55 protein-coding genes, 3 tRNA genes and 2 pseudogenes are annotated in these 97,381 nt (G+C 70.2%); 34 read left to right on the plus strand and 26 right to left on the minus strand.

What is annotated here, in order from left to right; translation table 11 throughout:
- Positions 1-56: 56 nt before the first annotated feature.
- A pseudogene (locus tag BQ8420_RS01700) lies at positions 57-311 on the minus strand (ATP-binding protein); the annotation flags it as partial.
- A gap of 236 nt (positions 312-547) precedes the next feature.
- On the opposite strand from BQ8420_RS01700, the gene BQ8420_RS01705 reads away from it, so the two are divergent.
- Together BQ8420_RS01705 and BQ8420_RS01710 are read left to right on the plus strand one after the other, a co-directional pair.
- Complete coding sequence (locus BQ8420_RS01705) at positions 548-1,402, plus strand: helix-turn-helix transcriptional regulator (protein WP_087096026.1); 855 nt, start codon at positions 548-550, stop codon at positions 1,400-1,402.
- A 5-nt stretch (positions 1,403-1,407) separates the two neighbouring features.
- Positions 1,408-1,710 (plus strand): DUF397 domain-containing protein, encoded by a 303-nt coding sequence (locus tag BQ8420_RS01710; protein WP_087096027.1) that lies wholly within the window; start codon positions 1,408-1,410, stop codon positions 1,708-1,710.
- A gap of 38 nt (positions 1,711-1,748) precedes the next feature.
- On the opposite strand, the gene dnaE is transcribed toward BQ8420_RS01710, so the two are convergent.
- On the minus strand, positions 1,749-4,934 hold the full coding sequence (dnaE, locus tag BQ8420_RS01715; protein ID WP_369825462.1) for a DNA polymerase III subunit alpha: 3,186 nt from the start codon (positions 4,932-4,934) through the stop codon (positions 1,749-1,751).
- Positions 4,935-5,142: 208 nt separating this feature from the next.
- On the opposite strand from dnaE, the gene BQ8420_RS01720 reads away from it, so the two are divergent.
- Positions 5,143-5,523, plus strand: coding sequence for a hypothetical protein (locus BQ8420_RS01720; RefSeq protein ID WP_235005866.1), 381 nt, complete (start codon positions 5,143-5,145; stop codon positions 5,521-5,523).
- 108 nt (positions 5,524-5,631) lie between these two features.
- Here BQ8420_RS01720 and BQ8420_RS01725 read toward each other — a convergent pair whose 3' ends face one another.
- Positions 5,632-6,579 carry an MBL fold metallo-hydrolase gene (locus BQ8420_RS01725; protein WP_087096029.1) on the minus strand — a complete coding sequence of 316 codons (948 nt, stop codon included), beginning with the start codon at positions 6,577-6,579 and terminating at the stop codon, positions 5,632-5,634.
- Between the two features lie 396 nt (positions 6,580-6,975).
- On the opposite strand from BQ8420_RS01725, the gene BQ8420_RS01730 reads away from it, so the two are divergent.
- The 3 genes from BQ8420_RS01730 (at position 6,976) to BQ8420_RS01740 (ending at position 8,869) form a co-directional block, all read left to right on the plus strand.
- Positions 6,976-7,287: a hypothetical protein gene (locus BQ8420_RS01730; protein ID WP_235005867.1), complete on the plus strand. Its 312-nt coding sequence runs from the start codon at positions 6,976-6,978 to the stop codon at positions 7,285-7,287.
- A gap of 108 nt (positions 7,288-7,395) precedes the next feature.
- Positions 7,396-8,019, plus strand: a complete 624-nt coding sequence (locus BQ8420_RS01735) for a DUF6879 family protein (protein WP_087096030.1) — start codon at positions 7,396-7,398, stop codon at positions 8,017-8,019.
- 4 nt (positions 8,020-8,023) lie between these two features.
- The gene (locus BQ8420_RS01740) at positions 8,024-8,869 is read left to right on the plus strand and encodes a phytanoyl-CoA dioxygenase family protein (protein ID WP_143847060.1); all 846 of its coding nucleotides are present in this window, start codon (positions 8,024-8,026) and stop codon (positions 8,867-8,869) included.
- 16 nt (positions 8,870-8,885) lie between these two features.
- On the opposite strand, the gene BQ8420_RS01745 is transcribed toward BQ8420_RS01740, so the two are convergent.
- A complete protein-coding gene (locus tag BQ8420_RS01745; protein ID WP_087096072.1) occupies positions 8,886-11,270 on the minus strand; it encodes a tetratricopeptide repeat protein in 2,385 nt (794 codons plus the stop codon).
- Between the two features lie 541 nt (positions 11,271-11,811).
- On the opposite strand from BQ8420_RS01745, the gene BQ8420_RS01750 reads away from it, so the two are divergent.
- Complete coding sequence (locus BQ8420_RS01750; protein WP_235005868.1) at positions 11,812-12,165, plus strand: type II toxin-antitoxin system RelE/ParE family toxin; 354 nt, start codon at positions 11,812-11,814, stop codon at positions 12,163-12,165.
- Entirely contained in the window at positions 12,165-12,470 is a 306-nt protein-coding gene (locus BQ8420_RS01755) for a helix-turn-helix transcriptional regulator (protein ID WP_235005869.1), read from the plus strand. The genes BQ8420_RS01750 and BQ8420_RS01755 overlap by 1 nt, the downstream gene beginning before the upstream one ends.
- A 75-nt stretch (positions 12,471-12,545) precedes the next feature.
- Here the strand turns inward: BQ8420_RS01755 and ligK are convergent, their stop codons facing one another.
- The 8 genes from ligK to BQ8420_RS01795 form a co-directional block, all read right to left on the minus strand.
- Positions 12,546-13,229 carry a 4-carboxy-4-hydroxy-2-oxoadipate aldolase/oxaloacetate decarboxylase gene (gene ligK / locus BQ8420_RS01760; RefSeq protein WP_087096033.1) on the minus strand — a complete coding sequence of 228 codons (684 nt, stop codon included), beginning with the start codon at positions 13,227-13,229 and terminating at the stop codon, positions 12,546-12,548.
- A gap of 42 nt (positions 13,230-13,271) precedes the next feature.
- On the minus strand, positions 13,272-14,288 hold the full coding sequence (locus BQ8420_RS01765; protein WP_087096034.1) for an amidohydrolase family protein: 1,017 nt from the start codon (positions 14,286-14,288) through the stop codon (positions 13,272-13,274).
- A gap of 16 nt (positions 14,289-14,304) precedes the next feature.
- Positions 14,305-15,453, minus strand: coding sequence for a 4-oxalomesaconate tautomerase (locus BQ8420_RS01770; protein ID WP_087096035.1), 1,149 nt, complete (start codon positions 15,451-15,453; stop codon positions 14,305-14,307).
- An 18-nt stretch (positions 15,454-15,471) separates the two neighbouring features.
- Positions 15,472-16,491: an ABC transporter substrate-binding protein gene (locus BQ8420_RS01775; RefSeq protein WP_087096036.1), complete on the minus strand. Its 1,020-nt coding sequence runs from the start codon at positions 16,489-16,491 to the stop codon at positions 15,472-15,474.
- Between the two features lie 83 nt (positions 16,492-16,574).
- A complete protein-coding gene (locus BQ8420_RS01780; protein ID WP_087096037.1) occupies positions 16,575-17,435 on the minus strand; it encodes an ABC transporter permease in 861 nt (286 codons plus the stop codon).
- On the minus strand, positions 17,435-18,199 hold the full coding sequence (locus tag BQ8420_RS01785) for an ABC transporter ATP-binding protein (RefSeq protein WP_087096038.1): 765 nt from the start codon (positions 18,197-18,199) through the stop codon (positions 17,435-17,437). Before BQ8420_RS01785 ends, BQ8420_RS01780 begins: the two co-directional genes overlap by 1 nt.
- Entirely contained in the window at positions 18,196-19,167 is a 972-nt protein-coding gene (locus tag BQ8420_RS01790) for a DUF6282 family protein (protein WP_087096039.1), read from the minus strand. Before BQ8420_RS01790 ends, BQ8420_RS01785 begins: the two co-directional genes overlap by 4 nt.
- Before the next feature lie 132 nt (positions 19,168-19,299).
- A complete protein-coding gene (locus BQ8420_RS01795) occupies positions 19,300-19,977 on the minus strand; it encodes a GntR family transcriptional regulator (RefSeq protein ID WP_087096040.1) in 678 nt (225 codons plus the stop codon).
- A 41-nt stretch (positions 19,978-20,018) separates the two neighbouring features.
- On the opposite strand from BQ8420_RS01795, the gene BQ8420_RS01800 reads away from it, so the two are divergent.
- Together BQ8420_RS01800 and BQ8420_RS01805 are read left to right on the plus strand one after the other, a co-directional pair.
- On the plus strand, positions 20,019-20,825 hold the full coding sequence (locus BQ8420_RS01800; RefSeq protein WP_087096041.1) for a DUF1932 domain-containing protein: 807 nt from the start codon (positions 20,019-20,021) through the stop codon (positions 20,823-20,825).
- Positions 20,826-20,911: 86 nt separating this feature from the next.
- Positions 20,912-21,850: a 1,4-dihydroxy-2-naphthoyl-CoA synthase gene (locus tag BQ8420_RS01805; protein WP_087096042.1), complete on the plus strand. Its 939-nt coding sequence runs from the start codon at positions 20,912-20,914 to the stop codon at positions 21,848-21,850.
- A gap of 557 nt (positions 21,851-22,407) precedes the next feature.
- On the opposite strand, the gene BQ8420_RS01815 is transcribed toward BQ8420_RS01805, so the two are convergent.
- Together BQ8420_RS01815 and BQ8420_RS01820 are read right to left on the minus strand one after the other, a co-directional pair.
- Complete coding sequence (locus BQ8420_RS01815; RefSeq protein WP_026138135.1) at positions 22,408-23,733, minus strand: ISL3-like element ISPfr2 family transposase; 1,326 nt, start codon at positions 23,731-23,733, stop codon at positions 22,408-22,410.
- Positions 23,734-24,027: 294 nt separating this feature from the next.
- Positions 24,028-24,339, minus strand: coding sequence for a putative quinol monooxygenase (locus BQ8420_RS01820; protein ID WP_033107114.1), 312 nt, complete (start codon positions 24,337-24,339; stop codon positions 24,028-24,030).
- A 107-nt stretch (positions 24,340-24,446) separates the two neighbouring features.
- Between BQ8420_RS01820 and BQ8420_RS01825 the strand changes: the two genes are divergently transcribed.
- The 14 genes and pseudogenes from BQ8420_RS01825 (at position 24,447) to BQ8420_RS01940 (ending at position 79,010) form a co-directional block, all read left to right on the plus strand.
- Positions 24,447-25,388 carry a GlxA family transcriptional regulator gene (locus BQ8420_RS01825; RefSeq protein WP_087096044.1) on the plus strand — a complete coding sequence of 314 codons (942 nt, stop codon included), beginning with the start codon at positions 24,447-24,449 and terminating at the stop codon, positions 25,386-25,388.
- 852 nt (positions 25,389-26,240) lie between these two features.
- Positions 26,241-27,998 (plus strand): NAD(P)/FAD-dependent oxidoreductase, encoded by a 1,758-nt coding sequence (locus BQ8420_RS01835; RefSeq protein ID WP_087096046.1) that lies wholly within the window; start codon positions 26,241-26,243, stop codon positions 27,996-27,998.
- A 208-nt stretch (positions 27,999-28,206) separates the two neighbouring features.
- Positions 28,207-31,530, plus strand: a complete 3,324-nt coding sequence (gene fabD / locus BQ8420_RS01840; protein ID WP_255404781.1) for an ACP S-malonyltransferase — start codon at positions 28,207-28,209, stop codon at positions 31,528-31,530.
- Positions 31,527-41,738 (plus strand): SDR family NAD(P)-dependent oxidoreductase, encoded by a 10,212-nt coding sequence (locus tag BQ8420_RS01845; protein ID WP_087096048.1) that lies wholly within the window; start codon positions 31,527-31,529, stop codon positions 41,736-41,738. The genes fabD and BQ8420_RS01845 overlap by 4 nt, the downstream gene beginning before the upstream one ends.
- Entirely contained in the window at positions 41,735-49,030 is a 7,296-nt protein-coding gene (locus BQ8420_RS01850; protein WP_087096049.1) for an SDR family NAD(P)-dependent oxidoreductase, read from the plus strand. Before BQ8420_RS01845 ends, BQ8420_RS01850 begins: the two co-directional genes overlap by 4 nt.
- 8 nt (positions 49,031-49,038) lie before the next feature.
- Positions 49,039-62,265 (plus strand): SDR family NAD(P)-dependent oxidoreductase, encoded by a 13,227-nt coding sequence (locus BQ8420_RS31240; protein WP_143847062.1) that lies wholly within the window; start codon positions 49,039-49,041, stop codon positions 62,263-62,265.
- A complete protein-coding gene (locus tag BQ8420_RS01910) occupies positions 62,258-72,274 on the plus strand; it encodes an SDR family NAD(P)-dependent oxidoreductase (protein WP_143847064.1) in 10,017 nt (3,338 codons plus the stop codon). Before BQ8420_RS31240 ends, BQ8420_RS01910 begins: the two co-directional genes overlap by 8 nt.
- Positions 72,271-72,708: an ester cyclase gene (locus BQ8420_RS01915; RefSeq protein WP_087096051.1), complete on the plus strand. Its 438-nt coding sequence runs from the start codon at positions 72,271-72,273 to the stop codon at positions 72,706-72,708. Before BQ8420_RS01910 ends, BQ8420_RS01915 begins: the two co-directional genes overlap by 4 nt.
- A gap of 13 nt (positions 72,709-72,721) precedes the next feature.
- On the plus strand, positions 72,722-74,476 hold the full coding sequence (locus BQ8420_RS01920) for a carbamoyltransferase C-terminal domain-containing protein (protein ID WP_087096052.1): 1,755 nt from the start codon (positions 72,722-72,724) through the stop codon (positions 74,474-74,476).
- 112 nt (positions 74,477-74,588) lie between these two features.
- Positions 74,589-75,191 carry a TetR/AcrR family transcriptional regulator gene (locus tag BQ8420_RS01925; protein WP_200815751.1) on the plus strand — a complete coding sequence of 201 codons (603 nt, stop codon included), beginning with the start codon at positions 74,589-74,591 and terminating at the stop codon, positions 75,189-75,191.
- On the plus strand, positions 75,188-76,048 hold the full coding sequence (locus BQ8420_RS01930) for an ABC transporter ATP-binding protein (RefSeq protein WP_087096053.1): 861 nt from the start codon (positions 75,188-75,190) through the stop codon (positions 76,046-76,048). Before BQ8420_RS01925 ends, BQ8420_RS01930 begins: the two co-directional genes overlap by 4 nt.
- A 47-nt stretch (positions 76,049-76,095) precedes the next feature.
- The gene (locus BQ8420_RS01935) at positions 76,096-77,637 is read left to right on the plus strand and encodes a hypothetical protein (protein WP_235005870.1); all 1,542 of its coding nucleotides are present in this window, start codon (positions 76,096-76,098) and stop codon (positions 77,635-77,637) included.
- Between the two features lie 39 nt (positions 77,638-77,676).
- Positions 77,677-77,819: pseudogene (locus tag BQ8420_RS32170) on the plus strand (IS5/IS1182 family transposase); the annotation flags it as partial.
- Positions 77,820-78,128: 309 nt separating this feature from the next.
- Complete coding sequence (locus tag BQ8420_RS01940) at positions 78,129-79,010, plus strand: SDR family oxidoreductase (protein ID WP_200815752.1); 882 nt, start codon at positions 78,129-78,131, stop codon at positions 79,008-79,010.
- Positions 79,011-79,354: 344 nt separating this feature from the next.
- On the opposite strand, the gene BQ8420_RS01945 is transcribed toward BQ8420_RS01940, so the two are convergent.
- Together BQ8420_RS01945 and BQ8420_RS01950 are read right to left on the minus strand one after the other, a co-directional pair.
- A complete protein-coding gene (locus BQ8420_RS01945; protein ID WP_369825463.1) occupies positions 79,355-79,552 on the minus strand; it encodes an IS3 family transposase in 198 nt (65 codons plus the stop codon).
- A gap of 12 nt (positions 79,553-79,564) precedes the next feature.
- Positions 79,565-79,837, minus strand: a complete 273-nt coding sequence (locus BQ8420_RS01950; protein ID WP_087096055.1) for a transposase — start codon at positions 79,835-79,837, stop codon at positions 79,565-79,567.
- Positions 79,838-79,970: 133 nt separating this feature from the next.
- Here BQ8420_RS01950 and BQ8420_RS01955 point away from each other — a divergent pair, with 133 nt between their 5' ends.
- Positions 79,971-80,690 (plus strand): spermidine synthase, encoded by a 720-nt coding sequence (locus BQ8420_RS01955; RefSeq protein ID WP_087096056.1) that lies wholly within the window; start codon positions 79,971-79,973, stop codon positions 80,688-80,690.
- A gap of 114 nt (positions 80,691-80,804) precedes the next feature.
- Here BQ8420_RS01955 and BQ8420_RS01960 read toward each other — a convergent pair.
- The 3 genes from BQ8420_RS01960 to BQ8420_RS01970 form a co-directional block, all read right to left on the minus strand.
- Positions 80,805-80,878: transfer RNA gene (locus tag BQ8420_RS01960), tRNA-Val, on the minus strand.
- 14 nt (positions 80,879-80,892) lie between these two features.
- A tRNA-Cys gene (locus BQ8420_RS01965) sits at positions 80,893-80,963 on the minus strand.
- Between the two features lie 42 nt (positions 80,964-81,005).
- Positions 81,006-81,078 (minus strand) — tRNA-Gly (locus BQ8420_RS01970).
- A 204-nt stretch (positions 81,079-81,282) separates the two neighbouring features.
- On the opposite strand from BQ8420_RS01970, the gene BQ8420_RS01975 reads away from it, so the two are divergent.
- Positions 81,283-82,467, plus strand: coding sequence for a molybdopterin molybdotransferase MoeA (locus BQ8420_RS01975; RefSeq protein WP_087096076.1), 1,185 nt, complete (start codon positions 81,283-81,285; stop codon positions 82,465-82,467).
- 129 nt (positions 82,468-82,596) lie between these two features.
- Here the strand turns inward: BQ8420_RS01975 and BQ8420_RS01980 are convergent, their stop codons facing one another.
- Complete coding sequence (locus tag BQ8420_RS01980) at positions 82,597-84,246, minus strand: MFS transporter (RefSeq protein WP_087096057.1); 1,650 nt, start codon at positions 84,244-84,246, stop codon at positions 82,597-82,599.
- Between the two features lie 165 nt (positions 84,247-84,411).
- On the opposite strand from BQ8420_RS01980, the gene BQ8420_RS01985 reads away from it, so the two are divergent.
- Positions 84,412-84,963, plus strand: coding sequence for a TetR/AcrR family transcriptional regulator (locus BQ8420_RS01985; protein WP_200815753.1), 552 nt, complete (start codon positions 84,412-84,414; stop codon positions 84,961-84,963).
- On the opposite strand, the gene BQ8420_RS01990 is transcribed toward BQ8420_RS01985, so the two are convergent.
- Complete coding sequence (locus tag BQ8420_RS01990) at positions 84,960-85,106, minus strand: hypothetical protein (protein WP_235005871.1); 147 nt, start codon at positions 85,104-85,106, stop codon at positions 84,960-84,962. The genes BQ8420_RS01985 and BQ8420_RS01990 overlap by 4 nt on opposite strands.
- Before the next feature lie 367 nt (positions 85,107-85,473).
- On the opposite strand from BQ8420_RS01990, the gene manA reads away from it, so the two are divergent.
- Both manA and BQ8420_RS02000 read left to right on the plus strand, forming a co-directional pair.
- Positions 85,474-86,658 carry a mannose-6-phosphate isomerase, class I gene (gene manA / locus BQ8420_RS01995; protein ID WP_087096059.1) on the plus strand — a complete coding sequence of 395 codons (1,185 nt, stop codon included), beginning with the start codon at positions 85,474-85,476 and terminating at the stop codon, positions 86,656-86,658.
- Positions 86,659-86,752: 94 nt separating this feature from the next.
- Entirely contained in the window at positions 86,753-87,127 is a 375-nt protein-coding gene (locus BQ8420_RS02000; protein ID WP_087096060.1) for an FKBP-type peptidyl-prolyl cis-trans isomerase, read from the plus strand.
- A gap of 60 nt (positions 87,128-87,187) precedes the next feature.
- Here the strand turns inward: BQ8420_RS02000 and BQ8420_RS02005 are convergent, their stop codons facing one another.
- Positions 87,188-88,363 carry an acyl-CoA dehydrogenase family protein gene (locus BQ8420_RS02005; protein WP_087096061.1) on the minus strand — a complete coding sequence of 392 codons (1,176 nt, stop codon included), beginning with the start codon at positions 88,361-88,363 and terminating at the stop codon, positions 87,188-87,190.
- A 197-nt stretch (positions 88,364-88,560) separates the two neighbouring features.
- On the opposite strand from BQ8420_RS02005, the gene BQ8420_RS02010 reads away from it, so the two are divergent.
- A complete protein-coding gene (locus BQ8420_RS02010) occupies positions 88,561-89,214 on the plus strand; it encodes a TetR/AcrR family transcriptional regulator (RefSeq protein WP_087096062.1) in 654 nt (217 codons plus the stop codon).
- A gap of 4 nt (positions 89,215-89,218) precedes the next feature.
- Here the strand turns inward: BQ8420_RS02010 and BQ8420_RS02015 are convergent, their stop codons facing one another.
- Positions 89,219-89,800 (minus strand): TetR/AcrR family transcriptional regulator, encoded by a 582-nt coding sequence (locus BQ8420_RS02015; RefSeq protein ID WP_087096063.1) that lies wholly within the window; start codon positions 89,798-89,800, stop codon positions 89,219-89,221.
- A gap of 65 nt (positions 89,801-89,865) precedes the next feature.
- Here BQ8420_RS02015 and BQ8420_RS02020 point away from each other — a divergent pair, with 65 nt between their 5' ends.
- Positions 89,866-91,041: an MFS transporter gene (locus BQ8420_RS02020; RefSeq protein WP_087096064.1), complete on the plus strand. Its 1,176-nt coding sequence runs from the start codon at positions 89,866-89,868 to the stop codon at positions 91,039-91,041.
- Here the strand turns inward: BQ8420_RS02020 and BQ8420_RS02025 are convergent.
- Together BQ8420_RS02025 and BQ8420_RS02030 are read right to left on the minus strand one after the other, a co-directional pair.
- The gene (locus tag BQ8420_RS02025; protein ID WP_087096065.1) at positions 91,022-92,680 is read right to left on the minus strand and encodes a hypothetical protein; all 1,659 of its coding nucleotides are present in this window, start codon (positions 92,678-92,680) and stop codon (positions 91,022-91,024) included. The genes BQ8420_RS02020 and BQ8420_RS02025 overlap by 20 nt on opposite strands.
- Positions 92,665-93,456 carry an ABC transporter ATP-binding protein gene (locus tag BQ8420_RS02030; RefSeq protein WP_087096066.1) on the minus strand — a complete coding sequence of 264 codons (792 nt, stop codon included), beginning with the start codon at positions 93,454-93,456 and terminating at the stop codon, positions 92,665-92,667. The genes BQ8420_RS02025 and BQ8420_RS02030 overlap by 16 nt, the downstream gene beginning before the upstream one ends.
- 182 nt (positions 93,457-93,638) lie before the next feature.
- Between BQ8420_RS02030 and BQ8420_RS02035 the strand changes: the two genes are divergently transcribed.
- Genes BQ8420_RS02035 through BQ8420_RS02045 form a run of 3 tightly spaced genes read left to right on the plus strand, consistent with a single transcriptional unit; the run spans position 93,639 to position 96,111 of the window.
- Positions 93,639-94,916, plus strand: a complete 1,278-nt coding sequence (locus tag BQ8420_RS02035; protein ID WP_087096067.1) for a sensor histidine kinase — start codon at positions 93,639-93,641, stop codon at positions 94,914-94,916.
- Complete coding sequence (locus BQ8420_RS02040) at positions 94,913-95,605, plus strand: response regulator transcription factor (RefSeq protein ID WP_087096077.1); 693 nt, start codon at positions 94,913-94,915, stop codon at positions 95,603-95,605. Before BQ8420_RS02035 ends, BQ8420_RS02040 begins: the two co-directional genes overlap by 4 nt.
- A 59-nt stretch (positions 95,606-95,664) precedes the next feature.
- Entirely contained in the window at positions 95,665-96,111 is a 447-nt protein-coding gene (locus BQ8420_RS02045; RefSeq protein ID WP_087096068.1) for a carboxymuconolactone decarboxylase family protein, read from the plus strand.
- 5 nt (positions 96,112-96,116) lie between these two features.
- Here the strand turns inward: BQ8420_RS02045 and BQ8420_RS02050 are convergent, their stop codons facing one another.
- The gene (locus tag BQ8420_RS02050) at positions 96,117-97,232 is read right to left on the minus strand and encodes a hypothetical protein (protein WP_087096069.1); all 1,116 of its coding nucleotides are present in this window, start codon (positions 97,230-97,232) and stop codon (positions 96,117-96,119) included.
- Positions 97,233-97,381 lie beyond the last annotated feature (149 nt).

Here is a 97,381-nt window from a genome sequence, read left to right on the forward strand (position 1 = left end):
CCTTCGAGTTCCTCCCGGATGTTCCGGGGATACAACAAAGCGCCTCATGGCGCACGGGCGTTGTTGGCGAGCTCGCTGCCGAGCAGGGTGAACAGGTAGCGGTAGTCGGTGCCGCGCTGGGCGGCGCAGGTGTTCAGGAAGGCGCGTACCAGCGGCATGTACTGGACCGAGCGGCCGAAGGTGTAGCAGCGGGACTTGAAGAAGCGGATGTCGTCGGGGCCGGTGAAGTAGTGCCGCTGGAACGGCGGGATGAGTTCACCGAGCGGAAGGGTGACGTCGGGCAGACCGGCCAAAGGTGCGTTTACGGGCATGACGAATAGAACTCCTGTCACAAGGGTGAGGGAAATGGACAATTCGGCGCACCCGCTAGGTCAACGACCTTCACGATTTCCCGGAGGAGGGAAAGGGGCACGGCATAGCCTGAGTGGCTGTGACCCCCTGTGAGAGCCCAGTCACTGGCCTCGCGTCCATGTTGATCTAGGAATCCTCATCTGTCAACGCTAAAGTTAGGATTCCTCAATCAGTTCATTTCCGTTAGGCTCACTGCATGCCCACGCCCTACAGTCCCAGCATTCGACGGCGCCGCCTGTCCTCCGAGCTCAGACGCCTACGCTCTGAGGCGGGGTTGACTCTGGTCGAGGCCGCAAAACAGGCAGAGTTGAGCAAATCGAACCTGGGGAAGATGGAGCAGGCTGAATCAAAGAGTGTCCCGACCAGTGCCCTGGATAAGCTCCTCGACCTCTATGAGGTGAATGATCCCTCAACCAGGGAGGCGATGCACTCGCTTGCGCGCGACGCGAAGCAGCGCGGTTGGTGGTCCCGCTACAAGGATGTACTCCCTCAAATGCTTCCCGACTTCGAAGCCGAAGCATGCGCGTTTCGGACTTATCACGCACAAGTTGTGCCAGGGATGCTGCAAACTCCTGCATACGCCGACGCAGTGTTTCGCGCCAACAAGGTCCGGAACGACGACGAGATCGCTCAGCGGGTCGCTGCTCGGGTTGCTCGGCAAGGCATCCTGAACGAAGTGAACCCACCGAGCTACCAGGCCATCATTGATGAAGCTGCCCTACGACGCGTGGTCGGGTCAGAGAAGGTGATGCGGGAACAGTTGCAGCACCTGATCAACATGGCGTCACGTCACAACGTGGACATCTTCGTTCTCCCTTTCACGGCAGGAGCCCATCCTGCTACCGAGGGAACCTTCATCGTTATGGACTTTCCAGACATTAGAGATTCGAGCATTGCATACCTGGAGAACCCGGCGACTAGCCTGTATCTCGAAGAGTGCGATCAGATCAGGATGTTCAATGACATGTTCGGAAACGCGCAAGGGTGTTCGCTCACACCGGTGCAGTCTCTGTCCTTCATCGAGCGCATCCTTGACGAGCTAGAAGAGTGAGAGTAGTGACTGAGCTAGCGTGGCGAAAGAGCAGCTACAGCGGTGTTAACGGTGAGTGTGTGGAGGTTGCCCACTTCCCCAGCTTCCACAAGAGCAGCTACAGCGGTGTCAACAACCACTGCGTGGAGGTCGCGCATCTCCCCACCGGCTTCCGGAAGAGCAGTTACAGCGGCCATGACCAGAACTGTGTAGAGGTTGCCGACCTGCCCTGTGGCGCGGCACTTCGGGACTCCAAGCACCCCACCGACGGACACATCCCCTTCCCCTCCTCCGAGTGGGACGCCTTCCTCGCCATCGCCCGCGCTTGACCCCTCCTCCCCGAACGAACTACGTCGACGCCGGCGCCTCACCCCTTTCCGGATGAGGCGCCGGCGTTCCCATCAAGCGACCGGACCCGGGTGGCGGTGAGGGTGGGCAGCGCGCCCGGGGCCGCCCGCCGCACCCGTCCGTGGACCACCACCAGGTCGGAGCCGAACACCGAGGCCGCCGAGTGCCGTTGGGCGTCCTCGAACAGGGCCACATCGACCAGCCCGGTCCGGTCCTCCACGGTGGTGAAGACGACCCTGCGCCCAGATCGTGTGGGCGGGGTCTGCGTGCAGACCCGCACCCCCGCGACCATGACCCGCGCCCCGTCCGGAACCCGGTGCAGGTCCTGGGCCTGTACGAGGTCGTGGGCGGCGGCCAGTGCGGCCAGGTGTTCGGCGTACCGGTCCAACAGGTGCCCGGACAGCTCATAACCCAGCACCCGCAGTTCCTCGGCCACGCGTTCGGCGTGTGTCATCGGCGCCCCCGTCCCCACCGGTACCTCCGTGGGGACGGTGCCCAACGAGAGTTGGTCGGCCGTACTCCCCACGACGCGGTGGTGGCCACCCCCACGGTCCACCCCGTGCGATCGAACCAGGGTGTGTGCGTGCACGAGCAGGTCGCGCCGGTCCGGGGCGCCGGGGACACCGGTGACCCCGGCCAGGGAGTCCAGGGCCCCGGCCAACACCAGGTTGTCCACCGACTCGCGGGACAGGCCTGCCCGGGCGAGCAGGTCGCGTGGGTCGGTGAACGGCCGCCGCGTCAGCAACCGGTCGAGTTCGGCCCCGGTGAGGGCGCCCACGTCCGACAGGGACGGCCGCAGACCCCACCGCCCCTCGGCGTCGGTGTCCACGTGCCAGTGCCGACCGGAGACGTTCACGTCCAACGCGAGCACCGGAACCCCCAGCCTGCGGGCGTCGTGCAACAGCACCCGCCGTGGGTACATGCCGGGATCATGGGACATCACCCCCGCGAAGAACGCCGCAGGGAAGTGCCGTTTGAGGTAGGCGGACTGGTGGGTGGGCAGGGCGAACGCGGCGGCGTGCGCCTTGCAGAACCCGAAGTTTCCGAAGGCCGCCACCAGCCGCCACGTGTCCTCGATCGTCCGCTCGTCGTGCCCGCGCTCGGTCATCAGGACGCGGACCCGGGTCTCCACCTCTCGACGCCCCTGGTCGGTGGCCAGCGCGCGCCGCATCGCCTCGGCCTCGTCGGCCCCGCAACCGGTCATGGTGTCCAGGGCGCGCAGGAGCTGTTCGTGGTAGAGCAGCGCGCCACCGGTCTCGGCCAGCACGGGGGCCAGGGACGGATGGGGCAGCCGGGGCGGCTCCGTGCCCTCCCGCGCCCCCAGGTAGGCGCCGACCATGTCGGTGCCCATGGGACCCGGCCGGAACAGGGAGATGTCGGCGATCAGGTCGGCGACCCCGCGCGGGCGCAGCCGGGACACCAGTTCGCGCTGGCCCGGGCTCTCGATCTGGAAGCAGCCCAGGGTGTGGGAGGCGCCGACCATGTGGGCGGTGGCCGGGTCGCTGTCCGGTAGGGCCTCCAGGTCCGGGCGCGTCCCCTCGGTTCGGCCGATCTCCTCGACGGTGTGCGCCAGTGACGACTGCATCCGCACCCCCAGCACGTCCAGCTTGAGCAGACCCAGGTGTTCCACGTCCTCCTTGTCGGCCTGGACCATCGGGTAACCGGCCCCCGAGGGCTGGGTGGGGACCCGGTCGTCCAGGGCGTGGTCGGACAGCACCAGGCCACAGGGGTGCATCGCCACATGGCGGGGCAGCCCGGACAGCCGCTCGGCCAGTGCGAACAGCTTCTTCACGTGTGCGGTGTCCAGACCGTCCAGGTTCCGTAGTTCGGGGAGTTCGCGCGCGGTCTCGGTGATCCGGGAGGCGCGCACCCGGGGAAAGACCGAGGCGATCCGGTCGACCTCCACCGCGGGCAGGGACAGGGCGGTCCCCGCGTCGCGCAGCGCGCTGCGGGCCCGGTAGGTCTCCATCATCGCCACGGCCGCGCTGGCCCCGGGGTGGGCGGCGATCACCGCGTCGTAGGCCTCCAACCTGCGCGCCGACTCCACGTCCAGGTCCACATCCGGCAGGCCGGGCCGGCTCGGGGTGCAGAACCGTTCGAACGAGAGCCGGTGTTCCAAGGGGTCGATCGCGGAGATTCCGAGCAGGTGGACGACGAGGCTTCCCACGGCCGATCCGCGCGCGGAGCAACGGATGTTCTTGTCCCGGATGGCTCGGGCGGCGTCAGCGACGGTGAGGAAGTAGCTCGCCAACCCCATCCGGTCGATGACCTCCAGTTCGTGCCGGGCGCGTTCCTCGGCGGCCCGGCCCATACGGGTGGCTCCGTCGGTGACCAGGGAACGCAGCTCGGCGGCGGCCTCGTGCCGCTCGGGCAGGTGGAGGCGGCCCCAGCCCAGGTCGGCGGCGGGGTCCAGGGCGCAGGAGGTGGCCAGGGCCAGGGTGTGGGCGACCAGGCGTCGTGCGCGCGCGGTGTCCCCGCCGCACACCCCGGCCGCGACGTGGTGCATCTCCGCACCGGTGGCCAGGTGCGCCCGGTCGGTGCGGGGCTCGGGCCGATAGCCACCGGGGGCGTGTCTGCGGATCCGGTCCAAGGCTCGTGCCACCCCGGCGTGTTCGCCGGTCGGGTAGCGGGCCGCGTTGGTGAGCACCGCCAGCACGTGTTCGTCGTCGGCGAGACGGACCAGGTCCCGGGCGGTGCGGCGCTGCCCGGCGGCACCGTGGTCGTGTGGAGCCAGGGCGATCTCCACACCCAGGTTCCGCCAGGCGTGCAGCAGGTCGCGGGCGCGCACGGGCAGGTCCTGGGCCATGGCGCGACCCACGTCGGAGTCGTTGCCGAGCAGCACCACCAGCCCCTCGTGGTGTCGGGCGATCTGCTCGGGGGTGGCGGCCACCGGTCCGGGGGAGTGGTGGACGGAGGTGACCAGCCGGCACAGATTGGCCCAACCCCGGGCGCCGCGGGCCAGCAGGACTACCCGACCGCCCCCGGGCGAGGCCAGGGCCAGATCGACCCCGAGCGCGGGGCGCACCCCGGTCTCCGCACAGGCCCGAAGGTGCTCGGCGACCCCGAAGAGCCCGCCCCTGTCGGTGAGGGCCAGCACCGGTTGTTCGTCGAGGGCGGCCCGTTCGACCAGGGCCGCGGGCGGGACGGTGCCGTGCCGAAAGGAGAACGACGACGCCGAGCGCAGATGCGCGAACAACGGTGACACCCCTCCCGTAAGCGGCAGAAGGGGAAGGCGCCGTGATCGAACCTATGTTCGAAACCTTAGCGCAGGATGATCGGATCCGCATCCTCACCAGTGCGAACGGACGCTTCGCCGTCCCGCGTGGCTACATCCGGGGCGGAGACCGTACCGTAGCCTCAGAGCTCCGCCCTCGGGCTGCTATGGCCGGTAAAACCGTTGGAGGAGAGACATCATGGCCACCACACCCCCCGTTCGAACCACCGACCCGCACGGCTGGACCACCACCACATCCCCCGCCCGTGCCACCGACCTGCGCGACGAGATCGCCACCGCGATCTCCGCCGCACGCGAACTCGGCCCGGACTTCGACACCGAGATCGCCGATTCGCTGGCCACGCGCATGGAATCGGAGACCGCGCCGAAGCGTGAAGGAGAGCACGAGCGGTCCGGCTCCGCCACGCGCTTCGAACGGACGCGCAAGGTCGCCGGGTGGGGCGCGCTCGGTATCGTAGCCGCCGCCTGGATGGCCGAGTCCACCCCCGAGGGAATGGCGTGGGGGATCCTCGCCGTGATCGCGGTCGTGCTGCACGTGGTGCGAACCTGGCGGTCCTGACCCGCTCTCACGGGACACGGCCCGCTGCCACACTTCTGTGGCGGCGGGCCGCCGGTGGTTCCCCGGCCGATGCCCGGGCGGCTTCGCGCGGGCCCGTAGGTGGGTGGGTCAGGTCCTGAAGGGGTCGGTACGACGCCCCAGGACCGGCAGGGCCAGGTCCACACCCTCGTCCTCGGCCCGCCCGGACAGGAAGTCCAGGGTGGAGCCGAGGTCGTCGACCAACCGGGGCAGCGGCCGGGGCGGGTGGTCCAGGGAGACGGTGAAGTCGTCCCAGTGGATCGGCACCACCCGCCGCGCGCCGGTACGTTCCACCAGGTGGTGCCAGTAGTCGGACCGGAACCCCCCGTCCTGCTTGCCGAGCGTGCCCACCCCCAGGTAGACCGTGTCCGCGTGGTGGCCGTCCAGGGCGCCCGGCACCCAGTTGGCGCTGGCGTGGATCAGCAACTCCCCGTCGGGGTGGGCCACGTGCAGCGAGTAACAGTCACCGGTCTTGAAGTCCCCGGCGCGCCCGCTCCGCAACGGACGGCCGATCACGCCGGGGGCGATGTCACCGGGGCTGTGCTCCGCCGACAGCGCGGTGAGCGTGAGCGAGCCGAACCGCATGGGTTCGCCCAGGACCACCTGGTCGCAACGGTCGCGGTCCAGCCCCTGACCGGCGGCGATGTTGTGGGTGGACTCCGAGCCGATGAGCCGCGCCCCGGTCAGTTCGGCCACCAGGGGAGCGTCGAGGGCGTGGTCGAAGTGGGAGTGCACCACGAACACCGCGTCCAGGCGGGAGATGCCGAAGCGCGCGAGCGTGGCCCGCACCCGGGCCGGGTTCGGGACGAGCCGCTTGAACGCCAGGTCGAGCTTGCTCGGACGACTGAAGAAACCGTCGGTCAGTACCGACGTCTCGCCGTCGGTGAGCAGGACCGTGGAGACCCCCAAGAACACCGCGCGCAACCGGCCAGGGGTGTCAGCCGCAGCGGGTTCGCGCAGGTCGACCCAGGGGGACAAAGAGGGACGGAGCAGGCCGCCACCCTGTGATCCGCGGGGTCGGCGGGTGTGAGTGGTCATCGCTGGCCTCGTTCTCCGTGGGGGGAGGGGGGGAGTGGGTGGCCGTCCAGTCTGCCGAACGTCCTTTCTCTGAGGGTATTCGGGGCTTTCGGTGTGGGGCGGTATGTCTGGAAAGCCGTGACCTTGGGTCCTTGAGGGGCGCGTCCGAGACTGGGCTTGGTGGGGGTGGGCTGCCGACACCCCCGACGGGAGCCACTGTGAACCGGGGATATGACTCCGGGTGGGGGATTCGGCGTGCGGGGTCTGCTCGTAGGGAAGCGCCGCGATCGCCATCGACTCCTGGTGCATCTTTTGTCACGGGATGCTCCGGCATATCGGGATTCCCTCACGTCAAGGTCTTTTCCTAGCGTATCGGGAAGCACCCGCCAAGAGGCCAAAAGGACCTCCTGTGGTCCTATGAGAATTAAGAATCAATTTTCCCGACTTGCCTTCTTGACGCTCTTCGGAGTGGGTGTGACACTCGAATATAATGTCCCTTCCCTCAGGGAGGAGTGCCTGCTGGTGCTCAAGGTGATCGGTGGATCCGGATGCGGCAACGGGCCCTGTCCGACGGTCTACGAAACCGCGAACGGAACCATCCTCGTGCAGGGGTTCACTGTGAGTGGCGATAGTGTTGAACTGGACGTTCCTCCAGGTGAGAGCCTGGTCGAAATCCCTAGATACGTCCTTGAACGGGCGATGTCAGCGGAGCGCCCCGACGATGGGTGACCTTTCTTCCTAGCCCCGTGGAATGCCTTGTGCAAGGTGGATTCCAGGGCTCGCTCGCACCTGCGTACGCATGATGATCAGCACGGGAAAATGCACATGATTCTCAATATGGATCAGTTCGGCCGTTACTTCACGGAGTTCGCCTCATCGGCCACGCGGATCGAGACCCTCCCCTTCTACGACGTACCGGAGGAGAAGGAGAACTACGAACTCTTCCTCAGCGGCGCACCACTGCCGCCGGACCGCAACCGCGAGTGGGCCGACAACATTCGTCGATGTGTGGCCGAAGGCCGCTACATGGGCCGCGTGCACATCATCGACAAGGAGCTCACGCCCTACCTGAACTTCGAGATCTCCTGGTACTACGCGATCAACGGCCCGGCGGGCGAGGACATCCGCTTCATCTTCCGCGAGGACGTCCCCGACGTCACCCACACCGACACCTGGCTCTTCGACGACACCACCGTTCTGGACCTGGCCTACGACCCCCAGGGCCGGCTCCTCTACGTCAACCACAACGACGACCCCCGCCGACTGACGGAGGCCCGTCTGGCCTGGCGGGAGTTCCACAGCCGGTCCTTCCCCCTCGGGGAACTGGTGGCCCGACTTCGGAACAGCCCGGTGGTGGTACCGGAACCCCGTTCCGCCTCGACGGCGGCCCCATCCACGACTCCGACACGGCGTGGCGTGCGGGAACGGGTCCGCACCACTTCCTCCAACGCCGGCAGGTGAGCGAGTGACTGCCGACCGGGAAGCGAAAAGAGGACCGGGAACACGCACCGACTTCGTCCTCAATGATCAGGTCGACCATTATCCGACCCGAACCGTGCGTACCTCGGCGGACCCCGGCGACCTGGACGCTCTGGTTCGGGAGGGCTACCTGGTGCGCCGGGGCATGATCGGCGCCGACCACGCCGAGGAACTCGCCGAGGCCGTCATCGCGCTGTCCGAGGCCGAGGCGGGCCTCCCCCAAGCGGAGTACCTGCCCGGCGAGAACATCTACCTCAGGTCCCTGCTCGACAAGGACGTCACCTTCCATCCCCTCCTACGCCTGGAACCGGCCCTGTCGATCGCCCGAACGGTGCTGGGGCCACAGGTACGGGTGGAGGTGGAAGCGCGGATGAACTACCCGGGCAAGGTCGGGGTGGCAGTGCCCTGGCACGCGCACCTCCCGGTCATCCCGCACCCGCTACCGCCCCTGTTCAGCCACCCGCACCAGATCCACTGTCTGCTCTATCTGCGACCGGTCACCGAGCAGGAGGGCGCCCTGTGCCTGTTGCCCGGCTCGCACGCCGACCCGCACACCCGCATCCCGCTCGGCGACGGCGACGAACGGCCGGGTGAGGTGCGGCTGTACTTCGAGCCTGGAGACGCCGTCCTCATCCACGCCGATCTCTGGCACCGCAGCGTTCCCTCTACCCAGGCCGCCGGCGCTCGCATCCTGCTGCTCTTGGGCTTGGTCCCCGCGTGGATCAGGGCCGAGACCAGCAGAGGGGTGGATCCACGGGTGCGGCTGTCGGACCGGCTCCGGGCGGACGGCCGCCAGGACACCAAGGAACTGCTCGGCGACTTCGAATGGTGACCGCCCCACCGCCGTTCTAGGCACCCTCTTCCGGTGCGGGCACGGCGCGGGCGCGTTCACGTAGCTCGTCTGACCTGGGGTCGTCATACCCGCTGAGGATCTCCAAGGCCTCCGACCGGTGACGCGCGGCTTCCTCGCGGCCCTCCTCTCGCACGTCCGAACCCTCCCGACCCTCCAACGCCTGCGCCAAGTACAGCAGGCCCTTCGCGACCTTCCAATGGTCCGACAGGCTCCGGTGCACCGCCACCGAACGACGATGGAAGTCGACCGCCTCCGTGTACCTGCCGAGTAGGAGGTACGCGCTCCCCGCACCGCCCACGGCGATGGCCTCCCGGCTTGCGTCACCCTCGCGGCGGAACACCAACACCGCGCGCTGGTAGGACTCCAGGGCCTCCTCCGCCCGCCCCGCCGCTCTCTGGGCCCGACCCAGGTAGAGGAGCGCGGTGCCCTCCCACAGCACGTTCTCCACCGAACGTGCGATCTCCACGGCTCGTTCCGCGTGGGTCAACGCACTCGAAACGTTCTGCCTGTTCAACTCCACCAGGCTGCGGGCGGTGAGGACCAGGGATTCGTAGAGCGGATCGGACAGCTCCCGAAAACCTGCCAAGGCCGCGTTCAAGTGCCGGTCCGCCTCCTGCGAACGAAGCGATTGGGCGCAGGTGTAACCGAGGCTGTATCGCACGGTCGCGGTCCAGTAGGTGTCACCGGTCCCTTCCACCGCGGCGAGTGCCTCGGTCAGCTCGGCGTGGGCTTCGTCCAGCCGGTGCGCGAACAGGTGGATCCATCCCGACCCGTTGCGGGACTTGGCGGCGCTCAGTGTGTCACCGAGTCCTAGATGGATCTCCGTGGCGGCGCGATGGTGTTCGGCCGCCTCGTCCAAGCGCATCGTCATCCGTTCCAGACGGCCCAGACTCTCACGCAGTTCGGCCTCGCTCACCCGGTCGCCCTGTTCACGGGCGGCCCGTAGCCCGGCTCTCGCCGAGACGCGCCAGTCACGGAAGTGGTTGAAGGTGGAGTACAGCCGTTCCAGCACCGTCGCGAACCGGCTCACCAACTCCGTGAGCCCGGTTCCCTCGGCCGCCGTCATCGCGCCCAGCAGGTTCTCCCGCTCCTCGGCGTACCAGGCCGCCGCCACCTTCCGGTCCGCGAAGGACGCCGGGACCACGTCCCCGGGGACGTCCAGGGGCGGCAACAACGAGGTGTCATGGGCCAACACGGCGGCGCAGGCGTGCGCGCTGTGCAGGTACCACGTGCACACGCGCTCCACGGCGGCGAGCTGTTCCTCCTGGGTGACCTCGTAGCGGGCCCGGTCCACGGCGTAGGCGCGCAGCAGGTCGTGGAAGCGGTAACGGCCGCCGCGGCCCTCCTCCAACAGGTAGGCGCCGGTCAGGGTGTCCAATGCGGTACGCAGTCGGCCCACCCCCGAAACCTCCAAGGCGTTACCGGCGATCGCCTCCGCGGCGGCGGCACCGAACTCCGCACCGGGGTGCAGCCCCAACAGGCAGAAGAGCAGCGCGGCCTGGCGCGGCAGGGCCCGGTAGGACCAGGCGAACACCGAACGGACCGCGCTGGCCTCGTCCTCGTCGTCGGCGGACAGGGCGTCCCAGAGGGAGGACTCATCGCGCAGATCGGTGATGAGGTCGGCCAGCGGCATGCTCGGTCGGCTCGCCGCACGCTCGGCGGCCACGCGCAGGGCCAGGGGCAGGTGCGCGCACAGTCGGGCCAGCTCTGCCAGGTCCTCCGCGCTGTCGACCGGCCGGTACCCGGCCATGGTGGCGGACAGCAACGCGACCGACTCAGCCTCCGGCAGGATCTCCAGGTTCTCCCGGTGGGCGCCGTCGCGCACCATCAGCCCGGACAACCGACTCCGGCTGGTGACCAGGACCAGGTTGGTGCCGCTGCCCGGCAGCAGCGGGCGCACCTGGCCGACGGTGGCCGCGTTGTCCACGACCACCAGCATGCGTCGTTCGGCGAGCAGGGACCGGTACAGCGTCGCCTTGCTCTCGGTGCCGGCGGGGACGGCCGAGGCCGGCACCCCGAGGGAGGGCAGGAAGAACTCCAGGGCCTGGTCGGCGGTGAGCGGAGCGCCCGGGTCGTAGCCGCGCATGTCCACGTACAACTGGCCGTCGGGGAAGTGGTCGCTGACCCGGTGCGCCCAGTGCAGGGCGAGCGAGGTCTTGCCGACCCCGGCGGTTCCGGCGATCACGTAGGCCACCGTGGGAGGATTTTCGCCTTCGAGGGTCTGATCGAGCGCGGCCAGATTACTCGCGCGGTTGACGAACACCCGCAGGCCCCGGGGCAACTGGCGTGGCCGGGCCGACCGCGACCCGGTGCCGTAGTGGAAGTGGATCCCTCCGCTGACGTCCCGGGCCTGGACGACCTCGGACGCCTTGCCACTCATCTGGGAACGGGTGTCACCTGGGGAGGGGTGGGGGGAACCTGGTGCCTGGGACATGCTTCCTCATCCATCGTCGAGGCTGCGTAATCTATTGCCGCGATGGCCCGAGGCCAATCCCCCGAATCGGTCTCCGGTGACGCCGACAAGTCCCCAGGCATACCAGGTTCGGGTCCGCCCCGGCGGTGATCCACCGAGAAAGCGTGCTCGAACGACGACGGCACCCACCAACGCGGTGGGTGCGGGCTTGCCGGGTATGCCGAAGGTCTCCAAGCTCTCCCGACGGGCGCCGTCGCGCACCATGAGCCCGGACAGTATGAAGCTCGCGTGAAACCGAGTCCGCTGATACATCGAGAAGACCACACACGAGCGTGGTCGCGCCGGTGCACGTTGAACGAGCTGTGGATAGCCGGTGGCGAGCCTGTGCCCGGACTGGTGCGAGCCCTGAGTCTCTCGCCTACCTCAGCAGGCGAGGATCTCTCCCCGACGGAGAGGTTTCTGGTAAAACGCACATGGTTTACAACACATGCATTGTAGCGTTATCATCGTGTGGAAGATCGAACTTGAACTGGTGCAGCCGTGGTTGAGGCGACTCGACGCGGACTCTTATGAGCAGGTGGTCGCGGCGCTCGAAATCCTTGCGGAGTTCGGGCCAACGTTGGGGCGTCCCGTGGTCGACACGATCCATGGCTCACGACACAAGAACATGAAGGAGCTCCGCCCCGGCTCCAGTGGCCGTTCGGAATTGAGAGTCCTGTTCGCGTTCGATCCCCGACGCCAGGCGATCATGCTCGTGGCGGGAGACAAGTCCGGGGACTGGAGTAAGTGGTACACCAGGAGCATTCGGATCGCAGACGCCCTGTTCGACGAGCATCTCGAAGGGGTCAGGGGAGGGCAGTGATGGGTACGAGCTTGCAGGACATGCTGAATGAGCGGCCCGTCGACCGCGAAGCGGTGAACGCGCACAAGCGTCGGATGCTGGAAGACGTGCTCGTCCACCGGCTGCGTGAACTCCGCGAAGAGGCCGCCCTGACCCAGGTCGAACTCGCCGAGCGGCTGAACGTCAGCCAGAACCGGGTGTCCAGCATCGAGCGGGGCGGTATTGAACGCACCCAGATCGATACCCTGCGACGTTACATCGAGGCTCTCGGCGGTTCGCTGCACGTGGAGGTCGAGCTCGGCGATCAGAAGTTCCAGATCGCCTAGGGTTTCGCTCGGTCACGGCAACGGCACCCACCGACGCGGTGGGTGCCGTCCTCTTGCCTCCGGGGGAGGCGCCGGTCAGTCGACGTAGCGCAGGCCCGCCGTGGCCAGCTTCTCGCGCATCTTGTACATGTCCAGCCCCAGTTCGCCGTCGCGGAACCGGGCGCGCTTGGACTCCTCGTTCTCCTCACGCAGGCGCGACGCCTCGGCCACCCGCGCGGCGGACTCGCGCGGCACCACGACGACACCGTCGGCGTCCGCGACGACGACGTCGCCCGGGTTGACCAGGGCGTTGGCCACGGTGACGGGGACGTTGACCGATCCCAGGGTCGCCTTCACGGTGCCCTTGGCGTTGATCGAGCGGCTGAACACCGGGAAGTCCATCTCGGAGAGCTCGGCGACGTCGCGGCAGCCGCCGTCGATGATCAGGCCGGCCGCGCCCCTGGCGCGGAAGGACGTGGCCAGCAGCTCACCGAAGAACCCGTCCTCGGACTCGGTGGTGCAACCGGCCACGACCACGTCACCGGGTCTGATCTGTTCGGCGGCGACGTGGAACATCCAGTTGTCGCCGGGCTGCAACAACACGGTGACCGCGGTCCCGCACAGCTTGGCCTCCGGGTAGATCGGCCGGACGTAGGGCCGCAGCAGGCCGGTGCGGCCTTGGGCCTCGTGCACGGTGGCGACCCCGTAGTGGGACAGCGCCTCGACCGCCTCCGGGGCGGCGCGCTCGATGGAACGGTGGACGACTCCGAGCTCGGTCATGACTCTCCTCGTGAGTTGGGTGGACGGTATGGGGAGCGGCGCTCAGCGCCCCTGGCGCTTCAACCTGGCGTCCAGACGCGGGTACACGCGGCGGGTGTTGCCCTCCAGGACCGCCTCGCGTTCGGCGTCGGGCAGCTTCGCGCCCTCGATGTAGCGACCGGTGTCGTCGAAGTAGTGGCCCGAGCACGGGTCGACGTCGCGGACGGCGCCGATCATCTCCGAAGCGAAGAGGATGTTCTCGTTCGGGACGACGTCGAACAGCAGGTCGATGCCGGGCTGGTGGTACACGCAGGTGTCGAAGTAGACGTTGCGCATCACGTGCTCCTCCAGCTCCGGCTTGCCCAGCGCCATCGCCAGTCCGCGGAAGCGGCCCCAGTGGTAGGGGGCCGCGCCGCCGCCGTGCGGGATGATGAGCTTCAGGTCCGGGAAGTCGGCGAACAGGTCGCCCTGGACCAGCTGCATGAAGGCGGTGGTGTCGGCGTTGAGGTAGTGCGCCCCGGTGGTGTGGAAGGCCGGGTTGACGCTGGTGGACACGTGCACCATCGCGGGGATGTCGTACTCGCACATCGCCTCGTAGATGGGGTACCAGGACCGGTCGGTGAGCGGGGGCGAGTCCCACAGTCCACCGGAGGGGTCCGGGTTGAGGTTGATCGCCACCGCGTCGAGCTCCTCCACGGCGCGACGCAGTTCGGGAAGGCACTCGGCCGGGTCCACGCCGGGGGACTGCGGCAGCATGGCGGCGGTGGCGAAGCGCTCGGGGAAGAGTTCCGACACCCGGGCGATGAGGTCGTTGCAGATCGCGGCCCACCGGGAGGAGGTGGCCGCGTCGCCGACGTGGTGGGCCATGAAGGAGGCCCGGGGCGAGAACACGGTCAGGTCGATGCCGCGTTCGTCCATGAGGCGGAGCTGGTTGCTCTCGATCGCCTCGCGCAGGTCCTCGTCGCCGATGTTGGGATCAGCGGGCTGGGGACCACCGTCGAGCGCGGCGATCTGAGCTTGACGCCAGTCGCCGAGCGCGGCGGGTGCGGTGGTGAAGTGCCCGTGGCAGTCGATGATCATCAGTGTGCTTCCTTCTTCAGGGATTCCAGATGCCCAGAGGGACGTAGAGCTCTCCGGCCATGAGCGCGCGTGCGGTGCGCACGAGCGCCGAGCGGGTGATGCGGGTGGGATCCCCGGGGTCCTGGCCGAGCCGCACCTCGAAGGCGCCGCTCGGGTGTTCGATGGCCAGGGTGGTATCGGTGTCGTTCGCGGTGGGGAGGGTCGCCAGTTCGTGCGCGACCGTCCCCGGCAGCACGCAGGCGGTGGCGGCGGTGACGGCGGCCAGCACGCCGATGGATTCGTGGACCACCCGAGGGATGAAGCTGCGGGTGGTCAGGGCGCCGCCGTCCTCGGGCGGCGAGACCAGCGTCATCTTCGGGTAGTTGCGGCCTGAGACGTCGCCCAGCCCCATGAGCTCACCGCAGGTCAGGCGCAACGCCTCCACCCGCTCGCGCAGCTCGGGGTTCGCGGTGAGTTCTGCGGGGCTCTCCCGCCCGGTCACGCCGAGCACGGAGGCGTCCACGATGACGAGGGGCTGTCCGTTGTCGACGCAGGTGACGTCGATGGCCCCCACCCCGGGAAGTTCGACCGTGTCGCGCCGGTTCCCCGTCGGCAACAGGGAACCGGCGATCGAACCGGCGGTGTCCAGGAATCCGATCGTCACCGGAGCGGAGGTGCCCGGCACACCGTCGATGCGGGTGTCCCCGGCGTACTCCACGCCCCGCACGCCGCCCTCCTCGGGCGTGCGCACCGAGATGTGGGCGATCGCCCCGGTGTTGAGGGTGCGCACCCGCACCGTGGTGGTGTCCTCCACGGGCACGACCATCCCGGCCTCGATGGCGAAGGGCACCACGGCGGCCAACAGGTTGCCGCAGTTGGCGTTCATGTCCACCGAGTCGTCGTCCGGCCTGAGCTGGGCGAACCGGAAGTCGAGGTCGACCCCGGGCTCGGTGCTCGGGCCGACGATGCCCGCCTTGGAGGTGAGCGGGTGCCCGCCCCCCACCCCGTCGACCTGCAACGGGTGGGGGGAACCGAGGGCGGACCGCAACACCCGGGCGAGGGTCTCGTCGTCATCGGGCAGATCGGCGCGGGCGAAGAACGGCCCGCGAGAGGTACCGCCGCGCATCAGCACGGAGGGGATCGCGAGTCGGCCCCCGCGAGCCGATGGTGTGCTCGAAACTGTCATTCTCATCCTCGCGCGGCGCTATTCCCGGACCTCGGACCAGACCAGCTCGTCGTAGGCGGGCGCCTCCTCGACCAGACCGGACTCCATGTGGAAGTCGGTCGCGACACCGAAGGCGTCCTGCTGCACCTGCGTGGAGGTGGCGAACTCCTGCGCAAGGATCTCGTTGAGCGCTTCGAGCGCCTCGGGGTCGGTGCCGTCCATGTAGGACGAGAGCAGCTCCGCACTTCCCTCGGGGTCGGTCTCGATGAACTCCAGCGCGCGGTTGATGGCGCGGTTGAAGCCCTCCATCTGCTCGCTCTTGTTCTCGATCACGTCGGAGGTGCTGAACAGCGTCCCGTGCAGGGCCCCGGACATGTCGGGGACGTCGCCACGCTGCGGCGAGAGGTAGATGTCGCCGACCCCCTCGGCCTCGGCCATCTGTCCGGTCGGCTGGAAGAAGGCCAGGGCGTCCACCTGCCCCGAGGACAGGGCGCCGATGGCCGACGAGGGCACGCCGCCCAGGTTCACCAGGGTGGCGTCGGTGTTGGCGTCCATGCCGGCCTGCTCGAACAGGTAGATCAGCAGCGCCTCGGTCCCCGACCCCGGGCCGGTGATACCGATGTTCTTGCCCTCCAGCGCCTGGATCTTCTCCTCCAGGGGCGCGTCCGGGTCCCCCTCGAAGTCCGGGGCCGTCACCACGTCCACGTAGTACTCGGTGACCAGGGAACCGGTGAGCCGCGTGTCGGGGTTGTTCTCCGCCAGGTTGAACGTGTCGGTGAGGACACCGGCGGCCACGTCGATGGAACCGGAGGTCAGGGCCGCCGCGAGCTTGGCGCCGGTGCCCAGGCGGGGACGCTCGCCGAGCTGGACCCCCTCCTCCTCGAAGTAGCCGTTCTCCTCGGCGACGTGGAGCGGGAAGAACGCGACGGAGTCGCTGATCTGGCCCACGTTGAGGACGTCCGGGTCGGAGTCGCCCCCGCCGGCACAACCCGATGTCACGATGAGGCTCGCGGTCGCCGCGATCGCGGCCGCCGTCCTGAGGTGCGTGCTGAGTTTCATGATGTCCGACTCTCGATCGAGTGTTGGGAGGTCGAGAAACGCTCCCGACCTGGGGGATGGATCGCATGAGGCCCGCGTGGGCGCTACTCGGCGCCGAGCGGCTTCCAGCGGTTGGCTCGGGAGGACAGAACGCTCACGAGGGCGTTGAGGACCATGGCCAGTGCGGTCAGGACCACGACCGCGGCGAACACGCCCGCGGTGTTGAACTGCGCGGCGGCGTCGTTGATGAGGTAACCCAGGCCGCGGTTGGAGGCGACGAGTTCACCGATCACCGCGCCGATGAGCGCGTACGGGATCGAGACCTTCAGACCGGTCAGCAGACCGGACATGGAGGCCGGCAGGACCACCTTGAAGGCGACGTCCTTGTTCGATCCGCCCATCAGCCGGACGGCGTCGATGAGACCGCGGTCCACGTCGCGGACGCCGGCGGCGGTGTTGAGGAAGACCAGGAAGAACACGCTGACGGCCGCCAGGATGACCTTCATGTCCAGGCCGATGCCGAACCACACGATGAACAGTGGTGCGAGCGCCACCTTGGGGATCGAGTACAGCGCCATCATGAACGGCTCGAACACGTCGTAGACGATGCGGATCGAGGCGAGCACGAAACCGGCGAGCGCGCCGGTGAGGGCACCGATGACGTAACCGAGCACCACTTCCTGGATGGTGATCCAGGTGTGCGTGCCCAGGGTGCCGTCCTGGACCCAGTCGATCAGTTGTTCCCCGACGGCGATCGGGTTGGAGACGAACATGGGGTTGGCGACCAGGTTGCCGGCCAACTGCCAGAGCAGGAGGAAGAGCGCGAGCGCCCCCGCTCGCAGCGACCACACCAGCGTGGTGCGGCCGTGGCGGTACCACCAACTGCGTCGGCGGGCCTCTTTGACGGGGCCGCTCGTGCTCAGACCGTCGTTGGTCTGGGACGGGGAAACCGATCCGGTGCTCATCAGCGCGCTCCTTTCTTCAGCGCGGCGGCCAGCGTGGAGTGCAGTTCCACGAACCGCGGTCGCACCTTGGTCTCGTCGGGGTCGCGCGGGCGCTCGATGTCCACTTCCTGGTCCAGCAGGATGGTGCCGAGCGGACCCAGGACGACGACGCGGTCGCCGAGTAGCAGGGCCTCCTCGATGTCGTGGGTGACGAAGACGATGGTGTGCCCGGTCCGCGACCACAGCCGCAGCAACTCCACCTGGAGCTCGGAACGGAGCTGGGCGTCCAGGGCGCCGAAGGGCTCGTCCATCAGGATGGTCTCGGCGCCGTTGGCGAGCATGCGGGCCAGACTCGCGCGGCGGCGCATGCCACCGGAGAGCTCACGCGGGTAGTTGTCGGCGAAGTCGGACAGCCCGACCGTGGCGACGAGGTCCAGGGCCTTGGCCTCGCGCTCGGACTTCTCGACGCCCGCGATCTCCATGGGCATCTCGACGTTGCGCCGCACGCTCCGCCAGGGCATGAGCGTGTCGGTCTGGGTCAGGTACCCGATGTCGGGGGTGGGGCCGGTGTGCGCTTCGCCCCGGTGCAGCACCCGTCCCGAGGTGGGCTTGGAGAGCCCGGAGAGCAGGTTCAGCATGGTGGACTTGCCACAACCGGAGCGGCCCAGGATGGTGACGAAGGTTCCCTGCTCGATGGTGAGGTTGAAGTCGCGCAGGGCCACCGTGGCCACGTCGTCGCGTTGGAATTCCTTGGTGAGGTGCTCGACCTCCAGAACGACGCTCATGTGGAGATCGCCCCTTCCTCGTGGTGGGCCGACGGGGCGTCGGGCAGTGGGTCGGCGCCCGCGAGCCGGCGCGAGTTGTGCACCACCATCAGGCGCACCTCCTGGTCGGTGAAACCGTCCTTGAGCAGGACGTCCGCGGCCAAGGCGAGACCGTCTTCCACCGGCGGGTTGAAGGGCTGGCCCAGGTCCGAGCTGATGACGGAGGACTCCGGTCCGGCCGCGCGGATGTTGTCCAGCCACACCCGCCAGGACACTTTGCCGGTCAGCGGGGTGGTCAGGCAGCGCTCCAGGTAGGCGCCGTGTTCGGCGAGCGTCTTCTGGTTCTTGGCGGGGATGCGCTGGGAGGTGAACTCCGGGTGGGTGACGACGATGCGTCGGACACCGCGTTCCCGGGCGTAGGCGATCACCTTCGAGGACTCGTCACCGTGCAGGTGCCCGGTGGCCAGCGTCATGTCGTGCTTGGCGATGACGTCGAGGACCTGACGGGCCGCGGTCGCCACCTCGCCGTTCTCGTCGAGCACGTCGACGGTGGGACTGATGATCCCGTCGTCGCGCAGGTCCTGTTGGATCTGCGCCCACATGGGCGGGGTGGAGCCTTCGGGGGCCTCGGAGAGACAGCTGCGCTGGTTGTCGCTGTCCACGGTGGGGAGCCAGACGAACTGGGCGCCGCCTCGCGCCGCGATCTCGACCGCGACGGGGTTGAGTCCGCCCACGGAGGCGTTGAGGGTGATGGCGCCGAGTACGTCCACGTCCGGGTGGACGTTGCGGACGACCTCGGCGCGTTCGGTGGTGGGGGTGTAGTGGGACTTGAGCACGAAGCCCGCCAGGCCGTGCCGCTTGAAACGGGGGGCGAGTTCGAGATCGCTGACCCTGCGCTTCATCACATCGGGGGCGATGTGAACGTGGATGTCGTAGGCATCCTGGACGAGCCGGCGGGCGTGTGCGGTGGGTTCTGGGTGATGCGACATGCCGCCCCTTCGCTAACGAACTAGTGAGCGACATTGTTAACGATCTTGGTCACATCCGTCAATACCCACGTAACGTCAGGTCAGGGGGTAGGTGGCCTCCAGGCGTAGGGGCGCAACGCGGGCGATGGGCGTTTACTTCCGCTCGGTGAAGTACTCCCGTGTCGCCTCGAAGACACTCTCCAGGTGCGCCCGCATGGCGTTCGCGGCGCGTTCGGGGTCCTTCGCGCAGACCGCCTCCACGATCTCCAAGTGCTCGGGCAACGACGTGGCGGGTCGATGCGGCTGCATGGCCAGGCGGATGCGGTACCGGACGTTCTGGGCGCGCAGTCGCTGGACGACGTCGGGCGCCACCTTGGCGCCGCTGATGTCCAGCACCGCCTGGTGCAGATCACGGTTGGCCTGCGAATAGGCCTCCCCGTCACCCGTGTCCACCGCCTCGCGCATCACCTCGCCCAAGGACCGCAGCCTCGCCATGCCGTCGTCGTCTATGCGTTCGGCGGCGCGGGCCGCGCACATCGACTCCAGGGCCGCGCGCACCTCCACGATCTCCAGCGCCTCGTCCAGGTCGACGGCGCGCACCCGGGCGCCGCGATTGCGGATCTTCTCCACCAGGCCCTCCACGGTGAGGGTCGCCAGGGCCGCGCGCACCGCGCCCCTGCTGGCGTCGAACATCTCGATGAGATCGGTTTCCACCAGACGCTGTCGGGGGGCGAAGTCTCCGGCGACGATGGCCTGGCGAAGGCGTGACGCCACGCGGTCGGCGTCACTGACACTCCCTTGCGGCCCCTGCTCTACTGCCTCCTGGGTCATGGTCTTCCTTTCGCTCATCTTGGTGTGCATTATTGTAAACAATGTTGTTCACATCTGAAGGGCACTCGCTACCGGAGGACGCGATGATCGTCATCACCATGGTCGGCCTGGGTGAGGCCGGCAGGCTCATCGGCGAAGGACTCGCCGAGGCCGGGGCCCGGGTCAAGGGCTACGACCCGTTCGTCGCGTTGTCCGACTCGCCCATCGTGCAGTACGCCGAGCCGGCGGAGGCGCTCGCCGAAACGGAGATCGTCATCAGCCTCGTGGGCCCCGACGCCGCGGAGAAGGTCGCGACGCAGGTGCTCGCCCTGATGCCCGCCTCAGCGGTCTACGCGGACCTGAACACCCTCTCCCCGGGGGAGAAGAAAGCGCTCGGGGTCCTGGCCTCCGACGCCGGCGTTCCCTTCGCCGACGTCGCGGTCATGGCCCCCGTCCCACGGGAGGGCAGCCGGACACCGCTGCTCGCCGCCGGCAGCGGAGCCGAAACCTTCACCGCCGCGCTCTCGCCCCTGGGCACACCCGTGCGCGCGGTCTCCGAAGAGGCCGGCGACGCCGCCGCCCGCAAGATGCTGCGCAGCGTGTTCATGAAGGGCCTCGCGGCGCTGATCATCGAATCGCTCGACGCCGCGAGCGCCGTCGGGGCGGACGGCGACCTCCGCGACCAGATCGCCGCCGAGTTCGGCGAGAACGGTGCGGCCCTGGTCGACCGCCTCGTCGACGGCACACGTCAGCACGCCGGCCGCCGCGTCCACGAGATGGAAGCGGCCCAGGCCTACCTGGAGGAACTCGGGGTGGACCATCCCGTCACCGACGCCACGGTCGCCCACCTGCGCCGCCTGAGCACCTGACGGCGGGCTCGACGCCACCTGGGATGATCTTGATCGACACGCGACAGCGTTGAACCCCATTGGTGTCACGGAAAAGAGGCAAAGGGATGGAAACGTCGGCGAACGAGCGGCCGTTCAGAGAGTCTGAATGGAAGAAGGTCGAGGGTTTCGACTTCACCGACATCACCTACCACCGCTATGTCGGACCCGCGCGTAGTGGCGCGGGCAACGACATCGGTGCGGTGCGTATCGCCTTCGATCGCCCGGAGGTGCGCAACGCCTTCCGGCCGCACACGGTCGACGAGCTCTACACGGCGATGGAGCACGCGCGCTCCTGGACGGTGATCGGTACCGTCCTGCTCACCGGCAACGGCCCGTCCGCCAAGGACGGCGGTTGGGCCTTCTGCTCCGGCGGGGACCAGAGGGTGCGCGGTCGGGACGGCTACCTGTACGAGGACGACGGTTCCGACGGTGAGCAGCGCAAGGCCGACCAGGGCCGTCTGCACATCCTGGAGGTCCAGCGGCTGATCCGCTCCATGCCCAAGGTCGTCATCGCCGTGGTCAACGGCTGGGCGGCCGGCGGCGGACATTCGCTCCACGTGGTGTGCGACCTGACCATCGCCTCCCGACAGCACGGGTTCTTCAAGCAGACGGACGCCACCGTCGGATCCTTCGACGGGGGCTATGGTTCGGCGCTGCTGGCCCGTCAGGTCGGCCAGAAGCGGGCGCGGGAGATCTTCTTCCTGGCCCGGGCGTACTCGGCCACCGAGATGCAGGAGATGGGCGCGGTCAACACCGTGGTCGACCACGGTGAGCTGGAGGACACGGCGGTGCGGATGGCCACCGACATCTCCGACCAGTCCCCGCAGGCGCTCAGGATGCTCAAGTACGCCTTCAACCTTCCCGACGACGGGATGCTCGGGCAGCAGCTATTCGCGGGAGAGGCGACCCGGCTCGCCTACATGACCGAGGAGGCCGTGGAGGGCAAGACGGCATTCCTGGAGAAGCGCAGCCCCGACTGGTCGGGCTTCCCTCGGTACTACTGATCGGGGCACGGCCGGGACCGCTTCGGGCGGTCCCGGCCATACCTTCGCGGGCTTTCCGGTGTAGGGTCCCCACGACCCACGCCGGACTCCGAGAGGGACCCCCAAAAGATCGAAGGCATCGTGCTCGGCTTGATGAGCCGCCCACATCGCGTCAGCGGTCGCGCATGCCGATGCTGCCCGAAATCTGGATCCACCGGGCCCCCGGATCGGTCCGTGGCAGCTACTCGAATACCTCTTGGCCCTCGGACTCGGTCTTTTCACCTGCGTCTTCCTGACCGGCCTCGCCTTTCTCGCCCTCCGGTCCATCGACCACCGGATGCGGATCCGGTGGAACGAGGAAAGACCGCCGCCCACGCATCCGACAGGACACGGAAGCACGCACAACGTGGTCGGTGACGTCCACGGCTCGGGAGTGGTGATGCAGGCCGATCGCATCGACGTCCACGTCATATCGCCGCCCGGGAAACGCTGAAGGTCAGAACCGGAGTTCTGGCCGTACCACCTGATGTTTATCACCCACCGTCACCAACCGATACTCAGAAAGACTCGTTGGCGGCTCATCCCAATCGGGGGTGTAGAAGTTGGGGTCTGAAGCCGCCGGTCTCGAGCAGGCTTCGGGCGATGTAGTTGGTCAGGTTGCGGAACCCGAGTGCGGAGCCGCGCAGGTGTTCGAGCCGTCCGTTGAGCGCCTCGGTCGGCCCGTTGCTGGTGCCGGGTCGTTCGAAGTAGGCGAGCACGTCAGCGGCTCGCTTCTTCAGGGTCCGGCCCAGGGTGGTGAGCTCGGTGAGCACCTTGGGGACGCCGGCGCTGAGGTCGGTGATCAGCTTCTCCATGAGCTCGCGGCCACGTTGCCGGTCCTCGTGGCGATAGGCGGCGATCATGCGCTGGTAGACACCCCAGGTCGCCTCGACCTCGACGTGAGCGTCATCAACGAACAGCGCGCGTAGCCTGTCGCTCTGCTTGTCGGTGAGCAGGTCCGCGCCGGTGTGCAGCGTGCGCCGCGACTTGTAGAGCGGGTCGTCCCTGAACCCACGGTGCCCGTGGATCGCGAGTTGGACCCGGCGCCGGCACCTGTCGAGGGCGTCACCGGCCAGGCGCACGACGTGGAAGGGATCCATCACCGTGACCGCGTCCGGGATCTCCTCTGCAGCGGCGGTCTTGAACCCGGTGAAGCCGTCCATCGCGACCACCTCGACCGCGTCACGGAAGGCGTCGTCGCGGTCGGCGAGCCAGGTCTTGAACGCCGCCTTCGACCGGCCCTCGACCATGTCCAGCAGCCTTGCTGGGCCGGCGCCATCGCGGACCGGGGTGAGGTCGATGATCACGGTGACGTACTTGTCGCCACGCCTGGTGTGGCGCCAGACGTGCTCATCGACGCCAATGACCTTCACGCCCTCGAACCGCGTGGGGTCGTTGATCAGCAGCCGCTTGCCTTCAGCCAGGACCGCGTTGTTGGCGGTGTCCCACGCGACCCCGAGTCCCTCGGCGACACGTGCGACGGTGAGGTGTGCGACCACGATCCCTTCCAGCGCCCACCGCAGCCCGGTGCGCGAGAGCTTCGCGCGTGGCTCCGCCGCGGCGCTGGTGTCTTGGCGCCACACGTGTCCGCAGTCGGCACAGCGGTAGCGGCGCACTACAACTTCCAGCACGGTCGGTCGCCAGCCCAGCGGCTCGTGGGCCAACCGCCGGATCACGGTGTCACGAGCGGCGCCTTCGCTGCCGCACCGTCGGCACCACTGATCTGGTTCCACCACGCGGCACGCGAGGACCGCACGATCCGGTTCAAGTCGTTGTCCGGTCACGCTCAGACCGAGGCCGTCGAGTCGAGCGAAGGCGGTCAGGTCAGGGCGGCCGAAGCCGGCCGGCGGGGTAGCGTCGGACACGTCGAGGTCTTTCGGATGGATGGCGTAGGAACCTCCGTCGTCGGGAGACCTCGACGTCTATCTGCGGACCGACGCGCCCGGCCGACCTACACCGTCATCTGAGAAGACCCCTCACGGCTCTGCCCGACACCGACGTCGCTCTCCTCTGCGACGGACCCCTCGCCGGCTGAGCGCTCGCGGCCGGCATCCTGTCCGTGTGCCGATAGGCCTCGCACCGCTCGGCAACGCAGCGTGGCGTTGCGTCGCGACCTGGCGACGGCTCGGCGGGGCGCGATCGTCTCGTGCGTTGGCGGACTACGGGAGCTTGGACGCGAGGACGTCGGCCGCCAGGATCTCGGGTGCTGCGCCGAGGAGGTGCTGGTTGGCCATCAGGGCTGCGACGATGGCGCCGTTGGCGTGGGCGTCGCGAGCGGCTTCGTCGGGGAATGCATCGAAGATCCAGAAGGTGTCGGCGTGGGTCCTGACCGCGAACCAGACAATCGTTCCTACTTCTTCGTTGGCGAGTGCGACAGCGCCGGCGAGCAGATCGGCGACCGCGTCGTGCTGTCCATCGGCCGCGACGATCTTGGCGACGAAGGCATACGGAAGTGATGCGGGTGTGGACATGAGGGACTCTCCTTGACGTCGGGGTTCTTCGTGGGACGAGTTCAGCGTATGACGAGCGAGGGCCGGTGGGGAGTGGCGTATACGGCAGTATTGCTATTGTTTACGTCATGCGTATCGGACTGATCGCGATCGACGGCTGCTTCGGTTCGGCTATCGCGTCGATCATCGACATCGTGCGGGTGGCCGACGGAGCCCGCGGCGATGTCGACCCGCGGATCGACCCGATCGAACTCGCCATCCTCGGACCGAAACGGCGAGTGACCACGACGGCATCGATGACCCTGTCGGTGGACCACCCGCTGTCGGAGTCCGGAGAGTTCGACGTGGTCGTCGTCCCTGCGCTTGGAACCCTTACGGCCGCCGCTACCAACGACGTCCTCCAGAGCCGAGATGCTCGTTCGGTCATCGCCTCGCTCGGGCGCCTCGACGAGGCGACCACCCGGATCGCCGCGGCGTGCACCGGCGTGTTCGCTGTCGCCGAGACCGGACGGATGCATCATCGGAGGGCGACGACCAGCTGGTTCCTGGGGCCGGAGTTCCGGAAGCGCTATCCGACCGTCGCCCTCGATCTCGACACCATGGTCGTGGTCGACGGGAACCTCGTCACCGCCGGCGCCGCGTTCGCCCACATCGACCTCGCGCTCTCACTCGTGCGATCGATCAGCCCCGACCTGGCCCAACATGTCGCCAAGCTCCTCATCATCGACGAGCGTCCGTCGCAGGCGGCCTTCGTCGCCTACGAACATCTCCGGCACGAGGACCCGATCGTCGTCGAGTTCGAACGCTTCGTGCGCGCCCGCCTGGACGAACCGTTCAACGTCGCCTTCGTCGCGCAGTCGCTCGGCACCAGCCGGCGCACCCTCGAACGACGAGTCCGTGCGGCGCTCAACCTCACTCCGCTCGGCTTCGTCCAACGGCTTCGCATCGAACGAGCTCGGCACCTCTCAGCAACCACGGACTTCACCTCCGCCGAGATCGCGCTACGGGTCGGCTACGCGAACGCCGAGACTCTGCGCTCCCTCCTGCGCAGGGAGCGACGCCGTTCCTGACCTATCGCCATGCCTGTAGCCGGTGTCCTAGCGCTCGACTGGAACCACCTCTCAGCACGTCGCGTCGACGCTCCTGCGTCGCCCCTGGACGACCCACTCGACACGCCCGCAGCACAGGTCATGTGACGTGTCCCGGCTTCCCGGACGGTCGGGGTTGGGTGGCTGTGATGTCGCTGCGTTCTCGTCGAGGGGGTCAGCAGACTCGATCAGGGTCGACTGGGATGAGACGCGAAGGCGGTCAGGTCAGGGCGGCCGAAGCCGGCCGGCGGGGTAGCGTCGGTCACGTCGAGGTCTTTCGGACGGATGGCGTAGGAACCTCCATCGTCGGGAGACCTCGACGTCTATCTGCGGACCGACGCGCCCGGCCGACCTACACCCTCATCTGGGAAGAGCCTCGTTGGCTCCAGCCCTGCTTATGCCTCGGCGGGGGTGACTTTACATGTTTGCTTGATTACGTGCAGTGAAAATTATGCAGAACCTTCGATTCAGTCCGAAGGAAGGGCATTGAACTGGGCTGATGCAGTCTCCAGTAGGAGATCTGTATAAGCCTCAGTGAAACTATTGACGAGTCAGGCAGCGATCTGTATCGTGATCAAAAGTTAAATTCTCGTTCTAGCTCAGGTTTATTCGGGACTGCGTTCCGGCCTGTGTGGGGCGGAAGAAAATTTGCATTTGATACTTCTGTTCGTATTCTAGTTTGCTCGCGATGACCCGCGTTGCTTGGCAGTTGCTCGGTTGCCTTTCTCGTTTTCCCGGGGGTCATTTGTGCCTGCATCTATCAAAAGTCAACGGGCGTTGAAAGATGGCGGACAGATCTTTGATGTTTGCGTATACGGCGCAGGAATCATCGGGATGTTCAACGCTTTGCAGTACGCAAAACGCGGACTCAGCGTGGCGATCATCGATGAGTTGACCGAGACGGACAAGAACGCCTACAAGGTCGGCGAGTCCCTTCTCACGTTCTCCAACCCGATGCTGCGCACAGTCGGCGACCTCGACAACGAGATCTCCGTGTCCTTCGAGAAGTCCGGCCTGTGGTTTCTCTACGGTTACGAGGGCCAGGACGACTTCGATGGCGTCACCGAATGGGCCCAGTACACCCCGCTGCCCTCGGACTGGCGTGAGAAGCTGTACGGCGGTTCGTTCGGCCGGGCCATGTTCCAGGACGCGCAGATCGTCCGCCCCGAGGTCGAGGCGGTGCTGCGGGAGCGCATGGCGAAACAGCCGCTGATCACGGTGGTCGACACCGGCCGTGTCGCGGACGTCGAGTTCGGTTCAGACGGTGAGCCGCACGTGACCACCTGGCGCTCGCGCGACCGTGCGCGGTCGAGCAGTGTGCGCTCGCGGTGGGTCGTGGACTGCAGCGGCCGCAAGCGGTTCTTGGGCCGGCGGCTGGGGCTGGGGATGCCGCTCGATGGCGACTTCGTGACGTCGGCGGTGTGGGGCCAGTTCTCCGGCTGCACGGACGCCGACTTCGACGACTGGGAGTACACCTTCCCCGAGGGTGGGACGGCCCGGCGCGACTACACCACCGTGCACCTGTGGGGAGACGGCTACTGGATCTGGCTCATCCGCCTCACCGAGGACCGGATCAGCGTGGGCGTCAGCCTGAACCGCAGAATCCTGGAGCCGGGCGACCAGCTACGCGAGGTGTTCTGGCGGATCATCCGGCGCTACCCGGCACTGAAGTTCCTCGGCGAGGACAACTTGCTCGACTTCAGCGCCTACAAGAACATCCAACACATCTCCGAAGTCCACGTGTCCCCGGATCGCTTCATCGTTGCCGGTGACGCCGCGTCGATCATCGACGCCTACTACAGCCAAGGCATGTCCCAGGCGATGCTCACCTCCTGGCACGGAGCGAACATCGTGGAGCGCGACGTGTGCGACGGTGTGCTCGACACCGATTACATCGATCACGTGAACCGATCGATGAAGGCCGACTGGCTGCTCATCCGGTCCATGGTGAAGCACAAGTTCAGCCCCTCCATCGCGGACAGCCGGTTCTTCATCCTCGACCACCTGCTGGACTACCTGGTTTTCGCGGCGATCATTCCCGCGCGCTACAGGATGGCGATGTGGCTCATCCGGACGGACGGCGGCCGACCCGAACTGGAAACCCCTGAGACCGCCCGGACCCGGCGCTGGTTGGAGAAACACGCGTTCCTCAACCGTTCGGTCCCCTTTCGCTGGCTCAACCAGGAATCCGCCGTCGCTTTCGTCGACCTGCTGCGTTCCCTCAATCGGAGGAACGCGCAATGGCGCCTGGACAACGGTGTCAAGGTCCCTCCGATGGACGGGGTGATCCGCCTGGTGGCCCCACTGCCCGCCGCGTGGCGGATGCCGATCGGACAACTTCGGAACCGCCCCGTTTCGATCACGCCGCCGCTGCCGAACAAGCCGGTGAACCCTCCAGATTTCGAAGCCGGACTACCGTTCGCCTTCCGCGTCTTCGCTCTGGCCGCGACACCGATCGTCGGTTTCGTAACCGCTTTCGACTCCGCCCTGACGTCGGTGCAGCGCGTGGGACGCGGGCTGGCATCCGTCGTCCGACGCGGCGATGATGAACAGCGGAAAAAGCGGCGGCAGCGTCGCCCGGTGGGCCGCTGAGCACCGTTCCCCTTCGGATTCGACGGAGGGGAACCTGGGGCGAAGTTCGGGTTTCCATGAGGCAATCAATGCGGGCGAAACCACGGTTCTCAGTGGTATGTAATTCGATCTATCCATTTCTGTCTAATTGGCATTTGTATTCTTTTTGGGGGTGTGGGTGTACGAGCAGAGTCGACATCATGTCACCGGAGAAAACCAGTACGGGGTCGTGGATTCATCGGTCGAGCTCGGTGTAGAAAACCATTATCTCTCCGCGTTCGTTTTTGCTGGACAGGGTTCACAGTACTTTGGTATGGGCCGATGGCTCCATGAGAACGACACATATTTCCGGGACTCGTTCGACACACTCGACACGATGTTCGGCGACCACGGGATTCCCCGGCTTGGTGCCCGTGTCCTGGGGGCCGGTCCGCGCTTGACCGGCCCGATGGAGGACATCGAGCTGTCGCACCCGGGAATCGTCCTCGTCGAACTCGCGCTCTTCGACGCCCTCGCCCAGCGCGGGATCGGACCGGACCTGCTCGTCGGCGCGAGTCTGGGCGAGTTCGCCGCGCTCGCCGCGGGCGGGGGAGTGGACCGTGAGGACCTCGTCGCAGTCCTGGCCGACCACGTCCGGCTCCTGGCCGAGGAGTGTCCCCGCGGCGGCATGCTGGCCGTGGTCGCGGACCCGAAAGCCTACAGCGAACGCCTGGTGGACTGGCGGTCCCTGGAGTTGGCCGCCGTCAACGCCGCGCGCCACTTCGTCGTTTCCGGCCCGGTGGCGGACATCGAGCACGCCGCGGCCGCGCTCACGGCCAGCGGTGTGCTCTGTCAGCGCCTGCCCATCGAGTACGCCTTCCACTCCTCCTTGATCGACCCCGTTCGGGAACGGTTCGAGGCCGGGGTCGCCTTACTCGACGTCGGGCCGACCCGCGTGCCGCTCGTCTCCTGCGCGACCGCGGCGCCCGCCACGGGCTCTGTCTCGCACCTGTGGGACGTCGTGCGCGCACCGATCCTTTGGCGGGACACGGTGGGCACGCTGGAGCGCACCCACGGACCGCAGATCCGCTACGTCGACCTCAGTCCGAGTGGCTCCATGAACGGTTTCCTGCACATGGAGTTCGGCGCAGGGATCGGTGACCGCTCCTGCGCCGTCACGGGGCCGTTCCTCCCAGACCGGCCGGTGCTCGACGTGGTCGCCGAGATCGGACTTCTTCCCTCCACAGACGAAGCGAGAGGTACCCCCATGTCCGGCCATGAACACCACGATCCCAGCGAACCGGCGTTCACCACGGCCGTGCTGTTCCCCGGGCAGGGATCCCAGCAGCGGGGCATGGGCAAGGACCTATTCGGCGCCTACCCGGACCTGGTCCGGGAGGCCGATGACGTCCTCGGCTTCTCGATCGAGCGGTTGTGCCTCGACGACCCGGACGGTCACCTCGCCCGGACCGACTTCGCGCAGCCCGCCCTGTTCGTCGTGAACGCGCTGTCCTGGCACAGGTTCCTCGATGAGACCGGTACCGACCCGGGCCGCGTCCTGTTGGCCGGACACAGCCTGGGCGAGATCTGCGCGCTCTACGCGTCCGGGGCGCTGACCTTCCGGGACGGTGTGCGCGTCGTCCGCACCCGTGGCCTGGCCATGGCCGAAGCCCGAGACGGAGGCATGGCCGCCGTCATCGGACTGTCCGAGGACGAGGTGCGGCGACTGCTCCAGGAACGGGGGTTCGACGACATCGATGTCGCCAACATCAACTCTGCCGAGCAGATCGTGGTCTCCGGCCCGAGCGAACGCGTGCCGTCCGTGCGCGAGGCGGTCGTGGACGCGGGGGGCCGGTTCGCCCCGTTGCGCGTCAGCGGGGCTTTCCATTCCCGGTACATGGCCCCGGCCCAAGCGGGGCTCGCCCGCTTCCTCGCGGACGTCCCGTTCGGGGAACCGGCTGTTCCCGTGCTGTCGAACGTGACAGCCCGACCCTACGCGGACGATCCGCGGTCACTGCTCGTCGAACAGCTCGTGCGGCCGGTGCGCTGGCTGGACCTGATGCACGCGATCCTGGAACGGGGGATCACCGACATCCGAGAGGTCGGCCCGGGCACCACGCTGACCAATCTGACGAAAAAGATCCGGGATACCTGGGCCGCAGAGCCCCCCGCACGGCCTGTGCTCGATCGCGCGGACGAAACGCCGGCCCGGGCGGTCGGGGCGGACACCGCTGCGCTGGGCAGCGCCGATTTCCGGCGCGACCACGGTGTGGCGATGGCCTACGTGTGCGGAGCGATGTACCGGGGCATCGCCTCGGAGGCCCTGGTGCGCAAGGCCGCCGAACACGGCATCCTCGCCTACTACGGGGCCGGCGGACTCCCCTCGAAAACGGTGGCGGCGGCGGTCACCCGCCTCAAATCCGACATCCCCGCAGATCGTTCGTTCGGCGTCAACCTTGTGCACGACCCCCTCACACCGAGTTGCGAGGAGGAGGTCATCGACATCTGCCTCGATGAACACGTCCGGCGGGTCGAGGCATCGGCCTTCGTGAAGGTGAGCCCGGCACTGGTGCGCTACCGCGTGACCGGACTGAGCCGTGCCGCCGACGGCGGGGTCGAGATCGCCAACAAGGTCATGGCGAAGGTGTCCCGGCCGGAGGTGGCGGCCGACTACCTCGCGCCGCCGGACCCCGCCGTCGTCGCCGACCTCGTGCGTCGCGGCGTCGTTACCGGCGAGCAGGCCGAACTCGCGCGGCGCGTCCCGATGGCGGACGATCTATGCGCCGAGGGCGACTCGGGCGGCCACACCGATCGTCGCAACCCCGTCGTCCTGTTCCCCGCCATCGCCATCGAACGCGACCGGGCCCGGGTCCGCCACGGCTACCGCGCGCGCGTGCGCGTCGGCGTGGCCGGGGGCATCGGCACCCCGCACGCCGCTGCGGCCGCTTTCGCGATGGGTGCGGACTTCGTCATGGCCGGATCGATCAACCTGTGCACTGTCGAGTCCGGCATGTCGGACCTCGTCAAGGACATCCTCCAGACCATCAACATCCACGACACCGACTACGCGCCCGCCGGCGACATGTTCGAGTTCGGCGCCGAGGTCCAGGTCGTACGCAAGGGCATGTTCTTCCCCGCACGGGCACGCAAGCTCTACCAGCTGTACCGCAGCCACAGCAGCCTGGATGAGCTGGACGCGGACGTGCGCGAGCTCCTGGAGAAGCGGTACTTCAACCGCTCCCTGGACCAGGTATGGGAGGAGACCAAGGAGCACTTCGCCCGGCGGTCCCCCGACCAGATCCAGAAGGCCCTCGCGGACCCTCGGCACAAGATGGCGCTGGTCTTCCGCTGGTACTTCGGCCACAGCCAGCGCGCGGCCATGGAGGGCGTGCGCGAGCATAAGCTCGACTTCCAGGTCCACTGCGGATCGGCACTGGGCGCCTTCAACCAGTGGGTCTCGGGCACTCCGCTGGAGCCGTGGCGCACACGCCACGTGGATGACCTCGCTCACCGGATCATGGCCGGCGCGGGCGACATCCTCGCGGGCCGCTCCAGCACGGAGCCCAAGCGATGAGCCCGGCACCGCACTGGGAGGACATCGCCATCGTCGGTACCGCGTGTCGGGTGGCGGGTGCGGACTCGCCCGCCGAACTCGGAGCCAACGTCCTCGACGGCCGGTGCGACGTGACGGAGGTGTCCTCGGAGCGTTGGGACCCGGACGACTTCCACTCCAACGGTCCGGTCGCGGGCCGGGGTGTCTCCCGCTGGAGCGGTCAGCTCGCCGACCCCTACGCGTTCGACGCGGGCTTCTTCCGGATCGGCGGCGTCGAGGCTGCGCACATGGACCCCCAACAGCGAGTCGTGCTGGAGGAGTCCTGGCACTGCGTAGAGGAATCGGGCATCGCTGTCGAGGAACTGCGGCGCGGCTCCACCGGTGTGTTCCTCGGTGTGTGCTCTCGTGACCACCTTCAGAACCAGGTGCCGTTCGAGGAGATCACCGATCGCACGACCTTCGGCGGCTCGGACTACATGATCGCCAACCGGGTCTCGCACTTCCTCGGGCTCGACGGCGCGAGCTACTCGGTCGATGCCGCCTGCTCGTCGTCCCTGCTCACACTCCACCTCGGCGTCCGGTCGCTCCAAGCGCACGAGTCCGATTTCGCGCTCGTCGGCGGTGTCAACCTCAACCTCCATCCGTGGAAGTTCGTCTCGTACTCGCACGCGCGGATGCTCAGCCCGACCGGTCGCTGCCACGCCTTCGACCGGGCCGCGGACGGCTTCGTCAGCGGCGATGGGGTCGCGGTGCTGCTCCTACGCCGCCTCGACGACGCCTTGGCCGCGGGCGACCACATCCACGGGTGCGTGGTCGGCTCTGCGGTCAACAGCGCCGGGCCCCGCCGGTCGCTGACCGCACCCACCGTGAGTGCGCAGACCGATCTCATCCGTTCCGCGCTCGCTGCGGGCTCCGTCGACCCGGCGGGTGTCCAGTACGTCGAGACGCACGGCACGGGCACCCCGATCGGCGATCCCATCGAGGTCGAGGCGGTGCGCGCGGTCTACGGTGCGGCTGCCCGGGCACCGGTGCACCTGGGCTCGGTCAAGGCGAATGTCGGCCACACGGAGGGGGCCGCGGGCGCCGTCGGCGTGGTCAAGGTCCTGGAGACGATGCGGGCTGGGACCATCCCGCCCAGCGCCGAACTCGCGGACCGCAACCCGCTGCTACGACTCGACGACACGATGCGCGTGCCCTCCGAACCCGTGCCCTGGACGACCGCCGCTCCGGGGGAGCCCCGCCGCGCGGCCGTGAGCGCCTTCGGTGCGGGCGGATCGAACGCGCACGTCGTCATCGAGGAGCCGCCACGGCAGACGGCAGACGTCTCGCCGCCGTGGGAACCGGAGGCCGTGCCCGTCCTCGTATCCGCCGCCACCGGTCCCGCCCTGGACGCACTTCGCGACGCGATGGCCGACGCGCTCGACACGGCGAGCCTCTCCGACGCCGCGTACACCCTCGCCACCGGGCGGAGCGCGCTGGCACACCGTGTCGGCGGCGTGGCGAGTACCGCGGACGAGGTGCGTGAGGCCCTGGCCGGGGAACCGCCACGACGGCACGAGCGGTGGCTGCTGCGGGTCGGCGCCGCCGACCTCTCCGACGCCGACACCGCTGAGACCGCGCGGGAGCACGCCTCCCGGCTCGACGTGTGGGCCGTGGACTCAGGGCACGTGGCCGACGTCGCCGCCGCCTACCGGGCAGGCGCCGACACTCCGGGGACCCGGTGCCTGCACACCATGCTCGTCCTGGCCGTTGTGACCGAGCATGTCCGCGTCGACGCGTTCGTGCCCATCGGAGAGGGGTGGTGGCCGGTCGCCCACGCCGCCGGGATGCTGTCGGCGGCAGACGCCCTGCTGGCCGCAGAGGATCCAGACCGGGGCGCGCCGCACGTGCCGCCGACAGTGCCGGTGGTCGCCGACACGGGCTGGCCGTGGCTGCGCCCGGACCTGCTCACCTGGGACGAACTGCGCACGCTCCTCGACCGGGTGGACGTCACTGACGCGCGCGTGGAGCGGGCGGTGGCCGAGGCGCTCGACCTCGAAGGCGATATCCCCATGGTCGGGCGGGGTCTGGCCGCGTGGTGGGCCGCACTTGCCGAACACGGCGCGGGCGAAGCGGGGTACGCCCCGCCTGAGGAGGGGACGGGCCGCCGGAGGCGGGCCATGGAGGCGCTCGCGTGCGCGAGCGTGATGGACCGGCTCTCGACCCGCGCGGGTATCAGCGCGCCGCTGGGCGACGCCGACGACGACTTCGCCGCGCTCGTGCGGGCCGTGACGCTCTGCGACCTGGACGCCGCCGACGTCGTGCGCGCGATCATGGCTCCGGGCGACGCCGACTCGGCCCCGGTGCCGCTGTCCCGGGACGCGGACACGACGCCGCTCGCAGCAGTACGGCGTATGCGTGCCCAGGCGGCGGCGGACACTCCGGCGTCGGTGTTCGGCACCCTCGCGCGCAGCGGCTGCGGTACCGAACTCGCGTGCGCGCCCCTGGAGGGCGATATCGGAGACGGGTCGGTCACCCTACCGTGGACAGCGTCGCGCGCCAGGTTTCTGCCCGCGTTGGTCGACCTGTGGAGCCGCGGAGCCGAGGTCGACTGGAAGCACTGGTTCGGGCCGCGGCCGCGGCGTCGGGCGTCTCTGCCGACCTACCCGTTCCAACGTGCCATCCACCGGGTCGGCGGACCGGTCGCGGTGTCGGCCTCGGCGGCCCCGACCACCTACGAGTTGGTGGAGACCTGGAGCGACGTCCCGCGGTCGGCCGCACCCGGTACGCGACCCGCGCTGGTCGTCGCCGCCGAGGACGCGAGCGCCGGGGTGTGGACGGACACGGAGACGGACCCGCGCAGGCTCACCCACCGGCCCGGAACCGACTTCGATCGCGCTGCGGGCCGCGGCGACCTCCGGACCTTCGACGCTTGGACGGCCCTGCTCGCCGACGTCGCGCACACCGGTGTGGGTGTCGACGCCGTGGTGCTGGTCGCCGGGCCCGACGATCGGACCGGCGAGACCGACACACACTGGTCGGTGACTGCGGCGCTCGGCGTGGCCCGGGCCGCGATGCGCCTAGGCGTCGAGCACCCGCTGCGGATCGTGCAGCTCGTCCTGCCCGGAGCCGAGGGGGCGGCTGTGGAGGCCGCACGCGCGTTGGGACCTGCGCTCGCCGCCGAGTCCACGACCGTGTCGTTCTCCACTGTGGACGTGCACGACGAGATGTCCGGACCCGAGTTGGCCGAGCTTGTCCGTTCGGTCGTCGCCGCGCCGCCGCACCCGGTGCTCCGGGCGGGCCGCGACCGGTGCGTCCGTCTTGGCTACCGGTCGGTGCCCGCGCGGCTTCGGAAACGGTGGGACCTCCGTCCTGGCCTGCACATCGTGGCCGGAGGCGGCGGCGGACTGGGACAGCAGTACGCCCGCGCGCTGCTCGCTGTCCCTGGCGTGACGGTCGCGCTCCTGGGCCGTGCCGAGCGGGGGCCCACCGATCTCATGGCAAAGTACGGTGACCGATTGCGCTACCTCAGCTGCGACATCACCGACTCGGAGGGGGTGCGGGCAGCAGTGGCGGCCGCCGTGGACGTCGCCGGAGAGGTACGCGGACTCGTCCACGCCGCCGGTGTCCTGGACGACGCGTTCGTACGCAACCTCGACGAGCGGCGGCTCCGGGACGTCCTCGCACCCAAGATCTGCGGTGTGCACAACCTCGACGAGGCAACCGCCGACCAGCCGCTCGATCACTTCCTGCTGTGCTCGTCGCTTGCGGTGACGTTCGGCAACCCCGGCCAGGCCGGGTACGCCGTCGCGAACGCCTATCTCGACGCCGCGGCCCGTGAGCGCAACCGGATGCGCGACGCCGGGCTGCGCAGCGGCGTGTGCGCCTCCGTGCAGTGGGGCTGGTGGGCCGATGGCGGCATGCACCTCGACCCGGCGCACCGGCTGGTGGCCACCGGGGCGCTGGCGCCCATGCCGAGTGCGGACGGGCTCGCCGTCACGGCGGGCGCGCTCGCGGACGGACGCGAGAACGTGGTCGTCGTCCACGGCGACCGGTCGCGGGAACACCTGGTCACCGCGGCATTCACGACCGCGGAACCGGATCCGGGCGACGCCATGCCCGCGGTCGGCTCCGCCCGCCCCACGGAAAGTGAGGAGCCGGCCGCGGACGAGGCCGCGCGCGACTATGTGCGCACCGCGCTCGCCGACATTCTGGGCACCTCGGCCGCCGATATGGACCTGGAGTGCGGCATCGAGACCCACGGTGTGGACTCGATCCACGTCCTGCGCTTCAGCCAGATGCTGGAGGCCGACCTGGGCTGTCAGGAGCCCGCGCTGCTCTTCGAGAGCCGGACCCTGGAGGCCGCCGCCCGGCGCCTGGCGGCGCGCCACGGCGAGGCATTGACCACGTGGGCGCGAGGGTCGTCGGGGGAAGCCGCGGAGGCCGCGGAGGCCGAACCGACGATGGATCGGATCGTGGACGGCCGTGTCGCTGACGGCGCGGCCGACGGGGCCGAGGAACCGGCCGACGCGCGCGACGCGATCGCGGTCGTCGGTATGGCCGGGCGATACCCGGGTGCCGCCGACCTGGACGCCTTCTGGGACGTCTTGCGCCGGGGCGAGGTGCACATTACCGACATCCCGCGTGACCGCTGGGGCGCCGATCCGCACCGAGGCAGCGCGAACTCCTGCCCGCGCGGGGGGTTCCTCAGCGGCATCGACCATTTCGATCCGCTGTTCTTCGGTATCTCCACCACCGACGCGATCACGATGGACCCGCAGGAGCGCCTGTTTCTCCAGACCGCCTGGCACGCGTTCGAGGACGCCGGAATCCCCACGTCCTCGCTCGGGGACCCGGATGACCCGGACCAGCGGCGTGTTGGCGTGTTCGTCGGCGTGACCACGGCGACGAACAGCATGTTCGGCCCCGAGTACTGGCGGCGCGGAGAGGACGTCTTCCCCACGTCGATGCCGTGGGCGATCGCCAACCGGGTCTCGCACGCGTTCGACCTGCGCGGCCCCAGCATCGCCGTGGACACCGCGTGTGCGTCCTCGCTCAACGCTGTGCATCTGGCCGTGCGCGGCCTGAGAGCGGGGGAGTGTGCCGCCGCGTTGGTCGGCGGAGTCAACCTCTACCTGCACCCCTGGAAGTACGCCTACCTCGGGCACAAGCAGATGGTCTCGCCGACCGGCGTGTGCAGCGCGTTCGGCGCTGCGGCGGACGGGTTCGTTCCAGGAGAAGGCGTCGGCGCGCTGCTGCTCAAACCCCTCGCCGATGCGACACGGGACGGTGACCGCGTGCTCGGCCTCATCCGAGGCACGGCGGTCAACCATGGCGGGCGGGCCCGGGGATTCACCGTGCCCCGGCCCAGCGCGCAAAGCGCCGTCGTCGGTGCGGCGGTGCGGGACGCCGGGGTGGACCCGAACAGTCTCGGCTACGTGGAGGCGCACGGCACCGGCACACGGCTCGGTGATCCGGTGGAGATCAGTGGGCTGGCCGAGGCGCTGGGCACGCTCCCGGGCCACCGTCTGCCGGTCGGATCGGTGAAGTCGCAGATCGGACACTTGGAGGCCGCAGCCGGGATCGCGGGCCTGACCAAGGTCCTTCTCCAGTTGCGGCACCGCACCCTCGTGCCCAGCTTGCATGCGGAACCGCCCAACCCTGTGCTCGACCTGGACGCGGTCGGAATCGAGGTCGTGTCTGAGACGCGGCGGTGGCAGGTGGACAGCGGTGCCGAGGGACCGCCGCGACGGGCTGGGGTCAGCTCGTTCGGGGCCGGGGGCAGCAACGCGCACGTCGTGGTCGAAGAGTACGGAGCGGGGGCGGTGCGTGTGGAGCCGGGCGACCTACCCGGACCGCACGCGTTCTGCGTCTCGGCGGCGGCGCGCGAACAGCTCGACGAAGTATGTGCGGGACTGGCCAGGTGGGCGGCCCAGCATTCCGGGACCCCGCCCGCCGTGCTCGCCCATCACCTCCAGGTGCGCCGGGACGCGCTGGCTCACCGCGTGGTCGTCGTCGCCGACACGCTCGACCGGCTCATCGACGTCCTGCACGCCCGGGCGCGTGGGGAGGCCCCCGTCGACCTCGTCGTCGGGCGCCGGGCCTCCCAGGTCCGCGGGGCGGCGGCACGGGCGGCGGCCGCGGCCGGACCGCACGCCGACGTCCGGACCCTGGCCCGACTGTGGGCCGACGGCGCCATCGTGGACTGGAGCGCCCGCTGGCCCGCCGGGCTCCCGCACCTGGACCTGCCGCTCTACCCGTTCGCCCGCCACCGGATCGCGTTATCCGAACCCGGTGCGTCCGACGGTGCCGGAGACCCCGGCATGGACGGTGCGGAGACCGGTGAGCGCCAGGGGGATGGCGGACGGCTCGCGCGCTGGCGCCGGGCGCGGGTGAGAGCGGTCGAACTCGACGCGGCCGAGACCGTCCTCGACCACCACCGCGTGCACGGCACCCCCGTCCTGCCCGCGGTCGCGGTGATCGAGCTCGTCCTCGCGGCGGCAGAGGAATGCGGCCTGAACCCCTCCGGTCTACGCAGACTCGTCATGTCCGAGCCGATCGCGGTCGCGGACCGGCTCTCCCTGCTCGTGGAATTCACCGATGACGCGCGGTTCACCGTGACGAGCCCCGGCACACCGGGGCGCACGACCCACGCGCAGGGACGTCTGCTCACCGAGTCGGTGGAGGGCATGGCCGCTGACCTCGCGGGGGTCCGTGAGCGCTGCGCCGAACAAGTCGATCCCGCCCGCGTCTACGGCACCCTCGGTTCCCGCGGACTCGAACTCGGAGGCCCGTACCGGGGACTCGCCGAGCTCGCCCTCGGTGAGGGCGAGGTGGTCGCGCGCGTCGTGCGGCCCCCCGACGACGACCGGAGCCCCGGCGCGACGGCACTGGACCCGGCCGTCTTCGACTCCTGCCTGCAGCCGTCCGTGCTCATCGCCGGTGGGGACGCCCTGCGCCTGCCGTTCGAGATCGGCCGATGTGAGGTGCTCGGCCCGCTGCCCGACGAGGTCCACTCGCACCTATGGCGGACCCGGTCCGTGCACGGCGCGACCTGCTTCGACGTCGATGTGCGCGGGCCGGACGGGGGACTCCTCGTGCGCCTCCGCGACTTCTGGGTACGCGACAGCCCGGCCTCCAGGGGAGGTGCGGCGGGCGCGGACATGGCGGGCCCCGTGGCCACGGCGCCCGTCGCCGGCGCGGTCCCCGGCCCTGCGGACGACCGCATCGCTCTGCTGGCGCCGTCGTGGTCGGCCGTGACCGGGACGGCCCGCCGCGCCGACGCCCGGCTGATCGTCGTGACCGACGATGAGCTGCTGGGCCGGGACCTCGTCCGGGGAGCGGACGGATCGCACAGCGGAGTCCTCGCGCTCGCGAACTGGACGTCGGAACCCGTCGAGTCCGAGCGCGCACTGGCGGAAGCGGTCGACGGCCCCGGGGGCGATCCGGTGGACGTCGTCCTTCTCACGGGACGCGGCGGGTCCTCCGACCCGTCGTCCGAACCGGTCGCCAACGCGGTCTTGGCCGCTCTCCGACGCCTCGTGCATTCGGAAACGTCCGCCGCTCGGTTGCTGTGCGTGTACGCCGGTGACGACACGCCGCCGCCGGCGATCGGCGCGCTCGCGGGCCTGCTGACCACCGCCAACACCGAACTCGACAGGTGCACCGGAGCGGTGCTGCACGTCGTGGCGGGTGATTCGGTACCGGCGGCCGTCCGGCGGCTCCGCGACTTGGAGTCCTGGGACCACGCCGAGTACCGCGTCGCAGGCGGCACGCTTCTGGTGCCCACCTGGGAACAGCGGGCCGTGCCCGAGGGGCGCCCGCCTCTGCGGACCGGTGGCGTCCACCTCGTCACCGGTGGCAACGGCGGACTGGGACGCCGGCTGGTCGAACACCTGGTACGCCAGTACGAGGCGACCGTGGTCGTCGCGTCCCGCTCGGGGACCGACCTCGAACTGGCGGTGGACGTACGCCCCTCGGTCCGCTTCGTCCGCGCCGACGTCACCACGAAGGCCGGTGCCGAGGCCGCCGTCGCGGCCACCCGACGGGTGCGCGGCCGACTGGACGGGATCTTCCATTGCGCGGCCGTCCTGCGCGATGAATACGTCCTCGCCGCGACCGAGGAGGCCGTGGGCGCGGTGCTGGCACCCAAGGTGCGCGGAGCCCTCCACCTCGACCGCGCCACAGCTGAGGACGAGCCCGGGGTGTTCTGCGTCTTCTCATCGGTCGCCGGGCAGGTCGCCAACCCGGGCCAGGCGGTCTACGCCTACGCCAACTCCTGGCTCGACCGGTTCGCGGCACGGCGCGCCGAGCGCTCCGGGACCACGTTGTCCTTGCTGGTCCCCTACGTCGCCGACGGCGGTATGGCGATGCCCGATGAGCAGGGGCGGCAGCTGGAACGTCGGTACGGCTTGCGTCCGGTGACCAGCGCTCAGGTACTCACCGGACTCGACGCGGCCCTCGGGTCGGGCGAGCCCGTACTCGCGGTCGTTCCTCCGAGCGGCGTCCTCGACCAGCGACCGGAGCCGGATCGCGCGGACAGCGGCGGCACTGTGGAGGCGCTGACAGCGTTCCTGCTCGCAAGGGTCGGAGCGCTGAGCATGACCGACCCGTCGCAGATGGACGCAGACGCTGAACTCGCCGTGTACGGCTTGGACTCCATCGCGTTCAGCAGCCTGGCGGTCGAGGTCAATGACGCGTTCGGCACCGACATCAGTCCGGCGACGTTCTTCGAGTACTCCACCGTGCGTGCGCTGGCCGGGCACTTCGGCGACTCCGTCGACGTCCCGCCGCGCACCTTTCCGGCACCCGCGCAACCGCAGGCACCGGAAACCGGGACGCTCGAACCGGACGCGCCGCGACCACGGCCCGAGCCCGCCGTCCCTGCGGCGCCCACCACTCCCGCCGTCTCCACCGCTTCCAAGCCCGACCGCGATGGCGGCCCAGCCGCGGAGCCGATCGCGATCATCGGCATGGCGGGCCGCTTCCCCGGGTCGGCGGACGCGGACGAGTTCTGGACGCACTTGGAGTCCGGTGACGACCTCGTCACCGAGATCCCCAAGGACCGGTGGGACTGGCAGGAGTACTACGACCCCGACATGGCACGGGAGAACACCACCAACAGTAAGTGGGGCGGGTTCGTTCCGGGTGTCGACGAGTTCGACCACGCCTTCTTCGGCATCTCGCCGCGCGAGGCCACGCTCATGGACCCGCAGCACCGGCTGTTCCTACAGACCGCATACCAGACCGTTGAGGACGCGGGCTACCGGCCGTCGGCGCTGTCGCGTGGGCGCACCGGGGTGTTCGTCGGTGTCGCGAGCCACGACTACTTCGAGCTGGTCCGCGGCTCGGGGCGTCCGATCGAAGGACACAGCGCGACCGGGATGTTCCACTCGCTGCTGCCCAACCGGGTGTCCTATCTCCTCAATCTCACTGGGCCCAGCTTCCCGATCGACGCCGCCTGTTCCAGCTCGCTGGTCTCGGTGCACACCGCCGTCGAGGCGCTGCGCGCGGGCAGCTGCGACACCGCCATCGCGGGTGGGGTCAACCTGCTCATCTCGCCGACCATCTACATCGCGTTCTCTCGCGCGGGCATGCTCAGTCCGACCGGCCGGTGCCGCACCTTCGACCAGGCCGCCGACGGCTACGTCCGGGGCGAGGGCGTGGCGGCCGTCCTACTCAAACCGCTGCGCCGCGCCCTGGCGGATGGGGACCACATCCACGGGGTGATCCGGGGCAGCGCGGTCAACCACGGTGGCCGGGTCAACACGCTCACCACACCCAACCCGAACGCCCAGGCAGAGTTGATCCGCAGCGCTCTGGCCGCGGCCGGGGTCACCGCCGACGAGCTCGACTACGTCGAGATGCACGGCACCGGCACGCCGCTCGGTGATCCGATCGAGATCAACGGGCTGAAGAAGGCGCTGGGACGGTCGCCACGCGAGCACGGACCGGGAGGACGGAGCGAACTCGTCGTCGGATCGGTCAAGTCCGTCGTCGGACACCTGGAGGCGGCCGCGGGCATGGCGGGGCTGTTCAAGGTCCTGCTGGGCATGCGGCACGGGGCCCTCCCGCGCAACCTCCACCTGCACACGCTCAACGAGCACATCCGGCTGGAGGACTCCGGTATCCGCATCGCCGACACAGCCGTGCACTGGCCCGCAGGCGATCGCCCGCGCCTCGCCGGGATCAGCTCATTCGGGTTCGGCGGGATCAACGCGCACGTCGTCGTAGAGGAGGGACCGCGATGAAACCGACCCTGAGGCTGGCGGGCACGGTACGTGTCGTGCCCCTGTCGGCCATGAACGAGGAGGCGCTGTGGCGGCGGGCGGAGGACCTACTCGCTGCCCTGCAGGGAAGCGTCGGCGTGCCGTGGGAGGAGACGGCGCGCGTCCTCGCGGACGATCTCGGGTGCGCCGTTGCGGACCTGCCCGAAGACGAGCCGCTGGTTGACCTGGGCGTCAGCCCGGCCGCCCTGGCGTCGCTGGTGCACGGCGTGGAGCGGGCAGTGGCCGCGCTCGGGCGCGGGTCGCTCGGCCGTCTGACCATTACCGACCTGCGCCGCGCGCTGGCGGGACCGGTGGACCGCCCGGAGGTCGCACTAGAGGACGTGGCGTTCACCCTCGCTTGCGGTCGCGATCCCATGCCGCGGCGACTGGCCGTGGTGGCGGGCACGGTCGGACAGCTGCGCGACCGGATCGCGGGGTGGCTGGCAGGACGGGCGCCGGAGGGTGTCCACACGGGTGTCGCTGAGGCGATGGAGGGCGCGGCGCCGACGTCCCCGGAGGAGCTGGCCGCGTTCTGGGCCCGGGGCGGGTTGGTCGACTGGGACGCGATGTTCGCGGGGGACCCCGTGCGTAGGCTGTCCCTGCCGACTTATCGGTTCGCGGCCCGACGGCATTGGGTCGAGGCTCCCGAGGGCACGCCGCCTGTGGTGAACGCTCCCGAAATCCTCGGCAAGGGCGGTGCGGTGGCGGCGGATCAGCCCTCCGAGGCGCTGGTGGAAAAGAGGCCGTCCGGCGGTGCGCCGGCGCGGTGGGTCGTGGCTCCTGGAGACGCGGCGGTGCGCGAGCACGTCGTCGACGGGATGCCGACACTGCCCGGCGTCGTCCACCTGTCGCGGATGTACGCGGCGGCACAGGCGTACACGACGGGACTGTCCGAGGTACGCGAAGTCGTGTGGGTGCGCACGGCGACAGTGCCCCAGGATGGGCTCGGCCTGGCCGTGTCGTGCGTCTCGGAGGGCGCGGGGGTGCGCACCGCGATCACGGCGGGACTGGGTGGACCGGATGCACAGGCAATGCTCTCGGAGGGGACGTGGTCGGCTCCGGAGGCGGTGGCCGAACGGCGGATCGACGTCACGGCCGCACTGGCGGCGTGCGCTGAAACGCACGACGCGGACGACTTCTACCGCGCCCTGGCGGCCCGCGGACTCGGGTATGGGCCGCTCTACCGGGGCGTCCGTGAGCTGCACGTCGCTGAGGACCGAGTCGTCGCGGAGTTCGCGTCCGAGCGCGGGGTGGATGAGGTGCTCGACCCGACCGTCCTGGACGCGGCGCTGCAGTCGGTCGCGGGCCTGCACCTGGCGGAGACCGCCCGCAGCGGTGGAACGGTATTGCCGTTCGCTCTGGACCGGTTCACGCTGCGCACTGGGCTGCCTGCCCGGGGCTGGATCGTGACCCGCCGCCTCGGCGAGTGCTATGACCTCGACATCACCGATCAGGACGGCGTCGTCGCCGCCGAGGTGCGAGGGCTCCGCGTGCGCCGGAGGCCGGACCCGGCGACCGGTGCCCGGGTCGCGCATGCGACCCTAGCCACGGACGGATCGGCCGCCGGGGACGCGTCCGGTCCGATCACGGCCCTGCCGCGGTGGGTTCCGGCCGCGAAGCCGTCCGGCCCCGCCGCACGGGGCGGGACCGCACTCGTGATCGCCGGCCGAGGAGTGTCCGACTCGGTCGTGGACGAACTCATGGCCCGCTACTCCGGCACGACCGCCCTGGCCCGGCCCGGCACCGCAGACGTCCCGAGCGGACCGTGGGAGGACGTCTGGTTCCTCATCGGTGCACCCGGGACTCCCGGCACGTCCGGTGCGGGCGCGGGGAGCGCCTCCCAGACGGTGGTCGACGCGTTCCGGACGGTCCGCGCCCTGATCGACTACGGCGTGCTGAGCGCGGCCGTACGGTTCACGGTCGTGCTGCCCGACATCTTCGGTATCCAGGGACACATACCGGAACATCCGTTGGCCGCTGGTGTCCTCGGACTAGTGCGGTCCCTGTCGCGGGAGGTGCACGGTCCCGAAACGCGGTGCGTGAGCGTTGGGGGTCCGCTCGACGACGCTCTGCTCGACCGGGTGGCCCAGGAGCCGCCGCTGGAGTCCGGACACGACGTCGTGCTGACCTCGGACGGCCGCCATGTTCGCGAACTCATCCCCATCGACCTACGGTCTTCCGACGGCTCCGCGTTCCGCGACGGCGGCCGCTACGTGATCACGGGCGGACTCGGCGGCATCGGGTTCGAGCTGGCCCGGTACCTGTGCCGGCGCCACCACGCGCGGGTCGTGCTCACCGGAAGGCGCGCGGCCGACACCGGGGTCCGGGAACGCCTGGCCGAACTGGACTCGCTCGGTGGCCGGGTGGAGTACCGCGCTGTCGACGCCGCGGACGCCCCGGCGATGCGTGCCCTCCTCACCGACCTGCGACGGGACGGGCAGTTGCACGGTGTCGTGCACTCGGCGTTCGTCCTCGACGACGCCATCCTGGAGCGCCAAACCAAGGAGCGGTTCACCGCGGCGCTGCGGCCGAAGATCGACGGCACGGCGCACCTGCTCGACGCGCTGGTGGGCGAACGACCGGACTTCGTCCTCATCATGGGGTCGACGCAGTCGTTCGTCGGTGCGCCCGGTCAGGCCAACTACGCAGCGGCCTCCACAGGAATGGACGCCCTCGCCCTATGGGGGCGGCGTGCCCTCGGCCTGCCGGTCCGTGTCGTGCACTGGAGCCACTGGGGGTCGGTCGGGGCTGTGGCGCGGCCCGGGTACGCGGCGAGCCTGGGCGCAGCCGGCTGGCGGCCGATCGAGACCGCGGAGGGAATGGATCTCCTGGAGCGGTTCTTGGCCACGGATCTGCCCTGCCTCGTCGGAGCGAAGGCGGAGCCGTCGACGCTGGAGATGATCGGGCTGCGCGCCGACAGCGGGCGGGCCGACTCCGAGGAGCTTCTCGCCCTCGACACTGTTGACGCCGACGCGTACGACCGGGTTGAAGGGCACCTGACCGCACTGGCCGCGGCGCGGCTCCAAGGCGTGCGCGACGTCGCCCCCGCGGCGCGGCGACACGTGGCTGCCCTGCGCGCGGTCACCGCAGAATTCGCCGCCGGGGGGACGGTCGCGGGGCCCGAGGACATGGATGTGCCCGCGGTGCCGCCGCTCGCATGCCGGCTCGATCTCGCCCGCGCCTGCGCGGAGCGCGTCGCCGAGTACGCGTCCGGAGCGCTCACCGCGCACGACGTCGTCTTCCCCGTGGGCGAACCGGACATGCTCGCGCGTTTCTACCACGAAGAGCCCTTCAACGACCGGGCGCAGCGCGTACTCGCCGACGAGGTCCTCCGGCTGGCGGAGGAGCGCCGACGGGAAGGCCGCCCGGCCCTGACGATCCTGGAGGTGGGGGCGGGCACCGGCAGCACCACGACGCACGTCGTCGAGCGGCTGCGCGACGCCGGACTGGGCGTCCGCTACCACGTCACTGATGTGTCCGACCGTCTGCTGGACCAGGCGAGGGACCGGATCGGGACGTACGGGGTGACCTACTCCCGGCTTGACCTCGGCGCACCCGGCGACCTCGCCCGCTACGGGGAGGTCGACGTGGTCGTCGCGGGCAACGTGCTGCACGCGGTGCCCGACCTGGACGCAGTGCTCGGCCGCTTGCGCGCCCTCCTGAGGCCGGACGGGGTCTTGCTGCTGAGCGAACTCGTCCGCACCTCGGTGTTCCACACGATCGTCTTCGGCATGTTCGACGCCTGGTGGCCGGAGGGCGACGAGGCGCGCCGACAGCCGCACTCGCCGCTCTTGGACGCCGCCGCGTGGCGGGACCGGCTCGGTGCCGTCGGGTTCGGTCCGGTGCACGCGACCGGTATCGGACCGCGCGGTGGCCGGGCGGTACAGGCCGTCCTACTGGCCCTGAAAGGCCCGACGACGCCCCCACCGATACGCATCCCCTCGGGAGGAGACATGAAGGACGCCGAACCGGATCAGAGAGCGGATCCCGGCCGACGGGCCGATCCTCGGAGCGCCGGTGCGAGCGCCGGTCCCGACGTGCGGGCGTGGGTCCGGGGAACCATCGTGCGCGTCACGACGGACACGCTCGGGATGGCGGGGGACGAGTTCGCCACCGACACTCCGTTCGCGACGATCGGTGTGGACTCGCTGGTGGGCGTCGAACTCGTCGGGGCGATCGGTGGCGAACTCGGGGTTCGGTTGAAGACGCTCGTGGTGTTCGACCATCCGACCGTCGATCGGCTCGCGGATCACATCGTTGACGTGCACGCTGATGAGCTTCGGCCTCCCGGGCGGGAACCAGCGGCCGCGTCGCCCGACCTCGCACCGGTGCACCCACAGGTGACCATCGAGCCGCACACGGACGGAACTGTGTCCGCTCGCGCCGTCGTCTTCGACGCGCCTGGTGACGTCGGCGACCTGACCGTGCGCGGAATCGAGGTCCGATCGCCCGGTGAGGGCGAGATCGAGGTGGTGGTCGCGGCGTTCCCGGTGAACTTCTCCGACGGCCTCGTCGCACGTGGCTTGTATCCGATGATGCCGGACTTTCCTGTGGTGCCCGGGGTCGAGCTGTCGGGCACCGTGTCGCGTGTGGGCCCTGGTGTGGATACCTTCGCGCCGGGCGATGCCGTGCTCGCGCTCACCCCGCCGGAGATGGGCGGCCAGGCCACGTCGGTCATCGTCGACACCGACTTCGTGGTGCGCAAGCCCGCCGGAGTGTCGCACGAGGACGCCTGTGGGCTGCCCGCCGCCCACCTCGCGATGAGCCTCGCGCTCGACACCGCCGGGCTGCGCGCGGGCGAGACGGTGGTCATCACCGGTGCGGCCGGCAACAACGGTCTGGTCGCGGTCCAGTTGGCCCGCGGCCGCGATGCGCGGGTCATCGGGACCGCGGGCTCCCCGGCCAAGGTCGAGTACCTGCGCTCGCTCGGGGTCGAGGCGTTGAACTACGCCGAGGACGACCTGCCCGCCAGGCTCCGGGAACTGACCGGTGGCGCGGAGACCGGGGCGGACGTCGTCATCAACACCCTCGGCGGCGAGGCGATCCAGCAGGCCATGCGGCTCGTCGGCCCGGGAGGGCGCTACGTCGAGACGGCTGTTTTCGGGCTGCGCGCCACCGGACCGCTGGACTTGTCGGCTTTTGTCCACAACCAGTCGTTCCACAGCCTCAACGCCAAGAAGTACTTCCTCGACCACCCGAAGCGGCGCGCGGAGTACCTCGCACGCTTCGCCGACGACCTCGCCTCCGGCGCGGTCCGGGCCACCACTGCGGCCGTCTACGACTTCGCCGACGTGCGCGAGGCGTACCTGTACAAGCAGGACCGTGCGCTGATCGGCCGCGTGGTCGTGCGGATGGACGAGGCTCCCGCCGCGGCGGTGCCCGTTCCGGCGCGGGAATCCGCGGCGGCCGCCTTACCCGACACACGACGCGACGACATCGCCATCGTCGGCATGTCCGCGCGGTATGCGGGCGCGCGCGACCCCGACGAGCTATGGGAGCTGCTGGCTTCGGGCCGGGACGTGTGCACCACCGTTCCGGATGGACGGTGGGACCGCGTCCGTTACGTCAGCGCCGACCGCGACCGGTTGGATACGACCTACTGCGACCACGGCTACTTCGTCGACGGCATCGACGAGTTCGATGCGTCGTTCTTCGGGATGTCCTCGCACGAGGCCGCGCAGACCGACCCGCAGCAGAGGGTCTTCCTCCAGGAGGCATGGAGGGCGTTGGAGGTCGCGGGCATGACCCGGAGCCGGGCGCGCGCCGCGCGCGTGGGCGTCTTCGCAGGGGCGGGACCGAGCGGCTACGAGAAGCGCATGGACGCCACCGGAGCCGTGCGCCGGGCGCAGTCCTTCTGGGGCAATGACTCGTCCGTTCTCGCCTCCCGCATCTCCTACGTTCTGGACCTGTCCGGGCCCAGCGTATCGATCAACACCGCGTGCTCGTCGTCACTGGTCGCGATCCACACGGCCTGCCGGTCGATCGTGGACGGGGACTGCGACACGGCGCTGGCCGGAGGTGTCTTCCTCATGCTCGACCCGCAGTACCTCGTCGTGGCGTCCAACGGCGGGATGCTGGCGCCGGATGGCAGGTGCAAGACCTTCGCCGCCACCGCCGACGGGTTCGGTCCGGGGGAGGGAGCAGGGGTCGTCGTGCTCCGTCGCCTGTCCGACGCCCTGCGCGATGGCGACCACGTGTGGGGCGTCATCCGGGGGTCGGCGATCAACCAGGACGGCCGGACCAACGGCATCACGGCCCCGAGCGGGACGGCGCAGACCGCCGTTGTGCGCGCCGCGCACGCCAGGGCGGGGGTCGATGCGCGCTCCATCGGCTACGTCGAGGCGCACGGCACCGGGACACGGCTCGGCGACCCGATCGAGATCGAGGCGCTGACCAACGCGTTCGGGGCGGGGCCGGACCACGGTTCGGCTGGTGGTACGGCATCGGGCAGTGCTGCCCAGTGCCTGGTCGGGTCGGCCAAGACCGTCATCGGGCACACCGCCGCCGCAGCGGGCGTGGCCGGCGTCATCAAGGTGTGCCTGGCCTTTGACCGCGGAGAGGTTCCCGTGTCGCCGAACGGTGAGCCGGGCAACCCGCTCATCGATTTCGACGGCGGCCCGTTCCGCGTCGCGCGGGGCGAGCAGTGGCCGTCCGCAGGACCGCGACGGGCAGGGGTGAGCAGCTTCGGGTTCAGCGGCACGAACGCGCACGCGGTCCTAGAGGAGTCGGTCCCGCGCCCGGCAGTGGCCGGAGCGCCCGGACCATGGTTGTTCCCGGTCACCGCCGAGGAGCCGGACCTGCTCCGGGCCCGGCTGGACGCGCTGGCGGCGTGGCTGGGTGCGCGGGGAGGGCGGTACGTGCTCGCCGACATCGCGCACACCCTCCAGAGCCGTCGAGACCACGGGCCGGTGCGCTGTGCGGTCGGTGCGGGCTCGGTCGACGAACTGGTCGCGGTGCTCGGCACCGTGGGTGAGGGGGAGGTGCGGATTCCCGCAGGGCTTGCCGGTGCCGAACCCGCGGTCCGGCGCTTCATCGCGGACGCGGACGAACCCTGGCCCGAGGCCGAGCGGACCGAGGGTCAAGCGGTTCCGGTGCCCGCCCGGCCGCTGCGTCGGGAGCGGTACTGGTTCCCGGAGGACGCGCAGTGGCACCGCCACCGAGGCGGGGTCCCCGAGGAGGAACAGTCGGATCGCCTGGAGGTGCTGGTGGACCGGATGCTGGCCGGAGAGATCGACGAGGACGAGGTACTGAGCATGTTTGGGGACTTGCGGTGAACGAACCGGTGCGCACACGCGCTGTACTGGCGGCGTTGCGGGAGGGAAACCTTTCGCGCGAGGAAGGGCTGGCGCTCCTACGCCGGGCCCGGGAGTCCGGTGCGGAACCCGTGGAAGTACGAAAGCCCGACCCGGCCCCGACCGCATCGGAGCCCGCGGACAAAGGGGCGGCCGGTACAGCGCTGATGGAGGACACCGGGGTCGCCGAGGCCGTCGGGGCGCTCCTCACCGAGTGCATCGCCCGGCACACGGGTACCCCGGAGCAGCGGATCGTCTCCGACGCCCCGTTCGAGCGCTACGGGTTCGACTCCGTCATGGCGATCGGTGTCGTCAACGACCTCGAACCCGTTTTCGGGCCGCAGCCGCCCACCTTGCTCTTCGAGGTCCGCACTCTCGCCGAACTCGCAGCACACCTCATCACACGGCACCCGGAGGCGGCTTCCCGGCTCAGCCGGACCACAGCCACCTCCCAGGTCACGGTCCCCGCGCAGATCACGGCCGAACCCCTTCCGGCGACACCCCGACCCGCGTCGGTGGAGCGTCCGACAACCCCCAGGGCGGACGATCGCGGTGACCGGGAAATCGCTGTCGTCGGCATCAGTGGGCGTTTCCCCCAAGCGGACGACGTCGACACCTTCTGGGCCAACTTGCGCGACGCCCGGGACTGTATCGAGGAGGTTCCGGCCGACCGCTGGGACCACTCCCGGGTGTTCGACCCGGAACCCGGTCGCGCGGGCCGGAGCTACAGCCGCTGGGGCGGCTTCCTCAGCGACGTCGACCGGTTCGACCACGCGTTCTTCCGCATCTCACCGCGCCAGGCCGCCTTCATGGATCCGCAGGAGCGGCTACTGCTCCAGGAGGTCTGGCACGCCCTGGAGGACGCGGGCACCTCCGCCGGATCGCTGGCCGGGCGGCGCGTCGGTGTCTATGTGGGGGTCATGTACTCCCAGTACCAGCTGTGGGGCATGGGCGGATCGCCCTACGAAGGCGACTACCTCGGCTCGTCGTACGCCTCCATTGCCAACCGCGTCTCGCACTACTTCGACTTGCGCGGGCCCAGCATCGCGCTGGACACGATGTGCTCCTCGTCGCTGACGGGGCTCCATCTCGCGACCGAGGCACTGCGAGCGGGCAGTATCGACGCGGCCGTCGTCGCTGGGGTCAACCTGACTCTGCACCCCCGAAAGCATGTCGACCTCAGCCAAGGCCGGTTCGCCTCCACGGACGGCCGGTGCCGCGCCTTCGGCACGGGCGGCGACGGCTACGTGCCCGGCGAGGCCGTGGTCGCGACCCTGCTCAAGCGTCGCGAGGATGCCGAGCGCGACGGCGACCGGATCTGGGCGACCGTGCTCGGCAGTGCGGTCAGCCATGGCGGTCGGACCAACGGCTACACCACGCCCAACCCCGACGACCAGGCGCGTGTGATGCGGGAAGCCATGGCCGATGCCGGGGTGGAGCCCGCCGACATCTCCTACATAGAGGCTCACGGCACCGGGACGATACTGGGGGACTCCATCGAGACCCGTTCACTCGGCGCGGTGCTCGCCGGGTCGGAGAAACGGCCGCGTACCATGCCGTGCCCGGTCGGCGCGGTCAAGTCCAACGTCGGCCACTGCGAGGCGTCAGCGGGCATCGTTGGTCTGGTGAAGACCGTCTTGCAGCTGCGCCACGGTGAGCTGGTGCCGTCGCTGCACTCGGAACGGCTCAACCCGGACCTCGACGTCCCCGACGACGTCCTGCGCATCCAGCAGGAGAACGAGGTGTGGCCGCGTACCGGAGACCGGTCGAGGCTGGCAGGGGTCAGCTCCTTCGGCGCAGGCGGCGCGAGCGCGCACGTGGTCGTCGCCGAGGCGCCGGCCGAACCCGTGCGCGACGACCCGCAGGACCGCGAGTACGCGCTGCCGCTCTCCGCCGGCTCCGAGGACTCGTTGCGGGCCACTGCGGCCGGCCTGCGCCGACACCTGCGCGAGCACCGGTCACGCCTCGACGACGTCGAGTTCACGCTCGTGCGTGGGCGGGAGCACCTGGAGTACCGGTGCGCGGTGGTCGCCTCCTCCGTCGAGGAGGCGGTCGAGCGGCTCGGCCGGGTCGAGGCGGCGGGGGCCGTCGACACCGGCGGCCACGGCGGTGCGCAGGAGACCTGGGTGCGCTCCTGGTGTGCCGGGGGCCCCGGGGTGGAGGCGCCGAACTGGGACCTGGCGGGCCGACCGGTCCGCCTGCCCGGCTACGTCTTCGCGCGCCATCGCCACTGGCCGGAGGCGGCGGACGCCGCGGTGGGCGGTCGGCGCGTGCGCGTGACACGTGAGACGTCCGTCAACGCGGACCACACCGTGTTGGGCGAGTGCGTGATGCCCGCGGCGGCGATGATCGAACTGGTGGGGTCGCTGGCTGGGGGAGACCCGGTCTTGGAGTCGTGCGCCTGGCCGGAACCCCTGCGGGTCCCGCAGGAGGGCGTCGAGGTCGACGTCGCCATCGACGGCAGTGCGTCCGAGGGGGTGTTCTCTGTGCGGACCGTCGACGGCGGCCGCCTCCTGTGCGAGGGGCGGTTGCGCGCGAGCGACGGCGCGCTCGCGAGGACGGAGCCCATCGATCCGGGTGCTTCCCGCTGGTCGGACGCGGAGGCGCATGACGGTGCCCAGTGCTACGACCACTTTTCCGCCCTCGGCCTGGACTACGGGTCGGGTCTGCGGGTGATCGAGTCCGTGTGTACGGACGGTGCCGGCGTTCTGGGGGCTGTTCGGATCAAACCCGGTAGCTCGAACGCGGCGGCCCTCGACGGAGCGTTGCAGGCTCTTGTCGGGTTCGGCGCGCGGGCGGGTCGACTGCTGCTGCCGTTCGCGATCGGTCGGGTCGAGGTAGGCGACCGTCTGACCTCGGCGCGGTGGGTCCACGCCGAGCGGACGGGTACGACGGAGCGTGGCGGCTCGACCTACGACATCCTGCTCGCAGACGCCGACGGCTTAGTCGTCGGCCGACTCGACGCCGTCACGGTGCTCCCCGTGCAGGTGACGAACCCCGACAGTGGACGTGCCGTCGCAACCTCGCACGCCGTGTCCGGCTCCGGCGCTTCACCCGTCTCCGCTGTACCTGTCGCCACTGACGCCACTACAGCCACCGACGCCACTGTGGTGTCAGCCGACTCCCCAGCCACTGCAGCCACTCCAGCCTCAGGGACCTCTGCAGACTCCACCGACCCCGGAGGCGCCGTGCACCCGAGCCTGCGCTATCTCGCGTTCGACTGGACCGAGGAACCGAACCGCCCGGCCGCCACGCCGCCCGGCAGGGTGCTACTGCTCGGCTCGGACGCCGGGGTGGCACGGGGCTTGGCCGCCGTGCTCACTGGGGCGGGTCGGCCCGGGGCGGTGTCGATCGCTGTTCCCACGGAGGACGGCAGCGTCGAGGTCGACGGACGCCGGGTGGCTGGTCTCTCCGAGGCGGTCGACGCGGTTGGTTCGGACATCGACACGGTCGTTGATCTCATGGCTGCCTGGCCGTCGACCGGCGCCGGCTCGGCGGAGGAGGTCGGCCGGAGGGTCGCCGCCTTCGACACGGTTGTGCGCACCGCGGTCCGCCTCCTGCACGAGGGCCCGGTGCGGTACTTCGACGTCCGCTCGACCGATGACTCGGACTCGGCGGCCGGCGCGGCCGTCCACCGTGTCCTGGCAGTAGAGAATCCCGCCTACCGCGGCCATACCATCGTTACCGGGCCCGAACTGGGAGAACCTGGATCCGAGGCCTGGAACCGGGCCCTCGCCGACGTGCTGCTCGGCGGCCTTCCCGACAGTGCAGGGGCGGCCGGTGCGGTGCGCCTCGATGGCCGGACCCTGCACAGGCAGACCCTGCGCATGACCGCCGGGCCGGACACCGCAGACCACGACACACATCCGCTGCGCCGGGGAGGCATCTGCCTCGTCACCGGCGGACTCGGCGGGGTCGGCCGCCAACTGGCCGTCCACCTGGCCCGTACCCGCGAGGCGCGGGTGGTCGTCGTGGGCCGCCGGGCGGCCGGGGTCGAGTCGGACGCGGTGCTCCAGGAGATCCGCGACGCTGGAGGCGCCGCGGTGTACGTCAGTGCCGACTGCTCGACCGAAAACGGAGCCCGCGTGGCCGTGGACGCGGCGACCGCCGCCTTCGGTGCCCTGCACGGGGTGTTCCACCTCGCGGGCGTGCTGCGCGACGGGTTCGCGGCGCGTAAGTCGGCCGATGCCATGGCCGCTGTGCTCGCCCCCAAGGTGTGGGGCGCGGTGTACCTCGACGAGGCCACGCGGGACCTGCCGCTGGACTGCTGGGTCGTCTTCGGCTCGGCCAGCGCCTATGTCGGCGTCCCGGGCCAGATCGACTACGCGTGGGCGAACGCACAGATCACCGCCCTCACCGAGGAGCGCGCCACCGCCGTCCGGGCGGGCCAGCGCCAGGGTCGGACGCTCGTCGTGTCGTGGCCCTTGTGGACCGACGGCGGTATGACCGTGGACGCCTCCGCCGCCGAGGTCCTGCGCACGCACCTGGGTTGGGATCCCCTGACCCCGCAGACCGGGCTGGCCGCGCTGGACGACATGCTCTGCGGCTCCGGCACGGTCCACCTCCCGGTCTACGGCGACCCGGCGGTGATCAAGGCGTGGGCGACGGACCACTGGGGCACCGCGCACGCCGCCGCGCCGGCGCCCGCGCCCGCCGCCATGAACCCGGAACCCTCTGAGCGGTCGGGATCGTCAGGCCAGGCGCCCGAGCGGGCGCCCGCTCGGTTCGTGGAACTCGTCGGCGGTATGGTCGCCGAGGAGCTCGGCATGCGGCCGTGGGAGCTGCGGCCGGAGGCCACGTTCGAGCGGCTCGGCCTCGAATCGGTCATGGCAATGAACCTCAGCCGTGCGCTCACCGACCGACTCGGTCAGGTTCCCGTCACCGTGTTCTTCGAGTACCGCGACGTTCGGGAGCTGTCCGACGGGCTCTGGCGCACGCACCGGGCCGCAGCGGCTTCCCTGGCGGACCCCGGCGGCGCACTGGGCGCTGGCGGCGTCCAGGAGGACGCCCGCACCGAGCCTGTCGCCCCGGCACCGGCCCTGACCCCGGCTCCGCCGTCGGCCCAGGAACCGCCCATGGCGTCCGAGCCGCCCTCCGTTCCGGAGCCGTCCCGGTCGTACGCGGTGGTCGCCCGCGGATCGGACGAACTCCGGCGGGACACCGAGGACCCGGTCGTCATCGTCGGGGTCAGTGGACGCTACCCCCAGGCCGATGACCTGGCGGAGTACTGGTCCGTGCTGCGCTCCGGCCGCGACTGCGTGACCGAGGTCCCGTCGGACCGCTGGGACCACGCCGCTCTGTTCGACCCGGCCGTGGGCACGGTGGGCCGGACCTACGCCAAGTGGGGCGGGTTCCTGCGCGAAATCGCCGGGTTCGACTGCCGCTTCTTCAACATCGCACCCGCCGAGGCGCGGCAGCTCGACCCCCAGGAACGCCAGTTCCTCCAGACGGCCTGGCACGCGGTCGAGGACTCCGGGCACTCCGTCGCCGAACTCGCCGGTTCGCGCACCGGCGTGTTCGCCGGGGTCATGCACGCCCATTACCAGATGTACGGCGCCGAATCCCGGTACCGCGACTCCGGTTTCCTACCCTCCTCCCTGGGAGCCGGGGTGGCCAACCGAGTGTCCTACAGCCTCGACCTGCACGGACCGAGCATCACCGTGGACACGATGTGCTCGTCGTCGCTGACTGCCGTCCACCTCGCCTGCACGAGTATCCGGGCGGGCGAGTGCGACGTCGCACTCGCGGGCGGCGTCAACGTCATCTCGCACCCGTACCGCTACCTCCAGATGGCACAGGGGCGCTTTGCGTCTACTGACGGCCGCTGCCGCAGCTTCGGCGCGGGCGGCGATGGTTACGTCCCAGGTGAGGGCGTCGGGGTCGTGGTGCTCAAGCGGCGCTCGGCCGCCCTACGCGACGGCGACCACGTGTACGGGGTCGTCCGCGGTGGCGCGGTCAACCACGGCGGGCGCACGAACGGCTTCACCGTGCCCTCGGTGTCCGCCCAGGCCGACGTGGTCGGGCGTGCGCTGCACACGGCCGGGGTGCCGGCTGCCGAGATCGACTACGTGGAGGCGCACGGCACGGGCACACTGCTCGGCGATCCCATCGAGGTCTCGGCGCTCGGCGGGGTATTCGCCGGATCGGGCCCGGACTGCCCGATCGGATCGGTCAAGTCCAACATCGGGCACCTTGAGTCGGCCGCGGGCATCGCCGCGCTCACGAAGGTCCTCCTACAGTTCGAGTACGCCGAGTTGGTACCGTCCCTGCACTCGGAGCCGGGCAACCCCGAGATCGGTTTCCATGGCCTGCGCGTGCAGCGCGCGCACGAGCCGTGGGCCAAGCGGTCGGGCACGGCGCCCCTCACCGCGTCGATCAGTTCCTTCGGCGCGGGCGGGGCCAACTCTCACCTGGTCGTGGCGGCTGACGACGCTCCAGTGGCCGCGAACGGCCCCGGTGACGGCGGACAACAGATCGTACGCCTGTCGGCCCGGTCGGACCGCTCCTTGCGAGAATCCGCGCGGCGGCTCGCCGACCACCTCGACCCCGGGCGGACCGCAGCGACCGCGGACCGGACGGCCGACGTCGTCGCGGCGGTGGCGGACGTCGCCGGTCTGGGCGCGGCCGACGTCGACCTCGACGCCGATCCGTCCGAGTTCGGGCTGGACGCGTTCACGGCCACGGAGATCGCCTCCCGTGTCGCGCCCCCTGGACAGGAGGAGAGCATCGCCCGATTCCTCGGTGTCGCTCGATCATTCCGCGAGGTCGCCGCCCAGCTGCCCCGGGAGGACGCGCCCGGAGCCGGCACGGGCCCCGCTCTCGCCGACGTCGCGTTCACCCTCGCCTCGGGCCGGGACGAGTTCGACGAACGCCTCGCCTTGGTGGTCGACGGGGTCGACGAGCTCTTGGCACGGTTGCGGGAGTTCGCCGCGACGGGCACCGAGACGCACCGCGCGGGCCGGACCGGCGAAGAGGACCGGGCCCTGTCGGAACTGTTCGGCGGACCGTCCGGCGAGCGGTTCCTTGACGGGATTCTCCGCGAGGGGCGGCTCGACGAGCTCGCGAAGCTGTGGACGCAGGGCTACTCCGTGCCCTGGAGCGGGTCCCCGGCTGGGGAACGCCGCCGCGTCCCGCTGCCCGGCTATGCGTTCGACCGTATGGAGATGTGGCTGCCCGGGATGTCCGCGGAGGACGCGCCGGCTGACGGGCCGACCGAACCCCGCCCCGCGGATACCCGGCACGTGGAGCCCTGGACCGTGGCGAACAACCCCGTGGATGACGCTCCCGTGACCGCGGAGGCGCTGGCCGGGCCGGATTTCGGCCGCGTTGCCGACACGGTCCGCACGGCCATGGCGACGGTGCTCGGCGCCGAACCCCACGATGTCGAACTGGACGTCCCGCACGCGGAGTTCGGTATCGACTCTGTGTTCGCCGTGGACATCGTCGACCGCTTGAACACCACTCTGGGCACTGACCTGCGTCCCACGGACTTCTTCCAGTACACGACGGTCCGCGAACTCGCGGAGCATCTGGTCGGGGTCCTGCCCCGTACCGGCCGGGCCGCGGCTACCGAGGAGCCTTCGGCCCCCATCGACGACCCCGTGGGTGAGGCCCCCGCGCAACGCCGGGGGTCTGCCCTGCCCTCGGCATCCCCGCCGCCACCCGAGCCACGGCACGCCGACATCGCCGTCGTCGGCATGGCGGTCCGCTTCCCCGGCTCGCCGACCACGGGCGAGTTCTGGGACAACCTCGTCAACGGCGTGGACAGCGTGGACATCGTCCGACCCGAGCGCTGGGACATCGGTCGGCACTTCGACGCTGACGCCCGAGCGCCGTTCCGAACCTACGGCAAGTGGGGGTCCGTCCTGGCGGACGCCGACCGGTTCGATGCGGACTTCTTCGGTTTCTCGCCCCGCGAGGCCAAGCTCATGGACCCGCAGCAGCGGCTCTTCCTGGAGAGTTCCTGGCACGCCATGGAGTCCGCCGGATACCCCGCCGACGCGCTCCGGGGCCGCGACGTCGGCGTCTTCGTCGGCGCGTCCTCCGGCGACTACCAGAACCACCTGCGCGAGAACGGCGTGCAGCCGGAGGGCTACACCTTCACCGGAAACCACGCGGCGATGCTGCCGTCGCGCCTGTCCTACCTCCTCGACCTGCGCGGTCCCAGCCTGGCTGTGGAGACCTCGTGTTCGTCGTCCCTGATGGCCGTCCACCTCGCCTGCGAAGAGATCCGGTCCGGGCGCGTCGAGGCGGCGTTCGCCGGGGGCGTCGCCCTGCTCTTCACGCCCGAACTCCACGTGCTCGCGAGCAAGGCGCGTATGCTCTCGCCCACCGGCCGCTGCCGGACCTTCGACGCGCAGGCCGACGGCTTCGTCCCCGGCGAGGGCGTCGGCGTGGTCCTGCTCAAGTCCTTGGAACACGCGCGCCGCGACGGTGACCGCATCCTGGGCGTCGTCCGCGGCTCCGGCACGAACCAGGACGGCCGTAGCAACGGGATCACCGCTCCGAACATGGTCGCTCAGCGCGACCTGGAGGTCTCGGTCTACCGGCGGTTCGGCATCGACCCCGAGGACATCGGCTACGTGGAGTGCCACGGCACTGGTACCCGGCTCGGTGACCCGGTGGAGATCGAGGCCTTGACGGCCGCGTTCCGCGAGTTCACGGGCGAGCGGAACTTCTGCGGCCTCGGCTCGGTGAAGTCCAACATCGGCCACACGCTCACGGCCTCGGGCATCGCGGGCTTCACCAAGGCGCTGTTGAGCCTGCGCCACCGGCGGATCGCGCCGACGCTGCACGTGACGAACGTCAACGATCACCTGCGGCTCGACGACTCCCCGTTCTACGTCGCGCGCGAGGCCCGGCCGTTCCCCAAGCCGCGCGGGGGCGAGCGGTTGGCCGCTGTCAGCTCCTTCGGGTTCAGCGGGACCAACGTGCACATGGTGTTGGCGGAACCGCCGGCCGAGGCGGAGCCAGGAGCCGCTCGGCACCCTGACAGCCCCGTGCTCGTTCCGCTGTCAGCCACCACGCCCGACGCGCTCGCCCGCCGAGTGCGCGCGTTGGCGTCCTTGCTGGCGGAGGGTCAGGCGGCGGACCTCACGGACGTCGCGTACACCTTGGGGGAGCGGCGCACGCACTTCCGGCACCGCGCCGCGTTCATCGCGACTGGCGTGGACGATCTGTTGGACCAGCTGCGCCGGTGGGAGTCGGGGACACAGCAGGAGCCCGAGGCCGCACGGGACGGCGGCGTCCTGGAGCGCGCCCGGGAACGCTACCTCGCCGGTGAGACCGTCGAGTGGGCGGAGCTGGGAACGGGCGGCCGCCTCGTCGACGCACCCCTCTACCCCTTCGAGGACCAGCGGCACTGGGCCGTCGACCGGGAGCGGAACACAGGATCGGCTACGGTGCCGGAAACGTCCTCGTCCGGGGCGCCGAACGATCCCACGGATCCGCGGTCCCTGGAGATCGTTCTTGATCCCAAGGATCCCTTGGTCGCCGACCACATCGTTGGCGGGCGCCCGATCCTGCCTGCCGCGGGCCACCTGAGTCTCCTCGTCGACCTCGTCCGGCGCGAGTTCGGATCACCCTTGTGCACGATTGAGCGCGCCGTCTGGATCCGCCCGGTGGTCGTGGACGAACCGCGGCGCGTCCGATTCGCCCTCACCCCCGAGGGCGACGAATGGCGCTGGGAGGTCACGAGCCGGCCCGCCACGTCGCCCGAGGAGGAACCGGTGGCGCACAGCCGTGGCCGGATCCTTCCGGGAGAGCCGGCGCACGCGCCCGACCTCGACCTGGAGGGCCTGCACACCGAACGTGACGGTGACCCCCACCTGCTCTACCACCGCTTCGACACGGTGGGTGTCCGCTACGGACCGGCTTTCCGGGCCATCACGTCTTACCGTGTGGGCTCGGACATCGTCGTGGCGTCGCTGCGGCGCACGCCCGGCGACTACCGCGACGTGCCGGTCGGGGTCCTGGACAGCGCCGCGCAGAGCCTCCTCGCGCTCCCGCCGGAGAACGACACGGGCCCGCACCTGCCCTTCGCGATGGACCGGGTGCGCGTGCTGCGCCCCGTGCCGGAGACCTGTGTCTCCGTCGTGTGGCAGGATGGCCGCGACCAATGCGGGCTCACCGTCGCCACCACGACGGGCGCGCCGTGTGTCGTCGTCGACGGAATGACCTCCCGGCCGTTGCGGGAGGCCGCCGAAGTCCACGAACTCGCACCCGTCTGGTCCGCGGTGGGTCCCGTGCCGAGCGTCCCTGGCAACTCGCCCGCGGGCGACGTGCTCGTCCTGGACAGCGGTGCCCACCCGGGGCTGACCGGCGCCGTCCTCGCCCGGCACGCCGGGTCCACCGTCCGCCGCATCGCGCTGGACGACCCCGCGCTCGCCGACGAGATGCGTCGCGTCGACGACACGGCCGCCCTCCGCCGGGTGTACGTGATCGGCGTGGCCGAGGGCACCGCGGCCGCGTCGCGTGAACGGCTCGGCCTACCGGTGCTGCGGGCACTGCGGACGCTCGCCGGAGGACGGCACGCGAGCCGAGCCCTCGACGTCGTCGTGCTCACCGTCGACGCCCACCAAGTGCACATCGACGATCCCGTCGCGCCCGCCGGGGCGCAGTTGTTCGGGTTGCAGCGCTCGCTGGCCCGGGAACGCCGCACGTGGTCGGTGCGGTGCGTCGATCTCGCCGCCGCCGACCTCGCGGGCACACCAGCGGACGTCCTGGGTCGGGCGCTCGCGCTTCCCCTAGACCCCGCCGGTCGCGAGGTCGCACTCCGCGCGGGCCGCGGCTGGACCCTGGGCCTGGACCCGGTCGGCGACGAGGACGGCACGGCCCCGGTACCCGGCTACCGCAGGGGAGGCACCTACCTGATCCTCGGCGGTGCGGGCGGTATCGGTTTCGTCACCGCCATGCATCTGGCGCGGACGGCGGGCGCGAACGTCGTCCTCCTCGGCCGCCGTCCCGAGGACGACGGCATCCGGGCCGGGCTCGACCTCATCGAACGCGCCGGGGGGCGCGGGCTGTACCTGTCGGTGGACGCGGCCGACGCCGACGCGGTGCGCGGGGCGGTGGCTGACGCCGTCGCGCGCTTCGGACCGGTCCACGGGGCTTTCCACTCCGCGCTGGTCCTGCGCGACGGCCTGCTCCAGACGATGACCGACGACGCCTATCGCGAAGTGTGCGAGCCCAAGGCGGCGGGCGCGGAGAACCTCGTGGCCGCGCTGCGCGACCAGCCGCTGGACATGTTCGTCCTCTACTCGTCGGCCCAGTCGTTCGTCGGCAACACCGGCCAGGCGAACTACGCCGCCGCGAGCACGCACCTGGACGCCTATGCCCGGGAGCTGCGCCGGGACCGGCTGCCCGTCCGCGTCGTGAACTGGGGGTACTGGGGCGACGTCGGTATCGTTGCCGACCCGAAGTACCGCGTGCTGATGGAGGCCAACGGCATCCATTCGGTGACCCCGGCCGAGGGCATGCGGGCGCTGGACCGCGCGGTGGCCCGTGGGAGGTTCCAGACTGTCGTCCTGAAGGCGGCCCCGGAGGGACTGGCCCAGTTCTCCGCGGGTGCCGCCACCGGCGAGCGGACGCGCGCCGCCGGCGGCGGGGAGGCGTTCGACCCGCTGGCCGGCCACCGCGGCCCTGGTACGGCCGGGCTCGACGACGTCCTCTCCGCCCATCGAGGGATGGTTCGGCGCGGTCACGTCTGGGCGTTGCTCCAGCTCGTAGCCGTCGGGATCGTCAACAGCGACGGACGCGTCCTCCCCCGTGAGGGGTGGATGCGCATGGGGGTGCCGGAGTCCGCTGTCTCGTTCGTGTCCGCGCTGCTCCGGCACGCGGAGGGCGCCGGCCTCGTCGAGGAGGTCCGCGGCGAGCGGAGGCTGTGCGCCAGCGCCCGCTCGATGACACCGCAGGCCGCAGAGGCCGACCTGCTGCGACACGGCCGGGAACACGGAGCCGTCGCTGCCCACGTGGAGCTGCTGGCCGCGTGCGTCCGCGCCTACCCCGACCTGCTCGCCGGCCGACAGGAACCGACGGAGATCATGTTCCCGGGGTCGTCGATGCGGCTCGTCAACGCCGTCTACCAGGGCGACGTGGTCGCCGACGGTCTGAACGACCTTGTGCGGCGGGCCTTGGAGACCAGGCTCGCGTCGACGTCCGACCGGATACGGGTCGTCGAGGTCGGAGCAGGTACCGGGGGCACCACGCAGGCACTGGTGCCGGTACTCCGGCGGGAGTGGGACCGGATCGACTACGTCTACACCGACCTGTCCGCGGGGTTCCTCCGCCATGGCCGCCGAATGCTCGATGAACTCGACAATGTCGAGTTTCGCCGGATGGATGTGGCGGCGTCCCCCGCCTGGCAGGGGTTCGCGAGTGGCGCGGCGGACGTCGTTGTCGCGGCGAACGTCCTGCATGCCACGCCGGACCTGCGCGCGGCCGTGCGCCACACTGCTGAGCTGCTGCGTCCGGGCGGCTGGCTGGTGCTGCTGGAGACCACCGAGGTCAGCGAGTTCGCGACCATGACGTTCGGCCTGCTCGACGGCTGGTGGAAGTTCGAGGACGACCTGCGTGAGCCGGACTCGCCGCTCGCGTCGGTCCGAACGTGGACGTCTGTGCTGCGCGATGAGGGCTTCGACGCGGTGGCCGTGGAAGCTCCGGGCGAGATTCGCGACGGGACGATCGGGCAGCACGTGCTCGTCGCCCGCCGCGCACCGGTCGGGCCCGAGACGCTGACGCGGCCAGAGTCCGTGGGCGGTACTGCCCGGGAGGGCGTCACCGACGAGCGACCGGACGTGCCCCGCGCGTCCGCTCCGGTGGAGTCCGGTGCGGGTGCGTTGGATGTGGTGGGGGAGATTTCGGCTGTGGTGGCGGAGACCCTATGCCGTGAACCGGGGAGTGTGGTGGGAGATGTTCCGTTTACGGATTATGGGGTGGATTCGATTGTTTTGGTTGAGTTGGTGGGTGCGGTGAATGAGCGTTTGGGTGTGGATTTGAAGCCTACGGCGTTGTTCGATTTCCCGACCGTGTCGGTATTGGCCGAGCACGTCACCGACGAACTCGGGCGGACCGAACCGCCTCCGCCATCGTTTGCGGCGGACGCCGGGCCCCCTGCAGGCCCCGTCGGGGACAACGGCATGGACGTACTGGAGCGCCTCTCACGCGGCGCCGTATCTCTGGACGACGCGTTGCGCCAATGGGAGGACACCGGTGAATGAATTCAAGCGCGAGATCCTGCGCCAGGTCCAATCGGGGGAGATCACCCCGCAGCAGGCGTGGGCGGAGCTGCGCCGTGCCACCGACCCGGCACCGCCCGCCGCCACGCCCGCGACCCCGACCGCCGCACCGCCAAAGCGCGGCACCGGGCCCGCGTCCGGCGACACGCGCCAGGGGGAGGCCGTCGCCGTCGTCGGCGCCTCAGCCAGGTACGCCGGGGCGCCCGACCTGGAAGGGTACTGGAACCTGCTCGATGAGAGTCGGTGCAGCGTCACCGAGGTCGCGCCCGAGCGGTGGGACGCGTCCCGGTACTTCTCACCCGAACCGGGCCGCCCCGGAACCACCTACTCCCGATGGGGCGGATTCCTCGACGGCATCGACCGCTTCGATCCGGGTTTCTTCCATCTGTCCGGGCGTGCCGCCGAACTCATGGACCCGCAGCAGCGCCTGTTCCTGGAGGCCGCATGGCGGGCTTTGGAGGACGCCGGGGCGGCGGGCAGCGCACGCCTGCCCGAGCACTGCGGCGTCTACGTCGGCACGTCGCCCAGCGACTACCTCGGCGAGGAACACCGCCTCGGCCCTGAGGCCGAGGCGCTGACGATGATCGGCAACGACAGCGCGATCCTGGCCGCGCGAATCTCGTACCTGCTCGACCTCCGCGGCCCCAACATCGCCCTCGACACCGCCTGCTCCTCGTCACTGGTCGCGATCGACCTGGCGTGCACGTCGCTGCTGTCCGGCCGGACAGACCTCGCCGTGGCGGGCGGCGTTTGCCTGTTCGTAGGCCCCGCCTTCTACCTGGCCGCCAGCCAGGGGCAGATGCTGTCGCCGACCGGCGCCTGCCGGGCCTTCGACGCCTCCGCCGATGGGTTCGTTCCGGGCGAGGGTGTCGGCGTCGTCGTACTCAAACGGCTCTCCGACGCCTTGGCGGACGGCGACCACATCCGCGGCGTCATCCTGGGCAGCGGCGTGAACCAGGACGGCAAGACCAACGGACTCACCGCGCCCAGCGCACTGTCCCAGGAACGGTTGGAACGCGAGGTGTACGAACGCGCAAGTGTGAGCGCCGAGTCGATCACCCTCGTCGAAGCGCACGGTACGGGCACGGTGCTCGGCGACCCCATCGAGGTGACGGCGCTCGAACGCGCCTTCCGCGCCGACACGGACCGGACCGACTACTGCGCCCTGGGCTCGGTCAAGACCAACATCGGGCACACCAGCCATGCGGCGGGCGTGGCCGGTGTGCTCAAGGTCCTGCTCGCGATGGAGCACCGCCGCATCCCCGCGTCCCTGCACTTCGACCGGCTCAGCCCCAGCATCGAGCTCGACGGGTCGCCGTTCTACGTCGCCGACGAGCCGCGCGACTGGCAGAGGTCAGAGGGGACTCCGCGTCGCGCCGTCGTGAGCTCGTTCGGGTACAGCGGCACCAACGCGCACCTCGTCATGGAGGAACCTCCCGAGCACACCGGCCCCGAGCGACCGCCGCGCGCCTTCCACCTCACCGTCGTCTCCGCGCGCACACCCGAGGCACTCGATCGGGTCACCAGTGACCTGGCGGAGGTACTGCGTGGCTCCGCGCGCGGAGCCGACCTCCACGACGTCGCGTTCACGCTGGCGCAGGGGCGTCGGCACTGGGACCACCGCGCAGCCTACGTCGTCCGCGACACCGCCGAGTTGGCCCGCCTGCTCGACGAGTCCGGAGCGGGTGAGCACCGCGCCGGGGACGGCGCACCGCACGACCTGCGCGACGCGGCCCGGGCCTACGTCGAGTCCGGTCGCGTGGAGGAGCCGCCGGGTGGTTGGCGGGGCCGGATCGTTCCGTTGCCGGGACATCCCTTCGACCGCCAGAGCTACTGGAGCGCGCGATCGGAGAGCGGAGCTTCGGACACGCCCACCGCGTCACCCGAGCACGGGGCCGTTTTGGGAGCGGACACCGGGTTCCCCCTCAACGAAGTCGACCGGGACGCCGTCTCGCGGCCCGGCGCACGCCTGTTCCGCGTCGAGGCCGCGCACTGGTGGGTGGACGGGCACCGGGTCGACGGCCGCCCCGTCCTCGCTGCCGCCACGACCCTCGCCATGGTCTTCGAGGCGGCTCGCCGATGCGGTCTGTCCGGAGCGCTGACAATACGCGACGTCCGTTGGGTGCGGCCGATCGAGTCGTCCGCCGCCGGGGTGGAACTCCGCTTCACCGAGGACGGGGACGGCCTGCGCTTTCGCGTCGGGTCCGCCGACGGCGACGAGCCTGGCTGCACCGGCCGCGTCCAGGCCGGTACGGGGCCCGCACCTGCCCGCACGTCCCCGACGGCCGGGGAGCACACCGTCTGGGATACCTCCCACACCCCCGAGGAGTGCTACCGGTGGTTCGCGTCGGCCGGACTCGTCCACGGCCGGCCGTTCCGCGCTTTGGATTGGCTGCGGACCGGGGACGGGGAGGTCGTCGCCGGACTCGACGCCGAAGGGCGCCCCCTGACCGGTGTCGACCCCGGGCTGCTCGACTCTGCCTTCCAGGCCGTCGCCGCTCTGCGCGGACCCGGCGGCGATCCGATGGGGTTCCCCGTTTCGCTCGACCGTTTCGAACTGGGCGTGGACGCCCTCACCGCCGCGACCCGGGCGCGGATCGTCCGGCGCGGCGACGCCATCGACATCGACCTCACCGACTCCGTGGGGCGCGTCCTCGGAACGCTCTCTGGACTGGCGATCGTCTCGGCCGCGCAGAACGGGACGCACCCCGTCCTGCTGCACGAGGAGTGGCGAGCGGCCGAGGTCGACGGAGCCCTCTGCCCCGAGCCGTCCTGGCGGCTCACGCGATACGGGGTCGAGCACGCGACGACCGGCGTCCAGGCCGCCGAGGCCGCCCTCACCGGCACGTTCGGCAGCGGTGACGTGGTCGTGGACGTGGCACGCGGCCTGGATCCCCTGACCTTGTACGCGCACGCGGCACGGCTGTTGCGAGTCGCTGCCGACCGGGAGTCCGCAGACCGGCTGTGCGTGACGTTCACGGTCGACGCGACCGAACCCGCCGCCGCCGACGCGCTCGCGGCCCTCGGCGCCAGCGTGACCCGCGAGCACCCGCTCGTCATCGTGGAGGCACTGCGCCCAGCCGCCGACCCCGGCCTCAGACCGGTGCTGCCTGCCCAGCGGGGCGGGAGCCTGCGCCGAACGCCCGCCGGACTCGAACGTCGCGGACTCGCTCCGTCGCCCGAGCCCCCGGCCACCGACCGCCCACGGCCTGGAACCGGGACCTATGTCGTCACTGGGGGGACCGGGACCGTGGGCTCGGCGCTGGCTGCGGACCTCGTTGCCGCGGGCGGACACGTCACCGTCCTTTCCAGGTCGGAGCCCACTCGGGACACACTCGACCGGATCGGCCCGCCCGACCGGGTGGCGCACGTGCGCGCCGACGTCACGGACCGGGACCAGGTCTGCGCCGCGCTCGACAGCGCCCGCCGCGACCATGGTGCCGTCCGCGGGATCGTGCACGCCGCCGGGACGGAGTACAGCCGGAGCTTCGCGCACGAGGACGGTGCCCGGGTGGACCGCGTCCTCTCGGCCAAGATCACCGGCACCGCTCTGCTCGACGAGGTGACCGCCGACGACGACCTCGACCTCTTCGTGACGTGCTCGTCGCTGGCCGGCATCACTGGAAACCGGGGCCAAGCCGCATACTCCTACGCGAACGCCGCGCTCACGGGCCTGACCCGCGCCCGTGCCGAGGCGGTACGGGCCGGTACCCGCAGCGGCCGCACCATCGCGCTGGCCTGGGGGCCGTGGACCGGCGGCATGGCGGCGCGCACCGACGCGGACCACGGACTCACCCCGCTCACCGCCGTGTCCGGCGCGGCGGCCTGGAGGTCGGCGCTGACCGGAGGGCAGGCGAGCGTCGCTGTCCTCGGCTCCGCCTGCGACGTCGACGGTGTGCTAGCCGAAGCCGCCGGGACCCAGACCGGGCCGGCCGCTTCCCGAACGGTCCCCGTGACGGAGTGGCCGGGGGCAGGTCCGGGGAACGCCGGCGACCCCACCCCCGAGGACGTCGCCGTCGAACTCCGGGACATCTTCGCCGACGAGTTGAGGATCCCCGCCGACAACGTGCGCCCCGACACACGCCTGGAGGAGCTGGGGATCGAGTCGGTGATGATCGCGGGGATCACCGCGCGGCTGCTCGCCGTGTACGCGGAGGTGCCCAAGACGCTGTTCTTCGAACACCGCACCGTGGGCGGTCTCACCGACGCTCTGACACGGCTGCCCCGGCGCACGCCGCCGGTGGCTCCCGCGCACGACCCCGGGCCGGCTGACGGGGACCGGCTCGCCAAGGGGCAGCCCCCCGCCACGGCCGAGGCGACCACACTCCCATGGCCCGAAGCCGCTCCGGACCACGGCGCACCGGACGGGGACCGCACAGATGGCCTCGCCGTCGCCGTCGTCGGCCTAGCCGGCCGTTACCCCATGGCCGAGCACGTCGGGCAACTGTGGGAGAACCTGCGTTCGGGACGCGACTGCGTCACCCAGATCCCCCCGGAGCGGTGGGACCTCGACGGCTTTTACGCACCGGACCGCGCCCCGCTGCGCAGCTACAGCAAGTGGGGCGGTTTCGTCGACGGCATCGACCGGTTCGACCCGACCTTCTTCCGTATCGCCCCGAACGAGGCGGCCATGCTCGACCCGCAGGAGCGCATGTTCCTCCAGGTCGTCTGGGAGACGATCGAGGACGCCGGGCTCACACCGCGGACCCTCGCCCGGCGGACCGGCACGTGGGTGGGCGTCATGTACGGCGACTATCAGTTGCTCGGCGCAGCGCCGGACGGTCGGATCGCGTCGTCTTCCTACGCCTCCATCGCCAACCGAGTGTCCTACACCCTCGATCTGCACGGTCCGAGCCTGGCGGTCGACTCCATGTGCTCATCGTCGCTCACCGCGCTCCATCTGGCGTTGCAGAGCCTGCGCTCCGGCGAGGTCGACGCGGCAATCGTGGGAGGTGTCAACCTCCACACCCACCCGCGCAAGTACCTCCAGCTCAGTCTCGGCGGGTTCGCGTCCTCCGACGGCCGCTGCCGTAGCTTCGGTGAGGGCGGCGACGGCTACGTGCCCGGCGAGGGCATCGGCGCGGTGCTGCTCAAGCCCTTGGCCGACGCGCTGCGAGACGGGGACCCTGTGCAGGCGGTGATCCGAGGCTCTGCCGTCAACCACGGCGGCCGCGCCAACGGCTACACCGTCCCGGACCCCAACGCCCAGGCGGGCGTGATCGGCGATGCCCTTGACCGGTCCGGGGTCGACGCGAACACTGTCTCCTACGTCGAGGCCCACGGCACGGGCACGGCACTGGGGGACCCCGTCGAGGTGCGGGCGCTGGCACGGCACTTCGGGCCGGAGCGGGAAGTGGCACTGGGATCGGTCAAGTCCAACCTCGGCCACCTGGAGTCCGCAGCGGGGATCGTCGCGCTGACCAAGGTGGTCATCCAGCTCCGCCACCGGGAACTGGTGCCGTCGCTGCATGGGTTCCCGGCCAACCCCGACATCGATTTCGATGCCACCGGAGTGCGAGTGACCACGTCCACCACCGGGTGGACCCCGGCGGTCGGCGCACCGCGACGGGCACTGATCAGCTCGTTCGGCGCGGGCGGGACCAACGCCTCGGTGATCGTCGACGAGGCGCCGCCGCGCGTGGCGGCGGGTGCACCGCCGACCGGGCCCGCCGACGGTCTCCTCGTACTGTCCGCGGACAGCGCCGAGCAGTTGCGCGAGGCGACGGGCCGTCTGCTCGGCCGACTTCGCGAGCACGGCGGCGGGCCCCCGGAGACCGCGGTGGCGGCGGTGACCCGGACACTCGCCGAGCACCTAGGGGTCGGGGCCGAGGACATTCGGGCCGACGACGAGTGGACCGACTACGGACTCGATGCGCTGGGCCGGAGCCGGGTCGAGGAGACGGTGCGCCGCACGACGGACCCCGGATTCGTCCTAGGTGCGGGCATCAACTCGATCGACGCCCTCACCCGTGTTGTCGCCGGTACCTCGGTGCGTGCGGAGCACGAACCCGACCTCGTCGCGATAGCGCACACGCTTCGAACCGGGCGGGTCGAGCGGCCCGAACGCCTCGCCATCGCCGCGGCCACGGTCGAGGATGCGGTCCGTGCCCTCTCGGCCTGGCTCGACGGCCGTACGACAGGGGACTGGTGGGCCGGACGCGCGCCATCCGGGGCGGGCACCGAACCCCGACCGGTCGCGTCGTTCGGCTCGGCACAGGAGATCGCGGTGGCGTGGGTGGAGGGAACTCCCGTGGACTGGGGAGCGCACACCGCGTGGACCAGAGTCGCGGGCCTGCCCACCTACCCGTTCCGGCGCGACCACGTGTGGCTCGACGACGCGGAACCGGTGACCTTCACCGGGTCCGGGACGCCAGCCACAGTACCTTGCGGACCCGACGCCGCCGTATCCGTGGAACATGGCGGTGGTGCCACCGATCCTGTACAGGGTCGCGTTGGCACCGCCGAACCGGAGTCCTTCGTCCCCTCCAACAGCGAGTCCGCCGATCCGAGCACGGATACGGTGGTCGGGCTGCTCCGCGACGACCTCGTCCGCCGGGCGGCGGCCAGGATCGGACTCGATCCCGAACGCCTCGATCCGCACGTATCCCTGGGTGACTACGGCTACGAGTCTCTCGCCTTCCAGGGGCTCGCCGAAGAGGTCCGGGACGCCTACAGCTTCCCCATCGACGCGTCGGTCTTCTACGAGACCCGCGGCGTCGGAGGACTCGCGGAGTGGCTGGTGGAGGAGGAGCCCGCGGCCGTGCGTCGCTGGGCCTCCTCGCGGGCGCAGACGGATCCCGGTGAGTTCCGGCGCGCCCCGGACACACTCGCTCCGGGACACGAGCGGGTGCGTACGCGTCCACCCGGCTCCGGGAGCGACGGCGAGACGGGCGCTGTCGCCGTAGTCGGGCTGAGCGGGCGGTTCCCGATGTCGCCCGACGCGTCCACGCTGTGGAACCGACTCCGCGACGACGAGAGCCTGCTGACCGAGACCCCCGCCCACCGCTGGGACTGGCGCGCCTTGGGCTCGTCGGAGGATGCGAACATCTACCGCTGGGGCGGCTACCTCGACAACGAGGACCACTTCGACGCCGCGTTCTTCGGGATCGCCGCCGAGGAGGCCGATTTCATCGACCCGCAGCAGCGGCTCCTGCTGGAGGAATCGTGGGCGGCCTTGGAGAATGCCGGATATGCGCCGTCGTCCCTGGCAGGGGGCCAGATGGGTGTCTTCGCCGGCGTCCAGTTTCGCGACTACCAGCACCTGCTCCACGAAGCGAAGGTGGTCAGCCCGATCACCGCGACCGGTAACGAGGACACCTTCGCCGTCAACCGCATCTCCTACCTCCTCGACCTGCACGGGCCCAGTGAGGTCGTCAACACCGCCTGCGCGTCCTCGCTGGTGGCCGTCCACCGGGCCATCCGCGCCCTGCGCTCGCGCGAGTGCACTATGGCGCTGGCGGGCGGGGTGGCGCTGAACCTCACTCCGTACGCACTCATGGCGCTGGACGGCATGAACGTCGTCTCGCCGAATGGCCAGAGCTGCCCGCTGGAGTCCCGGGCCAACGGCTACGTCAAGGGCGAGGGGGTCGGGATGGTGGTGCTCAGGCCATTGGCCGACGCCGTCCGCGACGGCGACCACATCCACGCCGTGCTGCGCGGTAGCGCGACCAACCACGGCGGCCGCGCCACGACCATCACCTCGCCGAACAGCCGCGCGCAGTCCGCGGTCATCGTGGCGGCCGTTGAGGACGCGGACGTGCCCGTGGACTCGATCGGCTACGTCGAGATGCACGGGACGGGCACCTACGTCGGCGACCCGGTCGAGGTCCGCTCACTCGGCCGCGCCTTCCAGGAGCTCGCCCGGCGGCAGGGCGCGGACCTGGTCGAGGGCGCGTGCGGTCTCGGATCGGGTAAGGGCGGTTTCGGCCACCTCGAACCCGCGTCGGGCATTGCGGGCCTGTTCCGGGTGATCGGCGCGCTGCGGTACCGCGAACTATTCGGGATGCCGGACTTCAAGGAGGTAAACCCGGGCATCCCGCTCGACGGGAGCCCGTTCTCGGTGGTCGACACCACGCGACCGTGGACCGCCGCAGTCTCCGGTGCGCCGCTGCGCGCGGGCCTCAGCTCGTTCGGCATCGGTGGGGTCAATGCCCACGTCGTCGTCGAGGAGGCCCCACAGCCCGGCGGGCGGGCCGGAGCCGCCCCGGCGCGGCCGATGGCCTTCCCGTTCTCCGCGAAGAGCACCGAGGCGCTGCGTGCGGTGCTGCGGCGGATGCGCGCGTGGCTGGACGACGTACCGGGCGGGGTCGGCCCCGCGCAGGTCAGCGCCACGACCGCGCACGGACGCGACGCGATGCCGATGCGGGCGGTCGTGGTCGCCGAGGATTTCGAAGGCCTGCGTGCCGGGGTCGAGCAGCTGCTCGCTGCGGCCGACCCCGCTGACGTGGTGTCCGTGGCCGACGGCGGATGGGCCGATCGGGAGCTGGAGGCGGCGCGGGCGTGGGCGGACGGTGGATCGGTCGTCCCCGGGGAGCCGTTGGAGCGGCGGGTCGAACTGCCCTCCTACCCCTTCGAACGGACGCCGCACTGGTTCGCCGAGCGGCGTCCGATCGGTGCCGAGCCGGACAAGGAGGCCGCAGCGGACCCCGTGGCCCCGGTGGCGCCAAGTTCGGAGGCGGCGGTCGTGCGCCCGGCGGAGACACCATCGTCCACCCCGGCCGCGGGTGGCGCCGCGCCCGGGACCGTGGTCCGACTCCGGGAAGTCGTCGCGGAGATCGTCGGCGTCGGAGCCGACACCATTCCGGACAATGCGACCTTCCGGGAGGTCGGCGTCGACTCCCTCATGAGTATCCGCATCATCGAGGCCCTACACGAGGAGTTCAGCGAAGACGTGCCTTACTCCGCGCTCACCGATCATCCGTCCGTCGCAGAACTCGCCGCGTTCCTCGCCCCGGACGAGACCGTCCTCGCGGCGGAGCCCGCCGCGCCGACCGTACCCGCCGAGGGCGCCGGACCCGCGTCGTCGGGCGGCCGTTCGACGAGGAAGGGGGCAGGCCGCACCTCCCGTGGCTCGGAGACGAAGGCGATGCTCTTGCCGTTCTCGCGCGGTGGGGACGGGCCGCCGAGCTTCTGGGTGCCCGGTGCCGTCGGCTTCGCTGCGGCGTTCGAAACCGTTGCGACCCGGCTCGGCAGGCGATATCCGCTCTACGCCTTCCAGGCCCGGGGCACCGATGGCCGATCCATGCCGCAGCTGTGGGACCAGATGGTGGAGGACTACACGGAGGCGATCCTGCGGATCCAGCCCGAGGGGCCCTACTTCCTCGGTGGCCACTCCTTCGGCGGGCTCACCGCGATGGAGCTCGCCCGCCGCCTGCAGGAGCGCGGTGAGCAGGTCGACCAACTGGTCATGATCGACACCTTCCCACCGACCCAGGAGGTCGTGGACCGGCACCGCGGCGACTACAACGACGCGTTCATCGTCTTCTACCTCGCCAACGTGCTCGTCGACGCCGAACAGCACCCCGAGCGGACGATCCGCGAGGACGACCTGGCCGGCGTGCCCAGGGAGCTGCACCTACCGACCCTAGCCCGCCTCGTCCACCAGCGCACCGGGGGACAGGGCCGGATGGAGGATGTCTACCACTACCTTCGCGGAGGGCTGACGATGTCCGAGCACTCGGCCGGCCTGTACCAGCAGGCCGAACTGCGCCCCTATGACGCATCGGACGTGCTGTTCATCCGGGCCCTGGACGGGTTCGTCGGACGCTCATCGGAGGTCTACTGGGAACGCGTGGACCTGATGCAGGGCTACGACTACGTGCAGCCGTGGCGCGACAACATCGAGGGCCGGGTCGACCTGGTCGACATCGACGAGGACCACCTGCACATCCTCGATGGCGACGCCGCGGAGACGGTCGCCGACGAGGTCCGGCGACGGCTCGACGCCGTGCACGCGGCCCGCAGCGGCTCGGGGGAGGTGGCCGCAACGTGAGGGGACACGACCTCGCCACCGTGATGACCTGCTACAACGGCCTGTGGCGGCCGGGTGGCACCGCGCGGGCCGCAGACGTGATCCACCCGGACTTCGTCCGGCACGGCAGTTCCGGCGAGCTGCGCGGCGTCGACGCCTTCGTGCGCTACGTCGAGCACTACCGCGCCGCGTTTCCTGACCTCGCCTTCGCTGTGGCCGACTGGCTCGCGGCGCGCGACCGCCTCACGGTCCGCTATTCCTTCACCGGTACCCACCGGCGCCCGTTCATGGGCCTTCCCGCGTCGGGGCGCCCGGTAACCGCCGACGGTGTCGCCATCTACCGCGTCGCCGAAGGCAGACTCGTCGAGATCTGGGACTATCTCGACCTCTACGGCCTGGAGCGCCGGTTGGCCGCGCCGCCCCACTCCATTAATCCAGCACTCGCCGCACAGTGAGGATCCCGTACAGATGGCCAGGTATTACGTCGGTCTCGCCAACACCCTGCACGACAGCGCCCTCGCCGTCGTCGGTCCGGACGGGCGGGTCCTGTTCGCAGAGGCGAACGAGCGCTTTCTCCAGAACAAGCGGTCGATCAATGCACCACCCGACCTCTTCTCACACGCCAGGGCGGTGATCGACGAGCACTGCGAACCGGACGCCGAACTGGTCGTCGCCCAGAGTTGGAGCGGCCGGGCGGTGCCGATCATGCAGCGGATGCTGGAACAGCTCAGGGGGGAGGAGCGGCAGCTGGTCGACGTGTTCGGCGAGGTCCCCGACTTCATGCGGACCCACTTCGCGTCGCGGGAGTACTTGTACGCGGCGCAGATCAGCGCGATCAACCAGACCGGTCTGACACTGAAGTACGAACTCAACCAGTCCGAGCGGCGGCCGTACGTGCGCTCCCTGCCGGTCCGTGCCTACGACCACCACCTCACGCACGCGGCGGCTGCCGCCTACACCAGCCCGTTCGACGAGGCCGTGTGCGGGGTCCTGGACGCACTCGGAGAGGGAACATCGACCGCGTGCTTCTCCTACCGGGACGGCAGGATCCAGCGCATCGACGACAATGCCGACTCGGTCGCGGGCAGCCTCGGCTTCTTCTACACCTTCGTGTGCGTCGTGTGCGGGTTCGGGCACCTCACCGGCGAGGAGTGGAAGGTGATGGGCCTGGCGGCGTATGGGAAGCCGCGCGCCGAACTCTACGAGCTCTTCCGGTCGATGATCGAGGTCGACGGCGTGGACATCCGGTTCGCCCGGGACCAGTCGCTACTGCCGATCTTCAAGCGCCTCCACGACATCCGGCGCCGGAGTGACGAGTCCCCGTTCGCCGCCGCCGACCTCGCGTACGCGGGCCAGCAGGTGTTCACCGAGGTGTACTTCGAGTTCCTGCGCAATTTGCGGGAGCTCGGCGGCTCCGACAACCTCGTCCTCGGCGGCGGCTGCGCGCTCAATTCCTCGGCCAATGGCCGCATCCTGGCCAACACCGGGTACGAGCGCGTCCATGTGTTCAGTGCGCCCGGGGACGACGGAAACGCCGTGGGTGCGGCGCTGCTCGCCCATCGCGAGGACCACCCCGACCACCCGGCGTCCGAGGGCGTCCAGTCGCCATACCTGGGCTCCTCGGTGTCGCAGGACACCCTCGACAAGCTGCGCACCTATGGGCCGCGGAAGCAGGCGCGGCTCGACCGGGACGAGCTGTGCCGGCGCGTGGCCCGCCATCTCGCGGACGGCAGGCTCGTGGGGTGGGCTCAGGGTAGGGCGGAGTTCGGGCCGCGCGCGTTGGGCAACCGCTCAATCCTCGCCGACGCCCGGGACCCGGGAATGAAGGACAAGATCAATGGCCGGGTCAAGTTCCGCGAGGAGTTCCGGCCGTTCGCCCCCTCGATCCTGCACGAGTACGGCGACGAGTACTTCGAGGACTACCAGGAGTCCCCGTACATGGAGCGCACACTCCGGGTACGCGAGGACAAGGCCGCGGAGATCCCCGCGGTCGTGCACGAGGACGGGACCAGCCGCCTACAGTCCGTGCGCTGGGAGACGAACGAGACGTACTACCGGCTCCTCGACGAGTTCCGACGCATCACGGGGGTTCCGCTCTTGCTCAACACGAGCTTCAACGTGATGAAGAAGCCCATCGTCCACTCCGTCGAGGACATGGTCGCGGTGTTCCACACCTCCGGCCTGGACGTCCTCGTCATCGGGGACACCGTCTTCGAGAAGTAGCCCCGGCGCCGTGTGGCGGGAGCCAGGGCCCGGTTCTTGAGGGGCGCCGCGCTTCCCGAATTCCACTCGGACGACAGATTGACGTTACTGAATAACATGTTAGTTTCTAACTATGGAAAGGGAAGCGAACCGGGACAAAGGGGTACGGACGCGCGCGTCGCTGCGCTCGGCGGCCTATCGGCTGTTCCTGGAACAGGGTTACGAGGGGACCACCGTCGCCGCGATCGCGGCCGAGGCGGGGGTCTCGCACATGACGTTCTTCCGCCACTTTCCGACCAAGGGCGACGTGGTCCTGCGGGACGAGTACGACCCCTGGCTGGAACGGATCGTGCGCGACCGCCCCGCCGGGGAACCGCCGGTCACCCGCATTCGGAGAGCGCTCACGAGTGCCGTCTCCCACGTGGCCGAGGAGGGGCGGGAGGCGCTGCTGCTGCGCACCCGCCTGATCCTGGACACCCCCACGCTGAGGGACCGGATGGCCGACAGCATGCGCGGTTCCCAGAAGGCGTTCGAGCGTGGGCTGTTCACACCGGACGGCGACACCACGGGCGCACCCCTCGTGGTCCGTGCCGTCGCCGCCGCATGTACCGCCGCGCTCACCGCCGCCCTGACCGAGTGGGCGGAGAGCGGTGGCACCGCGGACCTGACCGCCCTGATCGACGAAGCCCTCGGCGCCCTGGAGGGCGCGAACGTCAACCAAGGAAGCAGGCCATGACCGACGACGTCATCCAGGTGGCCGACCTGACCGTGCGCTATCGCGGCACCCAGGAGGCGGCCGTCAACGGGATGGAATTCTCGGTGTCGGTCGGCGAGGTGTTCGGGTTCCTCGGGCCCTCGGGCGCCGGCAAGTCCACCGTGCAGAACGTGCTGATCGGCCTGCTGCGCCGCTACCGGGGCGACGTCCGCGTCCTCGGCCGCCCGCTGGAGGAATGGGGCCACGACTACCATGAGCGGATCGGCGTGGGTTTCGAGTTGCCCGCCGCCTTCAGCCGGATGACCGCGCGGGAGAACCTGGCCGCGTTCGCTTCCTTCTACCAGGGGCCGACCGCCGATCCCGACCGTCTCCTCGACGAACTCGACCTCGCCGACGCCGCGGACCAGCGCGTCGGTACCTTCTCCAAAGGCATGCGAATGCGGTTGAACCTTGCCCGCGCGCTGCTCAACCGCCCCTCGATCCTCTTCCTGGACGAACCCACTTCCGGCCAGGACCCGGTGCGTTCCGCGCGCATGCGCGAGATCGTCCGTGCCGAGGCGAGCCGCGGCGCGGCGGTCTTCCTCACCACCCACGACATGCACACCGCCGAGGAACTGTGCGACCGTCTCGCGTTCGTCGTCGGCGGGCGAATCGTCGAGGTGGACACACCAGAAGCGTTCAAGCGGCGCCACGGGCGGGCAGGGGTGGTCGCGGAGTACGCGGAGGACGGCGACACCCGGCGAAGGGTGTTCGACGGCTCAGGCACGGACGTCGAGGAGCTGGTGAGGCTGCTTCGGTCAGGCGCGCTCACCACTCTGCACAGCCGAGAAGCCGCCTTGGACGAGGTCTTCGCCCAGGTCACCGAGGTCCGACTGTGACCGCCGCGGGGGTGCGGACGACGTCGGAACGCGAAGGTGTGTCCACGGTGCGCCGTCTGACGGCTGCGGCGCGGGCGGAGGTCCGGGCCGCGTGGCGGTACGGCGTGGTCGCTCTCGCAGCCGTGCTCGCCGTTCTGTGGTCGGTCATGCTGTTCGTGCTGCCCTCGGAGGGCGGCCAGCGGCTGCTACCACTGCTCCTGGTCATGGACACGGCCGGGTTCGGGGCTCTGATCGCGGTGGGACTGATGCTGTTCGAGCGCGTCGAGCGGGTGGACGTGGTGCGGGCGATGACGCCGCTGCGGCCGTGGGAGACGGTCGCGGCGCGTGTGGCCGTCCTGACCGCCCTGGCCGTGGTGATGGCGGTGCCCATGACCCTGGTCGCCGGGGTTCCGCTCAACCTTGGTGCGGTCGCGGCGGTCGTCGGCGGTGTCGCGATGACGTCGGTGCTGCTGATCGGAACGTGCCTGGCCCTGGGTGGCGGAGCCGCCACTCTCCCCGCGGCCTTCCTGCGGATCGCGCCCGGGGTCGTCTTGTTGATCGTGGTGCCTGCCCTGCACTTGACGGGGGTGGTGCGCACGCCGCTGCTCTACCTAGTGCCCAGCACCGCGGGTGCGGAGCTGGTGCGCGTGGGAACGGCGGAGGGCGCGTCGATGGACGCGTGGGCGCTGGCGGCGCTCGTCTGGGGTGTCGCGGGAATGGTGGCGGCCTGCGCGTGGGCGGCCCGGGGCATGGTTCCGTCCGTCGACGCGCCGCTGGGACGTCCGCGTTCGGTGACCCGGAGGGTTCCGGGGGGCAGCAGCGGTTCGGGAAGGACCGGCCCCGGCGCTGCTACGGCCCCTGGGCGGACCCGGAGCCGGTCACCGCTTGTGTCCTTCCTCCGCTTCGACCTGATGGCTGGGAGGCGTGACGCGCTGATCCTCCTTGTCCTGTTCGCACCGGCGTTCCTGGCTCTGCTCATCCGCGTGGCATACCCGCGGGTGTCGGCGTTCGTCCGGGACTCCTACGGGTTCGACCTGGCGTCGGCCGGGCCGGCGGTGTTCGCCGCACTGGTTCTGCTGCACGTCCCCATGATCGTGGGGTCGGTGATCGCGCTCCGGTTCATGGAGGACGTCGACGACCGCGCGCTGCTCGTACTGCGAGCGTCCCCCCTGCCGCTGCGCGGGTACATCGCCTACCGCTCGGGCGCGGCTGCGCTGCTGACGCTGGTCGGGCTCGCCGTCGCGGTCCCGCTCTCCGGGCTCGCCCCGCCGATGTCGGTGGAGCTCGTGGCCGCAGTCGTTGTCGCGGCCGCTGCGGCGTCCCTGTTCGTGTTGGCCGTCACAGCGATGTCGGCCAACAAGGTGGAGGCGCTGGTCGTCATCAAGGGGGTGAGCGCAGTGTCGGTGCTGTTGCCGATCCTCGCCTGGGCGCTGCCCGCGCCGCTGACCTGGGTGGTGCTGGTGGCGCCGCCGGGGTGGGCGCTGATGACGCTCCCCGGGTTGCCGATCTCCGGTCTCTCGCCCGTAGCGGCGGTGCTGGGCGGGTTGGTGTGGACGGCCGTCCTGTGCGTCGTCGCTGCCCGTCGCACCGAGGCGCGGCAGGAGCGGTGAGCCGGGTCCGGTGAACGCGGCCGGGCGTGACCACATCGGGGCCGGCGCGGACACGGTGACCGTCAGGTGTTGGCCGCGATCATCTTCGGGGCCACCGCGCACCGCCGTTTCATCGAGTGGAGCAGGGCCCGGGTCCGGCCAAGCTGCACCGGCTGGTGCTGGAAGAACTCGGCTTCCGCGGTCATGCTTGGACGAACGACTTTGGCGAGCTATGCCGCTGCACCACCTGATGACTCAAGTGACCCCTATCGCCGGACGCTCTTACATCGACGGGGCCGGCCTGGTGTGGGTGCTGATGGACCGGTATGGGCATGAACGGTCTCGCGGGAACGAGACGGGACGCGCGTGGGTCAGCCGGTGGGCCCTACGGGGTGCCTGACAGTCCCGCAGGCCAATGTCGGCGCGGTGGCGGACGCGGCCGCCCGGAGACACATACCCCGCTTCCGATAGGGTGGCTTGTGTCACAGCGGTTGGGGGCGGTGGAAACAGTGGTGGCCGAAACGGACAAGGTGCCCCTCGATAACATGCGCAAGGAAAGCCGATCGGTGCCGGGGGTGGCTGATCACCCACCGTTTCCCGGATGTCTCAGGGACACGCACGATCGAAGGAGTACCATGCCCTCTCTTGCCGGCAAGACTGCCCTCGTTACCGGGTCCTCCCGCGGGATCGGCGCCTATACGGCCAAGCTGCTCGCCGCGGACGGTGCGAACGTGGTGGTGAACTACCGCGAGAAGGCCCCTCGTGCGCGCAAGGTCGTGCAGGGGATCGAGGAAGCGGGCGGCCACGCCGTCGCGGTCGGGGCCGATCTCACCGACCCCGAGGCCGTGCGCGCGATGATGCGGGCCGCCGTCGACACCTTCGGCGGCCTCGACGTGTTGGTCCTCAACGCCTCCGGCGGCATGGAGCCCCACGTCGGGACCGACTATGCGATGCGTCTGAATCGTGACGCCCAGCTCGACACGCTGTTGGCCGGGGCCGAGCTGATGAGCGAGGGGGGCCGTGTCGTGTTCGTAACCAGTCACCAAGCACACTTCATTCGCGAGGTCGGGACGATCCCCGAGTACGAGCGTGTCGCCCGCTCCAAGCGCGCTGGTGAGGACGCCCTGATCGAGCAGATCCCGGTGCTCTCGGCGAAGGGCATCAGCTTCGTCACCGTCTCGGGGGACGTGATCGAGGGTACGGTTACCGCGATGCTGCTGAACTGGGCCCAGAAAGGCGCCCTCGAAGCGCGAAGCAAAGAAATCGGTGAATCCTACTCGGTGGCCGAGTTCGCCCAAGAGGTTACTGCGATGGCGACCGCGGACGTCGAGACCGGGCACGTGGAACTCGTCGGCGGCGCCGATGACTTCTTGGAGCAGATCAGCGCGAGCTGAGAGCGGTTGTGCGTGGAGCCGAGCAAGGGAACCCGGTCGGTCGCGAGGCTCGCCAGGACAGCGAGTACGTGTGATGCGGCACCTGCTCGATCTTCTGCTGGGTCCAGCCCCTGTCTGGGTGGTGACGGGTCGATGTCGGCCACGCCGCACCAAGGCCGACTGGGCCCACTGGTTTCCCGAGTCTGGCCCAGGCGAGAGTTCTTGCCCGGCACCTGCTTCGATCCGCTGGCCGCTCCGGTGATCAGACCGGCATGTCCCGGCGGCACAGGGCCCACACCCCCAGAGTGGTGAGCACCACCGCCGTGATGTTGCTTCAGTTCGGTGGACACCTGTGAGCTGGGATTTTACGTGGTTTCAGCCGGCTCAGCGGAGTCATTTCGGGCCCGCTGAGTGTGGCGACGTTCATACTCGACCGGGCTGAGCCGACCATTCGCCGAATGCCGACGCCACGGGTTGTAGAACCCCTCGATATAGGAGAATACCTCCCGCTGCGCATCCATCCGGCTGATGAAACGGGTGCGGTCGATCAGCCGGTGGATCACTTGCCGGCCTCCTCAAGCGAAGAAAGCCGTGGCCTTGCGCAGGATCTCGCGTTCCTCGCGCAGCTGAGCGTTCTCCCGCCGCAACCGGGCCAGTTCGGACTTGTCATCGCTGGTCATGCCGGGTTGTTCGCCGGTGTTGATATGTTCCTGGCGGATCCAGTTGCGGATGGTCTGTTCGGAGGGTTCGAACTCGGCCGCGAGTTGTTCGGCGCTGCGTCCGATACGAGCCGGCGATAGGATCTGCTCGCGGTACTCCTGAGGGTAGGCCGGTCGGGTCCTAGGCATGTTGAATCTCCTCGTTCAGTGGAAAACTATCCGAAAGTGGACATCTGTCTATCGGGCCGAACCGAAGCAAGATCAAGAGCAAGGTCGTGCGGGCTCTGTCGAACGATGCCCCGAGAGCTGACAGGAGTGAGCGATGAGCGCCCGTTTCCAGGAGCTGGACTGGCGGAAGACCCCGATGGGCGAACTCAGCCTTCGGCGTCGGTACGACCCCTTCTTCCGCGCCGAGGTCCATGAGATCAAGCTCGACGACGAATTCTTGATGTCCAGTCTGTTCACCGCGGCCGAGATCGAGTTGGCCCGCTTGGCACTGGCCGAGCTCCAAGGAACCAGTGAGCTTCGCGTCGCCGTCGGAGGGCTGGGCCTGGGATACACGGCTCAAGCCGTGCTCGAAAGCGCAGATATCGATTCCCTCGTTGTGGTGGAAGCGCTCGCGGAGGTCATCGACTGGCACCGGGAGGGGCTCCTCCCCGTGGGTCCGTCACTGACCTCTGACGCCCGGTGCCGCCTGGAACACGGCGACTTCTTCGCCACGGTCGACGCCGGCTCCGGACCTACTCCGAACTTGGGCACGCGGCCCTTCCACGCGGTGATCGTCGACATCGACCACTCTCCGCGCCACCTGCTCCATGCCGGCCATGCGGGTCTGTACACGGTGAAGGGACTGCGTCACCTCTCCGAACGCCTCCTGCTGCCGGATGGGATCTTCGCACTGTGGTCCAACGATCCACCGGACGAGGAGTTCACCGGTCTCTTGAGCGAGGTCTTCGCCGAGGCCCGTGCGGAGGTCGTCGCATTCCCCAACCCGTTGCAGGGAAACGACGCCTACAACACCGTCTATCTCGCCCGTTCCTGAACCCGCCGCTCACCGTGGATCCGATGACCGCTGCCACGGTCGAGCGACGGTCGGACACAGCGAAGGGCATGTGCCGGATCTCTCCGGAACATGCCCTGAACTGGTCATACTGTGTGGGCGATACAGGACTCGAACCTGTGACCCCTACCGTGTCGAGGTAGTGCTCTAACCAACTGAGCTAATCGCCCTGGGTGCAACTGGGAGGTGGAGACGGGATTTGAACCCGTGTAGACGGCTTTGCAGGCCGCTGCCTCGCCTCTCGGCCACTCCACCGAGTACACGTGGGCGGCCTGGACCGCACCAGCGTCTCCTCCGAGCGGACGACGGGATTCGAACCCGCGACCCTCACCTTGGCAAGGTGATGCTCTACCAGCTGAGCTACGTCCGCTTGCTTTCGGGCCCGACCTTCGATGTTTCTTCGGCCGTGCCTTGCTGCTGGTGAAGACTTTAGCGGAGATTCCACAGACGGCAAAATCGGTGGGGGAGAGGCTCCGGTGCGGCGATGGCCGGGGCGCTGGTGGGTACCCGGTAGCGTCCGCGTCATGCGGCCCGGGTAGGGCAGGGCACACCCCTGGAGAAGGAGGACTTGGCCGTGGTGGAGGAGTGCGGGGAGCACCGGGGGGAGACGTCCTGGTCACGGGCGCGCGAGCTCGCTCGGGGGCTGGGAGAGCGGCGGGGCTGCCCGGTGAGCGAGGCGCCGTTGGAGCGGGCTCTGGGCGGTCGATTGGCCGACGACCTGAAGGCGTTGGTGGGACTGCCCGCGTTCGACGCCTCGGCGATGGACGGGTACGCGGTGGCCGGTCCGTCCCCTTGGAAGCTGACCGGGACCCAGCTGGCGGGCACGCCCGTGGCCGGGCTGTCGTTGTCCTGCGGTGAGGCGGTGGAGATCGCCACGGGCGCGCGGGTGCCCAAGGGCGCCGAGTCGGTGCTGCCCTACGAGCACGCCGAGGTCGTGGACGGGCGGGTGAGCGGAGAGGCGTTGCCCGGGCGGCACGTGCGCTGGAGTGGGGAGGAGACCGCCCCCGGCGAGACCGTGCTGGAGGCGGGCGTGGAGGTGACCCCCGCGGTGCTGGGTCTGGCCGCTTCCTTGGGACACGACGTGCTTCCGGTGCGTCTTCCCACGGTGGAGGTACTGATCACCGGCGACGAGATCACCTCCGACGGGCTACCGGGGGAAGGGGTGGTGCGCGACGCCATCGGCCCACTGCTGCCCGGGGTGGTGTCCTGGGCGGGTGGCCGACTGTCGCGCACCCGCCACTTGGGCGATGGTCACGACGATCTGTACGAGGCGCTGAGCGGGTGCCGGGCCGATGTGGTGGTGGTGTGCGGATCCTCCTCCAAGGGTCCGGCCGACCACCTGCGCGCGGTCCTGACGCGGCTCGGCGCGGACGTGGTGGTGGACGGGGTGGCCTGTCGGCCGGGACACCCGCAGTTGCTGGCGCACACCGACGAGACCGTGTTCGTGGGGCTGCCCGGCAACCCGAACGCCGCGCTGGTCGCCGCCCTCACACTGCTGGTTCCGCTGCTGGCCGGGATGGTCGGCCGGGACGAATCGACGCTGGGTCTGGGGCGCGCGCCGCTGGTCGGCGAGGTCCGGGGCGGGGGCTCGGGACGGACCCGGCTGGTGGCGGTGCGCGTGGTGGACGGGCGGGCCGAGCCGGTGGGCCACGACCGCCCGGGGAGCCTGCGCGGAGCAGCCCTGGCCCAGGCCTACGCGGTGGTCCCGCCGGAGGGGCCGGGAACGGACGTGGAACTGCTGCGGCTGCCAGGGGCGTAGGTCATCCGTCCCCGGAACCCTTCGGCGCGGAATCGAGGACCTCGGTCGCCGATCGAGAGTGCGAAGAACCACAGGGGTCGGGCCCCGGGGGAGCGGTGAGCCCGCGGCCCCGCCCCGGGCGTCGTGGAACTACGCTCGGGTGCCCTCGGACTCGGTTTCGGACGCGCCCTCGGACTCGGACTCGTGCGTCACGGCCGGGGCCGGGGTCTCCACCGCCGGGTTGCCCCGTCCACGCAGCAGGAACCAGGCCTGCGCCGCGGCGGCCAGCACGATCACCACGGCGATCATCGAGGTCAGGTGCATGCCGTCGGTGAACGCGACCCGCGCGCCGTCCATCAGCGCCGCGCCCGCGCCACCGCCCACCTGGTCCGCGGCGTTGGCGGCGCCGCCCAGGGTCTCCCGGGCCGCCTCGGTGGCCGCGACCGGTACTCCGTCCACCTCGGTCAGTTGGACTCGGTAGAACGCGGTCAGCACACTGCCCAGTACGGCCACGCCCAGGGCACCGCCCATCTCGTAGGCGGTCTCGGAGATCGCCGAGGCGGCGCCGGCCCGCTTGGGCGGGGCCGCGGACATGATGGCGCCATTGGTCAGGGTCTCGGCGAAACCGGAACCCAGGGCGATCAGCGCGAACGCCGTGGCGGCCAGCACCACGCCACGGGTGACGTCGTCGGCGGGGGTGAACAGCAGGGTGGCGAACCCGCCCGCGGTGACCGTCAGGGACACCCCGAGCACGGTCGACAGACTCAGGTGGCGGGCCACCCGGGCGGCGACCAGACCGGCGACGACCGAGATCACCAGGCCGGGCACCAGGACGATGCCGGCGCGCATGGGCGAGACGCCGAGTACCAGTTGCAGGTACTGGGTGAGGAAGAACAGCGACCCCACCATCGAGAACACGATCATCAGGTTGGTGACCACGGCGACGCTGAACACCCGTGAGCGGAACAGGTCGACGTCGATGAGCGGGTCCGAGAGCCCCCGCTGGCGTCGGATGAACAGGTACCCCAGGGTCAGACCGACCACGAGGGAGGCGATCGAGGTCACGGCCAGGCCCTCGGAGGCCAGCTTCTTGATCCCGTACACGACGGGCAGCATGGCGCCGAGCGACAGCACCACGCTGACCAGGTCGATCCGGCCGGAGTCGGTGTTGCGCGACTCGCGCACCAGCAACGGCACCAGGATCAGGATGAGCGCCATCACGGGCAGGTTGATCAGGAACACCGAGCCCCAGAAGAAGTGCTCCAGCAACCAGCCGCCCAGGATCGGGCCCAGGGCCGCGCCACCGGAGAACCCGGACGCCCAGATCGCGATCGCGAGCAGACGCTGGCGCGGGTCCAGGAAGATGTTGCGCAGCAACGACAGGGTCGAGGGCATCAGTGATGCGCCCGCGATGCCCAGCAGGGCGCGGGCGATGATCAGCGTCTCGGCGTTGGGCGCGAAGGCCGCGAGGAGGGAGGCCACGCCGAAGGCGGCCGATCCCGTCATCAACAGGCGTCGTCGACCGATCCGGTCACCGAGCGAACCCATGGTGATCAGCAGGCCGGCCAGGATGAAGCCGTAGATGTCGACGATCCACAGCAGTTGACCGGAGGTGGGGCGAAGCGCCTCGCTCAGCGCGGGTACGGCGAAGCCCAGCACGGTCATGTCGACCGAGATCAGGACCACGGGCAGGACCAGGACTGCCAGTGCGGCCCACTCGCGCGGACCCGCGAGCGCGGGCGGGGCCCCGTCGCCCCCGTGTGCGCGGACGGAGTTGTTTCCGGTCTTGGCGGAGCTCATCATTCCCTCGTTAATCGGATCGCAGAGTGGCCCGGACCCCGAGAGGTCGACGTGTCCGGGAGGGAAGGGAAGTCTGGTCGACCGGTCGGGCCGCGTGGGACACAAAACCGGGACTCTTCAACCGTCCAACCGGTACAGTACCGTCCAGCCGGTACAGTGTCAATCGTGAGTACTTCGAATACACGTGAGCGCATCCTCGACTCGCTCCAGGACATCCTCGTCGGCGTCGGTTATTCCGCGGTGACCCTGGAGGCCGTGGCACGCGACGCGCAGGTGTCCAAGGGTGGCCTGCTGTACCACTTCCCCTCCAAAGCGGCCCTGATGAACGGGCTGGTCCAGCGGTTGGGCGTGCTGGCCGAGGCCGAGTTCAAGGAGGCGCGGGAGAGCGGAGAGGGCGTGGTGCGGGTCTTCCTGCGGACCTCGCTGCCACAGAGTCCCGAGGAGCGGGAACTGTACTGGGCGCTCATCGCGGCGCTGCGCAGTCACGAGGAGCTGGAGGAGGAGGCGGTCCGGCACGTGCAGTACCTGTTCGTGCACTGGCGCGAACTGCTGCACGAGGAGCTGACCGACCCCGTCCTCGCCGAGATCATCCTGCGGGCCGGCGATGGCCTGTACATGTCGGCGATCGCCGGCCTGGGCCGGCCCGATCCCGAGCTCACCCAGAAGATGATCGACCGCCTGGTCGAGGAGTCGGATCGGGTGCGTCGCCCCCGCTAGGGGACCCGACCGTCACCGGACCCGGTCCTCGAACACCTGCACCATTGGGAGCCGGATCCGCGTTCGGTCAGCCAGGCCACGGCCTCGTCGAACATGAGCATCAGCGTCGGAACGTCATCGGTGCCACCTCGGCGCAGCCGCATGGGCCTCTCCCGTGCTCGTGGGGGTCGTGTGCGACGGGTCCGGTGTGCGACGGGCGCGTCGAGGGAATGATGCCGGCCCCCGGTTCCCTTGCCGCCGGCCGTTTCCGGGAGCCGGGGGCCGGGACCGGAAGGTGACGATGTGGTGCTGTTCACGTGTCCCGGAACGTGGTTTACTTCCCAGTAACTTCGTTGCCGTAGTCGGGCTCCGTGCCGGTCACGGGCCCGCTTACCTGGTGAGGTGAGGTGTGCACTACCTCGACGAGTGGGGTGTGCCGGGTCGACCCGGGGACCGCTTTTCGCGAGACTGTTCCCACCTCGCCGGGGTGTCCGCGAGGTGAGAACACGCAGACGGGAAAGCGGGGGTCGGATGCACAGGCTCACCAACCAGGTACGACCGTACGCCTGGGGAGCGCGGGCCGCCATCCCACGCCTGTTGGGCACCGAGCCCGACGGCACGCCCCAGGCGGAATTGTGGCTGGGCGCCCACCACGGCGCACCCAGCACCGCGCACTGCCTGGACGGCTCCAAGTCCCTGCCCGACCTGATCGCCCGGGACCCGGACCGCGTGCTCGGCCCGGAGACCGCCGAACGCTTCGGTGCCCGCCTGCCCTACCTCCTGAAGTACCTGGCGGCGGAAGCGCCCCTGTCCTTGCAGGTCCACCCCGACGCCGCCCGCGCCCGCTCCGGGTACGAGGCCGAGGAGAGCGCCGGGATCCCCGTCGACGCCCCACACCGGAACTACCGGGACCCCCACCACAAACCCGAGCTCCTGCTCGCCCTGGAACCGTTCGACGCCCTGTGCGGTTTCCGTGAACCCGCCGCGACCCACGCCGACCTGGTCGGTCTCGGCTCCGACCTGGCCGTGCGTCTGTGCGAGGACCTGTCGCACCCCGACACCCACACCGCGCTGCGCGCCGCCCTGACCCGCCTGCTCAGCCTCCCCGACGTCGACCGATGTCGGATGATCGACGAGTTCGTCGCCGAGTGGGTCGAACGCGACCGTCCCTGCGCGCACGCCGAGATCGTCGCCGACCTGGCCGCCCGCTACCCGGGCGATCCCGGGGCGATCGCCGCGTTGCTGCTGAACCGGCTCACCCTGTGGCCCGGCCAGGCCCTCTTCCTTCCCGCGGGCAACCTGCACGCCTACCTCCAGGGCACCGCCGTGGAGGTGATGGCCAGCTCCGACAACGTGCTCCGCGCCGGCCTGACCGGCAAACACGTCGACGCCCCCGAGCTGCTCGACGTGGTGGACTTCTCCGTCCTGCCCATCCCCTACGCCCGACCCGACTTCCTCGATGGACGCCGTGAGTTCCGCCCGGCCGCCCCCGAGTTCGCGTTGCACGAGATCGGCCCCGGCCGGATCACCGCGCACCTGCCCGGGAACGGGCCCACCGTGATCCTGGTCCTGCGTGGCGACGTGGAACTGGTCGCCGAGGTCGGCGAGGGCGTCACCCTGCGCCGCGGTGAGTCGGTGTTCGTGCAGGCCGACAGCGGGCCCATCAAGGTCGAGGGGCACGGTCACGTGATCGCCACGACCGTCGGGTCGTACTGAACCATTCCGGCACGTCATCGCGTTCCGGGACGAGTGCACCGACAACACCGATAACGTGGGCCTCGCATTTCACAGCAGCGAGAGGGGACCCGTTATGGCGCTTGAGCGTCCGGAGATCGACTTCATCGAGGGCCCGCCGCCCGCCGACCTGGCGATCACCGACATCCAGGTCGGCGAGGGCGAGCAGGCCGGCCACGGCAGCACCGTCAGCGTCCAGTACGTCGGCGTCGCCCACTCCACCGGTGAGGAGTTCGACGCCAGCTGGAACCGCGGCGAGCCGCTCAACTTCCGTCTGGGGTCCGGCCAGGTCATCTCGGGCTGGGACCAGGGCGTCATGGGCATGCGCGTGGGCGGCCGCCGTCAGCTGGTCATCCCGTCGCACCTGGCCTACGGAGAGCGTGGCGCCGGCGGCGTCATCAAGCCGGGGGAGACCCTGGTGTTCGTGGTGGACCTGGTCGGCGTCAACTGACACGCCAAGGGCCCGTGGCGCGTTCGGTCGCGTCACGGGCCCTTGCGTTTCCCGCTTCCCCTACCCGAGGGTTGCGCCCACCTTCACGTGGCCCTTGAGCAGGTCGCGGGCGATGGTGCGGCGCTGGATCTCGTCGGTGCCCTCGAAGATGCGCAGCAGCCGGACGTCCCGGTAGAAGCGTTCGATGGGTAGCTCGCGGGTGTAGCCCATGCCGCCGTGGATCTGCATGACACGGTCGACGATCTCGTTGGCCTTGACCCCGCCGAACAGCTTGGCGATGGACTGCGCGTGCCGGGAGTCCTTGCCCTGGGAGACCTGCCAGGCGGCGTGCAGCACCAGCAGGCGCAGCGCCTCGATCTCGGTCTGGGAGTCCGCGATCATCCACTGGATGGCCTGCCGGTCGGCGATCGGGGCGCCGAAGGTCTCGCGGGTCTTCGCGTAGTCGATGGCCATGCCGAGCAGCCGCTCGCAACCGCCCAGGGCACGGGCCGGCAGCAGGTAGCGCCCCTTGCCGATCCACTTCATGGCCAGCGCGAAGCCCTGGCCCTCCTCACCGAGGATATTGGCGTGCGGGACCCGCACGTCCTGGAAGATGAGCGAGGCGGGGCGGCGCTCGCCCATGGTGTCGATGGGCTCGGAGGTCCAACCCATGTCACGGTCGACGAGGAAGCAGGTCACGCCCCCGTTGGCGCCCTTCTCGGGGTCGGTGACGGCGAACACCAGGGCGAAGTCGGCCTCGTTGCCACCGGTGATGAAGGTCTTCTCACCGTTGATGATCCACTCGTCGCCGTCGCGAACGGCCTTGGCACGGATGGCCTTGGCGTCGGAGCCGGCACCGGGTTCGGTGATGGCGAAGCAGGACTTGCGCTCGCCGGCGATGGTCGGCAGCAGGTAGCTCCGCTGCTGTTCCTCGTTGGCGTGGTAGAGGATGTTGTCGGCCTCACCGCCGAACTTGAAGGTCAGAAAGGACCGACCGAGTTCGGTCTCGATGAGGGCCTCGGTGACCGCGTCCAGGCCCATGCCGCCGTACTCCTCGGGGGTGGCCACACCCCAGAAGTCGGACTTGCGGGCCAAGGCGCGCAGCCCGTCACGTTCCTCGGCGTTCAGACCGGGCGGGTGGCCCTCGCGTTCGCGCCGCAGGACGTCGTTCTCCAGCGGCACCAGTTCCCGCTCGACGAAGGTCCGCACCCAGCTCTGGACGGCGCGCTGCTCCTCGCTCAGTGAGAAATCGATCACGGCTGCTCCCCAATAACCTAACGCTGTTCGGTTCTTTGAGGGTACGGCGTGCCGGGCCCTCCTCGCAAGGGCGTAACCGAACACTGTTAGGTCGAATCGCCGTCACCGGCCCGCCCCACCGCGCCCGCGTGCGATGATCGGCGGATGCCGCGGCCGGACGGGCCGGTGGCGGCGCAGCGTAGAAGGAGAGCGTTTCCGTGGCCCGACCCAAGACTCCGCTTCTGAGCAAACCGGCCATCCGGCAGGCCGCGCTCACGCTCATCGACCGGGACGGCCTGGAGAAACTCTCCATGCGCAGGCTCGCCCAGGAGTTGGACGTCCAGGCCGCGTCGCTGTACAGCCACTACCGGACCAAGGAGGAGCTGCTCAGCGACGTCGCGAACGAGGTCATCGCGCACGTGGACGTCAGCGAGTTCGGGGGCGGGGACTGGCGTGCCGGGCTGGCCGCCTGGGCCCGCTCCTACCGGGCCGCGCTGGACGAGCACCCGAACCTGCTGCCGGTGATCGCCTCCGGGCCCGGGCGCCGGGAGGAGGCGCTGCGCCGCGCCGACGCCGTCCACGGCGGACTGGTGGGCGCCGGGTGGCCACCGCGCTTCGCCACGATGATCGGCGCCTCCACCAAATACCTGGTCGTGGGCGCCGCCACCCACTCCTTCGCCCGCGGGTTCGACGACGACGTGCGCGTCTACCAGGACCGTTACCCCAACCTCTCGCAGGCCCACCGGTTGGCCGAGGTCGCCGCGGAGATCGACGAGGACAGCTTCGAGCTGGCGCTGACCGCGTTCTTGGACGGTCTGACCCCGGTCTTCGAGAAGGTCCGAGTGGAGCCGGCCGAGACGTCGGAGGGCTGAGTCCTCAGCCGCGCACCGGCGCCTGGGCGTCGATCCAGGCGCACAGTTCGTCGAGCGCCGACTCGACGCGCTCGCCGTCGCCGGTGATCAGGTGATCGGTCTGCAACCCGGAGAACGCCGAGTTCAGCAGGGTGGCCAGGCGCGACGCTCGCGGTCCGGGGACCCCGCGCAGGACCAGGCAGGAGGCGACGAACTCCGCTCGCCCGCGCACGAACCCCACCCCGGACGCGGGTAGGCGGTCGGCGGCGGCCAACCCCTCGATCTCGCGGATCAGCCGGGTCATGGCGAGCTCGTCGCCCAGGTTGCGCCGCCAGGCCTGCCGGACGATGTCGCCGACCGGGATCGCCGGGTCCTCCCAGCCCCCGGTGTCGAGCAGGGCGCTGTGCTGGCGTTCGTCCAGGCGTTCCAACACCGCCGTGACCAGGGCCTCCCTGTCGGCGAAGTGGTGGGTGAGTACACGGGTGCTCCGCCCCAGGCCTTGAGCCAGACCACGCAGTGTGAACCCGGTGACCCCGGTGTGCGCGAGCTGGTCGATGACGGCGTCCAGCACCTCGCGGCGTCGTGCGGGGTCGGCCCTGCGCGGCATGTGCACCTCCTTGGCACCCACACCTTGGCACACGACGTTAAGGTAACAACTGTTACCTTTATTTCATGCGTGCCCCACCCCTCTGGCTCCTCGCCCTGACCTTGGCCGCCTTCACCGTCCAGACCGACGACTTCGTCATCATCGGCGTCCTGCCCGCCCTGGCCTCCGACACAGGGGTCTCCGAAACGGCCGCCGGTCAACTGGTGACGGTGTACTCGCTCGTGTACGCGCTCACCGCGCCGCTGTGGGCGCTCGCCCTGGCCCGCACACCCCGACGCCGTGCCCTCGTGAGCGCGCTGGTGGTGTTCGTCCTGGCCAATCTGGCCGTCCTCGCGGTGGAGGACCACTCGACCCTCATGGTGCTGAGGGTGGTCGCCGCCTTGGCCGCCGCCGTGGTGCTGCCCCTGGCACTGGCGGTGGCGAGCACCCGCGCCCCCGAAGGGGAACGAGGCCGCTACCTGGCCACGGTGATGATCGGACTGACCGGGGCGGTGCTGTCGGGGGTGCCCGCCGGGACCTGGATCGGTGCCGTGGCCGGTTGGCGCGCCACCTTCGTGTTCTGCGGGTTGCTGGGGCTGATCGCCTTGGTGCTGATCCTGTGCGCCCTCCCCGGGAACGACCCCGTGCCCGAGGAGACCGGCGGACGCGCTTCCGGTCGACCTCGCCTCGACCCGGTCGTGACGGGGCTGCTCGTGGTCACCGTGCTGGTGGTGGCGGGCAACCTGGGGTTCCAGACCTATCTGGCGCCCTTCCTCGCCGGTCTGTCCGAGGTCGAACCCCGGGGCCTGGCCTTGCTGTTGGCGGCCTCCGGGGTGGGCGGGGTCCTGGGCACCCGGTACTCCGGACGGCTCATGGACAGGTCCGGGCCTCGGCGCGCGCTCCTTCTGGCCGGCGGGGGCTTCTGCCTGACCATGGTGGTGTTCGCGTTGCTGTGGCCTCTCGCTCCGGTGCCGGTCGCGGTGACCGGGGCCCTGCTGATGTGCTGGTCGTCCGCGGCCTGGGCGATGCCGCCCACCCTCCAGGCCCTGGTTCTGGACCGGGTGGCCGCCGACGCGGCGACCCGGGTCCTGGCCGTGCTCAGCAGCGCCGTGTACGTGGGCGCCGCGCTCGGCGGGGTGGTGGGCGGCGCGGCCATCGCCCACGGCGCCGGTCTGGTTCCGGCCATCGCCGCGCTGGTGGCCGGCACGGGCCTGGCCTTGGCGCTGCCGCTCCTGGCGTCGGTCAGGAACCGGTCGGCTTGATCTCCTCGTTGGTGGCCAACGCTCCTCGTTCCAGCTGGTCGAGCAGACCGCCCCCGTTCGTGGGCAGCGACTGTCGCGCGATCTCCTTGCCGTAGCGGATGCGGGTGAAGGTCTCCGGAAGTCGACGCTCCAGCCTGCGGTAGGCGATCCGGCCCAGCAACCAGGCGACCGGCACACCGTTGAGCAGGGCCACCGGCACCGACCACCACGGCGATCCCTGGAAGGCACCCCACACGAGGACGGCCAGGGTCGGCGACGACAGCAGCGGGACGGCGAGCATCATGATCCATACCTGCGTCTGGTTGTCACCGGTGTCGTTGGCGTCCACCCGCTTGTGCGGATCGACCCCCGGGGTCACGGTCACCACCGACAGCAGGGCCGCCAGCCCGTTGCTCACCCCGACGAACACCAGTAGGCAGGCGAGCACGTAGGGGGCCGCCCAGTACTCACCGGAGACGACGATGGCCGCCGCGCTCAACAGGGTCGCCAACGGGGCGATGAGCACGGCGATGGCGATCTGTCGGCCGCGAACCTCCTCGCGCAGGGTGTCGCGGCCCTGCCCGACCACGGTCAACCACAGGGCCGTTCCGTCGTGCCCGTACATGTTCGCCCCGCCCATGCCCATGATGAGCACCGCGAACACCCCGGAGAACAGCATGACCTGGGGGATGTCGGTGAGCAGTCCCAACAGACCGATGAACAGGCCCGCGTACAGGGCCGACCTCAGTTCCAGGCCGCGCCAGGGGTCCCGCCACCAGGAACGCAGTTCCTTGCCGACCACCGCGCCCAGCGGAGTGTCCGGCAGCCACGAACGCCGGCCCTCCAACACCCGGGAGCCCAACGGCCGCGAGCGTCGACGCACACCGCGCGTGGACACGCTCGGCGCCAGCAGACGCCCGGTGACCAGTACCGTCACCACGGTCAACGAGGCGAACGCGCCCAGCCACGCGAAGGCGACCGCCCACGAACCCGAGGCCGCCGCGTCCACGGCCAGCACCGGCCACGAGGTCGGCAGTACGGACAGGACCGTCGCGGCCGTCCCCCCGAGGCCCTGTTCGGTGAGGTTGCCCGCCGCGACGAACGCCGGCTGCACCGCCACCCAGCCGAAGAACAGGCCGGCGACGATCAGTCCCCACTGGACCGAGGCGATCTCCATGCCGATTCGGGAGTGCATCGCGGCGCCCAGCGCCCGGAACACCAGCCGGCCCAAGGAGACCGAGAACACCACCAGCGCCAGCATGCCCAGCAGGCCCAGGAAGAGGGTGGCCGGGTCCGAGGCGTAGGCGTGCCAGGCCAGGGCCGCGGCGGACACCAGCGTCATCGCCGGGCCGAACCCGACGAACATGGTCACCAGCAGGCCCATGCCCACCCGGTTCCGGTCCAGCGGCAGGAGGGTGAAGTACTGCGAGCGCAGCACCCCCACCCCGTTGGTGATGGTCGGGCCCAGGATCCACGAACCCGCCCACACGGCCAAGGCCAGCATCAGCAGGTTCGACCGCACGGCGTCGGAGGCGGCGGCCACGGCCAGGAACCAGGTGGCCGCGGTGCCGCCCACGAGCAGGATCACCGTCAGCCACCGGGTACCACCGGTGGTGTGCCGGCCCAGGGTGAACTTGAGTCGGATCAGGAGCTCAACCACGCCAGGTCCCCCTCTCCGACCTCGCGTGCGCCGACCAGCCGCACGAAGGTGTCCTCCAGGGTCGCGTCCGTCCCCCGGACCTCGCCGAGGGTGCCGTCGGCCAGGACCCGACCGTCGGCGATGATCGACACCCGGTCGGTGAGCTGTTCGACCAGCGCCATCACGTGGCTGGAGATGACGACGGTCCCACCGCCGTCGGTGAACCGCCGCAGGATGGCGGTCAGCACCCGCGCCGACACCGGGTCCACTGCCTCGTACGGTTCGTCCAGGACCAGGACCTGCGGTGCGTGCAGCAGCGCCGTGGCCAGCCCGATCTTCTTGCGCATACCGGTGGAGTACTCGGCGACCAGGACCCCGTCCCGTTCGGCCCGATCCAGTTCCAGTACCTGGAGCAGCTCCTTGGCGCGGGTACGGGTGAGGTCGCGGCCGAGGCCGCGCAGCCGCCCCCAATAGTCGAGGAGCTCACCGGCGGTGAGCCGTTCCGGCAGGGAGAGGCCGTCGGGCAGTACGCCCAGGTGCCGCTTGGCTTCGACCGGATCGGTCCACACGTCCACACCCAGGACCCGCGCGGTCCCGGAGTCCGGGCGCAGCAACCCCACCGCCATCGACAGCGAGGTGGTCTTGCCCGCGCCGTTGGGCCCGACCAACCCGAGCATCGTGCCGCGAGGGACGGCCAGGGACACCCCGTCCGCCGCCCGGGTCTCGTTGAAGGTCTTGGTCAACGCGTCCAGCTCCAGGGCGGGCACGTCGCCCTTCCGTGCTTCCGTACTCGTCATGTCTCTCATCCTGGGCGGGGACCCGGCCCGCGCGCATCGGCCGGACGGACATCGGCGCCCGGTCGGGTGGACAGGCGGAGCCGTCGGATCGACGCGTCCGCCGGCCACACGATCGAGGCCCGTCGACGGTCGGCCGTTCTAACCTGGAGTGGACAGTCACAGCACACCGTGAGGGAGAAGGCGTGGAACCCGGCCATCGCAGTCGCCGTAGCCGCCGCGACGTGGTCGTGGACTCCCTGCTGACCGTGTTCGCCGTGCTCTACGGACTGCTGGGTTTCGCCGGTTACGGCGGGGACCTGCATCCCGCCGACCGTGTGCCCGACTGGCTGCTGTGGCTGGACCTGGCTTTCCTGCCGGCCTGCTGTGCCGCCCTGTGGTGGCGACGTTCCCATCCGGTCACGGTGGCCCTGGGCGTCACCCTGGTCTCGGTGTTCTCGGTGTCGGCCGTGGGCGCGCTGGTCGTCGCCCTGACCTCCCTGGCGGCCTACCGGCCCTTCCCTCGGGCCGCCGCGATCACCCTGCTGGCCATGGTGCTGTCGCTGCCCTGGGTGGTGCTGGTCCCGATCGACGCCGGAGGCTCGATCGTCACCATGGTGACGATCGTGGTGATGCTCAGCGCCTGCCTGGCCTGGGGCACCGCGATCCGATCCCGACGCAGCCTGGTCGAACGTCTACGCGAGGACGTGCGCCGCGAACGACAGACGCACGAGGAACGTCTGACCGCGGCCCGGGTCGAGGAACGCCGCCGCATCGCCCGGGAGATGCACGACGTGATCGCCCACCGCATGTCCCTGCTGTCCGTGCACGCCGGAGCACTGGCCTACCGCACCGAACGGGCCGAGGCCGGACGGGCCGCCCCGCTGGAGGCCGCAGAGGTGGGTTCGGCGATGCGGGTCATCCGCGACAACGCCCACCGGGTCCTGGACGAACTCGGCGACATCCTCGACGTGTTGCGCTCGGGCGACCTGGTCGGGGAAGGTGCGGGGGAGGAGGACCGCTCCGCCCCGCCGCCGCGCTTGGACGACCTGTCGCGGTTGGTGCGCGAGGCGGTCGACGTCGGGGAACGGGTCGTGTTCGACCTCGACCTTCCCGAGAGTCACCGACCCCGCGAACAGGTACAGCGGACCGCCTACCGGATCGTGCAGGAGGGGCTCACCAACGCCCGCAAACACGCTCCCGGTGCGCGTGTCGTGGTCACGGCGGCGGGAGGGCCCGGACAGGAGTTGGTGATCGTGGTGAGCAACGTGCTGCCGATGGGGCTGGTGGCGCTGGAACTTCCGGGCGCCGGGGTCGGCCTGGCCGGACTGGCCGAACGGGTACGTCTGGACGGGGGCCGCCTGGAACACGGGCCCGCGCGAGGCCGGTTCCGCCTGGTCGCGACCCTGCCCTGGCCCACCGAGGAAACCGGGTCCGAGCGGCCCGGCGACGCTACGCGGAACGAACATCGGAAGGTGACATAGTGGCGGCCGATACCCCGATCCGGGTCCTGCTCGTGGACGACGACGCCCTGGTCCGTTCCGGACTGCGCATGATGCTGTCCGGGGACGGTGACATCACGGTGGTGGGCGAGGCCGCGGACGGGGCCGACGTGTGCGGCGCGGTCGCCGAGCATCGGCCCGACGTGGTCCTGATGGACGTGCGCATGCCGGGGGTGGACGGAATCGCGGCCACCGAGGCACTGCGTTCGGGCGACGGCGCCGGACCGCAGGTGCTCGTCCTCACCACCTTCGACGCCGACGCCACCGTGGTGCGTGCGCTGCGCGCCGGGGCCGCCGGCTACCTGCTCAAACACACCGAACCGGAACGGATCGTGGAAGCGGTGCGCAGGGCCGCGGCCGGCGAACCGGTGCTCTCGCCCAGTGTCGCGCGGACCCTGATGGACCGGGTGGCGGGGCAGGACCCGGCCGAGGGGGCCCAGGCGCCTCGCCGCAGGGAACGGGCCCGCGCCCGGTTGGCGCTGCTCAGCGACCGAGAACGGCAGGTCGCCGAGGCCGTGACGGTGGGGTTGTCCAACGCCGAGATAGCCGAGCGGCTGTACATGTCGATGGGGACGGTCAAGGCGCACGTGTCCAGCGCCCTGACCAAGCTGGACCTGAACGGACGGATCCAGTTGGCGCTGCTCGCCCACGACGCGCTGAGCCCGGACTGACCGGTCCCGGAGGAATAGCATCGTCTCCGACGAGACGTTCGACCGAGGAGGTTGCACCCATGGCCGAGAACCGTGTGCTCTGGGCGAAGAAGGTCCCGCAGGTCTACAAGAAGCTCGACGAGGTCGACCAACTCCTGGCCGAGCACCTCGACATCACCGTCCTCGAACTGATCAAACTTCGTTCCTCGGTGCTCAACGGCTGTGCGTACTGCGTGGACCTGCACACCCGGCGGGCGCTCAAGGAGGGTGAGTCGCAGCAGCGCCTCTTCCTGGTGCCCACCTGGTACGAGGCGGGCGAGATCTTCACCCCGCGCGAGCGGGCCGCCCTCGCCCTCACCGACGAGATGACAGAGATGGGCGAGCACGGGGTGTCCGACGAGACCTACGACGAGGCGGCCGAGCACTTCGACGAGACCGAACTCGCCGCCCTGATGTCCGCCATCGCGATGATCAACCTCTACAACCGACTGGCCGTGACCGGCCGGCTGCACGTCAAGAAACGCTGAACCGGTCAGAGGTCCTGGCCCGGGACCCGGCAGTGCCCGGCCCCGTACTCCAGGGCGGCCAGGGTCATCTCCACCACCCGGGCGCGCTGCTCGGCGAGCCGGTCGACGTCGACGAAGGTGCGCAGCGCGCCCGGGACCAGGGAGGCCAGGGAACTCTCCACCAGGGGGTTGGTCAGTCGGGTGCGCAGTGAGGCCACCGTGCCGGGCCACCGGGCCTCCAGGACAGCGCCGTCGGCCACCGCGGTGTGCCAGACGGAGGTCAGGTACGGCTCCGGGATCACCCCGGACAGGCCACCGTGGTGCGCCTTCAACCCGGTCGCCAGGTCCTCTTCCGAAACACCCCAACCGGCGAGGACCGCGGCCAGTGGTCGGTGCGCCTCCGGGACGTCGTGGTCCAGGTCGACCAACACCGGTGTGCCGAGGTTCCAGCGCAGGAACGGCAGGGCCCGGGGCGGTTCCAGGATCCCGCCCCGAGGGTGCACCGGCCCGGAGGCGAAGCAGACCGATCGCCGCGGCCCCTGCCCGTCGTTGCCGACCAGGCTCGGGTGGTCCTCGTGTTCCACCGGGTTGGGCATCGCCACCAACGGTGAGAGACCGCGCTCCCGCATGAAGCGCAGCACCGCGCGGTCGCCCGGTACGCCGGAGAGCTCGGTGACCTCCAGGAAGCGGGCCAGCTCCACGGAGAGCTCCCGTGGCAGGGCCAGCGCCACGATGGGTGCGTAGGGGTTGACCACCGGGACCGCGCCGACCCCGGTGAACACCGCCCAGCGGGCCAGGACGGCGGTGCGCGAACCCCATTCGACGAACAGGGACACCGGTGACTCGGGATGGGCGGCCAGGATGGCCCCCAGGGTGCCCGCGAACCCGTCGGCGAGACGGGCGTCGTCCTGTAGCACCAGATGGTGGTCGGATCGGTGCAGGGCGGCGGCCCCGAACGCCACCCGGGCACTGCGCAGGGCGGTGGGCGGCCCGTCCGGTTCGGGGTCGGTCGCCACCCCCGCCCGTGGCAGACCGGTCCGTTCCGCGATGAGAGCGGCCCGTTCGGCGCGGTCGGGGTGGGTCATCACCGCGGCGGACACGGAGGGAGGAGGCGCCGAAGCGCTGTTTCGGGGGGAGACCATGCCCTGATCCTAGTTTTCCCGGATCGCCTCGCACAGGGAACCGCCCCGTTCCGGAACCGGCGGAACGGGACGGAACCAGATCGCGGTCAGCCGGCGGACTGGCGGCGCGGGCCGTTCTGCTCCGGGGAGGGTGTGGGGCGGGGCGTGGT

Source organism: Nocardiopsis sp. JB363, from assembly GCF_900143625.1.
In the GTDB taxonomy this organism is placed as follows: domain Bacteria; phylum Actinomycetota; class Actinomycetes; order Streptosporangiales; family Streptosporangiaceae; genus Nocardiopsis.

Bases quoted from the DNA above. Each gene is read 5' to 3' on its own strand.
- BQ8420_RS01780 (WP_087096037.1), bottom strand. From the start codon at position 17,435: ATGAGCACCGGATCGGTTTCCCCGTCCCAGACCAACGACGGTCTGAGC.
- BQ8420_RS01925 (WP_200815751.1), top strand. From the start codon at position 74,589: ATGGAAAGGGAAGCGAACCGGGACAAAGGGGTACGGACGCGCGCGTCG.
- BQ8420_RS02015 (WP_087096063.1), bottom strand. From the start codon at position 89,800: ATGCCGCGCAGGGCCGACCCCGCACGACGCCGCGAGGTGCTGGACGCC.
- BQ8420_RS01920 (WP_087096052.1), top strand. From the start codon at position 72,722: ATGGCCAGGTATTACGTCGGTCTCGCCAACACCCTGCACGACAGCGCC.
- BQ8420_RS01730 (WP_235005867.1), top strand. From the start codon at position 6,976: ATGAGAATTAAGAATCAATTTTCCCGACTTGCCTTCTTGACGCTCTTC.
- BQ8420_RS01705 (WP_087096026.1), top strand. From the start codon at position 548: ATGCCCACGCCCTACAGTCCCAGCATTCGACGGCGCCGCCTGTCCTCC.
- BQ8420_RS01720 (WP_235005866.1), top strand. From the start codon at position 5,143: ATGGCCACCACACCCCCCGTTCGAACCACCGACCCGCACGGCTGGACC.
- BQ8420_RS01755 (WP_235005869.1), top strand. From the start codon at position 12,165: ATGGGTACGAGCTTGCAGGACATGCTGAATGAGCGGCCCGTCGACCGC.
- BQ8420_RS01725 (WP_087096029.1), bottom strand. From the start codon at position 6,579: ATGACCACTCACACCCGCCGACCCCGCGGATCACAGGGTGGCGGCCTG.
- BQ8420_RS01950 (WP_087096055.1), bottom strand. From the start codon at position 79,837: ATGCCTAGGACCCGACCGGCCTACCCTCAGGAGTACCGCGAGCAGATC.
- BQ8420_RS02030 (WP_087096066.1), bottom strand. From the start codon at position 93,456: ATGACGAGTACGGAAGCACGGAAGGGCGACGTGCCCGCCCTGGAGCTG.
- BQ8420_RS01735 (WP_087096030.1), top strand. From the start codon at position 7,396: ATGGATCAGTTCGGCCGTTACTTCACGGAGTTCGCCTCATCGGCCACG.
- BQ8420_RS02000 (WP_087096060.1), top strand. From the start codon at position 86,753: ATGGCGCTTGAGCGTCCGGAGATCGACTTCATCGAGGGCCCGCCGCCC.
- BQ8420_RS01845 (WP_087096048.1), top strand. From the start codon at position 31,527: ATGAGCCCGGCACCGCACTGGGAGGACATCGCCATCGTCGGTACCGCG.
- BQ8420_RS01930 (WP_087096053.1), top strand. From the start codon at position 75,188: ATGACCGACGACGTCATCCAGGTGGCCGACCTGACCGTGCGCTATCGC.
- BQ8420_RS02050 (WP_087096069.1), bottom strand. From the start codon at position 97,232: ATGGTCTCCCCCCGAAACAGCGCTTCGGCGCCTCCTCCCTCCGTGTCC.
- BQ8420_RS01825 (WP_087096044.1), top strand. From the start codon at position 24,447: ATGCGTATCGGACTGATCGCGATCGACGGCTGCTTCGGTTCGGCTATC.
- BQ8420_RS01745 (WP_087096072.1), bottom strand. From the start codon at position 11,270: ATGAGTGGCAAGGCGTCCGAGGTCGTCCAGGCCCGGGACGTCAGCGGA.
- BQ8420_RS01800 (WP_087096041.1), top strand. From the start codon at position 20,019: ATGTTGTTCACATCTGAAGGGCACTCGCTACCGGAGGACGCGATGATC.
- BQ8420_RS01850 (WP_087096049.1), top strand. From the start codon at position 41,735: ATGAAACCGACCCTGAGGCTGGCGGGCACGGTACGTGTCGTGCCCCTG.
- manA (WP_087096059.1), top strand. From the start codon at position 85,474: ATGCACAGGCTCACCAACCAGGTACGACCGTACGCCTGGGGAGCGCGG.
- BQ8420_RS01785 (WP_087096038.1), bottom strand. From the start codon at position 18,199: ATGAGCGTCGTTCTGGAGGTCGAGCACCTCACCAAGGAATTCCAACGC.
- BQ8420_RS01765 (WP_087096034.1), bottom strand. From the start codon at position 14,288: ATGATCATCGACTGCCACGGGCACTTCACCACCGCACCCGCCGCGCTC.
- BQ8420_RS01990 (WP_235005871.1), bottom strand. From the start codon at position 85,106: ATGCGGCTGCGCCGAGGTGGCACCGATGACGTTCCGACGCTGATGCTC.
- BQ8420_RS02020 (WP_087096064.1), top strand. From the start codon at position 89,866: ATGCGTGCCCCACCCCTCTGGCTCCTCGCCCTGACCTTGGCCGCCTTC.
- BQ8420_RS01790 (WP_087096039.1), bottom strand. From the start codon at position 19,167: ATGTCGCATCACCCAGAACCCACCGCACACGCCCGCCGGCTCGTCCAG.
- BQ8420_RS01980 (WP_087096057.1), bottom strand. From the start codon at position 84,246: ATGAGCTCCGCCAAGACCGGAAACAACTCCGTCCGCGCACACGGGGGC.
- BQ8420_RS01835 (WP_087096046.1), top strand. From the start codon at position 26,241: ATGTTCAACGCTTTGCAGTACGCAAAACGCGGACTCAGCGTGGCGATC.
- BQ8420_RS01770 (WP_087096035.1), bottom strand. From the start codon at position 15,453: ATGACAGTTTCGAGCACACCATCGGCTCGCGGGGGCCGACTCGCGATC.
- ligK (WP_087096033.1), bottom strand. From the start codon at position 13,229: ATGACCGAGCTCGGAGTCGTCCACCGTTCCATCGAGCGCGCCGCCCCG.
- BQ8420_RS01775 (WP_087096036.1), bottom strand. From the start codon at position 16,491: ATGAAACTCAGCACGCACCTCAGGACGGCGGCCGCGATCGCGGCGACC.
- BQ8420_RS02045 (WP_087096068.1), top strand. From the start codon at position 95,665: ATGGCCGAGAACCGTGTGCTCTGGGCGAAGAAGGTCCCGCAGGTCTAC.
- BQ8420_RS01955 (WP_087096056.1), top strand. From the start codon at position 79,971: ATGAGCGCCCGTTTCCAGGAGCTGGACTGGCGGAAGACCCCGATGGGC.
- BQ8420_RS01795 (WP_087096040.1), bottom strand. From the start codon at position 19,977: ATGACCCAGGAGGCAGTAGAGCAGGGGCCGCAAGGGAGTGTCAGTGAC.
- BQ8420_RS01820 (WP_033107114.1), bottom strand. From the start codon at position 24,339: ATGTCCACACCCGCATCACTTCCGTATGCCTTCGTCGCCAAGATCGTC.
- BQ8420_RS01805 (WP_087096042.1), top strand. From the start codon at position 20,912: ATGGAAACGTCGGCGAACGAGCGGCCGTTCAGAGAGTCTGAATGGAAG.